The sequence below is a fragment of the Erwinia sp. AC075 genome, assembly GCF_979253995.1.
Window position 1 is genome coordinate 2850460 of sequence record NZ_CEEDEU010000001.1, and the last position, 115343, is coordinate 2965802.

Sequence of the window (115343 nt, forward strand, 5' to 3'; positions counted from 1 at the left end):
GATCAGATTACCGAAGCCTATCGTCTGCACAGCAAAGCCTCTAAAAGTGAGGCGAAAGCCCGGGCGTTGGCAATGCTGGAGTCGGTGCATATTCGTGACGTGGAGAAAGTGTACCGGCTCTATCCACATGAAATCTCCGGCGGGATGGGCCAGCGCGTAATGATTGCGATGATGCTGATCCCGGAACCGGACCTGATTATTGCGGACGAACCGACCTCTGCGCTGGACGTCACCGTCCGTCAGCAGGTGCTGGGGATCCTCGACGAGCTGCTGGCCCGGCGTAATACCGGGCTACTGTTTATTACGCACGATCTCAATCTGGTCTCGCGCTTTTGCGATCGCGTGCTGGTGATGTACGCCGGACGAATCGTCGAGGAGATCGCCGCGAATCGTTTGCATGAGGCGCAGCATCCTTACACCCGGGCACTGCTGGCCAGTCAACCGCGTTTACACCATCCCATCGACACGCTTAGCGTTCCTACGCGTGATCCCGCCTGGCTGCATGGCCCGGCGTACCGAAATGGAGTTGCGCTATGATCCCCACTCATCAACGCAGTATTGAAACCGTCGATTTGACCATCGCTTTTGGCCAGGGCAACCAGCGTCGTCAGGTGGTAGATCGCGTCAGCTTTACCCTTGCAGCAGGCGAATCATACGGATTGATCGGTGAATCTGGCTGCGGAAAATCCACTATTCTCCGCGCACTGGCCGGGCTCAACAGCGATTACCAGGGCGCGATCCTGTTCGATAACAAAGAGCAGCAACCAATGCGTGATAAGCCGTTCTATCGCCAGGTGCAGATGGTTTTTCAGGATCCTTATGCCTCACTACATCCGCGCAAAATGGTCTACAACGCCCTGCTGGAGCCACTTAAGCTGCACGGATTGGATCGACATGAAGAGCGCATCAGCGAGGTATTACAGGCGGTGGGGCTTAGCGATGCCTTCAGATACCGCTACCCCCATCAGCTCTCCGGTGGCCAACGTCAGCGCGTGGCGATTGCCCGGGCGTTGATCATGGAGCCTTCAGTGCTGCTTCTGGATGAGCCAACCTCCGCACTCGATGTCTCGGTGCAAGCAGAAATTCTGAATCTGCTCTCCACCATGCGCACGCAGCGCCAGCTGACTTACCTGATGGTGACGCATGACCTGGCGGTGGTGACGCATCTGTGCCAGCGGGTGGCGATTATGCATCAGGGAAAACTGCTGGAAGAGCTGACCGCCGACGCCGTGCGCCACGGCGATGCCCGTGAGCCTTACACACAGCGATTTCTCGCTGCCAGCGAAGCCTGAGGAGGCCCCCCGTGTTTCGTCAACTGGAAAGCTATCTCGACACTCTTGAGGAAGCATGATGATAACTGTGATTGAAAACATGGCTGAATGGTGTGCCCGTGAACCGCGATTCAGCGCTACCGCCCATCGTCTGGCGAAGGAAGCCATCAGCGATACGCTGGGTTGCCTTTACGCCGGACGGGAGGATTATTCCACCCTGGCCGTCAGGCAGGCCTGGTCTGGCTATCAAACGCCGCCTGCGGCAATTGTGGCGCTGATCAACGCCACATCAGCCCACGCCATTGACTACGATGATAATTTTGGCCCCGGCATGAGCCATGCCTCGGCGGTTTTGGTGCCCGCGCTGTTGGCTGTCGCCCTGCAAGAGGAGGCCAATGGTGAGGCGCTGGTTAACGCTTACCTGATTGGCCTTCAGGCGCAGGCTTTTGTTGGTGATATGGTCAGTTCCTCGCACTACACTGCCGGCTGGCACGGCACATCAACCATTGGGTGCATCGGCACGGCCGCCGGTGTTGCCTGGCTGAAAGGCCTGGATCAGGCCGGTATTGGCCGCGCATTGAGCATCGCCGTCAGCCTTGCCAGTGGAGTCAAAGGTCAGTTTGGCACGCCTTTAAAGCCTTTCCATGCCGGTATGGCTGCCCGTAATGCGGTGGATGCAGCTGAGTTGGCCGCCACCGGTATGAGTGGCAGGCTGGATATCCTTGAAGGTCAAATGGGCTTTTATGAACTGTTTGCCGGAGCCGGATTTTCGACGGAGAAGCTGGCGCGTTGGGCTGAAGAGCCACGGCATATTATCGAAACCATCGGGGTGATGCCCAAGAAGTATCCCTGCTGCGGCTCCACCCATAGGGTGTTGGATGCGATTGCCGATTTGCAGGCCAGTTCGGCTTTTCGGGCTGAGGATATTGAAGCCGTCAGCTGCAAAGTGGGGATATCCAACCTGCGTAACCTCGCCTATACCGATCCCCACGATGAGATGCAGGCCCGGTTTTCGATGAACTACTGCGTGGCGCGAATGCTTGAGGCCGGTTCGCTCAGCGTGACAGATTTCACGCCCGCGCGTGTTGCCGTGCAGCGAACGCATCCACTGATGACCTGCATCAGCATGGAAAGCTGGCAGCCAGAAGAAGAGGCGCTAGCTGATAACCTGCCACATCTGGTCACGCTGACGCTACGTGATGGCCGCATCTTGCACCATCAGCGGCCAGGCGCCAGGGGATCGCTGGCGGAGCCCTTCAGCGAAGATGATCGGCGTCAAAAGTTTACCGACTGTTGCCGCGGGCTGGTGGATTCAGATGAAATCTATCAACGGATTGGAGCGATTGAGCAAGAGGAAAGTTTGACGTTCCTGCGCGCCCTGCTGGTGTAAAGCACACATAAAAAAAGGGAGGCCATCAGGCCTCCCTTTCTCATCCAGCACCGACGTTATACGGCGGTCTGGAAGATCACACCGTCAGCTTTGTCCGTGTACTGGGACAGCTTGTCGAAGTTCAGATAACGGTAGGTGTCTACCGCGGTCTTATCGACCTGCAACATAAACTGCTGGTATTCGTCTGGCGTAGGCAGTTTGCCTAACAGCGACGCGACCGCAGCCAGTTCGGCTGATGCCAGGTAGACGTTAGCACCGGTACCCAGACGGTTCGGGAAGTTACGGGTTGAGGTGGAGACCACCGTCGCGCCATCTGCCACACGCGCCTGGTTACCCATGCACAGTGAACAGCCCGGGATCTCGATACGCGCACCGCTCTTACCGAAGACGCTGTAATAGCCCTCTTCCGTCAGCTGCGCGGCGTCCATCTTGGTTGGCGGTGCCACCCACAGACGGGTCGGCAGCTGGCCTTTGTGGCTATCCAGCAGCTTACCGGCCGCACGGAAGTGACCGATGTTGGTCATGCAAGAGCCGATAAACACTTCATCGATTTTCTCGCCCTGAACATCAGACAGCAGACGGGCATCGTCCGGATCGTTTGGCGCACACAGGATCGGCTCCTTGATCTCCGCCAGATCGATTTCGATCACTGCCGCGTACTCTGCATCCGCATCGGCTTCCAGCAGATTCGGTTCAGACAGCCATTTTTCCATGCCCTGAATACGACGCTCAAGGGTACGACGATCGCCGTAACCTTCAGAGATCATCCACTTCAACAGCACGATGTTCGAGTTCAGGTACTCGATAATCGGTGCCTGGCCCAGCTTGATGGTACAACCGGCAGCAGAACGCTCGGCTGAGGCATCAGAAAGTTCAAACGCCTGCTCAACTTTCAGCTCTGGCAGACCTTCGATTTCCAGGATGCGACCTGAGAAGATGTTTTTCTTCCCTTTCTTCTCAACGGTCAGCAGGCCCTGCTTGATGGCGTACAGCGGGATGGCGTGAACCAGGTCGCGCAGGGTGATGCCTGGCTCCATTTTCCCTTTGAAACGCACCAGTACCGACTCAGGCATATCCAGCGGCATCACGCCGGTCGCCGCAGCAAACGCCACCAGACCTGAACCTGCCGGGAAGGAGATCCCGATTGGGAAACGCGTATGCGAGTCACCGCCGGTACCCACGGTATCCGGCAGCAGCATACGGTTCAGCCAGCTGTGGATAATACCGTCACCCGGACGCAGTGAGACGCCACCCCGGTTCATGATGAAGTCTGGCAGCGTGTGGTGAGTAGAGACGTCAACCGGCTTAGGATAGGCTGCGGTGTGGCAGAAGGACTGCATCACCAGATCCGCAGAGAAGCCCAGACAGGCCAGGTCTTTCAGTTCATCACGGGTCATTGGACCGGTGGTGTCCTGAGAACCGACAGAGGTCATTTTTGGTTCGCAGTAGGCGCCAGGACGCACGCCGTCGGTGCCACAGGCACGGCCAACCATTTTCTGCGCCAGTGAATAACCACGGGTGCTGACCGCCACGTCTTTCGCCAGGCGGAACACCTCGCTGTGCGGCAGGCCCAGAGATTCACGGGCTTTGGTGGTCAGGCCACGGCCGATGATCAGCGGGATACGGCCACCGGCGCGAACTTCGTCCAGCAGCACTTCGGTTTTCAGTGAGAAGGTCGCCAGCACTTCGCCGGTTTCGTGGTTCTTCACTTCGCCTTTGTACGGGTAGATGTCAATCACATCGCCCATATTCAGGTTCGCCACATCCACTTCGATTGGCAGTGCGCCCGCATCTTCCATGGTGTTGAAGAAGATCGGGGCAATGTTGCTGCCCAGTACCACGCCGCCGCCTTTCTTGTTCGGCACAAACGGCAGGTCATCACCCATAAACCACAGCACCGAGTTGGTGGCGGATTTACGCGACGAACCGGTGCCGACAACGTCACCCACGTAGGCAAGAGGGAAACCTTTCGCCTGCAGCGCTTCAATCTGCTTGATTGGGCCCACATTGCCGGCGTCGTCTGGCTCAATGCCTTCACGGGCATTTTTCAGCATCGCCAACGCGTGCAGTGGGATATCAGGACGGGACCAGGCATCCGGGGCCGGAGACAGGTCATCGGTGTTGGTTTCGCCGGTGACTTTGAAGACGGTAACGGTGAGTTTTTCTGCCAGCTCGGGACGTGACAGATACCACTCAGCATCAGCCCAGGACTTCAGGATCTTCTGCGCGTGTGGGTTACCCGCTTTGGCTTTCTCTTCCACATCGTAGAAGCTGTCAAACATCAACAAAGTATGGGAAAGGGCTTTCGCCGCGATCGGGGCCAGCGTCTCATTGTCGAGCGCATCGATCAGCGGATGAATGTTGTAGCCGCCCTGCATGGTGCCCAGCAGTTCTACAGCTTTTTCAGGGGTAACCAGAGGAGAGGTCGCTTCGCCTGCGGCGACAGCAGCCAGGAAGCCAGCTTTCACGTAAGCCGCTTCGTCCACGCCTGGTGGAACTCGATTGATTAACAGATCAGACAGGAATTCTTCTTCGCCCGCAGGCGGGTTTTTCAGCAGTTCAACCAGCGCGGCCATTTGGGAAGCATCAATTGGTTTTGGAACGATCCCTTCGGCAGCACGCTCGGCAACGTGCTTACGGTATTCTTCTAGCACGACGTTCTCCTCGCTCACATTGTTATGGCATACCGGGCGGTTTACCGCGAAGTGAGGTGCGTATTCTGTAGGGTGAAGCGCCCGGTTACGCGAGGGGCAGCATAGCAGGATTTCGTTAGCATGTTAATCTGTTTACAAAAAAGCAACATTAATTCCCTGCAAAGCGCGATTCTATAGGCGTAACGCGCCTTACCATAACCAGACGTTTTGATTGGACAAAAAAAAACGGCCCCCGTTGGGAGCCGTCTGGTAAACCACGTAGCGACTTACTTCTTCTTCGCTTTCGGGTTTGGCAGGTCAGTGATGCTACCTTCGAACATTTCGGCAGCCAGACCCACGGATTCATGCAGCGTTGGGTGAGCATGGATGGTCAGCGCGATATCTTCCGCATCACAACCCATCTCAATAGCCAGACCGATTTCACCCAGCAGCTCACCGCCGTTGGTACCGACAATTGCACCACCGATCACGCGGTGAGTTTCTTTGTCGAAGATCAGTTTGGTCATACCGTCTGCACAATCAGAAGCGATGGCACGACCGGAGGCCGCCCATGGGAAGGTGGCAGTTTCGTAACTGATGCCCTTCTCTTTCGCTTCTTTCTCGGTCAGACCGACCCAGGCAACTTCTGGCTCGGTGTAAGCAATCGATGGGATCACTTTCGGGTCGAAATAATGTTTCTTACCGGAGATCACTTCTGCTGCCACGTGGCCTTCATGCACGCCTTTGTGCGCCAGCATCGGCTGACCGACGATGTCGCCGATAGCGTAGATGTGCGGCACGTTGGTACGCATCTGCTTGTCGACGCGGATAAAGCCACGGTCGTCAACTTCCACGCCCGCCTGACCGGCATCCAGACCTTTACCATTAGGTACGCGGCCAATCGCCACCAGAACCGCGTCGTAACGCTGTGGTTCGGCCGGCGCTTTTTTGCCTTCCATGGTGACGTAGATACCGTCGTCTTTCGCTTCAACCGCGGTCACTTTGGTTTCCAGCATCAGATTGAACTGCTTGCTGATACGCTTGGTGAAGACTTTCACCACGTCTTTGTCAGCCGCAGGGATAACCTGGTCAAACATCTCAACCACGTCAATCTGTGAACCCAGCGCGTGATACACGGTCGCCATTTCCAGACCGATGATACCGCCACCCATAACCAGCAGGCGCTCAGGCACTTCTTTCAGTTCCAGGGCGTCGGTGGAGTCCCAGACACGAGGATCTTCATGCGGGATGAATGGCAGCTGAATCGGACGGGAGCCCGCAGCAATGATGGCGTTGTCGAAGTTGATGGTGGTGGCACCATTCTCGCCTTCAACCACCAGCGTGTTAGCGCCGGTGAATTTACCCAGACCGGTGACCACTTTAACTTTGCGGCCTTTCGCCATACCTGCCAGACCACCGGTCAGCTGGTTGATGACTTTTTCTTTCCAGGTACGAATTTTGGTGATGTCGGTTTGTGGCTTACCAAACACGATACCATGCTCTTCCAGGGCTTTAGCTTCTTCAATCACTTTCGCGACGTGCAGCAGCGCTTTGGAAGGGATACAACCCACGTTCAGACAAACCCCACCCAGGGTGCTGAAACGCTCAACGATGACGGTCTCCAGACCTAAATCGGCTGCGCGGAAGGCTGCAGAGTAGCCCGCAGGACCTGCCCCAAGTACCACGACCTGAGTTTTAATTTCTGTACTCATCATGACCTCTTAGTTAACCGCTGGGATATTCATTCATCCACCGGTACGTTTACACCGCAAGAGTTTACAGAATTGTTAACAGACTGCAAACCGCTTGATACGAAACGTTTTCAACTACCTTGTCGACTTAGCACATCGAAAGTCGGCTATGAGAAGGCCGGCAAAAGCCGGCCTTGTAACGGTTTACATCACCAGACGGCGGATATCCGCCATGACTGTTGCGATGTAAGCCGCGAAGCGTGCACCGGCTGCGCCGTCGATCACGCGGTGATCGAAGGAGAGCGACAGTGGCAGCATCAGGCGAGGAACGAATTCTTTACCGTTCCAGACCGGCTCCATCGACGATTTTGACACGCCGAGGATCGCCACTTCCGGCGCATTGACGATAGGGGTGAACGAAGTGCCACCGATGCCGCCAAGGCTGGAGATGGTGAAGCAGCCGCCCTGCATATCGCCGGCCGTCAGCTTACCGTCACGCGCTTTCTTCGAAATTACCGACAGTTCGTTAGACAGCTCAACAATGCCTTTCTTGTTGACGTCTTTGAACACCGGAACCACCAGACCGTTTGGCGTATCAACCGCCACACCGATGTTGATGTATTTCTTCAGCGTCAGCTTCTGTCCATCTTCAGACAGCGAGCTGTTGAAACGTGGGAACTCTTCCAGCGCTTTGGCAACGGCCTTCATGATGAACACCAGTGGGGTGATCTTCAGATCCAGTTTCTTCTTCGCGGCTTCGTCGTTCTGCTGCTTACGGAAGTTTTCCACTTCGGTAATGTCGGCCTTGTCGTGCTGGGTAACGTGAGGGATCACGATCCAGTTACGGCTCAGGTTGGCACCCGAAATTTTCTGGATGCGGCCCAGCTCGACTTCTTCAATCTCACCGAACTTGCTGAAGTCCACTTTCGGCCATGGCAACATGCCCGGCATACCGCCACCGGCCGATGCTGCAGGTGCAGACTCGGCACGTTTAACCGCATCTTTGACGTAAGACTGCACGTCTTCTTTCAGAATGCGGCCTTTACGGCCAGTGCCTTTCACTTTCGACAGATTGACGCCGAACTCACGTGCCAGACGACGGATAACCGGCGTGGCGTGGACGTAAGCATCGTTCTCAGCGAACTCACCTTTGGATTCCGCTTTCGCCGGTGCCGGAGCCGCTTTCGCTTCCTGCTTAGCCGGTTCAGCCTGCTGTGGTGCCGCTGCCGGCGCAGCCGCCGCTGGCGCAGCGCCTTCCACTTCGAAGACCATGATCATCGAACCGGTTTTCACTTTATCGCCGGTGCTGATTTTGATCTCTTTCACGGTGCCCGCGAACGGTGCCGGGACTTCCATCGAGGCTTTGTCGCCTTCAACGGTGATCAGCGACTGCTCGGCAGCCACTTTATCGCCCACTTTGACCATGATTTCGGTGACTTCGACTTCGTCATCACCGATATCCGGCACGGCGACTTCTTTCGCGCCGCCGGCGGCGGCTGGTGCCGCTGCCGCTTCTTCTTTCACTTCTGGCTTCGCTTCAGCCGGAGCCGAACCTGAACCGGCAGTTTCGAAGACCATGATCAGCGAGCCGGTGCTGATTTTATCGCCGGTACTGATTTTGATCTCTTTCACCACACCCGCAAAAGGTGCAGGCACTTCCATTGAGGCTTTGTCGCCTTCAACGGTAATCAGCGACTGCTCGGCTTCCACCGTGTCACCGACTTTGACCATGATTTCGGTCACTTCAACTTCGTCAGAACCGATATCTGGCACGGCAACGTCTTTGCTTTCTGCCTGAGCAGGCGCAGCGGCTGCCGCCGGTTTCGCGTCTTCTTTTTTCTCTTCGGCTTTGGCCGGTGCCGCAGCACCTTCCGCGTCTTCGAAGATCATGATCAGCTTGCCGGTTTCAATTTTGTCACCGGTAGCAACCTTGATCTCTTTCACCACGCCCGCCTGAGGGGAAGGGACTTCCATAGAGGCTTTATCGCCCTCTACGGTGATCAGCGACTGCTCAACTTCAACCTTGTCGCCCACCTTGACCATAATCTCGGTGACTTCCACTTCGTCTGCACCGATATCCGGTACGGTAATTTCGATAGCCATTAATCTTTCCCTCTTATGCCAGACGCGGGTTGACTTTATCGGCATCGATATTGAATTTGATGATCGCTTCCGCCACCACTTTCTTCTCGATTTCGCCGCGTTTAGCCAGTTCACCCAGAGCCGCAACCACTACGTAAGACGCATCCACTTCAAAGTGGTGACGCAGGTTTTCACGGCTGTCAGAACGACCGAAACCGTCGGTGCCCAGTACGCGGTAATCGCTGGCTGGCATGAAGGTACGGATCTGCTCGGCGAACAGTTTCATGTAGTCGGTTGAGGCCACGGCCGGTGCATCGTGCATGATCTGCGCAACGTATGGCACGCGTGGTTCTTCTGTCGGGTGCAGCATGTTCCAGCGCTCGCAGTCCTGACCATCACGGGCCAGTTCGGTGAACGAGGTGACGCTGTAAACGTCAGAGCCAACGCCGTAGTCTTTCGCCAGGATCTGCGCAGCTTCACGCACGTGACGCAGGATAGAGCCTGAACCCAGCAGCTGTACCTTACCTTTGTTGCCTTCTACCGTTTCCAGCTTGTAGATACCCTTACGGATACCCTCTTCCGCACCCTGCGGCATCGCAGGCATGTGGTAGTTTTCGTTCAGCGTAGTGATGTAGTAGTAGACGTTCTCTTGCGCTTCGCCGTACATACGCACCAGACCGTCATGCATGATGACTGCCACTTCGTAAGCGTATGAAGGATCGTAAGAGATACAGTTAGGGATAGTCAGAGACTGAATATGGCTGTGGCCATCTTCGTGCTGCAGACCTTCGCCGTTCAGCGTGGTACGGCCGGAGGTGCCGCCAACCAGGAAGCCACGAGCCTGCTGATCGCCTGCAGCCCAGCACAGGTCACCGATACGCTGGAAACCGAACATTGAGTAGTAGATATAGAACGGGATCATTGGCAGGTTGTTGGTGCTGTAAGACGTTGCCGCCGCCAGCCATGAGGCACCTGCGCCCAGTTCGTTAATCCCTTCCTGCAGGATCTGGCCTTTCTCGTCTTCTTTGTAGTAAGCAACCTGCTCGCGGTCCTGCGGGGTGTACTGCTGACCGTTCGGGCTGTAAATACCGATCTGACGGAACAGACCTTCCATCCCGAAAGTACGCGCTTCATCGGCGAGGATCGGAACCAGACGATCTTTGATCGACTTGTTCTTCAGCATCACGTTCAGGGCACGCACGAAGGCGATGGTGGTCGAAATTTCTTTGTTCTGCTCTTCCAGCAAGGCGGAGAACTCTTCCAGCGCAGGCATTTCCAGCTTCTCGCTGAAGTTTGGCTGGCGGGTTGGCAGGTAGCCACCCAGTTTCTCACGCTGACCGTGCAGGTATTTGTACTCTTCGGAATCTTTCTCGAAGGTGACATACGGCAGTTTTTCGATGTTGCTGTCGTCAACAGGCACGTTGAAACGATCACGGATATAGCGCACGCCATCCATGTTCATTTTCTTCACCTGGTGAGCGATGTTTTTGCCTTCAGCGGATTCGCCCATACCATAGCCTTTAATGGTATGTGCCAGAATAACCACCGGTTTCCCTTTGGTATCCTGCGCTTTTTTCAGGGCAGCAAAGACTTTCTTCGGATCGTGACCGCCACGGTTCAGTGACCAGATCTCGTCGTCAGACATGTCTTTAACCAGCGCGGCGGTTTCCGGGTAACGACCGAAGAAGTGCTCACGCACGTAAGCGCCATCGCGGGATTTGAAGGTCTGGTAGTCACCGTCCACGGTCTCGTTCATCAGCTGAACCAGTTTACCGGTGGTGTCTTTACGCAGCAGTTCGTCCCAACGTCCGCCCCAGATAACTTTGATCACTTCCCAACCGGCGCCAGCAAAGATGCCGTCCAGTTCGTTGATGATTTTGCCGTTACCGGTGACCGGGCCATCCAGACGCTGCAGGTTACAGTTGATGATGAAGACCAGGTTGTCCAGCTTCTCACGGGTGGCGATGGTGATCGCCCCTTTGGATTCTGGCTCATCCATCTCGCCGTCGCCGAGGAAGGCATAAACGGTCTGCGCCGCGGTGTCTTTCAGACCACGGTGCTCAAGGTACTTCAGGAATTTCGCCTGGTAGATCGCGCCGATTGGGCCCAGACCCATTGATACGGTCGGGAACTGCCAGAAATCAGGCATCAGTTTCGGGTGCGGGTAAGAGGACAAGCCTTTCCCGTCAACTTCCTGGCGGAAGTTGTTCATCTGCTCTTCGGTCAGGCGGCCTTCAAGGAAGGCACGTGCGTAAACGCCCGGAGAGATGTGGCCCTGGAAGTACACCAGATCGCCGCCGTCTTTTTCGCTACGCGCACGGAAGAAGTGGTTAAAGCACACTTCATAGATGGTCGCAGAAGACTGGAAGGAGGACATGTGACCACCGAGGTCCAGATCTTTCTTCGATGCACGCAGAACGGTCATGATGGCGTTCCAGCGAATTGCGGAACGGATACGACGTTCGAGAGAAGTATTGCCCGGATAGTCCGGCTCGTCTTCAACAGCAATAGAGTTGACGTAGTTGCGGGCATTCACGCCTGCCGCGATTTTAACGCCACCTTTACGTGCTTCGCTCATTACCTGGTCGATCAGGAACTGTGCGCGCTCAACACCTTCTTCACGGATGACCGATTCGATCGCCTGTAGCCAGTCGCGAGTTTCGATCGGATCCACGTCATTGTGTAAACGTTCTGACATGGGGGTATTCCTTATCTGTGTCTAATACGTTGAATTGTCTGGAGCCTGTCCCGCTGTGTCCGCAATCCTTCAGGCACAGTGAGACAGGCTCGTCGTGTATACCTTGCCAGTGGCAGGGCATAGTTCCGCGTTATGGTTACGCGTTAGTCCTTACGTTGCTGTAATCGTCGTAAGGAGCGCTCTCTGCGACTCTGCTCCCGACTTCTGTCCAGCAATATTTCCTCGATAAACGCCAGGTGACGGTGTGAGGCTTCGCGCGCCTTTTCGGGTTCGCGTGCCACAATCGCCTCAAAAATTCTGGCGCGGTGACCGCCTACTTTTGCCAGCATTTCCCGGCGCGAGTAGAGCAATTCGAAGTTCTGTCTGACGTTCTGTTCCAGCATCGGCCCCATGCTGCGGAGTAAATGCAGCAGCACCACATTATGGGCCGCTTCTGTTACAGCGATCTGATACTGCATCACCGCATCCGCTTCTGCGTCCAGATCCCCGCTGTCTTGTGCGGTCTGGATCTGCACATGGCAGTGGCGAATACGTTCAAAATCATCGTCCGTGCCCCGCAGCGCGGCGTAATACGCGGCGATCCCTTCCAGTGCATGGCGCGTTTCCAGCAGGTCAAACTGGGATTCCGGGTGGTCAGCCAGCAGTTCAACAAGCGGGTCGCTCAGGCTTTGCCACAGGCTGGTTTGCACAAAGGTGCCACCGCCCTGACGACGCAGCAGTAAACCTTTCGCTTCCAGACGTTGGATAGCTTCACGCAGAGAAGGACGGGAGACATCAAACTGTTTTGCGAGCTCACGTTCCGGGAGCAACTTTTCACCCGGACGCAGGGTCCCTTCCATAATCAGGGACTCGAGCTGTTGCTCGATAGCATCGGATAGCTTTGGTTGGCGGATTTTACTGTAGGCCATCATCCCTTCTTCTGCCATTTGCCGAAGTTAATTGGTAATACCAATTGCAAAAAGGTGCCCGTAAACTAACAAAGTATTCACCTTATGTCCATATGGCAACCCACTGAAACAGGACCCACGTCTCGTTTTCCCATAGAGGAAGAGTCCCGAAAATGGGGTGGAAAAGCGGGGTGTTTCAAATGTTAAATTTTTTAACTTTTCTGAAACAAGGCAAGCATTTAGTGGGTAAAAATCCACCGGCCATAAGGCAACGTTATTCGTCTTTTGGTCGGGTTTGTGACAGAAACATGAATTGTGATTAAGCGATGAATTTTTAGGCATTCTCCCGCACAAAAAGCGAAAGCGAGTGCAATAGCCCCCGCTTATCACTATTCTTGTCGCGAAGGTAGCATGAGCCTCTTTTTAGTGTCTCTGGCACTGTAAATTTTTCAATACGTTACCTGTGACAACTGACTGACAAAGACGCGTCTTTTGTTGAAAATAATAACGACATCATGAGGTTTATATGGAACAAACACAGGGCGAAACGCTGAAGCGGGGATTGAAAAACCGCCATATTCAGCTGATCGCGTTGGGCGGTGCCGTGGGTACCGGCCTGTTTCTCGGCATTGCCGATACCATCCGCATGGCGGGCCCGTCGGTGCTGCTGGGCTACGCGATCGGCGGCTTTATTGCCTTCCTGATTATGCGTCAGCTGGGTGAAATGGTGGTTGAAGAGCCGGTAGCCGGTTCCTTCAGCCACTTTGCCTACAAATACTGGGGCAATTTTGCCGGTTTCGCCTCTGGCTGGAACTACTGGATCCTGTATGTGCTGGTGGCGATGGCGGAACTGACCGCCGTCGGCAAATACATCCAGTACTGGTATCCGGATATTCCGACCTGGGTGTCTGCCGCCGTGTTCTTCGTGGTGATCAATGCCATCAACCTGACCAACGTAAAAGTGTACGGTGAGATGGAGTTCTGGTTCTCGATCATTAAAGTGGCTGCGGTCGTGGCGATGATTGTGTTCGGCTGCTGGTTACTGTTCGGCGGCCATGCCGGGCCTGAAGCGCGCGTCTCCAACCTGTGGGATCGTGGCGGCTTCTTCCCGAACGGCATCTCCGGCCTGGTGATGGCGATGGCGGTGATCATGTTCTCCTTCGGTGGCCTTGAGCTGGTTGGCATCACCGCAGCAGAAGCGGATAACCCAGAGCAAAGCATCCCGAAAGCGACCAACCAGGTGCTGTACCGCATCCTGATTTTCTATATCGGCTCACTGACCGTACTGCTGTCGCTGTATCCGTGGACCAAAGTGATTGGCGGTGCCAGCCCGTTCGTGATGATTTTCCACGAGCTGGGCGACAGCCTGGTGGCGAATGCGCTGAACGTGGTGATCCTGACGGCGGCGCTGTCGGTGTATAACAGCTGCGTGTACTGCAACAGCCGTATGCTGTTTGGCCTGGCGCAACAGGGCAACGGCCCGAAAGCGCTGCTGAAGGTCGATTCACGCGGCGTGCCGGTAATGGCCATCGCGGTGTCTGCTGCCGCCACCGCCTTCTGCGTACTGATCAACTATCTGATGCCGGGTGAGGCCTTCGGTCTGCTGATGGCTCTGGTGGTGTCGGCACTGGTGATTAACTGGGCGATGATCAGCCTGGCGCACCTGAAGTTCCGCCGTAAGAAAGATCAGCAGGGCGTGGTCACCCGCTTTAAGGCGCTGCTGTATCCCGTGGGTAACTATATCTGCCTGCTGTTCCTGGCCGGTATTCTGGTGATTATGGCGATGACGCCAGGCATGGCGATCTCCGTCTGGTTGATCCCGGTGTGGATTGCCATTCTGGGCGTGGGATATATGCTCAAGTCGCGGTCTCAGAAAGCCTGACAGCAAGAGGGCACGCCCGTGCCCTCTTCTTTTCCTTCTGCTCGTTCACCAGTTCTGCTTACTGTTCATCGTCGGCTTCCCCGCCTGAAAGCATAAATGTTATCCACCTCACACTTTCTCGCCGACAGGGATTTTGTCCATCTCTGCGACGCTTTCCACCAGCGCAAATCCCCCCTAAGCCATTAATACTGCACTTCATGATTCCAGTAAGGGAAAAATCCATGAAGGGCACTGCACTTTCGATTAAAGAGAAGATTGGCTACGGCATGGGCGATGCGGGCTGCAATATGATCGGCGGCGCCATCATGCTGTTCCTTAATTATTTCTACACAGACGTGTTTGGTCTGGCGCCCGCGCTGGTCGGCGTGCTGCTGCTGTCGGTACGGGTTATCGATGCGGTGACCGACCCAATCATGGGCGCGATTGCCGACAGAACGCAGAGCAAATATGGCCGCTTCCGGCCCTGGCTGCTGTGGATTTCCCTGCCCTATGTGCTGTTCAGCGTACTGATGTTTACCACGCCAGAATGGACCTATAACAGCAAGGTTATCTATGCCTTTGTCACCTACTTCCTGATGTCGCTGACCTATACGGCGATCAATATTCCCTATTGCTCGCTGGGCGGCGTGATCACCAATGATCCGAGCGAACGCGTCTCCTGCCAGTCTTACCGCTTTGTGATGGTCGGTATCGCCACCCTGATCCTCTCCCTTTCCCTGCTGCCGATGGCGGAGTGGTTTGGCGGAGAAAACAAAGCCCGCGGTTACCAAATGGCGATGAGCGTGCTGGCGCTGATTGGCCTGTGCATGTTCCTGTTCTGTTTCGCCACGGTGCGCGAACGTATCCACCCGGCGGTGCCCAGCAATGACGATCTGAAATCTGACCTGAAGGCCGTGTGGAAAAACGACCAGTGGGTTCGCATCCTGCTGCTGACCTTCTGCAACGTCTGCCCCGGCTTTATCCGTATGGCGGCCACCATGTACTACGTCACCTGGGTGATGGGCCAGTCAACGCACTTCGCCACGCTGTTTATCAGCCTGGGCGTCATTGGCATGATGATTGGCAGTACGCTGGCGAAGGTGATGACCGACCGCTGGTGCAAACTGAAGGTATTTTTCTGGACCAACATCGTGCTGGCGATTTTCTCCAGCGGCTTCTACTTCCTCGATCCTCACGCTACCGTGCTGGTGGTGGTGATGTACTTTGTGCTGAATATCCTGCATCAGATCCCTTCGCCGCTGCACTGGTCGCTGATGGCCGACGTGGATGACTACGGTGAATGGAAAACCGGGAAACGCATTACCGGTATCAGCTTCTCCGGCAATCTGTTCTTCCTGAAAGTGGGACTTGCGGTCGCCGGTGCCATGGTGGGCTTCCTGCTCTCTTATTATGGCTACGACGCTGGCGCCAAAGCGCAGGCACCGAGTGCCATCAACGGCATTATGCTGCTGTTTACCGTGATCCCTGGCGTGGGCTATCTGATCACCGCCGGCGTGGTTCGCCTGCTGAAAGTGGATCGTCCGATGATGCTGCAAATCCAGCAGGACCTGGAGAAGCGTCGGCAGAATTTCCAGGAATTGAACGACTATCACGACAGTAAATCCCCAACCAAACCGGTGAATACATAATGACTTCCTCACTCTGGCAAAACCCGTTAATCGAGCAGCGCGCCGATCCTTTTATCCTGTTCGATCGCGGCAGCTACTACTTTATCGCCTCCGTCCCGGAATATGACCGGCTGGAAATCCGCCAGGCTAAAACGCTGGCCGCACTGGCTGAGGCCTCGCCGGTTGTGGTTTGGCGAAAACCAGACAGCGGCGAAATGAGCGAGCTGATCTGGGCACCCGAACTGCACAGAATCGACGGTATCTGGGTCATCTACTTTGCCGCGGCGCCCACCCAGGCGATCAAAGACGGCCTGTTCCAGCACCGAATGTTTGCGCTGGCCTGTACGGACGATAATCCCCTCACCGGCGCGTGGCGAGAATGCGGGCAGATTGTCACCCCGATCGACAGCTTTGCGCTGGATGCCACGCACTTTGTGCATCAGGGGAAGAACTGGTATTTGTGGGCGCAGAAAGATCCGGCCATCGCCGGTAACTCCAACCTCTATCTGGCGGAGCTTGCCACGCCGTGGGCGATAAAAGGTGAGCCGGTGATGATCAGCCGGCCAGAGTTTGACTGGGAATGCCGGGGGTTTAGCGTCAACGAAGGCCCCGCCGCAATCCGCCATGGCAATCGTCTGTTTGTCAGCTATTCCGCCAGCGCTACCGATGAAAACTACTGCATGGGCTTACTGTGGATTGACGCGGATGCGGACCCGCTGAACGGTGCTAACTGGCATAAATCGACGCAACCGGTCTTTACCACCAATACGCAGCACCGCCAGTTTGGGCCCGGTCATAACAGCTTTACGGTTTCAGAGAAGGGAGAGGATGTGCTGGTCTATCATGCGCGGAATTACACCGAAATTGAGGGCGATCCGCTGTATGACCCTAATCGTCATACGCGGATCAAAACCTTTGGCTGGAATGCGCAGGGGATGCCGGAATTTGGCACGCCTCCCGCTGATTCGTCGTCAGACCAGCGTGCCGTAAATGGTTAACAGCGCTACCACCACCACCATCACCCACGAAACCTTCTTCGCCAGCGCTACGGCGACGCGAGGGGTTTCGACCTTATCGGTGTGCGGATCGCGAGCCAGAGAGAACTGGGCCAGCCGCGTCAGCACCTGATATTGCGAAGTGTGGCGGTCGCCAAGGGAAGCAAACCAGGCGGGCAGCGCGCGCTCGCCATGGCCCAGCAGCGCATACGCCACGCCCACTAACCTGACCGGCAGCCAGTCAACCATATGCAGGATCGCATCCACGCCCGACTGTGAGCGCTCCAGCGGTGAATGATGACGCGCCAGCCACGACTGCCACGCACGCAGGAAAGCGTATCCCACTAGCAATACCGGTCCCCAGGGGCCGCCAACCACAAACCAGAACAGCGGCGCCAGATAGTAGCGGAAGTTAATCCACATCAGCGCGTTTTGCAGTTCGCACAGGTATTCCCGTTCGTCGCAATCGACCGGAATACCGTGGATGAGCGTCAACTCTTCCGCCATCGCCTGATGCGCATCGGTGTCGTTATGGCTCGCCGCTTTCAGATAGGCATGATAATGCAGACGAACAGACCCGGCACCGATGCACAGCAGCCCAACCGCAATCCAGAACAGCAGTTGCAGCACGCCGAAAAACAGTCCTTTCAGCGCCAGCAGACAAACCACCATCACCGCCATCGCCAGCAGCATCATTGATAGCGTACGCACCAGCGAAAACCGGTGCTTCTTGCGAAACAGCGGCGCCAGGTGATGATCCAGCTGCCAGTGCTCGCCCATTTTGAACAGGCGTTCCCAGCCCAGAACCAACAACAAACTAAAAAGCGTCATGCCTGTTACTCCTGTACTGGGGCGTCCGGGCGGCTGCCCAGCGCGTCCCGAAATCTTGTCCAGTCAAAAGCCGGACCCGGATCGGTTTTTCTTACCGGCGCAATATCACTGTGCCCGGTGATGTGCTCGGCTATTCCGGGATAATGGGCGATAAGCAGCGCGGTGAGTTCTTCCAGCGCCTGATACTGCGCATCGGTATAGGGCAGGCTGTCCGTCCCTTCGAGTTCGATGCCAATGGAAAAGTCATTGCAGGCTTCACGGCCCTGATAGGTCGATACGCCAGCGTGCCATGCGCGAAGGTGAAAAGGAACGTACTGCACGATTTCACCGTCGCGGCGGATCAGGCAGTGCGCGGAAACCCGCAGCTGGGCGATATCGGCAAAATAGGGATGGGCGTGGGGATCTAAGGTCCCGGTGAATAACGCATCGATCCACGGACCGCCAAACTCACCTGGAGGCAGGCTGATATTGTGGATCACCAACAGCGACGGCGTTTCATTATCCGGACGCTCATTGAAATGCGGCGAGTGAACCCGCTTCACTCCGTGGATCCAACCCTCGTGCAACTGCATGCCCTGCTCTCCTTTTATAACGATTTCATCAGAGTAGCATGAATCATTTTTGGATAACCAAACTTCTGATAAGCGCCAAATCCGGCCGATGAAAATTATTTTGTTTTTCCTGCATCCAGTTCGCGTCCCCAGCCGTAGATAGCTTTGTAAGGCAAATGTGCCTTCTCTGACTCTCAAAGGAACACATCATGAAAACAATCGTTCGCACGGCGCTTTGCGCATCATTACTGTTCAGCGGTGTCGCCATGGCTGACTCGATGAGCAACAACGTTATGGTCGGCGGCTCTGCGATGTTCCCGTCAAAAAACATCGTTGAAAATGCGGTGAATTCCAAAGATCACACCACGCTGGTGGCGGCAGTTAAAGCGGCTGGCCTGGTCGATACCCTGCAGAGCAAAGGCCCGTTCACGGTCTTCGCGCCGACCAATGCCGCGTTTGCCAAACTGCCTGCGGGTACCGTCGACAACCTGCTGAAGCCGGAAAATAAAGCCATGCTGACCAGCGTGCTGACCTATCACGTGGTTGCCGGCAACTATGACATGAAGATGTTAGAGAAAAAGATTAAACAGGGTAAAGGCCATGCCGAGCTGAAAACCGTCAACGGTCAGCCGCTGTGGATTATGAGTAACGGTCCGCACAATATTCAGCTGAAAGATGGTCAGGGAAATGTCGCTAATATCAGCACCTACGATGTTCATCAAAGTAACGGCGTAATCGACGTAATTGATACCGTGCTGATGCCGAAATAACAAAAAAGCGTTATACCAGGTGCAGCAGGTTTTCTCAGATCCTCTGCACCTTTTTTTCACAGGAAGCTTCATGACAGACGATGTTATCGACAGTCAGGTTCTTTTACTGCAAGCGGTCGGCCGGGGTGACAGGCGGGCGTTTGAACAGCTTTATCGCCAACTTTCCCCTTATCTTTTCGCCATCGCCTTGCGCATGCTTCGGCGGCGCGGCTGGGCCGAAGAGGTGCTGCACGACACGATGCTGGCCATCTGGCAGCGCGCCGCCAGCTACGATCCGCTGCTGAGTGCACCAAAGACCTGGATGACCACGCTTATCCGCCATCGGGCCATTGATTATCTTCGGCTTAAGGGCAACCAGGCCTCTCCGCTGGATACGCTGGATATCGACACGCTGAACGAAGATTACACTGAGGGACTCTCCTGCACCTTTGCGGACGGTTTACCCTCGACCTCTGAAGCTCGCAGATTAGCGGACTGCCTGGATCATCTTCCGGGAGAACAACGACAAAGTGTGATGCTGGCCTATTATCAGGGCCTGTCGCACAGCGAAATTTCTGAGCACCTGCAGCAACCGGCTGGCACCGTTAAAAGCTGGATCCGTCGCGCATTGGCCCATTTGAAAGAGTGTGTGGGAATATGAAAACAACAAGCCAATACGATTCGGCCCTCGCTGCAGAATATGCCCTCGGCACCTTACGCGGCCCCGCGCGCCAGCAGTTCGAACGCCGGTTGCAACAGGAGCCCGCACTGCAGGAAGAGGTCAGCCGCTGGCAGACAATGCTCGGCCATATGGACCACGCGGTGCAACCCGTTGTCCCTTCTGCCGACGTCTGGCAAAAAATCCTGCGTGACCTGCCAGCCGAAAAACGCGCGCGGATGCCATTCCGCTGGCATTACCTCGGCTGGGCGCTGGCCGCGTCCTTCGCCGGCGCGCTGATCGTCAACATCTATCAACAACCCGCCTCTTTGCAGGCCGTTGCCGTGCTGAACAGCAGCGGGAGCCAGCAGGGTTCCTGGGTGGTTGCGCTGAATCAGGCCCGGAGCGAGCTGACGCTGCAGGCAATTAATGCCAGCGCGCTGCCCGCGAAGCAAAGCCTGGAACTGTGGCTGATCCCGCCGGGACAAAAGCCGCAGTCATTGGGTCTGGTTGATCCCACGCGCATCACGCGCATCGCCTTGAACAGCAACCGACTCAGCGACCTGCCGCTGCTGGCAATCAGCCTTGAGCCGCAGGGCGGTTCACCCACCGGCCAACCCACAGGTCCGGTGGTGTTTAGCGGCAAGGTTTCGTCAATCTGACGGTGGCAATTGCGGCATCGCGGCTTGCTGGCAAGCTTCCGCTAAACAGGCTAGCATGGTCGAACTCTCTATCCGACCTTTCGGAGTTCGATCATGACTACCCGCCGCTACGATCCGGACAGCCGCCGCACGGCATTGCTGGAACGTGTTGAGGATGATATTCCCCCAAGTGTTGCTCAGGCCCTGCGTGAAGATCTGGGAGGCGAAATTGACCCCTGCAAAGATATCACCGCCAGCCTGTTACCTGCCGAAGCAACCTCGCATGCCGTTGTTATTACTCGCGAAGCGGGTATTTTTTGCGGCAAGCGTTGGGTGGAGGAAGTGTTTATCCAACTCGGCAATAAAACCCAGATCCTCTGGCATGTTGAGGACGGTGATGCAATCGCCGCCGATCAACCGTTGTTCGAAATCACCGGCCCTTCTGCATTGATCCTTACGGCAGAACGCACGGCGCTGAATTTTGTGCAGACGCTGTCTGGCGTGGCGACGGAAGTCAGCCGCTATGTGGCGATCCTTGAAGGAACCCGCACCCAGCTGCTGGATACCCGGAAAACCCTGCCGGGCCTGAGAACGGCCCTGAAATATGCGGTGCTCTGTGGCGGCGGCGCTAACCATCGCCTGGGGCTTTCTGACGCGTTCCTGATTAAAGAGAATCATATTATTGCCACCGGTTCGATTCGCGATGCCGTGGAAAAAGCCTTCTGGCTGCATCCGGATGTCCCGGTTGAAGTCGAAGTCGAGTCTTTGGACGAGTTGACCCAGGCGCTGGCTGCCGGTGCAGATATCGTGATGCTGGATAACTTCACCGTTGAGCAGATGCGTGAAGCCGTGAAGCAAACCGACGGCAACGCGCTGCTTGAGGTCTCCGGCAATGTCACCGATGAAACGCTGCGGATCTTTGCGGAAACCGGCGTCGACTACATCTCGGTCGGGGCGTTGACCAAACACGTCCGTGCGTTAGATCTTTCAATGCGCTTCAAATAAGCCTGGGCATTGTGCCCCCACGCCATCGTCTTTGCGATGGCGTTTTTACGTTCAGCTTTCGTTATGCGATCCTCCTTCCAGCCCGTGCACTGAATACTGCAACCGGTTAAAACTTCTTTCGGCCCGCCCCGGCATTGCCGGCTTTCGCCATGGCAGCCTGATTTTTGCGGCGTTATCGTGCAGCCTCTTAATCACAAGGAGGTTTGGCATGAAACAGCAGCAAGGATTTACTCTGATCGAGCTGATGATCGTTATTGCCATCATCGCGATTTTAAGTGCCATTGGCTTGCCGGCGTATCAGGGCTATCTGCAAAAAGCGGCGCTCACCGATATGCTGCAAACCGCGCTTCCCTATAAAACTGCCGTCGATCTCTGTGCCATTGAGCATGGCGGGTTTGGCAATTGCAGTGAGGGAAGTAACGGTATCCCCAACGGCAAAGGATCGCGGTATGTCGCGGCGGTGGGCATTAATGCCGGGGTGATTTCACTGACCGGACAGGAGAGCCTCAGCGATCTGCGGGTCGCCATGCGACCTGACTGGGATGCGGCGCAAGGTCAAATCAGCTGGCAACGCAGTTGCAGCAGCGCCCAGGCAAGCCTGAAAGAAGCCTGTGAGAATGTCTTCCGCTTCGATGACGATAGCAGCGGGGTGTCAGAATGATCCTCGAATCTACGCAACGTGCCGTAGAAGCACTTTGCCAACGCCATCACGCGGTGATCGTCAGTTTTACCGCCGAGCGGTTGCAGCTGGCGATGGCGACCCTGCCGGAAGAGGAGCTGCTCGCATCCCTGCGTTTTGCCACCCACTGTGCGCTGGACATTGAATGCTGGCCGGAGGCACGCCTTGAGCAGTTTCGACAGCAGCAGAAAAACGCCCCTTCTCAGCAACCCACCGCCGCAACCGATCGCGGCGCGCCAGATAAAATCCAGCAACTGTTACTGCTGGCCGTGCAGCGGCGCGCGTCGGATATTCATCTTGAACCGCAGGCCGGTTCGTTAAGGGTCCGCTTACGTGTCGATGGCGTGCTGCAAACCCTCTCCGGCAATGAACAGGATAACGCCGCAGCCTTGCTGGCACGGCTGAAAATATTGGCCAGTCTGGACATTACCGAACGCCGGACGCCCCAGGATGGCCAGTTTACCGTTGAGCTGAACGGTAACCCGGCGTCGTTCCGCCTCTCGACGTTGCCCACACAGTTTGGCGAAAAGGCCGTTATCAGGCTGCTGCAAAGCGAGCCGCAGGCGGTGGCGCTGGATAAGTTAGGCATGCCGCCTGCCCTGCTTAAGATTTATTGCCAGGCACTGGCGCGACCGCAGGGTTTGATTCTGGTGACGGGACCGACGGGCAGCGGGAAAACGTTCACGCTTTATAGCGGCTTAAATTCGCTGAACACGCCACAGCGTAATTTATGCAGCGTCGAAGACCCGATTGAGATCCCGCTGGCCGGGATAAACCAGACCCAGATCCACCCGAAAGCCGGGCTGGACTTCAACCTGGTGCTACGCGCCCTGCTGCGCCAGGATCCGGACGTGATTATGCTGGGCGAGATCCGCGATCGGGAAACGGCAGAAACGGCGGTGAAGGCTGCGCAAACCGGTCACCTGGTGCTGTCGACACTGCATACCAACTCCACTCTGGAAACCTTAACCCGCCTTGGACAGATTGGCATTCCAGGTTACCTGCTCGCTTCAGCCCTAAAGCTGATTGTCGCCCAGCGGCTGGTGCGTCGTCTTTGCCCGCACTGCCGGCAGAAAAGCGAGGCTGTCGCCCACTTCCCGCCCGCTATCTGGCCCGGCACCGTGCAAAACTGGCAGGCACCGGGTTGTGAGCGTTGCTACTCGGGCTTTTATGGCAGGCTGGCACTGTTCGAGATGCTGCCGATCACCGCGCGGCTGCAAAATGCGATTGCCGCTAACAGCACGGCAGAGCAGCTTGAAATGATTGCCCGCCAGCATGGAAGAAACTCGCTGTTTATCGAAGGACTGCATTGCGTCAATCGTGGCGACACTACCCTTGAGGAGCTGAACAGGATCGTCGGCAACAATGATGGCTGAACCTTACCTGTTTCGCTGGCAGGCGATGGATCAAAGCGGCAGGTTGGTTGAAGGTGCCCTGTTTTGCCAAAGCCAGCAGGAGGTGATGGATCGCCTGCTGGCTGACGGGCTAATGCCACTGTCGCTCTCTGCCGCTAAACGCTACCGGGCGCGTGAGTGGCAATGGGCGCAGAAAATTGCCTTCTTTCGTCAGCTGGCGACGCTGTTGAAGGCCGGTCTGACCCTGTCTGCCAGTCTGAATCTGCTGGCGGAAGAGCATCCTCATCCCGGTTGGCAGGCATTGTTCAGGCAGCTGGAAAACAACGTGGCGGAAGGCATGCCCTTTTCTGACGCGCTGGCGCTGTGGCCGCAGGTCTTCCCACCGCTGTTTCCGGCATTGATGTACGTTGGCGAGTTAACCGGCAGGATCGATGAGTGCTGTCTGCAACTGGCCTGTCAGCAGGAGCGCCAGCAGCAACTGCAAAAGAAGGTGACGAAAGCGCTACGCTACCCTTTGTTTATCCTGTCGCTGGCTCTGTTGGTCAGCATTGGCATGCTGGTGTTTGTGCTGCCGGAATTTATGTCTGTCTATCAGGCTTTCAATGCGCCGCTACCGGCGTTCACTGCGGGCGTCATCGCGCTTTCTGGGGGGTTACAGCATTACGGTTTTCAGTTGCTGGTAGGTCTGACGGTTCTGGCCTTCAGCTGGCGCTGGCAGACCAAACGCTCCCCGGAATGGCAAAAGAGGGAGCAGCGCTGGCTGTTAGCCTTACCGCTAACGGGCAAGCTGTATCAGGGCGGGCTGTTAAGCCGGATATTTATGACGCTGGCACTGACGCAGCAGGCCGGGCTGACACTGCTACAAAGCTTGCAGGCGGTGGAGAAAACGCTGACCTCATTGCTGTGGCGTGAAGCGATCCAGCAGCTTCAACAGCACATTGCCACTGGCTATCCGCTTTACCAGGCCCTGAAGCAACATCCGCTTTTCAGCCCGGTGTGTTATCAGCTGATAAAAGTGGGTGAAGAGTCTGGCTCACTGGACAGCATGCTGGAACGGCTGGGAGAATTACATGAAGAGATGACGCATGAGCTGGCAGACAATCTGGCCGCCGCGCTGGAACCGATGATGATGGTGATTACCGGGGTGCTGGTGGGCGCGTTGGTCATTGCTATGTATTTACCCATCTTCAATCTGGGGGATGCGTTGGGATAAAGGTAAATCCAGCCTGCCATGGATGTTAGCTGGCTGGATTAGCGCGCCGTTAAGCGGACAATGGCGGTGGCGCGTTGCCAGTTGCCTGGCGCCGGTTGCCGGTTGCCGGTTGCCCGCGAAGGTAACGCGAACAGGCTAGCGGTTAAATACGCGGTTTTCCTGCTCGTTAACCCGAATAAAGGTGGTGCGCTTGGTCAACTCTTTCAAATGCTCAGCACCGACATAGGTACAGGCTGAACGCAGGCCGCCAAGGATATCGCGCACGGTGTTGTCGACCGGGCCACGGAAGGGGATCTTAACGGTTTTACCTTCCGCTGCGCGATAACCCGCCACGCCGCCAACATGGCGCTTCATCGCAGATTCGGAGCTCATGCCGTAGAACAGCATAAACGCTTCGCCCTCTTCTTCCACCAGCGTGCCCTCGCACTCTTCATGGGCTGCCAGCATACCGCCAAGCATCACAAAATCAGCCCCGCCGCCGAACGCTTTTGCCACATCGCCTGGCATAGAACAGCCGCCATCGCTGACAATTTGCCCGCCGAGGCCATGCGCCGCATCGGCACACTCAATCACCGCAGAAAGCTGCGGATAGCCCACGCCCGTTTTAACCCGGGTGGTGCAAACTGAACCCGGACCAATGCCCACTTTGACAATGTCTGCGCCAGAGAGGATCAGTTCTTCAACCATTTCCCCGGTCACCACATTGCCCGCACAGATGGTTTTGCCCGGACAGGCTTCACGGGCGCGCTGCAGGAACTCTACGAAATGTTCGGAGTAGCCGTTAGCCACATCGATACAGATGAAATTCAGCAGTGGCGAAAGCGCCAGAATCTGCTTCATCTTGATGAAGTCGGCATCGGAAGTGCCGGTAGAGACCATCACATGCTTCAGCACATTTTCAGGCACACGGGAGACGAACTGCTGCCATTGCTCAACACTGTAATGTTTATGCACCGCGGTGAGCATATCAAAGGACGCCAGCGCTTCGGCCATGGTAAAGGTGCCCACGGTATCCATATTGGCAGCAATGATCGGCACACCTGACCAGGCAACACCGGAATGTTTGAAGGTAAATTGACGGGTAAGTTCTACCTGAGAGCGGCTTTTCAGCGTGGAACGCTTTGGCCGGATAAGGACATCTTTAAAGCCTAATTTAATATCTTCTTCAATACGCATGATAGATTTCCTGGTTGATGGCGCGAAAGTCAGCAATTGCCAGCTCCAGTGACGCTATCATACGCGCTAAAATCGCGCGGACAAGACTGCGAAAGCAGGTTTATTTACGCTACAATCTCATAAATTTATCTGCTATCCGCTCGTGTGACCGGTGCCTCATTTTTAAGCCAGTAGCCGCCTTGTTAATCCTCCGCGATACCGACTGCCCACACTCAGAGCCAGGAGAGAAGAGGCTTATGCGCTATACTGTTGCGCTGACCGGTGGCATCGGCAGCGGAAAAACCACCATTGCCAACGCCTTTGCCGACAGAGGTGTGGATATCGTCGATGCTGATGTGATTGCCCGTCAGGTCGTCGAGCCAGGCCAGCCAGCGCTTGCCGCGATCCGCCAGCGATTTGGCGCAGACGTGATGCAAAGTGATGGCAGCCTCGATCGTAAAGCGCTGCGTCAGCGCATTTTCACCTCGGGGGAGGATAAAACCTGGCTCAACGCCCTGCTCCATCCCCTTATTCAGGCAGAAACACGCCGCCAGCTCGCGCTAACTCACTCCGTTTGGTGTTTGTGGGTTGTGCCGCTCCTGGTTGAAAATAATCTTCAGCATCTGGCGAACCGGGTGCTGGTCGTCGACGTGGATCGTGAGACCCAGTTAAGACGCACCATCGCCAGGGATGGTATCAGCCGCGAACAGGCGGAACATATTCTGGCTGCCCAGGTATCGCGCGATCAGCGCCTTGCGGTAGCAGACGACATTATTGATAACGGCGGGTCACCCGAGTCGGTGACCGCGCGCGTTGCCCTGCTGGACCAGCAATATCGCCAGCTGGCCGGGGCCATTGACCAGGATTAACAGCATGAGCACAACGATTCTATTTGAGTATCCACTGAACGAAAAAATGCGCACCTGGCTAAGAATCGAGTTTTTAATCAGCCAGTTAGAGAGCAGCCGAACCATCACCGATCCTCTTGGAGCACTGACCTTTTTCCGTAACGCGGCCGAACTGCTTGATGTGTTTGAACGCGGCGAATTACGCACTGACATTGTGAAAGAGCTGGAAAAACAGCAGCAGAAATTGCGCGCCTGGGCGGATGTGCCGGGTGTGGATATGGAACTGATCGATACGCTGCGCGACAAGCTTAAAGCCTGTTCCGGCACGCTGATGGCCGCCCCACGAATGGGTCAGCTGATGCGTGAAGATCGTCTGATTGGCCTGGTACGCCAGCGGCTGAGTATTCCCGGCGGCTGTTGCAGCTTCGATCTGCCGACTCTGCATATCTGGCTACATGTCGCACAGGAACAGCGTGATGCCCAGGTTGCGGTCTGGATGGAGTCGCTGATGCCCATCCGCGAAGCGCTGACCCAAATTCTGGATTTGATCCGTCAGTCTGGTGAGTTCCGCACGCAAACCAGCGTCAACGGTTTTTTCCAGGACAACGGCGAAGGTGCCGAGCTCCTTCGGCTTCAGCTTTCGCTGGATGATTCCCTATACCCGCAGGTTTCCGGTCACAAAAGCCGCTATGCAATTCGTTTTCTGCCATTAGACAGTGAACGCGGTGAAGTGCCGGCACGCCTCGATTTTGAACTTGCCTGTTGTTAAGGTTTTGCCTGATGAATAAAGATGATGTGATAGTTGTTAACTGCCCGACCTGTGCGAAAGAGGTGATTTGGGATGAACTGAGTCCGTGGCGGCCATTTTGCTGCAAACGCTGCCAGTTAATCGACCTTGGGGAATGGGCTGCGGAAGAAAAGCGTATTGCCAGTAATGACCAGCATTCAGAAAGTGAAGGCTGGAGCGAGCACGACCCAAACCACGATTAAGATGCTCCCGCCATCGCTGGCGGGAAGCTTGTTAAAGCACTTCGGCCAGCAGTCGACGAACGATTGCGGCGTTGGCGGGAGGAAATTCATCCGCCACTAATTCCCGTTGCGGTACCCAGCGCTGCGGTTGCCCTTCGCGGCCATAGGGTTCTCCCTGCCAGCGATCGACAATAAAGAAGTGTAGCGTCACGTGGAAACTGCTGTCGCCATGCTCACCTGAGCCATACGCCACGGCGTTTTCAACCTCAATGCCCGTCTCTTCATGCAGCTCACGCTTCAGCGCCTCTTCAGGCGTTTCACCTGCTTCAATTTTGCCACCCGGGAACTCCCACATGTTCGCCATATGCGAGCTGGCTGAACGCCGTGCGAGGAAAATATTCTGGTTTTGATCGCGGATAATACCTACCGCCACTTGCAGCTGCTTCATTCACTTTCACTCTGAGAAACTTTACACCTCGCCACTATTCCAGCGTTAACGGGGAATGGCAAGCCAGAATCCGCCTGTTTCGAGCCCGCCCGAAAATCTGCTTTGCAAGGCGATGTAATCATCTTGTGCACGTTCTGAGGCCTCGACTGAGGCGTATAGTACCGGCAGATGCTACTGAAGCATGGGGACCAGGGAGGAGAAATGATGGTGGAGGCATTACAGGGATCGGGGCAGTTATGGGCAAGTGGCGTCTGGCTAACGACAGGCCTTATCGGCGCGATGATGGGCAGCCTGGTCTGGCTACTGAGTGGCTGGTTGCCCGCTAAGATACGGGGTGTGTCCTTCGAGATCAGCCGTGAAAATATTCCCGGCTTCTGGCTGCTGCCAACGCTCTGTTGCGGCATTTCATTGCTGGTAGCCGCAGTGCTCCCCGCCCGTCTGCTGCCCGCTTCCCTGTTGTTAAGCTGGATACTGCTGGCGTTGATCGTTATCGACCTGCGCTATCTGCTGCTTCCCGATGTACTGACCCTTGCACTGCTGTGGCTGGGATTGCTGGGCAACGTCGCAGGCGTGATTTCCTCAGCGCTTCTCACCGAGGCGGTGCTTGGCGCGGCGGCTGGCTTTACGGTGCTGGCGCTACTTTCATATGGCTACCGGATGGTCTGCAAAAAAGAAGGACTGGGGCTGGGAGATGCGAAGCTGCTTGCCGCACTGGGTGCCTGGCTCGGGGTGTACTGGCTGCCCATACTGGTGCTGATGGCCTCGCTCGCCTCGCTAATTGCTTTAGGCATAATGCAGTGGGTATCAGGACGTCCATTGCGCGATCCCTTTCCATTTGGCGCGGCGCTGGCAGTTAGCGGCTGGTTATTGTTTATCTGCAACCCTGTTGTGGCATAAAAAAAGGGCCGGAGAATCTTCTCCAGCCCTCTTATGCTCACCGTCTGCTGTTAAGCAAGACGACCGTGACACTGCTTGTATTTTTTACCAGAACCACATGGGCAAAGATCGTTACGGCCAACTTTACGCTCGCCGGTTTGATCTGCCATCTCGATGGCGGCTTCGGTTTCAACATCAACGTGGCTCAGCTGCTGCTGGCTAGCCAGGCGTTCCGCTTCTTCACGGCGCTGCTCTTCCATTGCTTCAACTTCTTCAGGCATACGTACCTGAACTTTGCACAGCGTACTGATCACTTCGTATTTCAGTGATTCCAGCATCGCAGCAAACATGGCGAAGGATTCACGCTTGTATTCCTGCTTCGGATCCTTCTGCGCATAACCACGCAGGTGGATACCCTGACGCAGGTAATCCATCGCGGCCAGGTGCTCTTTCCACAAGGAATCCAGCGTTTGCAGCATGACGCCTTTCTCGAAGTTACGCATCATCTCGACGCCAACCACTTCTTCTTTGCGCAGATACTGCTCTTTCGCATGTTGCATGATGCGCTCACGCAGCGTCTCTTCATGCAGTTCTGGCTCTTTATCCAGCCATTCTGCTACTGGCATATCCAGATCGAAGTCGTTTTTCAGACGCTCTTGCAGACCTTTCACATCCCACATTTCTTCCAGGGACTGCGGTGGAATGAAGGTGTCCAGCGTGGTTTTGAACACGTCTTCGCGGATGCTGCTGATGGTTTCTGAAACGTCAGACACGTCCAGCAGTTCATTACGCTGAGAGTAAATCGCACGACGCTGATCGTTAGCAACGTCATCATATTCCAGCAGCTGCTTACGAATATCGAAGTTACGGCTTTCCACTTTCCGCTGGGCGTTAGCGATCGCTTTGGTCACCCACGGGTGTTCAATCGCTTCGCCAGGCTTCATGCCCAGTTTACGCATCATATTAGACACGCGATCGGAGGCGAAAATACGCATCAACGCATCTTCCATCGACAGGTAGAAGCGGGATGAACCGTTATCACCCTGACGACCCGAACGGCCGCGCAACTGGTTATCGATACGGCGTGATTCATGACGCTCGGTACCAATGATGTGCAAACCGCCCGATGCCAGTACCGCATCATGACGAATTTTCCACGCGCTCTTGATCGCGTCGATCTGTTCTGCGGTTGGATTTTCCAGTTCAGCAATCTCTGCCTGCCAGCTGCCGCCCAGCACGATGTCCGTACCACGACCAGCCATGTTGGTGGCGATGGTGACGGCACCTGGCTGACCAGCCTGCGCCACGATATCTGCTTCGCGGGCGTGGAATTTGGCGTTCAGTACCGCGTGCTCGATCTTGGCAAGTGAAAGCTGCTCAGAAACCACTTCGGATTTCTCAATGGAGATGGTCCCCACCAGCACCGGCTGACCATTCGCGGTCCGCTCGCGGATGTCTTCGATGATCGCGTCGATCTTCTCTTTCTCGGTCATATAGACCAGATCGGCCAGATCTTTACGCACCATCGGACGGTTGGTTGGTACAACAATAGTTTCCAGCTTATAGATCGAGCTGAATTCGAACGCTTCGGTGTCCGCTGTACCGGTCATCCCGGCCAGTTTGTTGTAAAGACGGAAGTAGTTCTGGAAAGTGATGGAAGCCAGAGTCTGGTTCTCATTCTGGATTTCCACGCCTTCTTTCGCTTCAATTGCCTGATGCAGACCGTCAGACCAGCGACGTCCCTGCATGGTACGGCCGGTGTGTTCATCAACGATGATCACTTCGCCGTCTTTTACAATGTAGTCAACGTCGCGGGTGAACAGCACATGAGAACGCAGAGCGGCGGTCACATGGTGCATCATCATGATGTTGCCTGGGGAGTACAGCGACTCGCCCTCTTCCATGATGCCTTCGCTGACCATCAGCTCTTCAATCGCCACCAGACCCCGTTCGGTCAGGTGAACCTGGCGGGCTTTCTCATCTACTGAGAAGTGGCCTTCGCCCTGGAAGCTGTCGGAATCTTCTTTTTCCTGACGGATCAGGCTTGGGATGATTTTGTTGACCTTAATATACAGCTCAGAGCTGTCTTCCGCCGGACCCGAGATGATCAGTGGGGTACGGGCTTCATCGATCAGGATGGAGTCAACCTCATCCACCAGCGCATAGTTCAGCTTACGCTGTACACGGTCTTCAGGGCTGAAGGCCATGTTGTCACGCAGGTAGTCGAAGCCGTATTCGTTGTTGGTGCCGTAGGTGATATCGGCAGCATACGCTTCACGCTTGGCCGGTGCTGGCATACCTGGCAGGTTGATACCAATGCTCAGGCCAAGGAACTCGAACAGCGCACGGTTGTTTTCCGCATCACGAGAGGCCAGATAGTCATTGACCGTGACCACGTGGACGCCTTCGCCGCTCAGGGCATTCAGGTAAGCTGGCAGCGTTGCGGTCAGGGTTTTACCCTCACCAGTACGCATTTCAGCGATGCAACGGTCATTCAGTACCATGCCGCCCAGCAGCTGTACGTCAAAGTGACGCATACCAAATACACGCTTACTGGCTTCACGAACGGTAGCAAAGGCTTCCGGGATCAGGTTTTCCAGCACTTCGCCTTTTGCCAGACGGGCGCGGAACTCAACGGTTTTTGCCTTCAGCTCATCATCAGACAGCTTCTCAAAATCCGGTTCCATTTTGGTGATCTGATCGACGACTTTGCGCATACGGCGCAGGGTGCGGTCATTGCTACTGCCAAAAACTTTGGTTAATAATTTGATTAACATAGTAAATACTTTCTCTCAGCCACCACATGACGTGGTGAAGCGCTTAATTATAAGTTGGGTGTAATGAACGTAGACGTTACGCGAGAGAAGCAGGTCCGGCACGAATGCCCTGAACCTGAGCAAGCCACAGGCCGGTCTGATAACGGGGTTTTGCTGCGCTCTGAGGCTCACTGGTCTGACGAATGATCGTCGGCGGTCTGGCTTCGTGCGTCAGTAAGCCGTTCAGCGTATCCAACAGCGCCAGTTTCTGCACTTCGAGCGGCATAACCTGCTCGGCAGTGGGCTGATTGGCTGGCGTTAGCGTGAAGGAGAGATGACGAATAACGGTGCGGATGGCATGCTGATGCCAGTAATCCACGTTAAAATTAGGACGACGGACGCTTTCCTGCAGCAGTGCGAGGCTGTCGAAACGCACGCCATTGCTGATATTCAGGCTTCGGGAGGCGGTTTCTGGTAAAGTTGTCCGGTCGCTGGCAGCGTGAGGCAGGCCAAGACCAGCCGCGACCATCCCCAACAGGAGATGCGGCCAGAAATAACGTCTGCCAAGTTGTCGCCAACGATTTAGAATCCCGATCACTGTTTCCGCCGGAGCTTGCTATGCGTGATAGTCGCCCGCATTCAATTGAAAATTTATTCGAAGTCACCGATGCCAAAGGTATGCTGCAATCCATTCAGCAGCGCGCCATTGCGCTAAACAAACTGAACCGGGCCGTGCAGGGTATTCTTCCTGCGCAGATGCATCCCTGGTGCCGCGTGGCCAATTTTCGCCAGGGCATTCTGGTGCTCGAAACCGCTAATGCCAGTTGGATGATGCGCTTACGCTATGAACAATCCAGCCTGCTGTCAGCTTTACGAGCGCAAATATTACCATCATTGACGGCAATCGACATCACGATAAATCCTTCACTGGCAGCAAAAGGGCAGGAAAGCGTGCAAAAAAGCGGCGGTCGACCTGAAGCAGAAGAAAATTCGCCGGGACGTCAGCTGAGTGAACAGAGTGCGGAGATACTGCGGAGTGTGGCGAGCAGGGGCTCTGAAAAACTGAAGAAGACAATAGAACGACTGGCCTCACTGGCCGGAGAGAGTACCAGCTCAACCAGTCGTAATAAGTAATGCTGACTTTATGCCCACACCAGATTTGGTGCTCTGAAGGTCACTGGCAACTCGGCTTCGTCCTCGAACGTTGCCCATTCCCAGGCTTCTTGCTTAGCCAGAACCGCCTGAAGCAGCTTGTTGTTTAATGCATGACCTGATTTATAGGCAGTGAATGCGCCGATAATGTTGTGGCCACACATAAACAGGTCACCAATGGCATCCAGCATTTTGTGACGGACGAATTCGTCTTCAAAGCGTAAACCGTCTTCGTTCAATACGCGGTAATCATCCACCACGATTGCACAGTCAAAGCTGCCGCCGAGGCACAGGCCCCGGGACTGCAATGCTTCGATATCACGCATAAAGCCGAACGTACGGGCACGACTGATCTGACGCGCAAAGGCTTCAGCAGAGAAATCCATGCTGTAGCGCTGTGAACCGGAATCGATCGCCGGATGGTTAAAGTCGATGGTGAAATCCAACTTAAAACCGTTGTGCGGCGTAAATTCGGCCCATTTGTCACCATCTTCAACCCGGACTGGCTGTTTGATGCGGACAAATTTCTTCGCAGAATTCAGTTCTTGGATGCCTGCGTCCATCAGCAGATAAACAAAGGGGGCGGCGCTGCCATCCATAATAGGAATTTCTGGCGCGTTCACTTCCACCACGATGTTATCGATGCCCAGACCAGCAAGTGCTGCGTTCAGGTGTTCGACTGTCGAAATACGCACGTCATGCTCATTAACCAGGCAAGTACAGAGCATGGTATCACGCACGGATTTGGCATCAGCCGGGAAATCTACCGGTGGATTCAAGTCAGTGCGACGATAGATGACCCCGGTATTAGCCGACGCGGGGCGCAACGTCAGCGTGACTTTTTTGCCGGTATGTAAACCGACTCCAGTCGTCTGAACGATACGTTTTAATGTCCGTTGTTTGATCATCGTATTATCTCGCAAAATTACTCATCCGACCGCCAGTATAACTTACTGACGGGCGAACATTTTAACACAAAGAGCGGAGAATCCCAATTCTCAGGAAATTCCTAATCCGCCTGCTTACGCAGGAAGGCAGGAATATCAAGATAATCAGGCTCTTTGTTAGTCTGCGTGCTCGGATCGTTGACCACTTTAGCGGCGGGTTTCTGCTCCTGTGGAAGCGGTGCCATACCGTGCTGCTGGTAACGGTGATCCATAACAGGCTGAGTCTGCTGCTGCTTGTTGGTGACCAGGGTAATCTCTGGACGCTTGTCCATGCCAATACCGGTAGCCACGACGGTTACACGCAGTTCGTCGTTCATTTCCGGGTCCAGCGAGGTACCGATAACCACGGTCGCATTGTCAGAAGCAAACGCACGAATGGTGTTACCCACCGTTTCAAACTCATCGAGACGCAGGTCGAAGCCCGCGGTGATGTTAACCAGCACACCACGCGCGCCAGACAGGTCGATATCTTCCAGCAGTGGGCTGGAAATCGCCATTTCGGCTGCTTCTTCTGCACGGTCTTCACCGCACGCCACGCCAGAACCCATCATCGCGTAGCCCATTTCGGACATCACGGTGCGCACGTCAGCAAAGTCGACGTTCATCAGGCCAGGACGGGTAATCAGTTCGGCAATACCCTGCACCGCGCCTTTCAGCACGTCGTTCGCTGCGCCAAACGCGTCCAGCAGTGAGATACCACGGCCGAGCACTTTCAGCAGCTTGTCGTTTGGAATAGTAATCAGTGAATCGACATGCTTGGACAGCTCAGCGATACCCTGCTCGGCGAATGCCATGCGCTTCTTGCCTTCAAAATTGAAAGGCTTGGTCACCACAGCAACCGTCAGGATACCCAATTCTTTTGCAACTTCAGCGACAACTGGCGCTGCACCGGTACCGGTACCGCCGCCCATGCCTGCAGCGATGAACACCATGTCTGCACCATCAAGTGCCTGACGCAGTGCTTCACGGTCTTCTTCTGCCGAGTTGCGACCCACTTCCGGGTTCGCGCCGGCACCCAGACCTTTGGTAATACCATTACCAATCTGGATAGTCTGGCCAACCGCAGTCTTACGTAACGCCTGCGCGTCCGTGTTTACTGCGAAGAACTCAACGCCTTCGATGCGCTCACGCACCATGTGCTCTACGGCGTTGCCGCCGCCGCCGCCGACGCCGATGACTTTAATCACCGCGTCATTGGTTAATTCCATTGGTTCAAACATAATTTCTCTCCGTTATGTGCCTGTCGCCTGGAGATCATAAAAAGTCTAGCATGATCCCCTTTTCTCTAAATTAAAACTCTTTTCTCAGCCAGCTGTTGATTCGTTTGAACCAGTTGCCCACTGAGGCTCTTTTTTCTACATCCGCCTCACCGTTAAGGTGTGACTCTTTTCCGTAGTGCAGTAAGCCAACCGCTGTTGAGTAGTAAGGCTCCTGCGCGTAATCCGTTAATCCTGTGATGTTTAACGGCTGTCCGATACGCACCTGCGTGTGGAACACACGCTGGGCGCAAGCCGCTAATCCTTCAATTTGTGCTGCGCCACCGGTCAGGACGATACCCGCTGCCAGATGGTGCTTAACGCCCTGTTGGCGAAGCTGTTCCTGCAACTGCAGGATCTCGTCATTGACCAGATTCAGCAGTTCGGTGTAGCGAGGTTCGATCACCTCTGCCAGCGTCTGACGTTGCAGACTTCTCGGTGGACGTCCACCGACGCTTGGCACTTCGACGTTTTCGTCTTTACCGACGATGGAACCCAGCGCGCAACCGTGGCGTACTTTAATCGCTTCCGCATCGGTCGGCGGTGTGCCAAACGCATAAGCGATATCGCTGGTGACAACATTACCTGCATACGGGATCACCTTGGTGTGACGCAGCGCGCCTCCGGTGTAAACCGCGATATCCATGGTGCCGCCGCCAACGTCCACTACGCAGACGCCCAGCTCACGCTCATCTTCAGTCAGCACCGCAAAGCTGGATGCCAGACCGGCGAAAATCAATTGGTCAACTTTCAGGCCACATCGTTCAACGGCTTTTACAATGTTTTTCGCCATATCGTTGTGACAGGTGATCAAATGCACTTTTGCCTGCATTCTCACGCCGGACAAGCCGACCGGATTTTTGATCCCTTCCTGATAGTCGATCGCATATTCTTGCGGAATAACATGGAGGATGCGGTGCTCGTCACGAACACGGACGGATTTGGCGGTGTGTACCACGTTCTCCACATCTTCCTGTGTCACTTCCTCTTCGGAAATAGGAACCATCCCTATTTCGTTCTGGCAACTGATGTGTTTGCCCGATAATGCAAGGTAAACCGACGAAATCTGGCAATCAGCCATCAGCTCAGCCTGGTCGATCGCGCGCTGAACACATTTGACCACGGATTCGAGGTCGTTCACCCCGCCTTTATCCATTCCGCGGGAAGGACAGCTGCCCACGCCAATGATATTGACCATGCCATCCGGCAGAATTTCCCCTACCAAAGCGGCAACCTTCGCGGTGCCAATCTCGAGTCCAACTACCAGTTTTCTGTCCGTCGACTTGATCATTGTTGTTTAACCTGTGCCTGATTCTGTTGCTGATTATTGTCGGGGGTCTTAATTTCTGCCGGTGCCCATCCTACTGCCGCGCCAGAGTCGTACCGCAGATCCACGTAAGTGATACGTTTGTTTTCTGCCTGTCCCTGCTGCTGCAGCGTGGGGTAAAGCTGAATGAAACGTTTCAAACGCTTCATATCTTCGTTGCGTCCCAGTTCCAGACGGACATCATCGCTCAACACCAGTTGCCAGGACCGCCTTGCGGTCATCGACGCCACCTTCAATTTAAATTTGCTTGCCGCCAGCAGATCGCTCATCTGGTGATAGCCGGTCAGCACTTCTGTTTCGCTCCCTTCCGGTCCATACAGCATTGGCATCTCTTCCTTGCCAATGTGGTTAGCCGGCACGGAGAATGACTTTCCGTCTGCATCAACCATATGCAGGTCGTTCCAGCGCGCAACGGGCACATACTCTACCAGGTGGATCTTCAGCTCGTCAGGCCATTGCTTGCGCACGCTGACCTGCTGGATCCACGGCAGACGTTCAATCTGCTGCTGGATGACGTCGACATCCTGGGACATAAACGTTCCCGGCGCGCCCAGCGACAAAATCGCCTGGCGAATATCGTCGTTGGTGGTGTAGTGCGTCTGCCCGGTCACCACCAGTTTTGACAGCGGTTGCCTTGAGGCATCATCCATCCACTTCACCACCACAAATCCGGCGGCGAACACCACGCCAAGCACGATCGTCAGAAAGATGATGCCTGCCAGTCTGGAGCCATTACTGCGCCCGGATCGCGCTTTTTCCTGCGCCTCGCGGTTTCGAACATTCAGAGCAGCCTGGGACATATCAGTCCGCCAGCTCCAGAATGCGCGCGACCAGCTGGGAGAAACTCAACCCCGCCTGCTTACCCGCCATCGGCACCAGACTGTGCCCGGTCATGCCTGGGGAAGTGTTCACTTCCAGCAGGTAGAACTGACCGTCGCCGCCCATCATCACGTCAACACGGCCCCAGCCGCTACAGCCTAATGCGCGCCAGGCTTTAATCACGATATCGCTCAGTTCAGCTTCCTGTTCAGCAGACAATCCGCTTGGGCAGAAGTATTCAGTATCGTCAGAAAAGTATTTTGCTTCATAGTCATAGAACTCAGAAACCACCTTTATGCGGATTGAAGGCAATATTTCATCGCCAATCACCGCTACGGTGTATTCCGGTCCGCTTAAAAACGCTTCCACCAGCACATCGTCGTCATGGCGGAACGCTTCAACCAGCGCAGCCTGAAGCGTGTCAGCGCTGTTCACCCGGCTGATGCCAACGCTGGAACCTTCGCAACTTGGTTTTACGAAAACCGGCAGGCCCAGCGCAGCGATTTTTGCTTCCGTTTCCGGCGTCAGTCCGGCGTCCATTTCCTTACGGGTCAGCGCCACATAAGGAGAGACCGGAAGACCACAGCCCTGCCAGAGGAACTTGGTACGCAATTTGTCCATGGTAATGGCCGACGCCATTACGCCGCTGCCGGTGTAAGGGATGGACAGGAACTCCAGCACGCCCTGCAGCGTGCCGTCTTCGCCACCGCGACCGTGCAGCGCGATGAAGGCTTTATCAAAACCCTCTTCTTTCAGGCGCATCACCGGGAAATCACGGATATCTACCGCATGTGCATCAATACCGGCTTCAATCAGCCCGGCCAGCACTGCATTACCTGACATCAGCGAGACTTCTCGCTCCGCAGAGGTGCCACCCAGCAATACCGCTACTTTCTCAGCCATGATGTTCCCCTTCTTTATTCTGCAGTTGTAACTTTTGCTCTGACAGCGTGCGGGCAATACGGCCGACGTTGCCTGCACCCTGAATCAGGATTAAATCGTTGCCGGACAGTTTTGGTGCCAGCATATCGAGCACCGCATCGTGGTCAGAGACCAGGATTGGATCCACTTTGCCACGGCCACGAATGGTGCGACAGAGTGAACGGCTGTCCGCGCCGGGGATCGGTGCTTCACCGGCCGGATAGACATCCAGCATCAGCAACACATCGACCTGAGACAGCACGTTAGCGAAATCGTCATACAAATCACGCGTACGTGAATAGCGGTGCGGCTGGAACACCATCACCAGCTGCTTGTCCGGCCAGCCCGCACGGGCGGCTTTAATGGTGACATCCACTTCGGTCGGATGGTGGCCGTAATCATCAACCAGCATCGCCGTACCGGCAGTGCCGTTGGCCGCCTGCACCGGGTATTCCCCCAGGAAGTCAAAGCGGCGTCCCGTGCCCTGGAAGCTCTCCAGCGCACTGAGGATCTCTGCATCTTCGATGCCTTCTTCGGTTGCCACCGCAACCGCTGCCGCCGCATTCAGCGCGTTATGACGGCCCGGCGCATTCAGGGTCACGTGCATCAACGGCTTGTCATGACGGACCAGGGTGAAATGGCCCTGAGCGCCATTCTGCTGGTAATTTTCTACCCGGACGTCAGCATCCTCGCTGAAGCCGTAGGTGGTGATATGGCGGCTGATACGCGGGATCAACTCGCGGATCACCGCATCGTCAATGCACAACACCGCACGGCCATAAAACGGCAGATTGTGCAGGAAGTTCACAAACGTCTGTTTCAGGTTCTCAAAGTCGCCATGGTAAGTATCCATATGGTCGGCTTCGATATTGGTCACAATCGCCACCATCGGCTGCAAATGCAGGAAGGAGGCATCGCTCTCGTCGGCTTCAGCAATCAGATAACGGCTGCTTCCCAGACGGGCGTGTGTGCCGGCGGCTTTGACCAGGCCACCGTTGACGAAAGTCGGATCCAGTCCGCCTTCCGCATAAATGCTTGAAACCATTGCGGTGGTGGTGGTTTTACCGTGCGTGCCGGCAACGGCAATGCCGTGGCGGTAACGCATCAGTTCAGCCAGCATTTCTGCGCGGCGGATCACCGGAATACGCGCTTCGCGCGCGGCAACGACTTCAGGGTTATCCTGAGACACCGCGGTAGACACCACCACTACGCTGGCGTCACTGACGTTCTCAGGGCGATGGTTGAAATATATGGTCGCGCCCAGGTTGCTCAGATGCTGAGTCACCGCATTCGGCGCCAGGTCGGAACCACTGATTTCATACCCTTCATTGGCCAACACTTCGGCAATACCGCCCATGCCAGCACCACCGATGCCAACAAAGTGAATGTGCCGGACGCGACGCATCTCGGGCACTATGGAACGCAGTTTTGCCAGTTGTTGTGTATTCATCTCTTCTGCCTGTCGCTACCTTTCAGTATCGTGTTGCGGACCGGAATGCTCCGGGCCTGAAATTCTGTTAAAGCGCAGCTTTACTGACTTCCGCTGCAACCCGGTCGGTCGCATCGGGGATCGCTACGGCACGCGCTTTTTCTGCCATTTGCAGTAAAGTCGGTCGATCCCAACGGGCCAGCGTGTCTGCCACACCCTCCGCAGTAAACTGCGGCTGTTCATAAATTTTGGCGGCGCCCGCCTGCTCCAGCGGTATCGCATTCCAGTACTGCTGGCGGTCTTTATGCTGAAACGGTACAAAAATCGCCGGTAAGCCTGCGGCGGCGACTTCACTGACCGTCAGCGCACCTGAACGGCAAACGACGACGTCTGCCCAGGCATAGGCCGCAGCCATATCGTCGATAAATTCGGTGACTTTATGCTGCGTCAGGTTCAACTGCTCATAAACCTGATTCACGCCTTCCAAAGCGCCCTTCCCTACCTGGTGCCAGAGGGTAACTGAGTCACCCAACAGCGCCGCAACCTGAGGCATGGTCTGGTTCAGCACCCGCGCGCCCTGGCTTCCGCCGATGATCAGCACGCGGATTGGGCCGCTGCGGTTGGCCAGACGTTCAGCCGGTAACGGCAGCGCCAGCACATCGGTACGCACCGGGTTGCCAACAACGTCCGCATTGGGGAATGCGCCGGGGAATGCCTGCATCACCTTTTTGGCAATTTTCGCCAGCCATTTGTTGGTCAGGCCGGCAATACCGTTCTGCTCATGCAGCACCACCGGGATGCCGCAGCTCCAGGCCGCTAAGCCACCCGGACCGGAAACGTAGCCGCCCATCCCCAGCACCACATCCGGCTTGTAGGCCTTCATGATGGCTCTGGCCTGACGCACCGCGTTGAAAATACGCAGTGGCGCGGTGAGCTGCGCCTTCAGGCCTTTACCACGCAGGCCGGAGATCCGGATAAAATCGATGTCGATGCCGTGCTTTGGAACCAAATCGGCTTCCATACGATCCGCCGTGCCCAACCAGCGAACCTGCCAGCCCTGATCCATCAGATGATGCGCAACCGCCAGCCCGGGGAAAACGTGCCCACCGGTTCCGCCAGCCATGACCATCAGTCGCTTCCCTTTCATCGACTACCCCGCGTAAACGCCTGCGCTTTTGCCAGACGCGTTTCATAATCAATACGTAACAAAAACACGATGGCGGTCGACATGATGATCAGACTCGAACCACCGTAACTGATCAGCGGCAACGTCAGACCTTTGGTCGGTAACATGCCCGCTGCAGCGCCAACGTTAACCAGCGCCTGGAAGCTGAACCACACGCCAATCGAGCACCCAAGGAAGCCGGAAAAACGCTGGTCAAGCTCAAGCGCACGACGACCAATGGACATCGCGCGAAAAGCGACGAAGAATACCATTAACAGGGCTAAAACCACACCGATATAACCCAGTTCCTCACCGATTATGGAGAAGATAAAATCGGTATGTGCCTCCGGCAGATATTCCAGTTTCTGCACTGAATTTCCCAGCCCCTGGCCCCAGAATTCCCCACGACCAAAAGCCATCAGAGACTGGGTCAGCTGGTAGCCGCTGCCGAACGGATCTTCCCAAGGATTCCAGAAGGACGTGACGCGGCGCATACGGTACGGTTCGGCCACAATCAGCAGGCAAACCGCGAAAATACCGGAGCCGATGATCGCCAGGAACTGCCAGAGTTTGGCTCCGGCGAGGAACAGCATCGCCAGCGTGGTGACGAACAGCACCACCACCGTACCCAGGTCAGGCTGAGCCAGCAGTAACACCGCCAGCACCACCATCACGCCCATCGGCTTACAGAAGCCCCAGAAGTTGTTACGCACCTCTTCCACCTTGCGCACCAGATAGCTCGCCAGGTAGCAGAATAACGACAGCTTGGAGAGCTCTGCGGGCTGAATACGCAGCGGACCCAATGCAATCCAGCGTGAGGCGCCGTTGACCGAGCTGCCAACCACCAGCACCACTAACAGCATCACCACCGTCACCAGCAGCATGATGTTGCTGTAACGCTGCCAGAAATCCATCGGCACGCGCAGCGTGACCAGCGCCATGCCGACCGCCAGCGCAATATAGAACGCATCACGCTTGGCAAAGTAGAACGGATCGTCAGACAAACGCTGACCGACCGGCATTGACGCCGAGGTCACCATCACAAACCCAATGATCGCCAGACCGATGGTCAGCCACAGCAGCGTGCGATCATAAAGAACCATCGAGCTGGCGTCGCTCTCGCGTGGGCCCATCACCCAATCTTTCAGACGATTCGTGACGCCACCGGCAAGGCTTAATCCTGGTAAACGCATCAGCCAAGCTCCTTTGCCAGTTGAGTGAACGCGTCGCCGCGCTGCTCGAAGTTTTTAAACTGGTCCAGGCTGGCGCAGGCTGGGGAAAGCAGCACCATATCGCCCGGCTTGACCTGCGTGGCGATCTGCTTCATCGCGTCTGCCAGCGTTTCTGTGCGAACGGCGATCTCGGGACGCAGTTCAGCCAGCGCTTGCGCATCACGACCAAAGCAGTAAGTGCGGACGTTATCGCCCTGCAGGTAGCGGGTCAGCGGGCTGAAATCAGCCGACTTGCCATCGCCACCCAGCAGCAGCCACAAGGTGCCCTGCACCTGCAGTCCGTTCAACGCCGCTTCAGTACTGCCGACGTTGGTGGCTTTAGAGTCGTTAATCCAGCGCACGCCGTTACGATCCAGCGCAATCTGGAAGCGGTGCGCCAGCCCGCTAAAGGTGGTTAAGGCTTTCAGGCTGGATGCCAGCGGCAGACCAACGGCCTCAGCCAGTGCCAGCGCAGCCAGCGCATTGGTCTGGTTATGCTGTCCAACCAGCGTCATGTCGCTGGTTTTCATCAGGTTGTCACCCTTCACGTTCAGCCAGCTCTCGCCAGATTCCGTTGCGAGGTGATAATCGCCGGCGTTGATGCCAAAGCTGACGCAGCGCGCATCCAGTCCACGGACCGGGAAGGTCATCGCATCATCGGCGTTGACCACGCAGACGGCAGCGTTTTCATAGACGCGCAGTTTGGCGGCACGGTACTGCTGCATGCCTAACGGATAGCGATCCATATGATCTTCAGTAACATTGAGGATCGTTGCCGCGGCGGCCTTCAGGCTGGCGGTTGTTTCCAGCTGGAAGCTCGACAGCTCCAGCACATACAGTTGAGCCGGTTGCTCCAGCAGCATCAGCGCAGGCAAACCAATATTGCCTCCCACGCCAACCTGCCACCCGGCCGCCTTCGCCATATCGCCCACTAAGGTGGTCACGGTACTTTTGCCATTGGAGCCGGTGATCGCCACGATCGGCGCCTGGGCTTCACGGCAGAACAGCTCGATATCCCCGACGATTTCCACACCCGCTTGCGCGGCATCCATTAACGACGGATGCGCCAGCGCCATACCCGGGCTGGCAACGATCAAATCAGCGGCCTGCAACCAGCTGTCATTCAGCGAACCCAACCAGCGCTCAACGCTGGCGGGCAGTTTATCGAGGCCCGGCGGGGCGACACGGGTATCCATCACGCGTGGCGTCACGCCGCGCGCTAAAAAGAAATCAACACAGGAGAGCCCGGTCAGGCCCAACCCGATAATGACCACTTTTTTACCCTGATAGTCAGCCATTGTTACCGCACCTTCAGTGTTGCCAGGCCAATCAGCACCAGCATCAGAGAAATAATCCAGAAGCGCACAATCACGCGCGGCTCCGGCCAGCCTTTAAGTTCGTAATGGTGGTGGATCGGCGCCATACGGAAAATGCGCTGACCGCGTAATTTGAAGGAACCCACCTGCAGGATCACCGACAGGGTTTCAACCACAAACACGCCGCCCATGATCACCAGCAGGAATTCCTGACGCAGCAGCACGGCAATGGTGCCCAGCGCGCCGCCCAACGCCAGAGAGCCGACATCGCCCATAAAGACCTGCGCCGGATAGGTGTTGAACCACAGGAAACCCAGACCGGCTCCGACGATCGCCGTACAAACGATCACCAGCTCGCCGGCATGGCGCAGATAGGGAATGTGCAGGTATTCAGCAAACTTGACGTTACCCGTTGCCCAGGCGACCAGCGCAAAACCGGCGGCGACAAACACGGTCGGCATAATGGCCAGGCCATCGAGGCCATCGGTCAGGTTAACGGCGTTGCCGGTGCCGACAATCACGAAGTACGCCAGCACCACATAGAACAGGCCCAGCTGCGGCATGATGTCTTTGAAGAACGGCACCACTAACTCAGTGGCTGGCGTCCCTTTACCGGCGATGTACAACCCGAAGGCGACACCCAGCGAGATCACCGACATCCAGAAGTATTTCCAGCGGGCGATCAGCCCTTTGGTATCTTTACGCACCACTTTGCGGTAGTCGTCGACAAATCCGATGATGCCGAAGCCGACTAATACCACCAGCACGCACCAGACGTACGGGTTAGAAGGATAAGCCCACATCAGCACGGATACGGTGATGGAGAACAGGATCATCACCCCGCCCATCGTCGGCGTGCCGCGTTTGCTGAAGTGTGATTCCGGACCGTCGTTACGGACGACCTGACCAAAGGACATTTCCTGCAGACGGGCGATCATTTTCGGCCCCATCCACAAAGAGATAAACAGGGCGGTCAGCAGGCTGACAATGGCGCGAAACGTCAGATAGGAAAAGACGTTGAAGCCAGAATAAAAAGTGACCAAATGTTCGGCCAGCCAGACTAGCATGTTCCTTTCTCCTGTAAGCTCTGTACTACCTGCTCCATGGCGGCACTACGCGAACCTTTGACTAAAATAGTGATGACGCCATGCTCAGCGAGCAGCGTCTGCAGACGTGCCGTAACGGCCGCCTTGTCTTGTAAATGCTCTCCTGCGCCGCTGGCTTCACTGATAAGGTGACTCATCTTGCCAACGCTCAGAACTTTATCGATTCCTGCCAGCCGTGCGGCTTCGCCCACTTCGCGGTGGCACTCTTCTGCCTCATCGCCCAGCTCGCCCATATCGCCCACCACCATTACGCGGTAACCCGGCATCTCGGACAGCACCTGCGCGGCAGCCGTCATTGAACCGACGTTGGCGTTATAACTGTCATCCAGCAGCAGTTTGTTCTCTGCCAGCGCTACCGGATATAAACGTCCCGGTACGGCCTGAAGATGGCTTAATCCCTTCTGGATAGCGCTTAATGGGGCATCGACCGACAATGCCAGTGCCGCAGCGGCCAGCGCATTGGCAATATTGTGGCGTCCCGGCAGCGGGAGCTGAATGGCGATGCTGCCAGCAGGCGTGATCATCACGAAGTGCGTACCGCTGCTGGTGACCTTAACGTCGGTCGCGGAGAAGTCGCTGTCAGCTTGCGGCGCGGAGGAAAAACGCCAGACCGTTTTGCTGTGCAGGGAATGCTGCCAGTGCGGCCAGTCATTGCTGTCTGCATTGAGGATCGCCGTGCCGTTGATTGGCAATCCCTGGAAAATTTCGCCTTTGGCTTTAGCCACACCCGCCAGCGATCCAAATCCTTCCAGATGCGCGGCCGCCAGGTTATTCACCAACGCCGTTTCTGGACGGGTAATTTCTGTGGTGTAGGCAATTTCGCCCTGGTGATTGGCACCCAGCTCGACGACTGCATATTGATGCGAGGCATTCAGGCGCAACAGGGTCAGGGGCACCCCAATATCATTATTCAGGTTTCCTGCGGTATAGAGCGTCTCGCCACATTCACGAAGAATGGCGGCCGTCATCTCTTTCACCGAGGTTTTACCTGAGGATCCGGTCAGAGCTACCACGCGCGCGGTGGATTGCTGACGCACCCAGCCGGCCAGCTGACCCAGCGCGATGCGGGTATCAGCCACCACGACCTGAGGCACAGCCACAGTTACGTGCTTACTAACCAGAAGTGCGGATGCACCGGCTGCCATCGCCTCACCCACAAAGTCATGGGCATCAAAACGTTCACCCTGTAGGGCGATGAACAGGCAACCCGCGCTGACTTTGCGAGTATCAGTGGTGACTTGATCGACGGACAGGTCACCACCGAACAGTTTGCCGCCAGTTAAGTCGGCCAGCTTTTGCAGAGTCAGTGTAATCATGCGATCACTCCCAGCAGACGGGCGACCGTAATGCGGTCTGAGTAGTCCAGTCGGCGGTTGCCAACTATCTGATAATCTTCGTGGCCTTTACCGGCCACCAGCACGATATCACCTTCCTGCGCCTGCATCACCGTGTTAGTGACCGCTTGCGCACGCCCTGGCATAACGCGGGCGCGACCGGCATCCAGCAGCCCGCTCAGAATATCGGCGACGATTGCTGCCGGATCTTCGCTGCGCGGATTGTCATCGGTGATCACCACCACGTCAGAGAATTGCTCGGCGATAGCACCCATAAGTGGGCGCTTACCTTTGTCACGATCGCCGCCGCAGCCAAAGACGCACCACAGTTTGCCTGTACAGTGCAGACGCGCGGCTTCCAGCGCCTTTTCCAATGCATCCGGCGTGTGGGCATAATCCACCACCACCGTCGGCTTGCCTGGTGCACTAAACACTTCCATACGGCCCGTTACCGGTTGCAGCTGATTGCCGGTGGCAATCAGCGAATCCAGCGGATAACCCAGCGACAGCAGCGTACCTAACGCCACCAGCAGGTTACTCACGTTGAACGCCCCCATCAGGCGGCTCTCAATTTCCCCTTCGCCCCAGCTGGAATCGAAGCGGATTTTAGCGCCGTTGTCGTGGTAATCGACTTCTGTCGCCTGCAGCCAGCGGCCATGGCAGCCGGGATCAATGTTGTCTTCCATGGTGACCGCGACCGCATCCGGCAGCTTCTGCAACCAGCGGCGACCGACTTCATCATCGGCATTGACGATGATCTGGCCGACCTGATGTTCAGAGAACAGCAGCCATTTCGCGGCTTCGTAGCGCGCCATATCACCATGATAATCAAGGTGGTCACGGCTCAGATTGGTGAAAGCGGCCGCGGCGAAAGGCAGTGCCGCAACGCGATGCTGTACCAGACCGTGCGAAGAGATCTCCATCGCCGCCAGCGTCGCGCCCTGCTCAACCAGTGAGTGCAACGTTTGCTGAACCTCAACCGCAGAACCGGTGGTGTTTTCTGCCGGAACAAGATGGCCGTACAGGCCATTGCCCACGGTACCCATCACCGCCCCGGTTTCACCCAGTAACTGGCCCCATTGCGCCAGCAGTTGCGTCGTCGTGGTCTTACCGTTGGTGCCGGTCACACCAATCAGACGGAGCTTATCGCCCGGCTGCTGGTAGAAGCGTCCGGCCAGCGCCGATAAACGCTGCGAAAGCTGTGCGAGATAAATCACCGGCACGCCGTGCATTTCGGTGATGTCGCCATCTTCAGCTTCACCCTCTGCATCGGCTATCACTGCGGCAACGCCCTGGGCGATAGCTTGTGGAATAAAGCGGCGACCATCGGCCGCATGACCTTTAATCGCGACGAACAGATCGCCGGACGCAGCCTCGCGGCTGTCCAGGATCATTTCATGCAGCGCCCGCTCAGGTGCTCCAGGCACCCACGGGGCCAGTAAGTCGCGCAAACTACGATCGGTCACTGGATCCCTCTCTTCTGTTCTCTACCATCTCGGTTTTTTCCGTCGGTGTCGGTGGCAGCGCATCCGGTTCAATATTCATGGTGCGCAGTACGCCGCCCATGATCGCGCCAAACACCGGTGCAGAAACTGCACCACCGTAATATTTGCCACCCTGTGGATCGTTAATCACCACAACCAGCGCAAAACGAGGACGGCTTGCAGGTGCAACACCTGCGGTATAAGCGATGTACTTGTTAACGTATCCGCCATCCGGCCCGACTTTCTTCGCGGTACCCGTTTTAATGGCGATACGATAGCCCTTGATGGCGGCCTTCACGCCGCCGCCGCCCGGCAGAGCAACGCTCTCCATCATATGCATGACGGTGCGGACCAGCTCTTCAGGGAAGACGCGTTCACCCGCCACCGGCGGATCAACTTTGGTAATAGACAGCGGGCGCAGAACGCCATAACTGCCAATCGTTGAGTAGACTCGCGCTAACTGTAACGGCGTTACCATTAGCCCGTAGCCGAAAGAGAAGGTGGCCCTCTCTATGTCAGACCACCGTTGTTTTTGAGGATATAAGCCACTGCTTTCTCCGACCAACCCCAAATTGGTCGCCTTACCCAATCCAAAGCGTGCGTAAGTATCTACTAACGCTGAGGATGGCATCGCTAACGCCAGCTTTGAAACACCGACGTTACTCGATTTCTGCAGAACCCCGGTCAGGGTCAGTTCGTTGTAGCGCGCCACGTCTTTGATTTCATGGCCATTGACGCGATACGGAACGGTATTCAGCACGCTGTTTTCTTTCACCACGCCACGTTGCAGCGCGGTCATCACCACCATCGGTTTCACGGTAGAACCCGGTTCAAAGATGTCGGTGATGGCGCGGTTACGCATCACGTCTTTGGTGGTGCCAGTGAGATTATTGGGGTTGTAAGCCGGGCTGTTCGCCATTGCCAGCACTTCGCCGGTGTTGACATCAACCAGCACTGCGGTGCCGGACTCGGCTTTATTGAAGGCCACCGCGTTGTTGAGTTCGCGATAGACCAGCGCCTGTAAACGTTCGTCGATGCTCAGCGCGAGATTATGCGCAGCACGACTGTCGACCGAGGAGATGTCTTCAATCACGCGGCCGTGACGGTCTTTACGCACCGTTCGCTCACCCGGTTGGCCGGTCAGCCATTTATCGAAGCTTTTCTCAACGCCCTCAATCCCCTGGCCATCAATATTGGTAAAACCGATCAGGTGCGAGGTGACCTGGCCTGCCGGATAGTAACGGCGTGACTCTTCGCGCAGGAAGATGCCGGGCAGCTTCAGTTTTTTGATGTAATCGCCAATGGCAGGATTGACCTGGCGCGCCAGATAGACGAAGCGGCCTTTCGGATTGGCGTTGACTCGGGCGGCAAGCTGGTCCAGCGGAATGGACAGGGCATCCGACAGCGCTTTCCAGCGGCTATCAAGAGTAATACCGCCCTTATCGTGAAGTTCTTTCGGGTCAGCCCAGATAGCATTGACTGGCACGCTGACCGCCAGAGGGCGTCCGGCGCGGTCGGTAATCATGCCGCGAGACGTTGGCACCGCCTGCACGCGAAGCGAACGCATATCGCCTTCGCGCACCAGTTTGTCCGGGTTGATCACCTGCAGATAAGCCACACGGGAGAGCAGGAAGACCAAACCAAGGAAAATGCAGCCGCACAACAACGCAAAACGCCAGCTTACAAAGCTGGCCGGATTCTCGCTGCGTTTAACCTTCTTGTTGCTTGCGGCTTTCATTCAGTCCCTTAAGGTTGTACCACGATGTTTTCCTGCGATGGATCGACATGCTGCATTTGCAGTTTTTCCGTTGCCGTCCTCTCAACCCGGCTGTGATCGCCGAGGGCATTCTCTTCCAGGATCAGGTTGCGCCATTCGATATCCAGCGCGTCCCGCTCCAGCACTAACTGTTCGCGCTGTGCGGTGAGCAGGCGCGTTTTATGCGCCGTGGTCACCACTAACACCGCTGAGATCAACACAGCGACAGCGAGGATCACCGGGATTTTACCGTGGCGAAGGATATCGCCGCCGATCACGCCCGGTAAGCTGTGTCGCTCGTTGCCAATCATGACGCCGTCCTCTCTGCGACGCGTAAGACAGAACTGCGGGCGCGTGGATTCTCTTTCACTTCCTCGTCACCCGGCATCATTTTGCCGAAGGCTTTGAGGTGGCGCCCACCCAGCTTAGCCAGCTGCGCTTCGGTCATCGGGATCCCGGCGGGGACCTGAGGTCCGCGACTCTGCTCGCGCATAAAGCGTTTAACGATACGGTCTTCCAGTGAATGGAAGCTGATCACCGATAAACGACCTTCCGGTGCCAGAGCCGTCAGCGCGCCTTTCAAGGCCTGCTCAATCTCTTCCAGCTCGCTGTTGACCCAAATGCGGATCGCCTGGAAGCTGCGGGTCGCCGGGTGCTTAAACTTGTCTTTCACTGGCGTGGCGGCGTAGATCACATCCGCCAGCTCTTTGGTGCGCGTCATCGGCTGTTCGCGGTTGCGTTCAACGATGGCGCGGGCAATACGCTTGGCAAAACGTTCTTCGCCAAAGGTCTTCAGCACAAAAGCAATATCGCTCTCTTCAGCCTGCAGTAACCACTGCGAAGCCGACTGTCCTTTGGTGGGATCCATGCGCATATCCAGCGGTCCATCACGCATAAAGGAGAACCCGCGTTCGGCATCATCCAGCTGCGGCGATGACACGCCAAGATCCAGCAGAATGCCGTCGATCTTGCCGGTCAGGCCGAGTTCGTCGGCATAGTCTGCCAGCGCGGAAAAAGGGCCATGGATGATCTGGAAACGTGGGTCAGTGATCTCTGCGGCGGCGGCAATCGCCTGCGGATCGCGGTCTATGGCATAGAGACGACCGTGCTCTCCCAGTTGAGAGAGGATCAGGCGCGAATGTCCACCTCGTCCAAAGGTGCCATCGAGATAAATGCCGTCAGATTTAATGTTGAGGCCATTTACCGCCTCATCTAACAGCACCGTGGTATGTTTGAAATTATCCTGCATAGCTATAGTGACAAATCCTGCAAACGCTCAGATAACGGTTCCTGAGTCGACTGCTCTGCGTCAATATCCTCCCTGACTTGTTGATACCAGGTCTGTTCATCCCACAGCTCAAACTTGTTGAACTGTCCAACCAGCATCACTTCTTTGGTCAAATTCGCATGCTGACGTAGCGTTGTGGCTACCAGCAAACGACCTGCATTATCCATCTGACACTCGCTGGCATGTCCCAGTAACAGGCGCTGTACGCGGCGTTCTGCCGGGTTCATGCTCGATAAGCGGGCCAGTTTACGTTCAATAATTTCCCATTCGGGCAGGGTATAAAGCAGTAGGCATGCCTGGTGAAGGTCAATGGTACAAACCATTTGCCCTTGTGATTCCCCGATCAGCGTTTCGCGATAGCGCGTGGGTACGGCGAGCCGTCCCTTGCTGTCGAGATTGACTAACGTTGCCCCACGGAACATGCCAGCCTCACCCTCCAGTTACCCCTGTTCACCACTTTACACCACAATTTCCCACCAAAGGAGTTTACGGAGCGAAGGAAAACATTGTCAAGGCGCAGCAGAGGTTGGAGAGAATTATTTCTGAGCCAGTTAAAACTGGAGGGAGTTAAAAAGAACGCGGTCTGGTCAGGAATTTAAAAATAAACTAATGAATAGTGGCAGGAAATTCTGCGGTAAAATTAGATTGTTCAAAAATATGCCAGTTCTACGCCGTAAATTCCTCACCCTCAACTTTGCGACATGGACGGCATTTTAGGGTATATCCTAAGAGATTCCTACCTCAGTCGCGCTGCGCCTGAGCTTCTGTCGACTGGTTTGTCCTAAATTTTTAATAATCAGGAAGATTTAGATAAATGATAAGCGGCGGACTGATTCGCCTTTACTTTTATTTACGTGAATCCTGGTCACAGAAAACTCACGACAATTTAGCAGTTGTTAACGCAGGCTGATTTTTGCCAGGCAATCAAAAAGAAAAAAGGCAGTCAGGCTGCCTTTTTATGTGGAAATGTTAACTCGCTTTACGGCTTAACCTGCCCCGCCGATAAAGATTACGCCGGATTCGCGTTAATCCTGGCTTCGGTTTTCGCGGTTCATCCAGACTCGCCAGCACCAGCTCAAGCACCCGTTCGGCCACATCCCGATGACGCTGGCCGACCGCCAGCACCGGACAATCGAGGAAATCCAGCAGCTCATGATCGCCGAAGGTGGCAATCGCCAGATTGCTTGGCAGACGTCCCTCACGTTTCAGCGTCACGTCCATCACGCCCTGCAACAGGCCGAAGGAAGTGGTAAACAGCGCATCGGGCATATCGTGCGTCTCCAGCCACTTCTCGAACAGCGCGGCTGCCGCGGTCCGTTCAAAGCTGTTGGCGTAGATAAAGTCGATGGTGCGTTCGTCCCCTTTCCAGGCATCCCGGAAACCCATCTCGCGCAGGAAGCTGACGGATAACTCAGGTAAGGCCCCCATAAACAGAATCGATTCGACCGGTTGCTTGCGCAATTCCGCAGCCAGCATTTCGGCGTCGTCCTGATCGGCACCGACCACGCTGGTGAAGTGCTCGCGATCCAGCGCACGGTCAAGGGCGATGATCGGTAAGGGATCGTTGATCCAGCGCTGATAGAAAGGATGTTCCGGTGGTAACGACGTTGAGACGATGATCGCATCAACCTGACGCTGCAACAGATGCTCCACGCAGCGCATTTCGTTATCGGGCTGATCTTCAGAACAGGCAATCAGCAGTTGGTAGCCGCGCTGACGCGCTTGTCGTTCAAGGTAATTCGCAATACGCGTGTAGCTGGTATTCTCCAAATCAGGAATAACCAGCCCTATCGACCGCGTACGCCCCGCACGGAGCCCGGCAGCCACCGCGTTGGGATGGTAATTATGCTCGCGCACGACTGCCATGACCTTTTCGACGGTTTTGTCGCTGACACGATACTGCTTAGCTTTGCCGTTTATAACATAGCTGGCAGTCGTGCGCGAAACACCGGCCAGGCGCGCAATTTCATCCAGTTTCACAATAACCCCACGATAGCACCGTGACGGCGCAGAAAATAGCCACGTCCCGGCTATGGATAAGAGATTTGTTACATCTAACAGCAGAACAGTTTAGCGAGCAACCGCTTTTACTTCTGTGCGTTAGCTTTCAGACAAAAAATAAAAAACCCAGCATTACGCTGGGTTAGCAGAAGAGAGCGATAATCACCTGGCGTGATTAACGCATAATGCGGTCACCACGAGAAACGCCGACGATACCGGAGCGGGCGACTTCAACAATTTCCGCCACTTCGCGCACGGTGTTGAGGAACGCATCCAGCTTATCGCTGGTGCCGGTAAGCTGAACCGTATAAAGCGAAGGCGTCACATCCACAATCTGGCCACGGAAGATCTCAGCGCTGCGTTTCACTTCTTCGCGGCCGTAACCGGTAGCCTGAACTTTCACCAACATCACTTCACGTTCGACGTAAGCGCCCTGACCTAATTCCGTCACGCGCAGCACGTCCACCAGCTTGTGCAGCTGCTTTTCGATCTGTTCCAGCACCTTGGCATCACCCACGGTCTGAATGGTCATGCGCGAAAGCGTTGGGTCATCGGTCGGTGCCACGGTCAGGCTTTCAATGTTGTAGCCACGCTGGGAGAACAGGCCAACCACGCGGGACAATGCGCCGGATTCGTTTTCCAGCAGTACTGATAAAACACGACGCATAATTAAGTCCTCTCCGTTTTGCTAAGCCACATTTCGTCCATTCCCCCGCCGCGGATATGCATCGGGTAGACGTGCTCAGTGCCATCGACGTTAACATCGACAAACACCAGACGCCCTTTACCTAACTCTTCCAGTGCCTGAGTCAGCTTGGCTTCCAGATCCTCCGGACGGCTGATATTGATGCCGACGTGGCCATAAGCTTCTGCCAGTTTCACAAAGTCAGGCAAAGATTCCATATAAGACTGTGAGTGACGGCCAGAGTAGATCATGTCCTGCCACTGTTTCACCATACCCAGCACGCGGTTGTTGAGGCTCAGCACCAGCACCGGCAGATCGTACTGCAGCGCGGTGGACAGTTCCTGAATGTTCATCTGGATACTGCCGTCGCCGGTGACGCACACCACCGTGGCTTCCGGTACCGCCAGCTTGACGCCCAGCGCAGCGGGCAGGCCGAAGCCCATCGTGCCGAGGCCACCGGAGTTGATCCAACGACGCGGTTTGTCGAATTGATAATAGAGCGCGGCAAACATCTGGTGCTGACCAACGTCGGAGGTGACATAGGCTTCACCATGGGTCAGACGGCAGATGGTTTCGATAACCGCCTGAGGTTTAATCTGCTCACTCTTACGATCGAACTCCAGACACTGACGGGAACGCCACTGATCGATGCTCTGCCACCAGTCGCGAAGACTGTCGAAATCCTGCTGCTTGTCGCCCTGTTCCAGCAGCTCAAGCATTTGCGTCAGCACCTGTTTAGCATCGCCGACGATCGGAACATCTGCCGGCACAGTTTTGGAAATTGACGTTGGATCGATGTCGATATGCAGCACGGTAGCATTCGGGCAGTATTTCGCCAGATTGTTCGTGGTGCGGTCATCAAAGCGCACGCCAACAGCGAAGATCACGTCAGCGTTATGCATGGTCATGTTGGCTTCATAGGTACCGTGCATACCCAACATGCCGACGCTCTGGCGATGGGTGCCGGGGAAGGCGCCCAGGCCCATCAGCGAACAGGTGACCGGCAGGTTAAGTTTTTCGGCGATCTGACGAAGCTCATCATCACACGCGGAATTGATTACGCCGCCGCCGGCATAGATCACCGGCTGTTTCGCCGCCAGCAGGGTCTGCAAGGCGCGCTTAATCTGGCCTTTATGTCCCTGAGTGGTCGGGTTGTATGAGCGCATGCTGACTTCATCTGGCCAGACATACGGTAATTTGTTCGCCGGGTTCATCATGTCTTTCGGCAGATCGATCACCACCGGACCAGGACGTCCGCTGGCAGCCAGCCAGAATGCCTTTTTCATGATGGTCGGAATATCTTCAGCCGACTTGACCATAAAGCTGTGCTTCACCACCGGGCGGGAAATCCCGACCATGTCGCACTCCTGGAAAGCATCGTAACCAATCAGTGAGGAAGGCACCTGGCCGGAGAGCACGACTAATGGGATTGAATCCATATAAGCAGTGGCGATGCCGGTGATGGCATTGGTCGCGCCTGGGCCGGAGGTGACCAGCACCACGCCCACTTCACCGGTGGAACGGGCGTAGCCGTCCGCCATGTGCACCGCGCCCTGCTCGTGACGAACCAGTATATGATCGATGCCGCCGACGGTTTGTAGCGCATCATAGATATCAAGTACTGCCCCGCCGGGGTAGCCGAATACATGTTTAACGCCCTGATCGATCAACGATCGGACGACCATCTCGGCTCCTGACAACATCTCCATTTTTGCCTCCAGGCTCTTAAGGTGCTGAATTATCGTATAGGCAGATAAGGTCAAAACCTGTGTTTATGCAAAGACGCTGGAAATCATTTCCAGAATCCAGGTACAGGGTGAATCCCTGGCTATTTTTATGCGTTGATGGACGTACCATAACCGTAGAAAAGTTGGCAGGCAAACCTGCAAGCACGGCTTTTAACGAATACCAGGTCCGCAAGGCACTACCGCTAATGGGGACTTGTCGACAAATACACTGACCAAAGGCTGAAAGAAAAGCGGTTTGTTCTGGTGAGCAATTCTTTTGCAGTGCGATCGTTTTGTTATCAAAACGTTCACAGCCTTAATTCAAGCTCACCTGTTCAAACATCGCGCCTAATTTAGTTTTATCTGCTGCCAGCATTTAATTATCAAACATATTTCGCTGAAGAGAAGCGGCATAAGTCTCCGGGTAAGTCATAAGATTTCCCTATGCAAGCCATTGATTAACCGCTTTTTTAAAGGCCAGTTTGGCGCGAATAATCCAGCCGCAGTTCCCGTTGAAAAATATCCCTGTTTGCCCGCCTTCCTTTTTGTTCTGCTCACGGGCTTCCCCCCAGAATATCTTTCCTGAGCCACGTTGGCTGCCGCCGTTATAACCTTACGGCGAAGGTTGACATCGCCCCCGCAAATCAAGTATCAATAAGGGAACAGCAAATTTATGAGGTCTGAAGACATGATTCGTACCGTTCGCCTACTCGGTCTACTACTAAACGCATCCCAATTGCGCGGTAGACTTGTGGGCGAAGAAATGAATCAGTGATTCAGGCTTACAAACCTAAAGAACCCGCGCCGATGCGCGGGTTTTTTTATGCTCGTAGCACTGGTAAAGCAAACACGACAAGGAATATCCCGATGAGCCAACAAGTTATTATTTTCGATACCACTCTGCGTGATGGCGAACAGGCCTTACAGGCCAGCCTGAGTGTGAAAGAAAAGCTGCAGATCGCCCTGGCGCTGGAGCGCATGGGTGTGGACGTGATGGAAGTGGGTTTCCCAATTTCTTCCCCCGGTGATTTTGAATCCGTCCAGACCATTGCGCGTCAGATCAAAAACAGTCGTGTTTGCGCCCTCGCCCGCTGCGTAGAAAAAGATATCGATGCCGCCTATGAAGCCCTGCGCGTGGCCGAGGCTTACCGTATCCATACCTTCTTGGCCACCTCGCCAATGCATATCGCCACCAAGCTGCGCAGCACGCTGCCCGAAGTGATTGAGCGCGCGGTAACCATGGTGAAACGCGCCCGTAACTACACCAACGACGTGGAATTCTCCTGCGAAGATGGCGGACGTACGCCGATTGACGATCTGTGCCGCGTGGTGGAAGCGGCGATCAACGCCGGTGCCACCACCATCAACATCCCGGACACCGTGGGCTACACGCTGCCGGAAGAGTACAGCAACATCTTCGCGCAGCTGCGTAATCGCGTGCCGAACATTGATAAAGCCATTCTGTCCGTGCATACCCATGACGATTTGGGCATGGCCACCGGCAACGCCATTGCCGCCATTCAGGCCGGTGCGCGTCAGGTTGAAGGCACCATCAACGGTCTGGGCGAACGTGCCGGTAACTGTGCGCTGGAAGAAGTGATCATGGCGATCAAAACCCGCAGCCAGTTGATGAATGTGAATACCAACATCCATCACCATGAGATCTACCGTACCAGCCAGCTGGTCAGCCAGATTTGTAATATGCCGATCCCGGCAAACAAAGCGGTCGTCGGCACCGGTGCCTTCGCTCACTCTTCCGGTATCCACCAGGATGGCGTGCTGAAGAACCGCGAAAACTACGAAATCATGACCCCGGAATCTATCGGCCTGAATAAAATCCAGCTGAATCTGACCTCCCGTTCTGGCCGTGCCGCCGTGAAGCACCGCATGGATGAGATGGGCTATAAAGAAAACGACTACAACCTGGATAACCTGTACGACGCGTTCCTGAAGCTGGCTGACAAGAAAGGCCAGGTCTTCGACTACGATTTGGAAGCGTTGGCCTTCATTAATAAGCAGAACGAAGAGCCGGAACATTTCCGTCTGGATTACTTCAGCGTGCAGTCAGGCTCCAGCGTGATGGCGACCGCGTCGGTCAAACTGGCCTGCGGTGAAGACGTGAAGTCCGAAGCAGCAACCGGTAACGGTCCTGTCGACGCGGTTTATCAGGCGGTTAATCGCATTACCGATTTCGATGCCGAGCTGGTTTCCTATCAGCTCACGGCAAAAGGCCATGGCAAAGATGCGCTGGGCCAGGTGGATATCGTGGTGAAGTACAACGATCGCAAATTCCACGGCGTCGGTCTGGCAACGGATATCGTCGAGTCTTCGGCGAAAGCGATGATCAATGCCCTGAACAACATCTGGCGCTCGCGTCAGGTTGAGCAAGAGTTGCAGCGCAAATCTCAAACAACCGATCATAAGGAAGTGGTGTAATCATGTCAGGCTCTTACCATATTGCAGTATTGCCCGGTGATGGCATCGGCCCGGAAGTGATGGCTCAGGCCAGTAAAGTGCTGACTGCCGTTCGTGAGCGCTTCAACCTGCGCATCACCACCAGCGAATATGACGTTGGCGGCATCGCCATCGATCGCCACGGTGAGCCTCTGCCGGCGGCGACGGTAGCCGGTTGTGAACAGGCTGATGCGATCCTGTTTGGTTCTGTTGGTGGTCCAAAATGGGAACACCTTCCACCGGCCGAACAGCCAGAGCGCGGGGCGCTGCTTCCCCTGCGTAAGCACTTTAAACTGTTCAGCAACCTGCGCCCGGCCAGCCTGCATAAAGAGCTGGAAGCCTTCTGCCCACTGCGCAGTGATATCGCCGCGAAAGGCTTTGATATTTTGGTGGTGCGTGAACTGACCGGCGGCATCTATTTTGGTCAGCCAAAAGGCCGCGAAGGCAGCGGCCAGCACGAGCGCGCGTTCGATACCGAGGTCTATCACCGTTTTGAGATTGAGCGCATTGCCCGCATCGCCTTCGAGTCAGCGCGCAAACGTCGCAATAAAGTGACCTCAATCGACAAAGCGAACGTCTTGCAGTCATCGATCCTGTGGCGCCAGATTGTGAATGAAGTGGCGAAGGATTATCCGGACGTTGAACTGAGCCATATGTATATCGATAACGCCACCATGCAGCTGATCAAAGAGCCGTCGCAATTCGACGTGATGCTTTGCTCCAACCTGTTCGGCGATATCCTGTCCGATGAGTGTGCGATGATCACCGGCTCGATGGGCATGTTGCCTTCCGCCAGCCTGAACGAGCAGGGTTTTGGCCTGTTTGAACCGGCAGGTGGATCGGCCCCGGATATCGCAGGCAAGAACATCGCCAACCCAATTGCCCAGATCCTGTCACTGTCGCTGCTGCTGCGCTTTAGCCTGAATGCCGCAGACGCCGCCGATGCGATTGACCAGGCCATCAGCCGCGCGTTGGCTGAAGGTCACCGTACTGGCGATTTAGCCGGTGGCGGCCAGTCCGTCGGCACCGAGGAAATGGGGTCGATTATCGCCCGTTACATTCGCGAAGCCTGATTATGAAAACATTATACGAGAAGCTGTTTGATGCGCATCTGGTGCACGAAGCGCCAGGCGAGACGCCACTGCTGTATATCGACCGTCATCTGGTGCATGAAGTGACCTCCGCGCAGGCCTTCGATGGTCTGCGTGCACACAACCGCCCGGTGCGCCAGCCGTCAAAGACCTTCGCCACCATGGATCACAACGTCTCTACCCAGACGCGTGATATCAATGCGAGCGGTGAGATGGCGCGGATCCAGATGTCGATGCTGATCAAAAACTGTGAAGCCTTTGGCGTGCGTTTGTATGACCTCAAGCACCCGTTCCAGGGCATCGTGCATGTGATCGGTCCTGAGCAGGGCCTGTCCCTGCCGGGTATGACCATCGTCTGTGGCGACTCGCATACTTCTACTCACGGTGCCTTTGGCGCGCTGGCGTTTGGTATCGGCACCTCAGAAGTTGAGCATGTGCTGGCCACCCAGACGCTGAAGCAGTCCCGCGCCAAAACCATGAAGATTGAAGTGGTGGGGCACACCGCACCGGGCATCACCGCCAAGGACATTGCGCTGGCGATCATTGGCAAAACCGGCAGCGGCGGCGGCAATGGCCATGTGGTTGAATTCTGTGGTCCGGCGGTTGAAGCCCTGAGCATGGAAGGCCGCATGACGCTGTGCAATATGGCGATTGAACTTGGCGCGAAAGCGGGCCTGGTTGCGCCGGATGACACCACCTTTGATTACGCCCGTGGCCGCCAGTTTGCGCCGAAAGGGGCGGAATGGGATGAAGCGGTCGCCTGGTGGCGGACGCTGAAATCCGACAGCGGTGCGCACTTCGACAAAGTGGTGACCTTAAATGCGGCGGACATCGCGCCACAGGTTACCTGGGGCACCAATCCCGGCCAGGTGATCGCCGTTAACGAGGTGATCCCCGATCCGGCCTCGTTCAGCGATCCGGTTGAGCGTGCCTCAGCCGAGAAGGCGCTGGCCTATATGGATTTGCAGCCTGGCATCCGGCTGACCGAGGTGAAGATCGACAAAGTCTTTATCGGCTCCTGCACCAACTCACGTATTGAGGATTTGCGGGCGGCGGCATCGGTGGTGAAAGGCCACAAGATTGCGCCAGGCGTTCAGGCCTATGTCGTGCCGGGATCCGGTCCGGTCAAAGCACAGGCGGAAGAGGAAGGTCTGGACAAAATCTTCCTTGATGCCGGTTTTGAATGGCGCTTACCGGGCTGCTCAATGTGTCTGGCAATGAATAACGACCGTCTGAATCCCGGTGAGCGTTGCGCCTCCACCAGCAACCGTAACTTCGAAGGTCGTCAGGGCCGCGGTGGCCGCACGCATCTGCTGAGCCCGGCGATGGCTGCGGCTGCGGCGGTAGCAGGCCATTTTGCTGATATCCGCGAACTGATTTAAAGAGGCTGTATGGCGAAGAAATTTACCCAACATACCGGCATCGTGGTGCCGATGGATGCGGCAAACGTCGATACCGATGCGATTATCCCGAAGCAATTTTTGCAGATGGTGACGCGCACCGGTTTTGGCCGCAACCTGTTTTACGACTGGCGTTACAGCGATGCCGAAGGCCAGATCCCCAACCCGGATTTCGTGTTGAACAAGCCCGCGTTTCGTGGTGCCAGCATTATGCTGACGCGGGAAAACTTTGGCTGCGGCTCCTCCCGTGAGCATGCGCCCTGGGCACTGACTGACTACGGTATTCAGGCGATTGTCGGCAGCGATTTTGCCGATATCTTTGCCAATAATTCGTTTAACAATCAGCTGCTGCTGGTGTCGTTGAGCGAGGAAGAGGTAGACACGCTGTTCCAGCTGGTTGCCGCACAGCCGGGCGTGGAAATCACCGTCGATCTGGAAAAGCAGGAGGTCATCGCCGATGGTAAGCACTACGCGTTCAGCATCGACAGCTTCCGCCGACACTGCCTGATCAACGGGCTGGATAACATTGGCCTGACGCTACAACATGACGCCGACATTACGGCGTATGAGAAAACCCAGCCGGCCTTTCTGCGTTAGTGACCCTACGGGCGGAAGAACTTCCGCCCGAACGTCCCTCAGACATCCTTCACTTTGGCCGACATCACCAGCGCCCCAATCGACAGTACCAACGCCGCCCAGTACACCGAATAATGGCCAAAGGTTTCCGCCAGCGCGCCCTGAATCACGCCCGCCAGAATCACCCCCGTCGAAATACTGTTGGTAAATAATGTGGTCGCCGCACCGGGCCTTCCCGGCATCAGATCCTGGAAATAGAGCATGCCGATCCCGGCGACAATACCAATAAAGATGGCATTAAAGATCTGCAACGCCATCAGCGCCGCTTTGTCGTGGAACACCACCAGCCCCAGATAGAATATCGCCCCGGACGCCACCGCAAACAGCATCATTTTGCGCTTGCCGAAGCGCTTCACATAATGGCCGGCCAGCAGCATCGCCGGGATTTCCAGCCCGGCCGCCACGCCCATCAGCAATCCAGCCAGCTTATCCGGCAACCCCAACACGCTGCTGATATACAGCGGCATATCAATGATATACATGGTATTGCAGGTCCACATCAGCAATGAAGCCATAAACAGCAGCCGCACATCTTTATTCTTCCACGCGCTGATTTGGGTGATCACCACTTCAGGCGGTTGTTCAACGCGCGGCACCGACGGCAGCGCAAACCAGATTAGCGCCACACAGACCACAAACAGTCCGGCGGCAATCAAAAACATGGTGGTGAAGCCGTAATTCAGCGCCAGCGCAAAGGACAACGGCGGCCCGACTACCCAGGCCAGTGACAGTTGGGCACGCATCACCGAACTGAACATCACCACCTCTCTGGCCGAGCTGTCAGCATATTCGCGGGCAAGGGCAAAGATTTGCGGCATCGACACGCTGGCCAGCGCGGAGAGCAGCACGCCAAAGGTAATCAGCGTCAGATAATCACGGTTGAAGGCAAAGATCAGCGCGTTGCCAATCGCCATCACGCAGCAAAACAGGATCAGCATGCGGCGGTCGCCCCGGTTGTCCGAGCGCTTTGCCAGCAGAATGCTCACCGCAATGCCGGCTATCGCATTGATGGTGTAAAACAGCCCGACCCAGAACGGGCGAACGGCCACTTCACGGGTCAGAAACAGGCTAAGCGTCGGAGCCTGAAGCGCACCCGCCACGCCCACCATAAACGACACGGCCATAAAGGCGACGTAAACAGGATTGATACGGCGACGGCGCGTGAGGAGCGATTTCATAGCTGATCCTTCAAAAAAAGTCGCCACAAATGTGAGTCGACAAACAGCAAGCATAGAAGAAAACATGGAGCAGCGAAAAAAGCCAGCAAGGTATTAACCCGGCTGGCTGGTGAAAGGCACCATACTCAGAATCATCAATGTCAGAGCGCATTCGAAGAATGTCTCCCGCTCTTTCATCTGCGGGCATTATCGTCCTAATATAAGGAAGAAAAAACAGACTGCTTTCTGATAAGGGTTCCTCTTTTATGTCTTCTGCCCGCTTACAACAACAGTTTATCCGCCTGTGGCAGTGCTGCGAAGGCCAGCCGCAGGAGACCACGCTCAACGATCTGGCGGTACAACTGAGCTGCTCCCGCCGGCATATGCGCAATCTGCTGAACGCGATGCAGGAACAGGGCTGGCTGAACTGGCAGGCTGAAGCCGGGCGCGGAAAACGTTCAAAGCTTAGCTTCCATTACACCGGGCTGGCATTGCAACAGCAGCGGGCGGAAGAGTTGCTGGAGAACGATCGCATCGACCAACTGGTGCAGCTGGTGGGCGATAAAAACGCGGTCAGACAGATGCTGATCTCGCATCTTGGCCGCAGTTTCCGCCAGGGGAAACATATCCTGCGGGTGATGTACTATCGCTCGTTACTGAATCTGTTACCCGGTACGCCGCTGCGTCGTTCTGAAACCCACCTTGCCCGTCAGATTTTTAGCAGCCTGACGCGGATAAATGAGGAAAATGGGGAAATCGAAGCCGATATTGCCCACCACTGGCAGCAGCTTTCTCCGCTGCACTGGCGGTTTTATCTGCGCCCGGCGATCCACTTTCATCATGGCCGGGAGCTGGAGATGGCCGACATAATCAGCACCCTTGAGCGACTGAAGCCCCAACGCCTTTATGCCCATTTCGATCGCATTGAGTCCTCGGCGCCCTGGACGCTGGATATTCATCTGCATCAGCCCGACAACTGGCTTCCCTGGCTGCTGGGCAGCGTCAGCACCATGATCCTGCCAAAAGAGTGGCCATTCCTCGCGGACTTCGCCCGTCAGCCGATTGGCACCGGCCCGTATGCGGTGGTGCGCAATCAGACCACCCAACTGAGGATCCAGGCGTTTGATGACTATTTTGGTTACCGCGCGCTGATTGATGAAGTGAATATCTGGGTGCTGCCGGAAATCAGTGATGAGCTGGTTTATGCCGGGGTTAAGCTGGAAGGCAAAGGGCTGGAAGAAAAATCGGAAGAGAGTCGTCTGGAAGAAGGCTGCTATTTCCTGCTGTTTGACCAGCGATCCGAACAGGGTCGCGATGAACACATCCGTCGCTGGGTCAGCACGCTGTTCAACCCAATCGCCCTGCTGAACCATGCCGGTATTGGCTATCAACGCTACTGGTTCCCGGCTTATGGCCTGCTGCCGCGCTGGCATCATCGCCGCGATATGGCTGCCAGCCAGAAGCCCGACGGGCTGACCACCCTGACGCTGACCTGGTATAACGATCACGTCGAGCATCAGGGCATCGCCAATGCGTTACGGCCAATCCTCGCCGAACAGGGCGTGGAGTTGATCACCCAACAGGTCGATTATGACGTCTGGCACCGTGGCGAAGCCGAAAGCGATATCTGGCTCGGCAGCGCCAACTTCACCCTGCCGCTGGAATTTTCCGTGTTTGCGCTGCTGTACGAAATCCCGCTGGTGCATCATTGCGTGACGCTGGACTGGGAAAAGGATGCGCAACGCTGGCGCGAACAGAAGCTGCCGCTGGCCGACTGGGGCAAGCAGTTGATCAACACCTGGACGCTGCATCCGCTGTTCCATCACTGGCTGCTGCTGGAAGGTCAACGCAGTATGCGCGGAGTCAGAATGAATATGCTGGGCTGGTTTGATTTTAAATCCGCCTGGTTCGCCCCTGACGACGCATGATGCTTTCGTTACCCAGCGGAAATCACTAGAATAGGCCGTTCTCAACGGGGTGCGTTCGCGGTGTTTCACTGCCAGCGCTGAGACAAACCCGTCGAACCTGATCCGGATAATGCCGGCGTAGGGATTTGAGACTCTCCAGATTGCTCAGATCCTTTGCGACACCTAACTTTCAAGGAACGCAAAGTGTTAAAAAAAGTTCTGCCTTTACTGATCCTCAGCACCTTCCCGGCCTTCGCGGCTAAACCCGTCCTGACTGTTTATACCTACGACTCATTTTCCGCTGACTGGGGGCCGGGTCCTGCCATCAAAAAGGCGTTTGAAGCAGACTGCGGCTGCGAGCTGAAATACGTGGCGCTGGAAGACGGCGTCTCGCTGCTTAACCGTCTGCGGATGGAAGGCAAAAACAGCAAGGCGGACGTGGTGCTGGGCCTCGATAACAATCTGCTGGATGCGGCAGAGAAAACCGGCCTGTTCGCACCAGGCCAGGTGGACACCAGCAAGGTCACCGTTCCGGGTGGCTGGAACGATAAGACCTTTGTGCCGTATGACTACGGCTGGTTCGCCTTTGTGTACGATAAAACCAAGCTGCAAAATCCGCCCACCAGCCTGAAAGAGTTGGTCAACAGCGATAAACCGTTGAAGATTATTTATGAAGATCCCCGCACCAGCACCCCGGGCCTCGGCCTGCTGTTGTGGATGCAGAAAGTGTTCGGCGATAAGGCACCGGAAGCCTGGCAGAAGCTGGCGAAGAAAACCGTCACCGTCACCAAAGGCTGGAGCGAAGCTTACGGGCTGTTCCTCAAGGGTGAAGGCGATATGGTGCTGAGCTACACCACCTCTCCGGCTTACCACCTGATTGAAGAGAAGAAATCGCAGTATGCCGCCGCCAATTTCAGCGAAGGTCACTACCTGCAGGTAGAAGTGGCCGGGCAGCTGAAAAGCAGCAAACAGCCGGAACTGGCGCAGAAATTCATGAAATTTATGCTGGATAAACCGTTCCAGGACAGCATCCCAACCGGCAACTGGATGTATCCGGTGGTGAAAAGCACCTTGCCTGCCGGTTTCGATACCCTGACCGTCCCGTCCAACTCGCTGCAATACACGCCACAGGAAGTCGCCAGCCAACGTAGCCAATGGATCAGTGCATGGCAACGCGCCGTCAGCCGCTGAGTGCTGGCCCGTTAGTGCCCGGTGCGCTGGCGGCGACGCTGCTGGTCGCCGTGGCCCTGACCGCATTCAGCGCGCTATGGCTGAGTGCGCCGGCGGTCCACTGGCGGGATCTCTGGCAGGATGACTATCTCTGGCACGTCCTGCGCTTCTCCTTCTGGCAGGCCTTTCTTTCCGCGGTACTGGCGGTAGTGCCGGCGATCCCGCTGGCCCGCGCACTTTACCGACGCCGCTTCCCCGGCCGGGACACGCTGTTAAGACTCTGCGCGATGACGCTGGTATTGCCGGTGTTAGTGGCGGTGTTTGGCATCCTCAGCGTCTATGGCCGCACGGGCTGGCTGGCCGATCTCTGCGCGTTGCTGGGCATTCCCTATACCTTCATGCCGTATGGCTTGCAGGGCATTTTGCTGGCGCATGTGTTCTTTAATTTGCCGTTAGCCGCGCGTCTGCTGCTGCAGGCGCTGGAACAGATCCCCGGAGAGCAGCGCCAGCTGGCCGCGCAGCTGGGATTACGCGGCTGGAACCATTTCGTGGTGGTCGAATGGCCCTGGCTGCGGCGGCAAATTCTGCCTGCCGGCGCGCTGATTTTTATGCTCTGTTTTGCCAGCTTCGCAACCGTCCTGTCGCTCGGCGGCGGACCAAAAGCCACCACCATCGAGCTGGCGATCTTCCAGGCGCTGAACTTTGATTACGATCCGGGCCGTGCCGCCCTGCTGGCGATGATTCAGATGGTCTGCTGTCTGGGATTGGTGATGTTAAGTCAGTGGCTCAGCAAAGCGATTCCGTCGGGCACGGCAAGCATCAACGGCTGGCGAAATCCTGAAGACAGCGGGCGCGCCAAAGTGTGGGATGCGCTGTTAATCTTCGCCGCGCTGCTTTTATTACTGCCGCCGCTGCTGGCGGTGATCGTGGATGGCCTGAATCAGGGGCTGCCCGCGGTATTACGCCAACCGGCACTGTGGCAGGCCACCTTCACCTCAATACGCATTGCGCTTGGCGCAGGGTTACTGTGTGTGATCCTGACGGTGATGCTGCTGTGGAGCAGCCGGGAATTGCGTATGCGTCAGCGCGTCTGGCTCGGCCAGTCGCTGGAACTGAGCGGCATGTTGATTCTGGCCATGCCCGGCATCGTGCTGGCGACCGGCTTCTTTCTGCTGCTGAATGCCACCGTGGGCCTGCCGGACGCCGCCGATGGCATCGTAATTTTCACCAATGCGCTGATGGCCATTCCTTACGCCATGAAGGTGCTGGAAAACCCTCTGCGGGACATTGCCGAACGCTATAACCGGCTCTGTTTGTCGCTGGATATTCACGGCTGGAATCGCGTCAAACTGATCGAACTACGCGCGTTAAAACGCCCTCTTGCGCAGGCGCTGGCGTTTGCCTGCGTGCTGTCGATTGGCGATTTTGGCGTGGTGGCGCTGTTTGGTAATGAAAATTTCCGCACGCTGCCGTTTTATCTCTATCAACAGATTGGCTCCTACCGTAGCGAAGATGGCGCGGTCACTGCGCTGCTGCTTTTGCTGCTCTGCTTCCTTCTGTTCACCCTGATTGAAAAACTGCCGGGACGCCATGCTGACGTTAACTAATCTGACCTACCTCTATAACCATCTGCCGATGCGCTTTTCACTGAGCATGCAGGCGGGAGAAAGGCTGGCGATCCTCGGCCCGAGCGGCGCGGGGAAAAGCACCCTGCTGAGCCTGGTGGCGGGGTTTCTTGCAGTAAATAGCGGCAGCTTGCTGCTGAATGGCGAAGATCACAGCCACACGCCACCGGCGAAGCGACCGGTTTCCATGCTGTTCCAGGAGAATAACCTGTTCCCGCATCTGACGGTGGCGCAGAACATCGGCCTTGGCCTGCATCCCGGGCTGAAGCTGGATCCTCAGCAGAAGCAGGCGTTGCAGGACATCGCGCGAAGAGTCGGTCTGGACACCTTGCTGGACCGTTTGCCTTCGCAACTTTCCGGTGGGCAACGGCAGCGGGCGGCGCTGGCGCGATGTCTGGTGCGTCAGCAACCGTTGCTGCTGCTGGATGAGCCGTTCTCTGCCTTGGATCCGGCCCTGCGCAAAGAGATGCTGCAGCTGGTGGATGAGGTCTGTCAGGAGAGGAAGATGACGCTACTGATGGTGTCTCACAGTATTGAGGATGCCGCGCGGATAGCGCCACGCAGCATACTGATTGTCGACGGACGGGTTTACTGGGACGGCAGCACCGACGTGCTGCTCAATGGTGACGTGGCTGAAGCCGCCGTGCTGGGCATTAATGTCCGATAAAGACTTCTGACAACAGATGGCGGAATATCGGCATCATCGGATGGAATTGCAGGGCGACAAAGCTGGCCACGGCAATAACAATCACCAGCGGCGCCAGCCAGCGCAGACGGCTCGGCGGCAGATACGCGCTGGCCCAGTCGGCCTGCTTTTTCGAACGTAACCAGCGCCATCCCAACCAGCATCCCAGCCAGACCAGCAATGCCACCGCCAGCAACAGCCATTTAAACATGCTGCTGCTCGCCCCTTTCGGCACATCAATCGCCACACCCGCCAGAATGCCCGGCAACAGATACAGCGGTGGCCAGAGCACGCAGCCAATGATATTCGGCGGGATAAACTTCTTCACCGGCAGTTCCAGCATTCCCGCCACCAGCGGGATCAGCGGACGGGTCGGCCCGACAAAACGCCCGACAATGATGGTAAACATGCTGTGCTGATGCAGCGCATGTTCGGTTTTATCCATCAGCCCCTGATGCTTTTTAATAAATGACCATCGGTGCAGCGGCCCTTTGAATTGCCAGCCAATCAGATAGGAAATCCAGTCGCCGACCAGACAGCCAATGGTCCCCGCCAGCCAGGCGGGATACAGGCCAATTTGCCCGCTGCCGATCAGCGCGCCGAAGGAAGCCATTAAAACAGTGCCAGGCAACAGCAGCCCGACCAGCGCCAGGGATTCAAAAAAAGTGATCAGCCCCACCGCCAGCAAAGACCAGGCCAGTGATTGCGTAATAAGATGTTGCAGCCAGGCTTCCATACTTTCCACATTCTGTTTTGATTGAGGTCGGATTGTCCTGAGACACCCGTACTGCGTCAAGGTCTGTTTTGTATGAACTCATTGATCGCGGTCAGATTAAGATAACCTCCAGCACGGGCCGGACGGCATCCGCACTGACCCGACCGGGCGAGATTCCCCCGGCATCGCGCTATACTGTATAAATAAACATGCTATTATTGTGCAAAGAAGCAACATTAAGGATTTCCGGTGAACGATGCACGCGCAGGCTTTCTGCTCACCCGCCACTGGCGGGATACGCCTTCAGGCACGGAAGTGGTGCTGTGGCTGGCCACCGACAGTGGCCCGCAGAGAGTGGTGCTGCCGCCACAGGAATCCGTTGCCTTTATTCCGCAAGAGTATCAGGCGCAGGCTGAGGCGTTACTTAAGCAGGAACGCCATTTCCGTATCGTTCCCCTCGGGTTAAAAGATTTCCGCCATCGGCCGGTGTTCGGCCTCTATTGCCATCAGTACCGCCAACTGCAAAAGCTGGAGAAGCTGCTGCGTGAGAATGGCGTGATGGTGTATGAAGCGGATGTGCGGCCGCCCGAGCGCTACCTGATGGAGCGCTTTATCACCTCGCCCGTCTGGTTTAGCGGCCAGCCGGCGGGAAACAGCCTGATCAACACCCGCCTGAAACCCAATCCCGACTACCGGCCGCCGCTGAAGTGGGTCTCGCTGGATATCGAAACCACCCGCCACGGCGAACTCTACTGCATCGGGCTTGAAGGCTGCGGACAACGCGATGTCTATATGTTGGGCCCGGAGAACGGCGATGCCAGCAAACTGGACTTCAATCTGGAATACGTCTCCAGCCGGCCACAGCTGCTGGAAAAACTGAACGCCTGGTTTGTGCAGCACGACCCGGACGTGTTGATTGGCTGGAACGTGGTGCAGTTTGACCTGCGCGTGCTGCAAAAACACGCCGACCGTTATGGTATTCCGTTAAAACTCGGACGCAATAACGAGGCGCTGGAGTGGCGTGAGCACGGCTTCAAGCCCGGCGTGTTCTTTGCTCAGGCCACCGGCCGGCTGATCGTCGATGGGATTGATGCGTTGAAATCGGCGTTCTGGAACTTCGCCTCATTCAGTCTGGAAGCCGTCTCCCGGGAACTGTTGGGAGAAGGCAAAGCGATTAACAATCCCTGGGACAGAATGCAGGAAATCGATCAGCGCTTTGCGGAAGACAAACCCGCCCTCGCCCATTACAACCTGAAGGACTGCGAGTTAGTCACCCGAATTTTCCATCACACCCAGCTGATGCCGTTTCTGCTGGAACGGTCGACGGTGAATGGCCTGGCGGTCGATCGCCACGGCGGTTCTGTGGCGGCGTTCGGCCACCTGTATTTACCGCGCATGCACCGTGCAGGCTTTGTCGCGCCGGGCCTGGGCGAAGTGGCTCCTGAGGCCAGCCCAGGCGGTTATGTGATGGACTCGACGCCGGGCCTGTATGATTCGGTGCTGGTGCTGGACTATAAAAGCCTGTATCCGGCCATTATCCGCACCTTCCTGATCGATCCGGTTGGGCTGGTCGAAGGCCTGGCGCATCCTGATGACCAGGATTCCGTCAGCGGTTTTAAGGGCGCGCGCTTCTCCCGCACCACCCATTGCCTGCCTGAAATCGTCAACCAAATCTGGCAAGGGCGTGAAGCCGCCAAAAAAGAGGGCAATAAGCCGCTGTCGCAGGCGCTGAAAATCATTATGAATGCCTTTTATGGCGTGCTGGGCACCAGCGCCTGTCGCTTTTTTGATCCGCGTCTGGCGTCGTCAATTACCCTGCGCGGCCATGAGATCATGCGGCAGACCAAAGAGCTGGTCGAAGCCGAAGGTTATGACGTGATTTATGGTGATACCGACTCGACCTTTGTCTGGCTGAAAAAGCCCCATGACCAGCAGTCGGCCAATGCCATTGGCCGGCAACTGGTGGAGAAGGTCAATGCCTGGTGGAAACAGCATTTGCAGCAGGCGTTTGGGCTGGAAAGCGCGCTGGAACTGGAGTTTGAAACCCATTTCAGCCGTTTTCTGATGCCCACCATTCGCGGTGCCGAACAGGGCAGCAAGAAGCGTTATGCCGGGCTGATTTGCGAAGGCGACAGCGAACGCATGGTGTTCAAAGGGCTGGAAACCGTGCGCACCGACTGGACGCCGCTGGCCAAAAATTTCCAGCAGGAGCTCTATCGACGCATCTTTAAAAAACTGCCCTATCGCGATTATATCCTGGAGACGGTGCGCCAGTTGCTGGATGGCGAGCTGGACGATCAGCTGGTGTACGGTAAAAGGCTGCGTCGCCCGCTGGACGACTATCAGCGCAATGTGCCGCCGCATGTCCGCGCCGCCCGCATCGCCGACGAATTCAACGAGAAGCAAGGCCGTCCGCTGCTTTACCAGAAGGGCGGAAAGATTCGTTACGTGATGGCCACCTCCGGGCCCGAGCCTTTAGAAGCGCGCATCACGCCTCTCGACTACGATCATTATCTGACAAAGCAGCTCCAGCCGGTGGCTGAGGGCATTTTACCTTTCCTTCAGGATGACTTTGCTACACTGGTGACAGGCCAGTTAGGTCTTTTTTGACAGGTGACGAACGCGCTACCTTCCAGTACCATAGCGCCCTTCCAGATAATTTGAATTTTCTGCCGGGCACCGAGTGCCGGGCGGTCATGCTATTGCCTGCCATAACCTCTAAGAGAATCGAGCCGAATATCTATGCCTTTTACACTTGGTCAACGCTGGATCAGCGATACGGAAAGCGAATTGGGATTGGGCACTATTGTCGCGATCGACACGCGCATGGTGACTGTGCTGTTCCCCGCCACCGGCGAAAACCGTCTTTATGCCAGAAATGATTCTCCAATCACCCGTGTGATGTTCAATCCGGGCGACACCATTACCAGCCATGAAGGCTGGCAGCTGGAAGTGGCAGAAGTCACCACTGAAAACGGTCTGATGACCTACATCGGCACGCGTCTGGATACTGAAGAGACCGGCGTGGTGATGCGTGAAGTGATGCTCGACAGCAAGCTGGTCTTCAGCAAGCCTCAGGATCGCCTGTTTGCTGGCCAGCTGGATCGTATGGATCGCTTTGCCCTGCGCTTCCGCGCCCGTAAATACCAGAGCGAGCAGTATCACCTTGCGGTCAGTGGCCTGCGTGGCATGCGCACCAGCCTGATCCCGCACCAGCTGCACATTGCCCATGATGTTGGCCGCCGCCATGCGCCGCGCGTCCTGCTCGCAGATGAAGTCGGCCTCGGTAAAACCATCGAAGCCGGGATGATCATCCACCAGCAACTGCTGGCCGGCCGCGCAGAACGCGTGCTGATCGTGGTGCCTGAAACCCTGCAACATCAGTGGCTGGTTGAGATGCTGCGCCGCTTCAACCTGCGTTTCGCCCTGTTCGACGATGAGCGCTATGCGCAGGCGCAACTGGACAGCGATAACGCCTTCGAAACCGAACAGCTGGTGATCTGCTCACTCGACTTCGTGCGCCGCAACAAAACGCGCCTCGAAATGATGGCGGATGCCTCCTGGGACCTGCTGATTGTCGATGAAGCCCACCACCTGGCGTGGGAAGAAGGCCAGCCAAGCCGCGAATATCAGGTGATTGAGCAACTGGCCGAACAGATCCCTGGCGTGCTGTTGCTGACCGCGACGCCAGAGCAGCTGGGACTGGAAAGCCACTTTGCCCGTCTGCGCCTGCTCGATCCTAACCGCTTCCATGATTTTGCTGCCTTCGTTGAAGAGCAGCAGCACTTCCGTCCGATTGCCGATGCGGTAACCGGCCTGCTGGCCGATAAGTCGCTCAGCGCGGAAGAGATGAATATGCTTAACGATCTGGTCGGCGAGCAGGATATCGAGCCGCTGCTGCAAACCGCCAACAGCGACCGTGAAGGAAAACTGGAAGCGCGTCAGGAACTGATCAGCATGCTGATGGACCGCCACGGCACCAGCCGCGTGCTGTTCCGTAACACCCGTAATGGGGTGAAAGGCTTCCCGAAACGTGAACTGCACCAGATCCGTTTGCCGCTGCCAACGCAGTATCAAACCGCGATCAAGGTTTCCGGCATCATGAGCGCGCGTAAATCTGTCGATGAGCGCGCCCGCGACATGCTGTATCCCGAGCAGATTTATCAGGAATTTGAAGGCGACAGCGGCACCTGGTGGAACTTCGATCCGCGCGTTGAGTGGCTGATGGGCTTCCTGACCAGCCAGCGCGATAAGAAGGTGCTGGTGATCTGTGCCAAAGCGGCCACGGCGCTGCAGCTGGAGCAGGTTCTGCGCGAGCGGGAAGGTATCCGCGCGGCGGTGTTCCACGAAGGCCTGTCGATTATTGAACGTGACCGTGCGGCCGCCTGGTTTGCCTCTGAAGAAGATGGCGCTCAGGTGCTGCTGTGTTCTGAAATTGGTTCCGAAGGCCGTAACTTCCAGTTCGCCCATCAGATGGTGATGTTCGATCTGCCGTTTAACCCGGACCTGTTAGAGCAGCGTATTGGCCGTCTTGACCGTATCGGTCAGACGCATGACATTCAGATCCACGTGCCTTACCTGGAAAAAACCGCCCAGTCGGTGCTGGTTCAGTGGTATCACGAAGGTCTGGAAGCATTTGAGCATACCTGCCCGACCGGCCGCGCTATATATGATAAGGCCTACGCCCAGCTGGTTGCCTTCCTCGCCTCGCCGGAACAGACCGAAGGCCTGGAAGAATTTATCGCCGACTGCCGTAAGCAGCACAGTGCGCTGAAAATGCAGCTGGAACAGGGACGCGATCGCCTGCTGGAGCTGAACTCTAACGGCGGTGAGAAAGCGCAGGCGTTGGCAGAGAAGATTGGCGAGCAGGATAACGATACCGAACTGGTTAACTTTGCGCTTAACCTGTTTGATATCGTCGGCATCAATCAGGAAGATCGCAGCGATAACCTGATCGTACTGACGCCGGGCGATCATATGCTGGTGCCAGACTTCCCGGGTCTACCGGAAGACGGTTGTACCATCACCTTCGATCGCGGCCAGGCGCTTTCCCGTGAAGACGCGCAATATGTCACCTGGGAACACCCGATTATCCGCAACGGTCTGGATCTGATCCTCTCCGGCGATACCGGCAGCTGCGCGCTGTCCCTGCTGAAGAATAAGGCATTACCGGTCGGCACCCTGCTGGTAGAGCTGATCTACGTGGTGGAAGCGCAGGCGCCGAAACATCTGCAGCTCACCCGCTTCCTGCCACCAACGCCGGTGCGCATGCTGGTTGACCGCAAAGGCACTAACCTGGCCGGTAAAGTCGAGTTTGAAAGCTTCAACCGTCAGCTGAACGCGGTGAATCGCCATACCGGTAGCAAGCTGGTCAACGCCGTACAGCAGGATGTTCATGAGATCCTGAAGCTGGCCGAAGACGAAGCCGCGACCATGGCGCGCGAGGTGATTGACGTCGCCCGCCGCGAAGCCGATGAAAAGCTGAGCGCCGAACTGTCGCGCCTGGATGCCCTGAGTGCCGTGAATCCGAACATCCGTCAGGATGAGATTGACGCACTGGAAAGCAACCGTGAGCAGGTTCTGTCCGCGCTGAACGAGGCAGGCTGGCGTCTCGATGCGCTGCGTCTGATTGTCGTAACGCACCAGTAACTCAACATGGGGCGGTTCACGCCGCCCCTGACAGGCAACAAGATGGAACCCTATAACCCACCGCAAGAACCCTGGCTGCACATCCTTTATCAGGATGAGCACATCATGGTGATCAACAAACCGAGCGGATTGCTGTCGGTCCCCGGACGTCTGGAAGATCATAAAGACAGCGTGATGACCCGCGTCCAGCGTGATTTTCCTGCGGCGGAATCGGTGCACCGGTTGGATATGGCCACCAGCGGCGTGATCGTTGTGGCGTTAACCAAAGCGGCTGAACGCGAGCTGAAGCGTCAGTTTCGCGAGCGTGAACCGCAAAAGCAGTACGTTGCCCGCATCTGGGGGCATCCGGAGAAAGCCAAAGGGTTGGTCGATCTGCCGCTGATTTGCGACTGGCCAAACCGGCCAAAGCAGAAGGTGTGTTTTGAAACGGGGAAGTCAGCACAGACCGAGTATGAAGTGCTGGATTATGCCGATGACAACAGTGCCCGTATTCAGCTGAAGCCGATTACCGGACGTTCTCATCAGTTAAGGGTGCATATGCTGGCGCTTGGCCATCCGATTCTGGGGGATAATTTTTACGCCCACGCTGAGGCTAAAGCCATGGCACCGCGACTGCAGCTACATGCCGAGATGCTGACCATTACCCATCCGCAGTACCACACGCCAATGACCTTCCGTCAGCCGGCGGATTTCTAACGAATAAGGGCGGAATCTCTTCCGCCCTTATTATCACCGTCAGGTCATCGCCATCTGGCAAATCCGCTACTTAAACCCTTTCTCGCGTTTGATCAGATCGTAAGCCGCCTGAATTTCCTGCGCTTTCTGCTTGGCCATTTCCATCATTTGCGGCGGTAAGCCTTTAGCAACCAGCTTGTCCGGATGATGCTCGCTCATCAGCTTGCGATAGGCACGTTTGATGGTGGTGCCATCATCGCTGCTTTTCACGCCCAGCACGCTGCAGGCATCTTCCAGCGTGGGTCCGCGTCGCGCCTGACCAAAGCCGCCGCCCTGCGAACCCGCACCGCTGTGATAATTGCCGCCACCGCCGCCAAACTGCTGACCGCTTTCCATCATCCGCAGGAACTGATCGAACTGCGCTTTGGAAATACCCAGCTCTTCGGCGATCACAAACAGCACCTGGCGTTCGTTAGGATGCAGAGAGCCATCGGCAAACGCCGCCTGAATCTGAATTTCCAGAAACATCCGAATCAGGTCAAAGCGGCCAAAGCAGGCGCTACGCAGTTCACGCAATTTACTGCGCAACGGGTAGTCGCCCTCTTTCCCTTCACGGAAAGCACGCTGCGCCGACGTTCGTGCGTCGCCGTGCAGCTGCATACGGTCCATCAGCAGTGAAGCCATCTGAATATCCGCATCCGTCACGCGTCCTTTGGATTTGGTCAGATGGCCCATAACCTGAAAGGTGGTGCGGAAAAACAGCGACTGTCTGGTTTGCTGGTTAGCAAAATAGCCCTGTCCTTTTACTGCCCGCGCTTTGTCGATCAGGTGGCCAATCAGCAGGCCAAATGCTAAACCCCAGAAGCCGGTGCCGCTCAACAAACCGAGCACAAGGCCAATTACTTTTCCCCAATAGCGCATATACTCCTCAATTCGCCATGCTGAAGGCTAAAAATTGCATTATCATACCTGTCATTTAACTCAGAGCCTAACGGCAACGCGGCCAGACGACCAGGATTAACACTAGCGCAACGCAGTTGAGTGCGATAGTCTCTGACCGTTTGTCGGCATGATGCCAGCTATCACGGAATTCTCGATACCGCGTATGAAAAAAAGATTACCTACTTTGCTGGCCACGCTTATCGGCACAGCGATTTACAGCCAGCAAGGCCTGGCCGACGACCTGGCATCACAATGTATGCTGGGTGTACCAAGTTATAACCGTCCTCTGGTCCAGGGAAAAACGAATAATGACCTACCGGTAACGATTAACGCCGACAATGCCAAAGGCAATTATCCCGATAACGCGGTCTTCACCGGCAACGTGGATATCCAGCAGGGTAACAGCCGTCTGCTGTCTGACGAGGTTCAGCTGCATCAAAAGCAGCAGCCGGGTCAGCCGACGCCTGTGCGCACCGTGGATGCCTTAGGTAATGTGCACTACGACGACAATCAGGTCATCCTGAAAGGTCCGAAAGCCTGGTCAAACCTGAACACCAAAGACACCAACGTCTGGAACGGCGACTACCAGATGGTGGGCCGTCAGGGCCGTGGTACTGGCGATCAGATGAAACTGCGTGGCCAGAACCGTTACACCATTATGGAAAACGGCACCTTTACCTCCTGTCTGCCTGGCGATAACAGCTGGAGCGTGGCCGGCACCGAGATTATTCAGGACCGCGAAGAGCAGGTTGCTGAAATCTGGAATGCCCGCTTCAGGATCGGCTCGGTACCGGTGCTGTACAGCCCTTATTTGCAGTTGCCGCTTGGCGACCGCCGCCGCTCAGGTTTCCTGATCCCGAATGCCAAATACGGCAGCTCCAACGGTTTTGAGTTCATTCTGCCGTATTACTGGAACATTGCGCCGCAGGCCGATGCCACCATTACGCCGCACTATATGAGCAACCGTGGGCTACAGTTACAGAACGAATTCCGTTATCTGACCCTGGCGGGTGCCGGTCTGATGGAGTTCGATTATCTGAATTCGGACAATCAGTTCGAAAAAGATGCGCCTTCACGCAACATCAGCGATGACGATTCCAAACGCTGGATGTTCTACTGGAAGCACGCCGGTGTTTACGATAAGAACTGGCGCTTCAACGTCGACTACACCAAAGTCAGTGACACCTATTACTTCACTGACCTCGACTCGCCGTATGCCAACTCGACGGACGGCTACGTCACGCAGAAATTCAGTATCGGTTATGCCGAGAAAAACTGGGACGCCACGCTGTCGACCAAACAGTTCCAGATCTTCTCCACTAACGCCAGCAATGACGTTTACCGTGCAGAACCGCAGTTTGACTACAACTATTACCAGAACAACGTCGGGCCGTTCGACACCCACCTGTATGCTCAGGCGGTGAAATTCACCAACGTCAACGAAGAGTTGCCGGATGCAACCCGTTTGCATCTCGAGCCGACCATCAACCTGCCGCTGTCTAACGGCTGGGGAAGTCTGAATACCGAAGCGAAACTGCTGGCGACCCACTATCAGCAGGACGACATTGAGTATTACAACAATACCGTTGATACCAACAAAGTTAACCAGCTGAAAAGCAGCGTTAACCGCGTGATGCCGCAGTTTAAAGTTGACGGCAAGATGGTGTTTGACCGGGATATGGACTGGTCAGAAGGCTACACGCAGACGCTGGAACCGCGTATGCAGTACCTTTATCTGCCTTATCGCGACCAGAGCGATATCCGCGCCTATGACTCCACGCTGCTGCAAAGTGACTACACCGGCCTGTTCCGCGACCGCACCTACAGTGGTCTGGATCGCATCGCGTCAGCCAACCAGGTGACCAGCGGTGTGACCACGCGAATTTTTGATAACGATCTGGTTGAACGTTTTAACGCTTCCGTAGGTCAAATCTACTCGTTTACTCCATCCCGTACCGGTCTGGAGAACGCGGACAGCGACGATCGTGGCAGTCTGGTGTGGGCAGGTGACACCTACTACCGTATCAGCGACCGTTGGAGCACCCGTGGTGGCCTGCAGTACGACACCCGTCTTGATAACGTTTCGCAAGGCAATGCCGTACTGGAATACCGCCGCGATGCTGACCGTATGGTGCAGTTGAACTACCGTTACACCAGCCCGGAATATATTGCCCAAACGTTATCCACGGTGACCAACCCAGGCTATCAGGATGGCATTTCTCAGGTTGGCGCAACGGCAAGCTGGCCGATTGCTGATGCCTGGTCGGTGGTAGGCGCCTGGTATTACGATACCAAAGCCAAACAGCCGGCCGATCAGTTGCTTGGCGTGCAGTACAGTTCCTGCTGCTATGCAATTCGTCTGGGTTACGAACGTAAAATCACCAGCTGGAATAGCGATAACAGTACCAGTAATTACGACAATAAAATCTCGTTCAACATTGAGCTACGTGGCCTGAGTCCTTCTTATAGCCTCGGCACCGGTCAAATGCTGCGTGAGGGCATCTTGCCTTATCAGCGCTCTTTCTGATGTTGTGATTAATACAATGCAAACCCGCAGTGCGGATAGAAGAATGGAAAAAGTATGAAGAACTGGAGAATGCTGATCCTTGGTGCAGCGCTGACAGCCAGCACCGCGTTTGCAGCCCCGCAAGTTGTTGATAAAGTTGCCGCTGTAGTAAACAACGGCGTAGTACTTGAAAGTGATGTCGACGGCATGATGCAGTCGGTTAAAAGCCAGGCTCAGCAGGCTGGTCAGCAATTGCCTGATGACAAAACCTTGCGTCATCAGATCGTTGAACGTCTGGTCATGGACAATATTTTGCTGCAGATGGCAAAACAGTCCGGGATTCAGGTGACGGATGCTCAGCTTGATGGGGCTATCCAGAACATCGCCGCACAGAACAAAATGACGCCAGACCAGCTGCGCAGCCGCCTGGCGTATGATGGGATGAACTACGGCACCTACCGTGAGCAGATCCGTCGCGAGATGACCATTTCGGAAGTGCGTAACAACGAAGTGCGTCGTCGCGTCACCATCCTGCCTCAGGAAGTGGATTCTCTCTCCAAGCAGGTTGCGTCTCAAAACAATGCCAGCACCGAGTTAAACCTCAGCCACATCCTGCTGCCACTGCCGGAAAACCCGACTCAGCAACAGGTTGACGATCAGGAAACGCTGGCGAAACAGCTGGTCAGCCAGAGCAAAAGCGGCGCTGACTTCGGCAAACTGGCGATCACCTACTCTGCCGATCCCCAGGCGCTGAAAGGCGGCAACATGGGCTGGGGCAAGATTCAGGAGCTGCCATCTCTGTTTGCTCAGGCGCTGGTCACGGCGAAGAAAGGCGACATCATCGGTCCAATCCGTTCGGGAGTTGGCTTCCACATCCTGAAAGTTAACGATGTGCGTGGCGAGAGCCAGAACGTTTCCGTGACCGAAGTGCATGCCCGCCACATTCTGCTGAAGCCGTCTCCGGTAATGACCGATGAGCAGGCGCGTCAGAAGCTGGAGCAGGTGGTGGCGGATATTAACAGCGGCAAAACCACCTTCGCTGAAGAAGCTAAACAGCTTTCTCAGGATCCAGGTTCAGCCAATCAGGGCGGCGATTTAGGCTGGAGCTCCCCGGAGATGTATGACCCGGCGTTCCGCGATGCGCTGATGAAGCTGAAAAAAGGCCAGTTGAGCGCACCGGTTCACTCGTCCTTCGGCTGGCATCTGATTCAGCTGCTCGACACCCGTCAGGTGGACAAAACCGATGCGGCACAGAAAGAGCGTGCTTATCGTCTGCTGTTCAACCGCAAGTTTGCTGAAGAAGCGCAGACCTGGATGCAGGAGCAGCGTGCTGCCGCCTACGTGAAAATCCTGGATGCGAATGCACAGTAATCAACGTGTGGTGATCACTCCCGGCGAACCCGCCGGGATTGGTCCTGATGTTACCCTTCAACTGGCCCAGCGCGACTGGCCAGTTGAACTGGTTGTGTGTGCCGATCCAGCTTTGCTGCTCGACCGTGCAGCAAAGCTGGGTTTACCCCTCACCCTGAGAGACTATCAGCCCGGTACGGCGGCGCAGCCGCAGCAAGCCGGCACGCTGACCGTCCTTCCCGTCGTTTTGCCGCAGCCGGTTATCGCTGGCGAGCTGTGCGTCGCCAACAGCCATTACGTGCTGGAAACGCTGGCGCGCGCCTGTGACGGCTGCCTTAACGGCGAATTCGCCGCGTTAATCACCGGCCCGGTTCATAAGGGTGTGATTAATGACGCCGGTATTCCGTTTAGCGGCCATACCGAATTCTTTGCCGAACGTGCGCAGTGCGAACGTGTGGTGATGATGCTGGCGACGGAAGAGTTGCGGGTGGCGCTGGCGACGACCCATCTGCCGCTTAAAGACGTCTCCGCGGCGATAACCCGCGACAGCCTGCATGAAGTTATCGGCATTTTACATGCTGACCTGCAGCGCAAATTTGGCTTAGCCTCTCCGCACATCTTCGTTTGTGGCTTAAATCCGCACGCCGGTGAAGGCGGACATATGGGTCGGGAAGAGATCGATGTTATCATCCCTGCCCTGGACGAGCTTCGTCAGCAGGGAATGCTGCTGACCGGGCCGTTACCGGCCGATACGCTTTTCCAGCCAAAATATTTGCAACATGCCGATGCCGTCCTGGCGATGTATCACGACCAGGGGCTTCCGGTGCTAAAATATCAGGGATTCGGGCGCGCGGTGAATATCACCCTCGGCCTGCCCTTTATCCGTACCTCCGTTGACCATGGCACCGCCTTAGAACTGGCTGGCCTGGGCAATGCTGATGCGGGCAGCTTTATTACGGCGCTTAACCTCGCCATCACCATGATCAAGAGCAGTAATGAATAATCGCGTCCACCAGGGCCACTTCGCCCGCAAACGTTTCGGACAGAACTTCCTGAACGATCAGTACATTATCGACAGCATCGTCTCCGCCATTCACCCGCAGAAAGGCGAGGCCATCGTCGAGATCGGTCCCGGTCTGGGTGCGTTAACCGAACCGGTTGGCGAGCGTCTGGACGCCATGACCGTCATTGAAATCGACCGTGATTTGGCGGCTCGTCTGCAAACCCATCCGTTTTTGGGACCGAAGCTGACGATCTTCCAGCAGGATGCCATGGCCTTTGACTTCGCTGAGTATGCTCGCGAAAAAGGCCAGTCGCTGCGCGTCTTTGGTAACCTGCCTTACAACATCTCCACGCCACTGATGTTCCATCTTTTCAGCTATGCCACGGCAATCCGTGATATGCATTTTATGCTGCAAAAAGAAGTGGTTAACCGGTTGGTCGCGGGCCCGGGCAGCAAAGCCTATGGCCGCCTCACCGTGATGGCGCAGTATTACTGCCAGGTGATCCCGGTACTGGAAGTGCCGCCCGAATCCTTTACGCCCGCGCCTAAAGTTGATTCAGCAGTGGTGCGTTTAATGCCGCACGCGAAAATTGAACATCCGGTCACCGACATGCGCGTGCTGACCCGAATCACCACAGAAGCCTTTGGTAAGCGTCGTAAAACGCTGCGCAATAGCCTGGGGCATCTGTTCTCGCTGGAAGTCTTGCAGGAGATGAACATCGACCCGACCTTACGGGCTGAAAACATCACTGTGGCGCAGTATTGCCAGTTAGCTAACTGGCTGATTGCGCATCCGCAGACCCAGCCTCAGACCCAGACGCCGGAGAAGTAGCAGAATGATCGATACGCCTCGTGTATGTGTCCATGTTCAGAGTGCCTATATTCCTTCGCAATCTGTGCCTGAAGAAGAACGTTATGTTTTTGCTTATACCGTCACAATACGCAATCTGGGGCGTAACGCCGTTCAGCTGCTGGGCCGCTACTGGCTGATTACCAATGGTAATGGCCGTGAAACCGAAGTTCAGGGTGAAGGCGTGATTGGCGAGCAGCCGCACATCCAGCCCGGCAGTGAATTTCAGTACACCAGCGGCGCCGTGCTGGAAACGCCGATGGGCACCATGCAGGGACATTACGTGATGATCGACCATCAGGGCGCAAGCTTCCAGGTTGAGATCCCGGTGTTCCGCATGGCCGTTCCCAGCCAACTCCATTAATTCATCTGATTGCACAGACGGCGATCGGGCTTAACGGCTCAGGAACACGTCTGCCTGGAAAGGTCCAATGAGCACATATCTGATCGGTGACGTCCACGGTTGCTATGACGAACTTCATTCCCTGCTGGAGCAGGTTGCTTTCGATCCTCAGCAGGATACGCTGTGGCTGACCGGCGATCTGGTGGCCCGCGGTCCGGGATCGCTGGACGTGCTGCGCTACGTGCGTTCGCTCGGTGACTGTGTGCGCCTGGTGTTGGGCAATCACGATCTGCATTTGCTGGCGGTCTATGCCGGTATCAGCCGCAATAAGCCCAAGGATCGGCTGACGCCATTGCTGGAAGCGGACGACGCCGACGAGCTGATCAACTGGCTGCGTCGCCAGCCGCTGCTGCAGGTGGATGAAGAGAAAAAGCTGGTGATGGCGCACGCCGGGATCACCCCGCAGTGGGATATTGAAACGGCGAAAACCTGCGCCCGCGAAGTTGAAGCGGTTCTCTCCAGCGATACCTATCCGCTGTTTATCGACGCCATGTACGGTGATATGCCGAATAACTGGACGCCGGAACTCAGCGGGCTGGCGCGTCTGCGTTTCAGCACCAACGCCTTGACGCGGATGCGCTTCTGCTTCCCGAACGGGCAGCTGGATATGATCTGCAAGGATACGCCCGACACCGCCCCACCGCCGCTGAAACCCTGGTTTGATATTCCTGGCCCGGTCGCCAGCGAGTACACCATTGTGTTTGGTCACTGGGCCTCGCTGGAAGGCAAAGGCACACCTGACGGGATTATTGGGCTGGATACCGGCTGTTGCTGGGGTGGCGTGCTGACGATGCTGCGCTGGGAAGATAAAGCGTGGTTCGTTCAGCCTTCCAACCGCGAACGTGCGCTGGAAGACTGACGCGATAAAGCGGCTTAGCCAATGCCAGACTCCGGTCTGGCATTGTCACATCTGGCGGGTAGTGATTAACGACGTTGCAGAATTTCGAAGCAGAAACTGTGGCTGTTCTTCTCATCCGCATCGTGGAATTCACTGAAGGTCGACTGCCACTCTTCCGGTTCGAAATCCGGGAAAGTGGTGTCGCCCACCACTTCCGCATCAATGTGCGTCAGATACAGACGATCGGCACGCGGCAACAGCTGTTCATAGATGCGACCGCCACCGATGACCATCACTTCATCCACTTCTCCGGCTGCCTGCAGCGCCTCATCGATAGAGGTCACCCAACTGACGCCTTCCGCATCGCCCGGCTGGCTGCTGATCACAATGTTCAGTCTGCCTGGCAGCGGGCGTCCGATCGACTCCCAGGTGCGGCGGCCCATGATCACCGGCTTATCCAGGGTCTGGCGTTTAAACCAGGCCAAATCGGCTGGCAGGTGCCACGGCATGGCATTATCCATTCCAATAACGCGGTCGGCCGCCATGGCCGCAATCAGGCTTATCATCATAGAAACTCAGTAAAGGGGGTAAAATTGGCGCCATCATACGTAAAGGTGAAACTTTCGTCGATACCCCTGGCGGGGGATTTGCGTAAAGGTTCTTCAAGGTAACGTTTGCGTTGTATTTGCTCTGGCTGATAGCTAAAAAACCCTGCGAACGTGCTAGAATCCGCCCCTCATTTGCTACAGGATGCCACCATGTTAGAGACCAGCTTGATTATCGCCACGATCGCGGCTCTGGGAATGCTCTCTCCCGGCCCCGATTTCTTCCTGATTATCAAGAATGCCGCCCGTTATCCCCGCACAGCCGCAATGTTTACCGCGCTGGGGGTCAACTGTGCCGTCGCGACGCATATGGCTTACTGCGTGGCAGGTCTGGCGGTGGTGATTACCACCACGCCGTGGCTGTTTATGATGCTGAAGTATGTCGGCGCGGCCTATCTGATCTACATCGGTGTGCAGGCCCTGATGTCGCGTGGCAACAGCAAAATGGATCTCAGCAATATCGAGCCGGAAACCACCTCGTTGAAGAAGGCGTTCCTGCAGGGCTACCTGTGTAACCTGCTGAACCCGAAAGCCACGCTGTTTTTCCTGTCGATGTTTACCCAGGTGCTTAACGTGCATACCGGTTTCGGCGAGAAGATTTGGTACGCGGCGATCATCCTGATGCTCTCCTCGATTTGGTGGCCGCTGCTGGTGGTGATCATCCAGAGCGCACCGGTCCGTCGTGGCCTGGCGAAGGCGCAAAAGCTGGTCGATAAACTGCTGGGCGGCGTGCTGATCGCGCTGGGCATCAAGGTCGCGCTCTCCTGATCGCGCGAACCGGCCTGCCGCGCTTAACGCCTGCGGCAGGCCGGTCAAACTGACCGGCTACGGCAACCGCTGCTGGCTGTCGGCATCAAACAGCTGTACCCGTTCCAGATCAAACTTCACCCCTCTGACATCCCCCGCCGCACAGCCCGACCGCTGCGTGCAGTAAATCATCATCGGTTCCCCGGCCAGCGTGCCATGAATTAACTCAGACAAGCCGGTTGGCTCAATCAACGACACGGTAAACGGCATCGCGCCCTGATCGGCCAGATCGCACAGCAGGATATTTTCCGGGCGGATGCCATAAATCACCGCTTTGCCATGGCTGAGCGGCGTGGCCCGCTCCAGTAACGGCAGGGAAAGTTCGGCGCTGACCTGCAGGCTGAGGCCCAGATCATGGCGTTGGATGTTGCCGCTGATAAAGTTCATTGGCGGCGATCCGATAAAGCTGGCGACGAACTTATTGGCGGGCGTGTCGTACAGCTCTAACGGCGTACCCACCTGCTGAATAACCCCGTGGTTAAGCACCACGATGCGGTCGGCCAGCGTCATCGCTTCCACCTGATCATGGGTCACGTAGACGATAGTGTTGTTCATCTGCTGATGGAGTTTTTTAATCTCCACGCGCATCTGCCCACGCAGCTGTGCGTCGAGGTTAGATAAGGGTTCATCAAACAGAAACACCTTGGGCTGGCGGACAATCGCCCTTCCCATGGCCACACGCTGGCGCTGGCCGCCGGAAAGTTCTTTCGGGCGACGATCCAACAAGGCGGTCAGGCTTAAAATCTCGGCCGCCCGTTTTACCGCCGCCTCAATTTCGGCTTTGGGCCGTTTCTGCACCTCCAGACTGAACCCCATATTGCGCGCGACAGTCAGATGCGGATAGAGCGCGTAACTCTGGAACACCATCGAGATATCACGATCTTTCGGCGCGACCTGATTCATCAACCGGTTGCCAATGCGAATATCTCCGCTGCTGGCCAGTTCAAGCCCGGCGATGGTCCTTAACAGCGTCGATTTGCCGCAGCCTGACGGACCCACCAGCACCACGAATTCGCCGTCAGCAATGGTCAGATTGATGTCACGCAGCACTTCGACGTTGCCGTAGCGCTTTTCAATTTGCGAAAGAGAGATTTGAGCCATGATGATTATCCTTTTACCGCACCCGCCGTCAGCCCCTGAATGAGGTAACGCTGAATGAACGCGAAAAACAGACAGGCAGGGATCAGCGCCAGCACTGCGGCTGCCATCATATCTCCCCATGAAACGGCGAATTTCGAGACAAAACTCAGTAGTCCGACCGGAAAGGTCATCACCGAGTTTTTATTGATCAGCATCAGCGAGAACAGCAGCTCGCTCCATGCGGCGGTAAAGACGAACCCTAACGTGGCCGCCATACCCGGTAAGGTCAGCGGTGCCAGCACTTTGACTAACGCCTGAAAACGCGTACAGCCTTCCAGCATCGCCGATTCTTCCAGGTCTTTAGGAATGGCGTCGAAAAAGGACTGCATCAGGAAGGTGGCAAAAGGGACGTTAAACGCGGTGTAAATCAGGATCAGCCCCAGCAGATTATTGGTTAATCCTAACGGCGCCATCACCTTGTAAATCGGGGCGAGGATCATCACCAGCGGGAACATCTGGGTGAACAGCAACAGGGCAGCAATCACCGTTTTTCCTTTGAAGGAGAAGCGGGAAAAGGCATAGCCCGCCAGCGCGGAAATCACCGTCGCCAGTGCCGCGGTGGAAAACGAGACGATCAGGCTATTACTGAAGAAGGTTGGAAAGTCGCTCTCAACAAACACCCGTCTGAAATGCTCGAAGGTGAAGGCGCTCGGCCACATTTTCACCCCTTCGCTGTAGAGCAGCTTGTCAGGCGTCACCGAAATTTTGATCACCCAGTACAGCGGAAACAAGGCAAACAGCAGGTAAGCCAGAATGCCCACCCGGTGACCCATCAGACGTAATAGCTGGCGCATTATGCTCTCCTTATTTCAACATCTGATGACGGATCCGCAGCAGCACCAGGGCATAGCAGGTCATCAGGATCAGCAGGAACACCGCCATCGCGGAGGCATAGCCAAAGTCCAGCTTGCGATAGGCCGTGGTGAAGATATAGCTCGACAGAATCGAGGTCGATCCGGCAGGCCCGCCATCGGTCATCACCACGATCAGATCAGCAAAGTTAGCAATCCAGATGGTCCGGAGCATCACGGTAATGGCGATCATCGGCGCCAGAAAAGGCAGCGTCACCCGCCTGAACTGCTGCCAGCTGCTGGCACCATCCATTGAGGCCGCTTCATACAGATCTTTCGGGATCGACTGCAATGCCGCTAACAGGGTGATGGCGAAAAAGGGAATGCCAAACCAGACGTTGGCGATCACCGGCCCATACAGCGCCAGTTGGGGATCGGAGAGAATGTTGTAGGGTTCGCTGATCAAATGCAGGGCTGTCATCCAGTGCGGCAAAATGCCGATCACCGGGTTCAGCAACCATGACCAGGTTAATCCGGACAGAAACGCCGGAACTGCCCAGGGGAGAAACACCAGCGCCTGCACCCAGCGCCGCAGCGGAAACTCCCGGTTAAGCAACAGCGCCAGCCCGAGCCCGAGGAAAAACTGCAGTCCCAATGACGTCAGCGTCCAGTTTGCGGTGTGCCCGAGCGCCTTAAAGAAACGGCGGTCATCAAACATTTCGCGGAAGTTATCCAGTCCCACCCAGCCGCTGTCCAGCGGATTAAGTAGCTGGATATTCTGGAAGGCGTACGAGATGCCGATCATCATCGGCACGAAGATAAACAGACCAATCAGGATCAGCGTTGGGCTCATATACAGCCAGGGCTCTGCCAGCATCCGCAGCCGGTGGAAGCGCGGCGGTCTGGCAGTTTCAACCATTCTGACGTCCAGCATCATAATTCCGTCTCCATTGCCGCCCCCGTCACGACGGGGGCGCGTGGGTTACTGAGTAGCCATCCAGGCTTTTTGCTCTTTGGTCAGGTATTTGGCCCAATCCTCCACCATCGAGGTCGTGTCGTTTTCCCCTAACAACGTTTCCTGGGTACTCTCTTTCACCGTGACCGAGTTGAAATAGCCCCAGCCTTTCAGATGGGTTGGCATGGTCAGGGGAACGTATTTCGGGTCGTTAAGCTCGGTGAACCAGCCCGCAAACTGGGGTGAATGGTAGAACGGATCGTTCTCGGCCCCTTTGTAGATTGGCAAGGTGCCGACAAACTTCGACCAGGTGAGGTTATTGGCTTCACTGCTAAGGAACTGGATCAGCTGCCAGGCATCATCCGGGTGTTTGGCCTGCTTGAAGATCGACCAGCCGGTGTAGCCAATCGTCGGATAGGCTTTGCCTGATGGCCCAACCGGCATTGGCGCCACGCCAAAGTCATCCGGATTCATGCTGTTTTTGATGGCGATCAGGGCATCGGGATCCTGGTCCAGCATTGCGCATTTTCCGGAGTAGAAGCCGGAGACAATTTCATTGAAGCCCCAGTTGACGCTGTCCTTCGGTGCACCGCCCTGCTTGTACATATCGACCAGCAGCTGCGCGCCTTTGATCGCCCCTGGCTGAGTCAGCGTGCTGTTCCCGTCTTTATCAAAGAAAGCCGGTGAGCCGTTCATGGTAGTCATAAACATCATCCAGGCATTGGTGCCACCTACGCCGCCGCGCATGCAGTACCCGCTGATGCCATTGCCCAGCGCGCTGATCTTTTTGGCATCCGCCACAAACTCATCCATGGTTTTTGGTGGGCCACTCAAGCCTGCCTGCTGGAAGAGTTTCTTATTCCAGAACATAGCGCGCAGATAGAAACCGTAAGGAACCATATTGGCTTTGCCGTCCGACGCCCGCGCCATATCCAGCGTTTTGTCGGTCAGGTTGGCGGTGTTTGGCCACGCCTTCAGCTTAGGTTCCAGATCCACCAGCATATTGTTGCTGGCATACAGCCCTTGCCAGGTGTCCGGCATTTCAACCACATCCGGCACCTGCCCGCTTTGCATCATGGTGCCCAGTTTTTCAAATGCCTGCCCCCAGGGAAGGGAGATCACTTCGATTTCCGTCTCCGGGTGCTGGGTTTTATATTCGCTCAGCATTTTCTGCAGCATCGCCGTGCGGGCCGGGCTGGTGATCACTTCCACCAGCGTCAGTTTGGTGGCGGCCACTGTGCTGTAGGCACTGCACATTCCCAGGGTAATCAGGACGCTGTTAAGTAACAAAGAGCGTAAAGGCTGTCGCATTTTCATGACCTCTTGTTAATGGAGTGCGGGCAATCAGGTTACTGGCGTGCGGCGGCAATCGCCTGCTGCAGGTCGTTCCACAAATCTGCGGTATCTTCCAGACCGATGGAGACGCGGATAACGCGCGGTGAGACGCCAAAATCCACGGCGGAGTTAAATTCACCGGCCTGATTCAGCACCGAAATGGCGGGCATCACCAGACTTTCAAATCCTCCCCAGCTCACGCCCATATGGAACAGCTGCAACGCGTTACAGAAGGTCGGAATATCGACCGACTGATCCAGCTCAAAAGAGAACAGCCCGCTGTAGCCGCTGAGGGTTGAAAAGGCGGCTTTGTGCAGGCCCGGATGGTTTACCGCGAGGATCTGCGGATGGTCCTGAAGTTGAGAAGCCAGCTGCAGCGCACTTTCATGGTGCTGCCGCATGCGTAACGGCAAGGTCCGCAGGCCACGGATCAGCAGCCAGGCTTCATTAGCCGACAGCTTGCCGCCAAGGAACGGGCTGATATAACGCGAGATGGCGCTGATACGTTCGGCATTGGCGATAACCAGTCCAGCCACCACATCGCTGTGGCCACCAATGTATTTCGAGGCGGAATGCACCACCATATCGATGCCCAGCGCCAGCGGCTTCTGGAACAGCGGCGAGGCCCAGCTGTTATCAATCAGGGTGATCACCTTGTGCTCTTTCGCCAGCGTGGCAATCTTCTGCAGATCCTGTTCGCTCATCACCCAACTGCTTGGGCTTTCGAGATACAGCAACTTCGCACCCGGCAGCGCGGCGGCAATCGCCTCAAGCGAGTCGCCATCGACAAACTCACTGTTGATGTTAAAGCGGGTGCAGAACCCTTTCAGGAAACGGTAGGTATCCGGATAGACGTGATTGATGCAAACCACCTTATCGCCCGGCTGGACCACGCTCAGAATGGCGTTGCTGATCGCCGCCATCCCGCTGCCAAAAGCCAGGCAGGCTTCCCCACCCTCCAGTTCGGCCATTTTGTCCTGTAGAACTTTGACCGTCGGGTTATCGACCCGTGAATACAACGGCTGATCGCTGTCGCCACGAAAGCGGGCAATCATGCTGTCGTAATCACTGAAGCTGAACAAAGAGGATTGATAGACGGGCGGGGAAACTGCGCCTTTGTCATGACGTTGATCGTGGGTCAGTCGGGTTTGTTCACTAAAGGGCTTTTCAGGCTGCATTAATCACTTCCTTCATATCACGCTCGGTTATATCGAGAATTAAATGGCTGATGCGGCGTGCTTCTTCCGCATTACGGTCGGCAATGGCTTCATACAAGGTGCGATGCAGGGAAAACGAATCGCTAAACAGGGCCTGTTCAGGTGGTGATTCAAAAAAGGCATGCAGCGTGTCGTAAAGACCCACCACCATCCGCAGTAACAGCGGATTGTGTGCCGCGTGGTAAATGCTGGCGTGAAATGCCCAGTCTTCTGCCCCAGCAGAACCGACTGCCAGATGGACTCTTTCCATCTCTTCCAGCCGGATCTCAATGTCACGAAGATCGTCATCGGAAGCACGGACCGCCGCCAGCGCGCAGGATTCGCTCTCAATAATCCGGCGCACTTCCAGCGCATGGAGCATGTTGCTGGAGTCGTTTTTGAAACGCAGCGACAGGAAACTGTCATCACTGGTGACTTCAGCATGGAGAAAGGTGCCACTGCCTTTACGGCGAACGATGATGCCCAGCGCTTCCCACCGTTTAAGGGCTTCACGCACGGTGTTACGGCTGACGCCGAGCTTTTCTGCAAGCACGCGTTCCGGCGGTAAACGCTCGCCGATTTGGGTGCCGCTTTGGGCGACGTAACGGGTCAACGCGTCCAGTACCAGCACATCACTGTGCTGCACCGCAATCGGGCCGAGATTACCGATCGATGCTGACATGGCTTCCCCTGAATAATTGGTCCAACAACTCTACCTTTTTTACTTAAAGCAAATTGGGTGCCAATAAATCAAGCTACTGATTTGCTGGGATAATCGCCTGAAGATAATAAAAAGCTCTGATTAAAAAAGGTGCAAGTGGTTAACCGGTTGCACAACAATCGGCCAGCCAGGCGGGTTTGGATCGGGGGAATTTCAGGCAAAAAAAATCCCCGCCGAAGCGGGGATGGGTATTCGCTGACAGAGACTTAGCCCTGGATCTGCGCGTGCATTTCCTGCACCGAGATAACCTGCGCGGTGGGATCTGCGCTCAGTGAGTTTGCCGTAGCAAACGCACCGTTCAGCGTGGTGTCGTAGTGCACCTTGTACTGCAGCGCGCTGCGGCGGATCAGTTTGGAATCCTCAATCGCCTGGCGTCCTGCCGTGGTGTTTACGATGTAAGCGTACTCACCGTTTTTCAGACGATCCTGGATATGAGGACGGCCTTCATGCACCTTGTTGACCAGACGGATGTTGATCCCTGCTTCACCCAGCACCACTGCGGTACCGTGAGTTGCGTCCAGTTCGAAGCCCAGTGACTGCAGCTTGGCAGCCAGCGCAACGATGCGCTTCTTGTCGCCATCACGCACAGACAGTAAGGCACGACCGGTTTTCTTCATGTTGCTCGCCGCGCCCAGCATCGCTTTCGAGAACGCTTCTGCGAAGGTTTTGCCAACACCCATGACTTCACCGGTGGAACGCATTTCAGGGCCGAGGATGGGGTCAACGCCCTGGAACTTGTTAAACGGCAGCACCACTTCTTTCACCGAGTAGTAAGGCGGAATGACTTCTTCCGTAATGCCCTGCTCTGCCAGCGTTTTGCCTGCCATTACGCGTGCCGCCACTTTCGCCAGCGGCACACCGGTTGCCTTGGAAACAAACGGTACGGTACGGGCAGCACGTGGGTTCACCTCAATCAGGTAAACTTCGTTGTCTTTCACCGCAAACTGCACGTTCATCAGGCCACGTACGCAGAGTTCGAAGGCCAGCTTCTCAACCTGCTGACGCATCACGTCCTGGATCTCTTTGCTCAGCGTGTAGGCTGGCAGAGAACACGCGGAGTCACCGGAATGCACGCCCGCCTGCTCGATATGCTCCATGATGCCGCCAATCAGTACGCGCTCACCGTCGCAAATCGCATCCACATCCACTTCTACCGCGTCGTCAAGGAAGCGGTCCAGCAGCACCGGCGCATCGTTAGAGACGGCAACCGCATTCTGGAAGTAGCGCTTCAGGTCGATGTCGTCATACACGATTTCCATCGCACGACCGCCCAGCACGTAAGAAGGACGCACAACCAGCGGATAGCCAATCACCGCCGCTTTCTCTACCGCCTGCTCAATCGCAGTCACGGTGGAGTTTGCCGGCTGCTTCAGGCCCAGGCGTTCAACCGCCTGCTGGAAACGCTCGCGGTCTTCTGCACGGTCGATAGCATCCGGGCTGGTACCGATAATCGGCACGCCAGCGGCTTCCAGCTCACGCGCCAGTTTCAGTGGCGTCTGACCACCGTACTGCACGATCACGCCTTTCGGCTTCTCGATACGCACGATTTCCAGCACGTCTTCCAGCGTTACCGGCTCGAAGTACAGACGGTCGGAGGTGTCGTAGTCGGTGGAGACGGTTTCAGGGTTACAGTTGACCATAATGGTCTCGTAACCATCTTCACGCAGCGCCAGTGATGCATGGACGCAGCAGTAGTCGAACTCAATGCCCTGGCCGATACGGTTTGGACCGCCGCCCAGCACCATGATTTTCTCACGGTCGCTGTTAGGGTTGGATTCGCACTCTTCTTCATAGGTGGAGTACATGTAAGCGGTATCGGTAGAGAATTCCGCCGCACAGGTATCGACACGCTTATATACCGGGTGCAGATTGTACTGCTCACGCAGCTTACGCACTTCAGCTTCAGACACACCCGCCAGCGCAGACAGACGCGCATCGGCAAAGCCTTTACGCTTCAGGGTACGCAGGAAGTCCGCCGTCAGGCCATTAACGCCTTCGCGGGCAACCTGGCCTTCCAGCTGAACCAGCTCTTCAATCTGAACCAGGAACCAGCGGTCAACGTTGGTCAGGCTGAAGATCTCTTCCACGTTCATGCCCGCACGGAACGCATCCGCGATGTACCAGATACGGTCAGAACCGGCGTCTTTCAGCTCGTGACGGATAACCGTCATTGCTTCCGCATCGTTCAGGTCAACTTTCGGGTCAAAGCCATGTGCGCCAACTTCGAGGCCGCGCAGCGCTTTCTGCATGGATTCCTGCAGGGTGCGGCCAATCGCCATCACTTCACCCACCGACTTCATCTGCGTGGTCAGGCGGTCATTCGCGCCGGCAAATTTCTCGAAGTTGAAGCGAGGGATTTTGGTCACTACGTAGTCGATAGACGGTTCGAACGATGCCGGGGTCAGGCCACCGGTGATGTCGTTCATCAGCTCATCAAGCGTGTAACCTACCGCCAGTTTGGCCGCGATTTTAGCAATCGGGAAACCGGTGGCTTTCGACGCCAGCGCAGAAGAGCGCGACACGCGTGGGTTCATTTCGATGATGATCAGACGGCCATTCGCCGGGTTAACGGAGAACTGCACGTTGGAGCCACCGGTTTCCACGCCGATTTCACGCAGTACCGCCATCGAGGCGTTACGCATGATTTGATATTCTTTGTCGGTCAGGGTCTGGGCTGGCGCCACGGTGATGGAGTCACCGGTGTGGATGCCCATTGCATCGAAGTTTTCAATCGAGCAGACGATGATGCAGTTGTCGTTTTTATCACGCACCACTTCCATCTCGTACTCTTTCCAGCCAATCAGCGACTCATCAATCAGCAGCTCGTTGGTGGGGGAAAGATCCAGACCGCGTTCGCAAATCTCTTCAAACTCTTCACGGTTATAGGCAATACCGCCACCTGAGCCGCCCATGGTAAAGGAAGGACGGATGATGCACGGGAAGCCAACGTCTGCGGCAACCGCATAGGCTTCTTCCATGTTGTGTGCGAAGCCTGAACGCGCGGTATCCAGACCGATGCTCTTCATCGCTTTATCAAAGCGCTGACGGTCTTCTGCCTTATCGATGGCATCGGCGGTAGCACCAATCATCGCCACGCCGAACTCTTCCAGCACGCCCTGGCGTTCCAGTTCCAGCGCACAGTTCAGTGCGGTCTGGCCGCCCATGGTTGGCAGAACCGCATCCGGACGCTCTTTTTCGATAATCTTGCGCACAACTTCCCAGTGGATCGGCTCGATATAGGTCGCATCGGCCATTTCCGGGTCAGTCATGATGGTTGCCGGGTTGGAGTTAACCAGAATCACGCGGTAACCCTCTTCGCGCAGGGCTTTACAGGCCTGTGCACCAGAGTAGTCAAATTCGCAGGCCTGGCCGATTACGATCGGGCCAGCGCCAAGGATCAGGATACTTTTTATGTCGGTACGTTTTGGCATTTTCTCGCTCCTGATTATTTAGCGGTTGAACGGTAGGCTTCGATCAGTTCGATAAAGTGATCGAACAGCGGCGCGGCATCGTGCGGGCCCGGGCTGGCTTCCGGGTGACCCTGGAAGCTGAACGCTGCTTTATCAGTGCGGTGAATGCCCTGTACCGTCTGGTCAAATAGCGAGGTGTGCGTCACTCGCAGGTTTGCCGGTAAGTTGGTTTCGTCTACGGCGAAGCCGTGGTTCTGTGCGGTGATCATCACGGTGTTGTTATCCAGGTCTTTCACCGGATGGTTGCCGCCGTGGTGGCCCAGCTTCATCTTGACGGTTTTTGCCCCGCTGGCCAGCGCCAGTAACTGGTGGCCAAGGCAGATGCCGAAGACCGGCACGTCAGTTTCCAGGAAGGCTTTGATTGCCGCAATCGCGTAATCACACGGTTCCGGGTCCCCAGGTCCGTTAGAAAGGAAGATGCCATCCGGGTTCATCTTCAGCACCTCTTCTGCTGGCGTTTGCGCCGGCACAATCGTCAGGCGACAGCCACGGTCAACCAGCATGCGCAGGATGTTGCGCTTCACGCCGTAGTCATAGGCCACGACATGGAAAGGCAGGTCGGCCTCTTGCTTCGCGTCCGGCAATCCGTCCAGCGTCCAGCTGCCTTGCAGCCAGCTGTAGCTCTCACTGGTGGTCACTTCTTTCGCCAGATCCATTCCTTTCAGGCCCGGGAAGGCTTTCGCCTGCTGCAGAGCCAGCTGCGCATCAGGTGCGTCGCTGGCGATGATGCAGCCGTTCTGCGCCCCTTTTTCGCGCAGCAGACGGGTCAGCTTACGCGTATCGATATCGGCAATAGCGACAATGTTGTGACGCGTCAGATACTCAGACAGCCCTTCTTCATTACGGAAGTTGCTGGCAATCAGCGGCAGGTCACGAATGACGAGGCCCTGAGCATGTACCTGAGAGGATTCTTCGTCAGCGGAATTGGTGCCGACATTGCCGATATGGGGATAAGTAAGAGTAACGATCTGGCGGGAATAGGAAGGATCAGTGAGGATTTCTTGATAACCGGTCATTGAAGTGTTGAAAACAACTTCCCCCACTGCCGATCCTGTTGCCCCGATGGCCCGACCGTGGAATTGGGTTCCGTCTTCGAGAACCAATAGCGCTGACTTAATCAAAACATCCTCCTGAGAATAAACAGTCACATTATTTGCATATTAATTCATAACAGAGCCATAAATCAATGCAAAAACCGCCTGAATTCTCGATTTTTGGCAAATTGCGCGCATTCTAATGATCGCTCACTCTGTTGTCTACCCCGCAGCTCACTTTTTCTTAGTCTTTTACTCAACTGGAGAGGAAATCGGAGGATTCACCCTGAAAAGGACAGATATCCAGTCCATAAAACCGGTTGCCTGACGGGATGTGCATAGGAAAAGGGAAAATGGCGTTAAAAAGTGGACCAAATGGTCAAAATTAACTAATTTTGCGGAATAAATTGAGGATAAAAACCCATAATAGCCATTATGGCTTTAAAATTAACTCAAGACAGGATTATTAAAAAATAAAAAGGGCAATAAAATTATTGCCCTGTCCAATCAGAACCTTATGATTGAAATAACCACATCACGATGGTGCACAACACTTATAAATCATCTAAATTCAACACGCTTCGCATATCATAAAGACCTGCTTTACGCGTGCTTAACCAGTCTGCTGCACGAACTGCGCCTTTCGCGAAGGTCATGCGGCTTGAAGCCTTGTGGGTAATCTCTACGCGCTCACCGATATCTGCAAACATCGCGGTGTGTTCGCCAACGATATCGCCGGCACGAACGGTGGCAAAACCGATAGTTTGCGCCTTACGTTCACCGGTATGGCCTTCGCGGGCATACACGGCGTGCTCATTTAAATCCCAGTCCATTGCATCAGCAATCGCTTCGCCCATCGCCAGCGCGGTCCCGGATGGCGCATCCACTTTATGACGGTGGTGAGCCTCAACGATTTCGATATCGGCATAGTCGCCCATCACTTTGGCGGCTTTTTCCAGCAGTTTCAGCACCAGGTTCACACCCACGCTAAAGTTCGCTGCGAACACAATAGCAATCTCATGTGACGCTTGTTTGATCGCCGCTTTGGCCGAATCATCCAGCCCGGTGGTACCGATCACCATCGCTTTCTGGTGCTGACGGCAAAAATCCAGATACGCCAGCGTGCCTTCAGGACGGGTAAAGTCGATCAGCACGTCGAAGTCGTTCACCACGGCGTCCAGGTTGTCGCTAATCCTGACGCCCGTCGCGCCGGTTCCGGCCATCTCGCCGGCATCAGCGCCGACCAGTGAAGAGCCTTCCCGCACCAAAGCTGCGCCTAAGCACACGCCGTCCGCCTCCTGTGCTGCCTGAATTAACTGACGCCCCATGCGTCCTGCGGCGCCAACAATGGCAAGGCGGATTTGTGCATTGTTCATAATGAATCCCTGTATAAAGTCTGTGCATGCAAAGCGTTGACAGGTTAACCATGCGGTAACCTCTGCGCCACAATAAAAACAACATGATTAGAATTTTATGCCAGACGCGACGGATTATCAGTAAAACAAATTTTGTCTGGCTTTGATCGGCGGGTATAGCAGGCGGTTCAGCGAAGTAAAAACTTCCGCAGCAGGGCGCTGCGGAAGGCGTTTAGTCGACCTGGCGGACGTCGACGCGGAGTTCTTTCGGCACTTCGAAAACAATGTTCTCTTCACGGCCGATCAGCTCGATAGCGGTTTCGCCACCGAACTCGCGCAGACGCTGGATCACTTCCTGCACCAGAATGTCTGGTGCGGAGGCACCGGCAGTGACGCCAACGCAGCTCACGCCTTTGATCCACTCTTCCTGGATGTCATCGGCGGAGTCGATCAGTCGCGCAAGTTTCCCTGCACGCTGCGCCAGCTCGGCCAGACGGTTGGAGTTGGAGGAGTTGCGTGAACCCACCACCAGCACCACGTCGGCGTCTTTTGCCAGCGTGCGCACGGCTTCCTGACGGTTGGTAGTGGCATAGCAGATGTCATCTTTGCGCGGGCCGACAATCTTCGGAAAACGGGCACGCAGCGCATCAATCACTTCGTAGGTATCATCCACCGACAGCGTGGTCTGGGTCATAAAGCACAGGTTGTTTTCATCCTTAACCTGCAACTTATAGACATCCTCGGGCGCTTCAACCAGATACATGCCGCCTTTCGGGCTGCTGTACTGACCCATCGTCCCTTCCACTTCCGGGTGGCCGGCGTGACCAATCAGGATCGCTTCAGTGCCTCTGCGGCTGGCTCGCGCCACTTCCATATGCACTTTGGTCACCAGCGGACAGGTGGCATCAAACAGCATGGTCAGATCGCGTGCTTTAGCTTCCGCCCTGACCGCCTGAGAAACACCGTGCGCCGAGAAGATCAGGATTGAACCGTCCGGCACTTCCCCGATATCTTCAATAAAGATCGCACCGCGCTCGCGCAGGCTGTTGACGACATAGCGGTTATGCACCACTTCATGACGCACGTAGATTGGCGCGCCGTACATTTCCAGCGCGCGCTCCACAATGCTGATGGCGCGATCGACGCCGGCACAAAAGCCGCGGGGATTAGCCAACAGGATTTGCATTTGTCGCCTCCAGTACCGGATCGATCTCCAGCACTTCAACCTCAAAGTGGATAGTCTGCCCGGCCAGCGGATGGTTGAAATCAACGGTGATCGAATCACCGGAAATCTCGCGGATCACGCCGGGCATTTCGTTGCCATCCATGCCGCTGAACAGCATGATGGCGCCGATTTCAGGCTCGCCTGCCTGGGTAAAATCCCGGCGGGAGAAATACTGAATCAAATCCGGGCTGCTCTGGCCAAAAGCATCATCCGCCGTCAGCGAGAAGGATTTCTTCTCGCCCACGGTCAGACCCAGCAAATGCGACTCCAACCCTTCTGACAGGCTGCCGTCGCCCAGGCTGAACAGCGCGGGTTTGCCGTTATTGCGCGTGGATTCCGCCGTGGAGCCGTCTTCCAGCTTCAAGGTGAAATGCACCAGCACTGCGCTCTCGCGCTGTACAGAATCAGTCATGCCCTGCCCTTAATTTTTTGCCGGTTTGCCGGACGGGCTGAGAAAGCCCTCCAGCACGATCAGTGCGGCACCAATACAGATGGCACAGTCGGCGATATTGAACGTGGCAAAGTGCCAGTCGCCGACGTAGAAGTCGATAAAGTCGACGACAAAACCATGATACGCGCGGTCAAACAGGTTACCTAACGCGCCGCCAATAATCAGCGCGTAAGCAATATTGTTGAGCTTATTGCTGGCGGCAGTGCGGTACATCATCACCAGCAATGCCACCACAATCGCCACCGCGATGCCGGCAAAGAACCAGCGCTGCCAGCCGCCCTTATCGGCGAGGAAGCTGAACGCCGCCCCGTAGTTATGCGCATAGAAGAAGTTGAAAAATGGCATCACTGACATCGACTCATGCAACATCAGCGTGTTCATAATCCACTGCTTGCTGGCGAAGTCGATGGCAATCACCACCAGAACCAGCCAGACCCAGCGTAAACCGGTCGAGAAGATAGGTTTACTCATCAGGCAAACTTACGCTGTTCGCCAGCGCCCGCAATGTTGGTGGCACAGCGTCCGCACACGTCCGGATGCTCAGCACTCTGACCAATGTCAGTAGTGTAATGCCAGCAGCGTGGGCATTTCTCGCCTTCTGCTTTATGCAGGGCAATTTTCAGACCTTTCACCAGCTCGCTCTGCTGCGCTTCTTCGGTTGCCAGCGCATAGTCAGCCACCTGGGCACCCGAGGTCAGCAGCACAAAGCGCAGCTCGTCACCCAGGCTAACCAGCTTCTTAGCCAGATCGGCATCGGCGTACAGCGTTACCGTCGCTTCCAGCGATCCGCCAACGCGCTTATCAGCACGCGCCTGCTCGATCACTTTGTTCACTTCGCCGCGCACTTTCAGCAGCTCAGCCCAGTAGCTGTCGTTCATCGATTCGTTATCCGCCAGACCAAACAGGCCGTCGAACCACTCACCGGTGAAGACATACTTCTCGCGCTTGCCTGGCAGTTCGCCCCAGATTTCATCTGCGGTGAAGGACATGATCGGCGCCATCCAGCGGACCAGTGCTTCCGCGATGTAATACAGCGCCGTCTGGCAGCTACGACGCGCCAGGCCATCGGCTTTCGCGGTGTACTGACGGTCTTTGATGATATCCAGGTAGAAGGAGCCCATCTCAACCGAGCAGAACTGCATCAAACGCTGGACGACTTCATGGAAGTCATAGTTCTCATACGAAGCGAGGATATCGTCCTGCGCCGCTTTGGCACGACCCACTGCCCAGCGATCCAGCACCACCATCTCTTCCGGCTTCACGCTGTCGGTTTCTGGGTTGAAGCCGTTCAGGTTAGCCAGCAGGAAGCGCGCGGTGTTACGGATACGGCGATAGGAGTCAGCCGAGCGTTTCAGGATCTCGTCCGATACCGCCATTTCGCCGGAGTAATCGGTAGACGCCACCCACAGACGCAGGATGTCGCCACCCAGCTTGTTCATCACGTCTTGGGGTGAAACGGTGTTGCCGATGGATTTCGACATCTTACGGCCCTGACCATCAACGGTGAAACCGTGGGTCAGTACCTGGCGGTAAGGCGCTTTGCCTTTCATCGCCGTCGAGATCATCAGGGAAGACATAAACCAGCCACGGTGCTGATCCGATCCTTCCAGATACATGTCCGGCGAGTGACCGTCGAATTCAGGACGGGCATCCACCACCGAGAAGCTGGTCGAGCCGGAGTCAAACCACACGTCCAGCGTGTCAGGCACTTTGACGTAGTTTTCTGCGTCGGCGCCCATCAGCTCGCTGGCGTCCAAATCCCACCAGGCCTGAATACCGTCTTGCTCAACGCGCTGAGCAACTTTCTCCATCAGCTCAAGGGTATCCGGGTGCAGCTGCTCGGTGTCTTTATGCACGAACAACGACATCGGCACGCCCCAGGTACGCTGGCGGGAAATACACCAGTCTGGACGGTTGGCAACCATCGATTCGATACGCGCCTGGCCCCAGTCTGGGATCCACTGCACGCCTTTGATCTCTTTCAGTGACTGCGCACGCAGACCTTTCTGATCCATGCTGATAAACCACTGCGGCGTGGCACGGAAGATGATTGGGGTTTTGTGGCGCCAGCAGTGTGGGTAGCTGTGCAGCAGTTTTTCCACATGCAGCAGCGCGCCTTTTTCACGCAGGATCTCAACGATCATGTCGTTGGCTTTAAAGACGTTTACGCCATCCAGCGAGGGATAGGTGCCCGGCAGGAAGCTGCCGTCTGGCCCAACCGGGTTGGCGGTTTCGATACCGTATTTCTGGCCGATAACATAGTCATCAGGACCGTGGCCCGGTGCGGTGTGAACGGCACCGGTACCCGCTTCCAGCGTTACGTGCTCGCCGAGGACAACCGGTGAAGTGTGATCGAGGAACGGATGCTGGAAGGCCTGCAGCTCAAGAGAAGCCCCTTTCACCTCGCCCAGCACTTTCCACTCGCTCACGCCGACGCGCTTCATCACGCTCTCGACCATCTCTTTTGCCAGGATCAGCGCGCGACCTTCGATCTGCAGCAGTTCGTATTCGAACTCCGGATGCAGAGAGATGGCGCGGTTAGCCGGCATGGTCCACGGCGTGGTGGTCCAGATCACCAGCGAGATCGGGCCGTCAACGTGCGCGGCGCCAAACTTGGCCTGTACCGCCTCTTTATCAACGGCATTAAACATCACGTCGATAGAGGGCGAGGTTTTGTCGTAATACTCGACTTCGGCTTCTGCCAGCGCAGAGCGGCAGTCCATGCACCAATGCACCGGCTTGGCGCCTTTGTGCATATGGCCGTTGCCGATGATTTTGCTGAGCGCACGGATGATGTTCGCTTCAGTTTTGAAGTTCATGGTCAGGTAAGGACGATCCCAGTCGCCCAGCACGCCCAGACGGATGAAGTCCTTTTTCTGGCCTTCAACCTGCTCGGCCGCGTATTCACGGCAGGCAGCACGGAATTCTGCCGCGGTGACTTTCTCACCTGGCTTACCGATCATCTGCTCAACTTTGTGCTCAATCGGCAGACCGTGGCAGTCCCAACCCGGCACATACGGCGAGTCGAAGCCCGACAGACCTTTGGACTTAACGATAATGTCTTTCAGAATCTTGTTAACTGAGTGACCAATATGAATGCTGCCGTTCGCGTACGGAGGGCCATCATGCAGGATAAAGGTTTTTTTCCCTTTTTTGGCTTCGCGGATGATGCCGTAAAGATTGTCATCATACCAACGCTGCAGCATTCCCGGTTCACGCTTGGCCAGATCGCCACGCATCGGGAACCCCGTTTCCGGCAAATTCAGGGTAGATTTATAGTCACTCATCAGATTCTCGATTCCGTATTTCGGTTCTGTTTAAACCGGTGTTTTCAGCCCGAAAAATGTCCGGGCGCTCACCACATCTTTAGCAATTTGCTCTTTGAGCTCGTCAAGTGAAGCAAAACGCTGCTCATTTCGTATTTTTTGACAGAGCACCACGTCTATATGGCGTCCATACAGGTGCATTGCAACGTCCAGCAGGTGAACTTCTAACTGCTGACGCATGCCGGCAACCGTTGGGCGGGTGCCAATGTTGGCAACGCCAGGCAACGGTTTATCGCCCAGACCCAGCACTTCCACGGCATACACCCCTTTAACCGGCGAAACGTAGCGTCGCAACGGCAGATTAGCGGTAGGGAAGCCTAACGTCCGGCCCAGTGCATCACCGTGCACGACCCGGCCTGAAATGCTGAAGGGATGTCCAAGAAGTGCAGCCGCCAGCGGCAGATTATCGTCGGCCAACGCCTGACGGACTGCCGTGCTGCTGATGCGCTTGCCATCATCACAGAAGGTCTGGGTACTGATGACATCAAAGCCATGTTCGATGCCCGCATGCTGTAATAACAGGAAATCTCCCTGGCGACCAGCGCCAAAGCGGAAGTCATCGCCTACGGCCAGGAACTTCACATCCAGCTTGTCCACCAGTAAGTCGGTGACAAAACTTTGCGCGGTCAGCGCGGCAAAGCGGCGGTCGAAACGCACGCACAGCACCGCATCCACACCCGCTTCGCTCAGGTAGCGAACTTTATCCCGCAGGCGTGTCAGCCTGGCAGGCGCTTTATCAGCCGCAAACAGCTCAAGCGGTTGCGGTTCAAAGATCATCACCACCACCGGCAAATTGCGTTGGCGTCCTTCTTCACACAGTCGGGCCAGCAGCGCCTGATGGCCGCGATGCACGCCATCGAAGTTACCGATGGTCAGTACGCAGCCGCGATGCTGCTCCCTAAGGTTATGTATGCCGCGGATAAACTTCATGGCTGGCTCAAATTTGTGGAAATCGGCGGATTATACCTTGTACAGCTCTGAAGGTTAACCCGCGAATGCGGCTTTACTCTGTTTATCGCGGCATTTTCTGCGGTAAACTGCTCCGTCAGGCGGCAATAGCATTTATCTTGTGATTAAGCTGTATTCGGTGAGATGAAGCTGGTAGAATCTTGCGCCATCGAAACGTAATAGAGTGTCGCGTGTTTGGCGGCGCTTATTTGCACAAATCCATTGACAACCATGGGCGAAAGAGGCATATTCCTCGGCCTTTGAATTGTCCTCATAGAACTATTTGGGAGTTGGACCTTGGCTAATATCAAATCAGCTAAGAAACGCGCAGTAACGTCTGAGAAGCGTCGTAAGCACAACGCTAGCCGTCGTTCAATGTTGCGTACTTTTATCAAGAAAGTCTACGCGGCTGTCGCTCTTGGCGATAAAGCGGCTGCGCAGAATGCATTTAATGAAATGCAACCAATTGTGGACCGTCAGGCAGCTAAAGGCCTGATCCACAAAAACAAAGCTGCACGCCATAAAGCAAATCTGGCTGCACAGATCAGCAAACTGGATTAATCTCCAGCCCGCTAATCGGCTTTGATGAAAAAACCGGCTCTGCCGGTTTTTTTGTGTCTGCAATTCAGGAAAACAGACCCGTAAAGTCCTTGTTGCAGATACGCTGTACCGCCGGATGCTGGATCATCCGCTCGGCAAATATCACGTGATACTCTTCCACCACGCTGTCTATCCTGCCCAGTTCTGAAATCCCTTTCTCAAAAAATACATCATTCGCATAGCTGGAGGGCGCGACAAATATCGCATTGTGGCTGGCACCGAACGCCTTCATCAGTGCGGCATCGTCAAACTCGCCCAGAATATCCACTTCCAGTCCCTGAGTCTGAAACCAGTTCAACAACTTTCGTCCCAGCATCGAACGACGGCCGGGGATCAGCAGCTTTCGCTGTTCAAGGCAGGCCGGGAAAGGTAAATCAGGTTGCGGTGCCTGACACCAGAAGCTGATGCAGGATTCGCCCAGCTTGACGGAGAACAGTCCTTCCTGCTGGGTGGAGTCGATTGGGCAGTCGGAGAGGATCATATCCAGCTTGTGCTGGCTCAGCTGCTCCAGCAGCATTTCGTGGGTCGATTCATAACAGCGCAGATGAATTTTATCTTCGTCGACCACCGCGGTTTGCAGCACCTGGCTGACCAACCGTTTCGACAGCACATCCGCCACGCCAACGTCGAACAGCAGACTGGCTTCCTTGCGATAGTTAACGATATCCAGCATCTCCTGGCTGAGCTGAAACATTTTGTCGGCATAGCGGAACACCAGCTGTCCAAGCTCAGACGGCACCAGCCCTCTTCCCTGGCGTTTAAACAGTTTGCCCTGCAGGCGGTCCTCCAGCGCTTTGATCTGCCCGGTGATGGTCTGCGGCGTCAGATTAAGGGCATCTGCCGCGCCCACCACCGAACCGGCTTTGCACACCTGCCAGAAGTAATAAAGATGGTTGAAGTTAATGTGTGACATGCGCGCCTCCCTGATGGCGTGTTCGGAACCGGCCAGCCGGGGCTGGCCGGAAACGCGTTATCGCAGTTTAAGACGCAGCAGCGTGTACCCCATCACCGCAGAAATAGCCGAACCGACCAGGATACCCAGTTTCGCCAGCGTCACCATCTCTTCGTGGGCGGCATCAAAGGCCAGCGAGGCGATAAAGATCGACATGGTAAAGCCGATACCGCACAGCAGTCCGACCGACGCGATGTCCTGCATGCGGGTGCCTTCCGGCAAGGCCGCAATCTTCAGTTTTACCGCCAGCCAGCAGATCAGGGTGATCCCCAGCGGTTTACCGATAAACAGCCCGAGAATAATGCCGATTGGCACCGCCGACAGCAGGCCATCAGCAGACACGCCGGTTAACGAGACGCCGGCATTGGCAAAGGCAAACAGCGGCAGGATCACCCAGCTCACCCATGGCGCCAGGCCATGCGCCAGGTGCATCGCCGGGGAATGACCGTTCTCTTTTTTCAGCGGCACAAAGAATCCAACCAGCACACCCGCCACCGTGGCGTGGATGCCAGACTTCAGCACCGCCACCCACAGCACCATGCCAACCAGCATATAAAGCGAGATACTGCGCACGCCCAATTTATTCAGCAGCGCCAGCACCACAATCGCGCCGCCGGCAACGGCCAGTGACGTCACGGACAGGTCCTGGGTATAGAAGAAGGCAATGATCAGGATCGCCCCAAGGTCATCAATGACGGCCAGCGCCATCAGGAACATCTTCAGCGCAGGCGGCACGCGGCTGCCGAGCAGCGCAAGGATACCCAGCGCAAACGCGATGTCCGTCGCGGTCGGGATAGCCCAGCCGTGAATGGCCAGCGGATCGTTATGGTTCATCGCCGCATAGATCAGCGCGGGGGCCAGCATACCGCCCAGCGCGGCAATCAATGGGAACATCGCACGCTCACGCGTTGCCAGCGAGCCGGAAACCAGCTCGTGCTTCACTTCCAGACCGATCATCAGGAAGAACACCGCCATCAGCGCATCATTGATCCACAACAGCAGGTTTTTGCTGATATCCAGGCTACCGAAGCGGAATTCGACCGGCATATTCAGGATAGATTGGTAAGCCTGCTGGGTGCCGGCCGTGTTCGCGAGGATCATCGCTATCGCCGCAGCGATAATGAGTACCACGCCACCGGTGGCTTCATTTTTCAGGAGTCGTTTGAGCGCTGCATTCATCTTGGCATTCCCTTAACAAAGTGATGAAGAAAAGTACCGCAAGCATACGCGCTTTAACTGCTCGTAAAAAACAGTTTATACCCGGTTATAAGGTAGGTATTTCCGAGTTGTGAAGCCGTTCGGGAAAATGCGCAAAAAAAAACGGACAGCCTGAGCCGTCCGTTAGTCTGACTTCCGCAGAAATTAACGAGTCAGGTCATCGAAGAATTTCTTCACGCCGTCGAAGAAGCTTTTCGAGCGCGGGCTGTTCTTCTCGCCGCTTGGGCCACCGAAGCTCTCTTCCAGCTCCTGCAGCAACGCCTTCTGCTTCTCGTTCAGGCTGACCGGGGTTTCTACCACCACGCGGCACAGCAGGTCGCCCTGAGCACCGCCGCGCACGGATTTAACACCCTTGCTGCGCATACGGAACAGCTTGCCGGTCTGGGTTTCCGCCGGGACTTTCAACTTCACACGGCCATCCAGCGTCGGCACTTCAATCTCGCCGCCCAGTGCTGCCATGGCAAAGTTGATCGGCACTTCGCAATACAGGTTGTTCTCTTCACGCTCGAAGATTGGGTGCTTGCGCACCTGCACCTGAACGTAGAGATCGCCTGCCGGTGCGCCATGCTCGCCCGCTTCGCCTTCGCCAGTCAGACGGATACGGTCGCCGGTATCGACGCCAGCCGGGATTTTCACCGACAGGGTCTTGGACTTCTCGACGCGGCCGTGACCGTGACAGGCATTACACGGATCTTTGATCACCGAGCCGCGACCGTGACAGGTAGGACACGCCTGCTGCACGGTAAAGAAGCCCTGACGCATCTGAACCTGGCCCTGTCCATGACAGGTGCCACAGGTCTGTGGTTTGGTGCCCGCTTTCGCGCCGCTACCGTCACACACCTCACACTCTTCCAACGTTGGAATGCGGATCTCTTTGGACACGCCGCGGACAGCTTCTTCAAGCGTCAGCTCCATGTTGTAGCGTAAATCGGCACCACGCGCAGCACGTTGCTGACGACGTCCTCCGCCAAAGATATCGCCGAACACGTCGCCAAAGATATCGCTGAAATCGGCACCGCCGCCACCAAAGCCGCCGCCACCGCCGCCCATACCGCCCTGTTCAAAGGCTGCATGACCGTACTGATCGTAAGCTGCACGTTTCTGGCCATCGGTCAGAATTTCGTACGCTTCCTTCACTTCTTTAAATTTGGCTTCAGATTCTTTATCACCGGGATTACGGTCAGGGTGGAGTTTCATCGCCAGGCGTTTGTAGGCCTTTTTGATTTCACGCTCATCCGCTGATTTGGAAACGCCTAAAATCTCGTAATAGTCTTGCTTCGCCATACTGGTGTTCCTGCCCTTAACATGCGTGCACGGGCGTGGAGAAATTCCCACGCCCGTGCCGGTTATCATCAGTGGCCTGTTACAGGCCACCGTGCCCGCTCAGGGCGATTATTTTTTGTTGTCTTTCACTTCTTCAAATTCAGCGTCAACAACGTCGTCATCTTTCTTCGCAGAAGCGTCACCGGCATCCGCTGCGCCGCCAGCGGCCTGCTGCTGCTGTGCGAACTCCATCAGTTTGCTGGAAACTTCAGTCAGCGCCTGCATTTTCGCTTCGATAGCGTCTTTATCTTCGCCTTTCAGCGCTTCGTTCAGCTCGGCCAGGGCTGCCTCAATCGGCGCCTTGTCGTCTGCTGGCAGTTTATCGCCGGCTTCGTCCAGCTGCTTACGGGTGCTGTGCGACAAGTGATCGGCTGTGTTACGAACCTGAACCAGCTCTTCGAACTTACGGTCGGACTCAGCGTTAGCTTCAGCGTCACGAACCATTTTTTCGATCTCTTCGTCGTTCAGACCAGAAGATGCCTTGATGGTGATCTTCTGCTCTTTACCGCTGTTTTTGTCTTTGGCAGACACGTGCAGGATACCATCGGCATCGATATCAAAGGTGACTTCGATCTGCGGCATGCCGCGCGGTGCGCCCTGAATCCCGTCCAGGTTGAACTGGCCCAGCGATTTGTTATCCGCAGCACGCTTACGCTCACCCTGAACCACGTGAATGGTTACAGCAGACTGGTTGTCTTCAGCAGTAGAGAACACCTGGCTGTGTTTGGTCGGGATAGTGGTGTTCTTGGTGATCAGTGAGGTCATCACGCCACCCATGGTTTCGATACCCAGAGACAGAGGGGTAACGTCCAGTAACAGAACGTCTTTCACTTCACCCGCTAACACGCCACCCTGAACCGCAGCACCGACGGCAACCGCTTCATCCGGGTTTACGTCTTTACGTGGTTCTTTACCGAAGAACTCAGCCACTTTCGACTGCACCATTGGCATACGGGTCTGGCCACCAACAAGGATAACGTCGTTGATGTCTGAAACAGACAGACCGGCATCCTGCAACGCCACTTTCAGCGGGTCGATAGAGCGAGCCACCAGATCTTCAACCAGTGATTCCAGCTTCGCACGGGTCACTTTGATGTTCAGGTGCTTAGGACCAGTCGCATCAGCTGTGATGTACGGCAGGTTCACGTCGGTCTGCTGTGCAGAAGACAGTTCGATTTTCGCTTTCTCTGCCGCTTCTTTCAGACGCTGCATTGCCAGCGGATCGTTGTGCAGATCGATGCCAGAATCTTTCTTAAATTCTGCCACCAGATAGTTGATCATGCGGCTATCGAAGTCTTCACCACCCAGGTGGGTATCACCGTTGGTTGCCAGCACTTCAAAGGTTTTTTCGCCATCAACTTCATCGATTTCGATGATGGAGATATCGAAGGTACCGCCGCCCAGGTCATAAACCGCGATAGTGCGGTTGCCCTGGCCTTTGTCCATACCGTAAGCCAGTGCCGCTGCGGTTGGTTCGTTGATGATACGTTTTACGTCCAGACCTGCGATACGGCCGGCATCTTTCGTTGCCTGACGCTGCGCATCGTTAAAGTACGCTGGAACAGTGATAACCGCTTCAGTTACCGGTTCGCCCAGGTAATCTTCAGCCGTTTTCTTCATTTTCTTCAGCACTTCAGCAGAAATCTGCGGCGGTGCCATTTTCTGGCCTTTCACGTCGATCCAGGCGTCACCGTTGTCAGAACCGGCGATTTTGTATGGCATGATTTTGATATCACGCTGCACTTCTTCGTCCTGGAAGCGACGGCCAATCAGGCGCTTAATCGCAAACAGGGTATTCTGTGGGTTGGTCACAGCCTGACGCTTAGCCGGTGAACCGACCAGAATCTCGCCGTCCTGGGTGTACGCGATGATGGAAGGGGTGGTGCGATCGCCTTCCGCATTCTCAAGTACACGCGCTTTGCCGCCATCCATAATCGCGACACAAGAGTTAGTCGTACCCAGGTCAATACCAATAATTTTACCCATCTATACATCTCCCACTTAAATTTATGTCAAATCAGTTTATGAACACTTAATGCGGGCTTTTTTTGCCGTTTCAACTGCTGGCGCCGCGCTTTTTTTCCAGGTCCATAACCTTGGATGCCAAATAAGATGGGGCCATCCAGAGCGGCATCAAGGGGCAAGGTGAAAAAAATTTCGTTTTTTCCACTCTTCAGATCAAGGTTTGCCGGACGGCGGATCATTATGATGCCGCGCGAGTTGAAAAAATGGGGTCATTAATCCGCAAAAACAGCCCCTTTCAGTCAGTTACTTCACTTTTTTTTCTACTTCTTGATCATGGATATCAGAGGACTTATGGACAGCAGCAAATTAGCGAACCCCGGACCGCTCGGCCTGATGGGCTTTGGCATGACCACCGTTTACCTTAATCTGCATAACGCCGGTTTCTTTCCGCTTAACGCCGCCATTTTCAGCATGGGGATATTTTTTGGCGGTCTGGCGCAGATCCTCGCCGGCCTGATGGAGTATAAAAAAGGCAATACCTTCGGCCTGACAGCCTTCACCGCTTATGGCTGCTTCTGGCTGAGCCTGGTGGGCATTCTACTATTACCCCGCCTCGGACTAGCAGAGCCCGCTGATGACACCGCGCTCGGTATCTGGCTGGCATTATGGGGCGTGTTCACGCTGTTTATGTTCTTTGGCACCCTGCGCGCCAACCGGGCTTTACAGTTTGTCTTCGCCAGCCTGACGCTGCTCTTCGCCCTTCTCGCCATCGGCCATATTGCCGGCAATCATGCCGTGATGATGCTGGCAGGCTATGAAGGCATTCTTTGCGGCGCCAGCGCGATTTATCTGGCCATGGCCGAAGTGATTAATGCGCATTTGGGGCGCACAGCGCTGCCCGTTGGCGAGATGAATAAGGCGTAATTTGCGGAAGAAAGTGACCCGCCCGGCCGTTGAAAAATGACCGGGCTTTTTTATTAGCTGAAGGTACGACCGACCAGTGCGTCACGCTTGCCATCGCGCTTTAACCAGATGCCGACCAGCAGACCGATTGCTGACAGCGCCAACACATAATAAGCCGGGGCCAGCGGCGTCACCGCCATAATCAGGGTGACGAAAATTGGCGTTAAGCCGCCAAAAATGGCGTAAGCGACGTTATATGAGAAGGCAATACCGGTGAAACGCACTTCCGCCGGGAAGGCCCGCACCATCACATAAGGCACCGCGCCGACCACGCCCACGCTTAAGCCCACCAGCGCGTAGCAGGGGAATAACAGCTCGGGATGCGCGCCAACCGTGCGGTAAAATATCCAGCTGCACACCGCCAGCAACAGGCTGCCCACGATAAAGGTTTTGCTGGCGCCAAAGCGATCGGCTGCAAAGCCCGCGCAGATGCAGCCCACCAGCAGCATCACCGTCGCCAGGCTGTTGGCCTGCAGTGCTTGCGCCGTCGGAATGCCGTACTGCTTTTGCAGCAAGGTCGGCGTCATCAGGATCACCACCACAATTCCCGCCGAGAGCAGCCAGGTCAGCAACATGCTGATGGCGATTTCGCGTTTATGTTTCACCACCACCGCTTTCAACGGCAGTTCCGCGGCCAGCGCTTTACGCGCTTTCATCTCGACAAAGATCGGGGTTTCCTGCAACCAGCGGCGCAGATACAGCGCGATAAAGCCAAACACGCCGCCCAGCAGGAACGGGATACGCCAGGCGCCGGACAGGATGCCCTGCGGACCAAAGGCGCTGTTGACCAGCGTTGCCACCACCGATCCCAGCAGGATGCCCGCGGTGAGCCCGGCGGTCAGGGTGCCACAGGCAAAGCCGATGCGTTTTTCGGGAACATGTTCAGCGACAAACACCCAGGCACCCGGCACTTCGCCACCGATCGCCGCGCCTTGCAGCACGCGCAGCAGTAACAGCAGGATCGGTGCGGCAATGCCCAGCGTGGCATAGGTCGGCAACAGCCCCATCGCCAGCGTGGGCAGCGCCATCAGCAGAATGCTCAGACTGAACATCTTTTTGCGCCCCTGGCTGTCACCGAAATGCGCCATGATCAGGCCGCCTAACGGACGGGCAAGATAGCCGGCAGCGAAAATGGCAAAGGTCTGGACCTGGCGCAGCCAGTCAGGAATATCCGCCGGGAAGAACAGATCGCCAATCACCGCCGCGAAGAACACGAAGATGATGAAGTCGTAGAATTCCAGCGCGCCACCGAGCGCCGCCAGAGAAAGTGTCTTGTAATCCTGCCGGTTCAGGCGGCGATCGTTATCGTGCAGCATAATTATTCAGGCACATCCAGAAGGTGAAGAAAAAAGGTGAGTAAGAAGTTGTAAAGCTATCCTTACTATACCGTTCAATTCCCGCTACGCCAGCTCGATCTTATGCCTGAATTACGCCATTTTTAGCCGTTTGTTTCGCGACGCGCACTTTTAGGACGAAATGCTGCTACCACCGCGTCATGCGTCTCTACATACGGGCCTTCCAGCAGCTGAATACAATACGGCACGCTGGCAAAAATTCCGTGCACGCGCGCCTTACCCTCGGCATCCTTCAGCCCTTCCAGCGTCTCTTGAATCGACTTTGGCTGGCCCGGCAGATTAATAATCAGCGATTGCTTACGGATCACGCCGACCTGACGGGAGAGGATCGCCGTCGGCACAAAGTTGAGGCTGATCTGGCGCATTTGCTCGCCGAAACCGGGCATCTCGCGATCGGCAATCGCCAGCGTGGCATCCGGGGTGACGTCACGACGCGCCGGCCCCGTGCCGCCCGTGGTCAGGACCAGATGGCAGAACATTTCATCCACCAGCTCGCAAATCGCCTGTTCAATCATCGGCTGTTCATCCGGCACCAGCCGTTTTTCAATCTCAAACGGCGTCGCCAGCGCCTGGGTTAACCAGGCCTCAAGTGCAGGCAGCCCCTGATCCTGATAGATGCCGTTGGCGGCACGATCGGAAACCGAAATTAAGCCTATACGTAGTGTATTCATGGTGTGGTCACTGTGTTTACGGCCACGGTAAAAGCGCGGGCGTGGAGGAGGATAAAAGCAGGATAAACCATTACAAAGCGGGATGTACAGCGGGGGAAAACGGTGGCCGGATAACCGGCCACCGTCGGAGACTTACAGCAGGTCGGCAATCATTTTGTCGAGTTTGCCCTGGTCGAGAGCAAAGTTACGTATGCCCTGAGCCAGTTTGTCTACTGCCATCGGATCCTGGTTGTGCTGCCACAGGAACTCAGATTCAGTCATTTTCGCCGGACGCGCTTTCACTTCGCCGGTGTAAGACAGTTTACGCTCCAGCGTCCCTTCGGTTTCTGCCAGCTCTTTCAGCAGGTTCGGGGAGATGGTCAGACGGTCGCAGCCAGCCAGTTCGATGATTTCGCCAACGTTACGGAAGCTTGCGCCCATCACAACGGTTTCGTAGCCATGCTGCTTGTAGTATTCGTAGATTTCAGACACGGAAACCACGCCTGGATCTTCATGGGCAGCGTACTCTTTCTTGTCAGTGTTGGCTTTGTACCAGTCGAGAATACGGCCGACGAACGGAGAAATCAGGAACACGCCCGCTTCAGCACAGGCACGCGCCTGGGCGAAGGAGAACAGCAGCGTCAGGTTACAGTTGATGCCTTCTTTTTCCAGCTGCTCAGCAGCACGGATGCCCTGCCAGGTGGACGCCAGTTTGATCAGGATGCGGTCGTTGCTGATGCCAGCATCGTTATACAGTTTGATCAGGGAACGGGCTTTATTGATGCTGCCTTCGGTGTCGTAAGACAGACGGGCATCGACTTCGGTAGAGATACGGCCAGGGACCAGCTTCAGGATTTCCAGACCGATATTGACGGCCAGCTTGTCCGCAGCGTAGTTCACCTGCTCTTCTTTTTTGCTGCTCTGATCGCGAGCCCAGGTAACCGCTTCATCAATCAGCTTGCGGTATTCAGGGATCTGCGCGGCGCTCAGGATCAGGGAAGGGTTGGTGGTAGCATCTTGCGGCTTGTACAGCTTCATCGCTGCAATGTCACCGGTATCGGCAACAACGGTAGTCAGTTGACGCAGGGAAGTCAGTTTATCCGTCATGGTTGTCATTCTCATCAGAGTAGAGTTATCGGGTTCTAGAAAATGTCTGACACGGATAATATCACGCGAAGCTTGCCATGCAAGGTAAGGTTGCCCGCAGGCCACGCAGTGCTAAATTGATGAAGAATACCCCCTTTAATGCGCCGGGGATCAGTAAAGGCAATGGCAGCGATTACTCCTTTCATGTCACTTTTTTGCTAAAGTAGCGGCTAAACTTTTGCCCCTCGCGGCATATTCATACAAGGACTCAGGCATGTTGATGGTTATCTCCCCAGCCAAAACGCTGGATTTTGAAAGCCCGCTGGCGACCAAACGTTTCACCCAACCTGCGTTGCTGGATGATTCCCAAAAACTGATTGAGGTTGCCCGAAAGCTGACGCCAGCGCAGATCGGTTCACTGATGCATATCAGCGATAAGCTGGCTGGACTGAACGCCGATCGTTTCCATCACTGGCACCCGCCGTTCACCCCGGAAAATGCCCGTCAGGCGATCCTCGCCTTTAAAGGTGATGTCTATACCGGCCTGCAGGCGGAAACCTTTAAAGAGAAGGATTTCGATTTTGCTCAGCAGCACCTGCGCATGCTGTCCGGCCTTTACGGTCTGCTGCGCCCGCTGGATTTGATGCAGCCCTATCGTCTGGAAATGGGCATCAGGCTGGAAAACCCGGCCGGCAAAGATCTCTACACCTTCTGGGGCGATAAGCTGACCGAAGCGCTGAATGCCGCGCTGGCCGAGCAAGGCGATGATGTGTTGCTGAACCTGGCGTCCGATGAGTATTTCAAAGCGGTGAAGCCGAAAAAGCTCAATGGCCGCATCATCAAGCCGGTGTTCCTCGACGAGAAAAACGGCAAGTTCAAAGTGATCAGCTTCTATGCCAAAAAGGCGCGTGGCCTGATGAGCCGTTATGTCATTGAGAATCGCCTGACCAAACCGGCACAGCTGAAGAAGTTTGATGTGGACGGCTACGTCTTTGTCCCGGAAGAGAGTAGCGACAGTGAACTGATGTTTAAGCGCCGCGAAGCGGTCTGACAGCACACCCGCAGCATAAAAAAACGGCCCTTTTCAGGGCCGTTTGCATGGGTGGATACGGCCCGCAACGGGGCCGGAGACCTTATTTGTGCAACAGGAACTCGCGCAGTTCCGCGAAGTCCGCTTTCATCTCATGGGAGAGCAGCGGCAGGTTGGCACGCTGTGCCAGCTCTTCAGGCACCGGCAGCTTGCGGTCGAGGATCGCTTCCACGCTTTCGATAAACTTGGCCGGGTGCGCGGTGCCGAGGAACAAACCAAACTCCCCTTCCTGCAACTGATCGCGCAGCATACGGTAAGCAATCGCCGCGTGGGGCTCAGAGATGTAACCCAGGTCCGCCAGCTCACGCATGGTGGCTTTGGTGGTCTGATCATCAACCGCACCAAAGCCCAGATCGGTCAGGCGCCAGGTTTTGCGGCGGAAGATCTCTTCCACGCGCGGCCAGTTGTTCGGCTGGCTGACATCCATCGCGTTAGACAAGGTGGAAACCGTGGCATTAGGCTGCCATTCTCCCTTCTCAAGGAAGCGCGGAACGGTGTCATTGGCGTTGGTGGCGGCAATAAAGCGCTTAACCGGCAGGCCAAGGGATTTCGCCAGCAGGCCCGCGGTCAGGTCGCCGAAGTTACCACTCGGTACGGAGATCACCAGCTGGTTACGCTTCTCCTGAGGCAGTTGTGCCACCGCTTCGAAGTAGTAACAAATCTGCGCCAGCAGGCGGCTGATGTTGATTGAGTTTGCCGAGTTCAGGCCAATGGCTTTCTTCAGCAGCTCATCATCGAAGGCCTGCTTCACCAGTGACTGACAGGCATCGAAGTCGCCTTCAATGGCGATGGTCTGGATATTGCCACCCAGCGTACAGAACAGTTTTTCCTGCAGCGGACTGATTTTGCCTTTCGGATAGAGGATCACCACGCGAACGTTTTCCATGCCGAAGAAAGCATGGGCAACTGCCGCACCGGTATCGCCGGAAGTGGCGGTCAGAATGGTGATTTTCTCATCGGCGCCGCTAACGTAGGAGAGCATTTGCGCCATAAAGCGGCCGCCAAAGTCTTTAAACGCCAGCGTTGGACCATGGAACAGCTCCAGCGCAGCGATATCATCCGTCACCTTTTGTACCGGTGCCGGGAAGCTGAAGGCGGTTTTCAGGCGCTGATGCAGCTGATGAGGTTCGATCTCATCGCCAATAAAGGCAGAGAGGATTTTGCTACTGCGTGTAACGAAATCCATTTCCAACATCTCGTCGATGTCGGTCAGTTCAAACTCAGGCAGCTCGAGCGGAAAGAACAGGCCCTGCTGTTTGCCGAGGCCTTGCTTAACGGCCTGCGAGAAGCTTACCTGCTCGTTATGATCCTTAAGATTATACAGTTTCATGCGTTATCCCAGTTTACGTGCGCCTGCCGTGTCTATGCGGCAGATATGAACGAAGCCTTCATCATTTTGCAGATAGTGCTGGCTGAGCCAGTCTGCCATGCGCTGCGCCGTGTCCGGTTGGTTACAGACGGCGAACAGCGTTGGGCCGGATCCTGAGATCCCACAGGCCAGCGCGCCAATATCCTGCGCGGCCTGACGGGCTTCAGCAAATCCCGGTAACAGCTTGGTGCGGTAAGGCTCGGCGATCACATCGCGCATCAGCTTTGCCGCCAGCGCCGGTTGCTGCGTGTGGCAGGCATGAATAAACCCACCCAGGTAGCGACCGTGCTTAATAATGTCTTCTTTACGGTACTGTGCCGGCAGGATCGCGCGGGCTTCCGCAGTGGAAACTTTGATCCCCGGATAGGCCATTACCCAAAGCCAGTCATCAAAGCCTGGCACCTGCTGGCTGATAATCCCATTTTCCTCGAGCATCAGCTGAATGCCGCCGAGGAAGCACGGCGCCACGTTATCATAATGCACGCTCCCGGAAATACGCCCTTCCAGTTCGCCCATCAGCGCCAGCAATTCGGTATCGCTCAGCGGCTTACCGCAGTGCTCGTTCATCGCCATCAGGCCAGCCACCACCGAACAGGCGCTGGAACCCAGGCCGGAACCGATAGGCATGTTTTTTTCAAGCGTCATCGCCACCGGCACGCGTTTGCCAATCGCTTCGCAGAAACGATCCCAACACTGCCAGACGATGTTTTCCTGCGGATCGGTGGGGAGCTTGCTGACGAAACGCCCTTCATTACGCAGGCTGAATTCGCTGGCCGCTTCCACGGTCACGCAGTCGCCCAGCAAGGCGCCGTCAATCGGAGACACCGCCGCACCCAGTACATCAAAGCCCACGCTGACGTTGCCGATTGAGGCAGGGGCATAAATCTTAACCATTCTTAAACTCCCAACTTCCATGACAAGGTGCGTAACAGGTCGGCGAACACGCCTGCTGCGGTCACATCATTACCGGCACCGTAGCCGCGCAGAACCAGCGGAATGGGCTGATAGTAGCGGCTGTAGAAGGCCAGGGCATTCTCGCCGTTTTTCACTTTATACAGCGGATCGTTACCGTCCACGGCATCAATTTTTACCTGGCAACGGCCACCTTCTTCAATGGCGCCGACAAATCGCAGCACTTTGCCCTCTGCACTGGCCCGCGCCACGCGGGAAGCAAAGGCATCATCCAGCTCTGGCAGACGCGCCATAAAGGTTTCCACGTCGGCAATCGCCGTGAATTCTTCCGGCAGCACTGCTTCAATCTCGATGTCGCTGAGCTCCAACTGGTAGCCGGCTTCACGGGCAAGGATCAATAGCTTACGCGCCACGTCCATCCCGGAGAGATCGTCACGCGGGTCAGGCTCGGTGAAGCCCATTTCACGTGCGGTTTTGGTGGCTTCCGACAGCGACACGCCTTCATCCAGTTTACCGAAGATGAACGATAAAGAGCCAGAAAGGATGCCGGAGAAACGCAGCAGCTCATCACCGGCATTCAGCAGGTTTTGCAGGTTCTCGATCACCGGCAGGCCCGCACCAACATTGGTATCGTAAAGGAATTTACGGCGC

At 55.9% G+C, this 115343-nt stretch carries 98 protein-coding genes and 1 riboswitch (2 of these 99 only partly in view); of the genes, 39 read left to right on the plus strand and 59 right to left on the minus strand.

The genetic code is table 11. The features are described from left to right. From AC0IXH_RS13600 to AC0IXH_RS13610, 3 genes are all read left to right on the plus strand, one after another. Positions 1-537 carry the 3' portion of an ABC transporter ATP-binding protein gene (locus tag AC0IXH_RS13600; protein ID WP_471720565.1) on the plus strand. The gene continues 330 nt to the left of window position 1, outside the view, so 537 of the gene's 867 nt are visible here — the last part of the coding sequence; the start codon falls outside the window, past its left edge; its stop codon occupies positions 535-537. Then, the gene (locus tag AC0IXH_RS13605) at positions 534-1292 is read left to right on the plus strand and encodes an ABC transporter ATP-binding protein (protein ID WP_013200788.1); all 759 of its coding nucleotides are present in this window, start codon (positions 534-536) and stop codon (positions 1290-1292) included. The genes AC0IXH_RS13600 and AC0IXH_RS13605 overlap by 4 nt, the downstream gene beginning before the upstream one ends. 61 nt (positions 1293-1353) lie before the next feature. Beyond that, a complete protein-coding gene (locus AC0IXH_RS13610) occupies positions 1354-2661 on the plus strand; it encodes an MmgE/PrpD family protein (RefSeq protein WP_041692213.1) in 1308 nt (435 codons plus the stop codon). Positions 2662-2717: 56 nt separating this feature from the next. Here AC0IXH_RS13610 and acnB read toward each other — a convergent pair whose 3' ends face one another. The 5 genes from acnB to pdhR form a co-directional block, all read right to left on the minus strand. Next, a complete protein-coding gene (acnB, locus tag AC0IXH_RS13615) occupies positions 2718-5315 on the minus strand; it encodes a bifunctional aconitate hydratase 2/2-methylisocitrate dehydratase (protein ID WP_013200786.1) in 2598 nt (865 codons plus the stop codon). Between the two features lie 266 nt (positions 5316-5581). Further along, positions 5582-7006, minus strand: a complete 1425-nt coding sequence (lpdA, locus tag AC0IXH_RS13620) for a dihydrolipoyl dehydrogenase (RefSeq protein WP_013200785.1) — start codon at positions 7004-7006, stop codon at positions 5582-5584. 183 nt (positions 7007-7189) lie between these two features. Then, positions 7190-9088, minus strand: a complete 1899-nt coding sequence (gene aceF, locus AC0IXH_RS13625; RefSeq protein WP_346566990.1) for a pyruvate dehydrogenase complex dihydrolipoyllysine-residue acetyltransferase — start codon at positions 9086-9088, stop codon at positions 7190-7192. 13 nt (positions 9089-9101) lie between these two features. Further along, positions 9102-11765: a pyruvate dehydrogenase (acetyl-transferring), homodimeric type gene (aceE, locus tag AC0IXH_RS13630; protein WP_013200783.1), complete on the minus strand. Its 2664-nt coding sequence runs from the start codon at positions 11763-11765 to the stop codon at positions 9102-9104. Between the two features lie 143 nt (positions 11766-11908). Next, a complete protein-coding gene (gene pdhR, locus AC0IXH_RS13635) occupies positions 11909-12673 on the minus strand; it encodes a pyruvate dehydrogenase complex transcriptional repressor PdhR (protein ID WP_013200782.1) in 765 nt (254 codons plus the stop codon). Positions 12674-13178: 505 nt separating this feature from the next. Between pdhR and aroP the strand changes: the two genes are divergently transcribed. From aroP to AC0IXH_RS13650, 3 genes are all read left to right on the plus strand, one after another. Beyond that, the gene (aroP, locus tag AC0IXH_RS13640) at positions 13179-14534 is read left to right on the plus strand and encodes an aromatic amino acid transporter AroP (protein ID WP_134823489.1); all 1356 of its coding nucleotides are present in this window, start codon (positions 13179-13181) and stop codon (positions 14532-14534) included. Between the two features lie 221 nt (positions 14535-14755). Continuing rightward, the gene (locus AC0IXH_RS13645) at positions 14756-16162 is read left to right on the plus strand and encodes a glycoside-pentoside-hexuronide (GPH):cation symporter (RefSeq protein WP_013200780.1); all 1407 of its coding nucleotides are present in this window, start codon (positions 14756-14758) and stop codon (positions 16160-16162) included. Continuing rightward, positions 16162-17139 carry a glycoside hydrolase family 43 protein gene (locus AC0IXH_RS13650; RefSeq protein WP_471720566.1) on the plus strand — a complete coding sequence of 326 codons (978 nt, stop codon included), beginning with the start codon at positions 16162-16164 and terminating at the stop codon, positions 17137-17139. The genes AC0IXH_RS13645 and AC0IXH_RS13650 overlap by 1 nt, the downstream gene beginning before the upstream one ends. On the opposite strand, the gene ampE is transcribed toward AC0IXH_RS13650, so the two are convergent. Then, positions 17113-17967, minus strand: coding sequence for a beta-lactamase regulator AmpE (gene ampE / locus AC0IXH_RS13655; RefSeq protein WP_151038241.1), 855 nt, complete (start codon positions 17965-17967; stop codon positions 17113-17115). The genes AC0IXH_RS13650 and ampE overlap by 27 nt on opposite strands. Positions 17968-17972: 5 nt before the next feature. Further along, a complete protein-coding gene (gene ampD / locus AC0IXH_RS13660; RefSeq protein WP_134823486.1) occupies positions 17973-18539 on the minus strand; it encodes a 1,6-anhydro-N-acetylmuramyl-L-alanine amidase AmpD in 567 nt (188 codons plus the stop codon). A gap of 188 nt (positions 18540-18727) precedes the next feature. On the opposite strand from ampD, the gene AC0IXH_RS13665 reads away from it, so the two are divergent. The 7 genes from AC0IXH_RS13665 to hofC all read left to right on the plus strand — a co-directional run bounded on the left by AC0IXH_RS13665 (position 18728) and on the right by hofC (position 24818). Then, positions 18728-19288, plus strand: a complete 561-nt coding sequence (locus tag AC0IXH_RS13665; protein WP_013200777.1) for a fasciclin domain-containing protein — start codon at positions 18728-18730, stop codon at positions 19286-19288. 70 nt (positions 19289-19358) lie between these two features. Beyond that, complete coding sequence (locus AC0IXH_RS13670; protein WP_041691905.1) at positions 19359-19928, plus strand: RNA polymerase sigma factor; 570 nt, start codon at positions 19359-19361, stop codon at positions 19926-19928. Further along, positions 19925-20587: an anti-sigma factor gene (locus AC0IXH_RS13675; RefSeq protein ID WP_134823483.1), complete on the plus strand. Its 663-nt coding sequence runs from the start codon at positions 19925-19927 to the stop codon at positions 20585-20587. The genes AC0IXH_RS13670 and AC0IXH_RS13675 overlap by 4 nt, the downstream gene beginning before the upstream one ends. Positions 20588-20680: 93 nt before the next feature. Further along, positions 20681-21571 (plus strand): carboxylating nicotinate-nucleotide diphosphorylase, encoded by an 891-nt coding sequence (nadC, locus tag AC0IXH_RS13680; protein WP_013200775.1) that lies wholly within the window; start codon positions 20681-20683, stop codon positions 21569-21571. 208 nt (positions 21572-21779) lie between these two features. Next, the gene (gene ppdD / locus AC0IXH_RS13685) at positions 21780-22232 is read left to right on the plus strand and encodes a prepilin peptidase-dependent pilin (protein ID WP_013200774.1); all 453 of its coding nucleotides are present in this window, start codon (positions 21780-21782) and stop codon (positions 22230-22232) included. Next, positions 22232-23626 (plus strand): type II secretion system protein GspE, encoded by a 1395-nt coding sequence (gene gspE / locus AC0IXH_RS13690; protein ID WP_157868051.1) that lies wholly within the window; start codon positions 22232-22234, stop codon positions 23624-23626. Before ppdD ends, gspE begins: the two co-directional genes overlap by 1 nt. Then, positions 23619-24818 carry a protein transport protein HofC gene (gene hofC / locus AC0IXH_RS13695; RefSeq protein WP_105760837.1) on the plus strand — a complete coding sequence of 400 codons (1200 nt, stop codon included), beginning with the start codon at positions 23619-23621 and terminating at the stop codon, positions 24816-24818. Before gspE ends, hofC begins: the two co-directional genes overlap by 8 nt. A 135-nt stretch (positions 24819-24953) precedes the next feature. On the opposite strand, the gene AC0IXH_RS13700 is transcribed toward hofC, so the two are convergent. After that, the gene (locus AC0IXH_RS13700) at positions 24954-25994 is read right to left on the minus strand and encodes a GMP reductase (protein WP_013200771.1); all 1041 of its coding nucleotides are present in this window, start codon (positions 25992-25994) and stop codon (positions 24954-24956) included. A 236-nt stretch (positions 25995-26230) separates the two neighbouring features. On the opposite strand from AC0IXH_RS13700, the gene coaE reads away from it, so the two are divergent. The 3 genes from coaE to yacG are packed head-to-tail and all read left to right on the plus strand — an operon-like array spanning position 26231 to position 27811. Then, a complete protein-coding gene (gene coaE, locus AC0IXH_RS13705) occupies positions 26231-26842 on the plus strand; it encodes a dephospho-CoA kinase (protein WP_346566987.1) in 612 nt (203 codons plus the stop codon). Positions 26843-26846: 4 nt separating this feature from the next. Continuing rightward, positions 26847-27590, plus strand: coding sequence for a cell division protein ZapD (gene zapD, locus AC0IXH_RS13710; protein ID WP_013200769.1), 744 nt, complete (start codon positions 26847-26849; stop codon positions 27588-27590). Positions 27591-27601: 11 nt separating this feature from the next. After that, a complete protein-coding gene (gene yacG / locus AC0IXH_RS13715) occupies positions 27602-27811 on the plus strand; it encodes a DNA gyrase inhibitor YacG (RefSeq protein WP_013200768.1) in 210 nt (69 codons plus the stop codon). 31 nt (positions 27812-27842) lie between these two features. Here yacG and mutT read toward each other — a convergent pair whose 3' ends face one another. Then, complete coding sequence (gene mutT / locus AC0IXH_RS13720) at positions 27843-28238, minus strand: 8-oxo-dGTP diphosphatase MutT (RefSeq protein ID WP_013200767.1); 396 nt, start codon at positions 28236-28238, stop codon at positions 27843-27845. Between the two features lie 201 nt (positions 28239-28439). Here mutT and AC0IXH_RS13725 point away from each other — a divergent pair, with 201 nt between their 5' ends. Beyond that, positions 28440-29135 carry a prepilin peptidase gene (locus AC0IXH_RS13725; protein ID WP_049789581.1) on the plus strand — a complete coding sequence of 232 codons (696 nt, stop codon included), beginning with the start codon at positions 28440-28442 and terminating at the stop codon, positions 29133-29135. 50 nt (positions 29136-29185) lie between these two features. On the opposite strand, the gene secA is transcribed toward AC0IXH_RS13725, so the two are convergent. Both secA and secM read right to left on the minus strand, forming a co-directional pair. Then, on the minus strand, positions 29186-31891 hold the full coding sequence (gene secA / locus AC0IXH_RS13730; RefSeq protein WP_013200765.1) for a preprotein translocase subunit SecA: 2706 nt from the start codon (positions 31889-31891) through the stop codon (positions 29186-29188). Positions 31892-31967: 76 nt separating this feature from the next. Next, a complete protein-coding gene (gene secM, locus AC0IXH_RS13735) occupies positions 31968-32468 on the minus strand; it encodes a secA translation cis-regulator SecM (protein ID WP_013200764.1) in 501 nt (166 codons plus the stop codon). 20 nt (positions 32469-32488) lie between these two features. Here secM and AC0IXH_RS13740 point away from each other — a divergent pair, with 20 nt between their 5' ends. Beyond that, positions 32489-33004: a DUF721 domain-containing protein gene (locus AC0IXH_RS13740; protein WP_013200763.1), complete on the plus strand. Its 516-nt coding sequence runs from the start codon at positions 32489-32491 to the stop codon at positions 33002-33004. 8 nt (positions 33005-33012) lie between these two features. On the opposite strand, the gene lpxC is transcribed toward AC0IXH_RS13740, so the two are convergent. From lpxC to ilvI, 19 genes are all read right to left on the minus strand, one after another. Next, on the minus strand, positions 33013-33930 hold the full coding sequence (gene lpxC / locus AC0IXH_RS13745; protein WP_013200762.1) for a UDP-3-O-acyl-N-acetylglucosamine deacetylase: 918 nt from the start codon (positions 33928-33930) through the stop codon (positions 33013-33015). A 101-nt stretch (positions 33931-34031) separates the two neighbouring features. Next, on the minus strand, positions 34032-35189 hold the full coding sequence (gene ftsZ / locus AC0IXH_RS13750; protein WP_013200761.1) for a cell division protein FtsZ: 1158 nt from the start codon (positions 35187-35189) through the stop codon (positions 34032-34034). 70 nt (positions 35190-35259) lie between these two features. Then, positions 35260-36516 carry a cell division protein FtsA gene (ftsA, locus tag AC0IXH_RS13755; RefSeq protein WP_013200760.1) on the minus strand — a complete coding sequence of 419 codons (1257 nt, stop codon included), beginning with the start codon at positions 36514-36516 and terminating at the stop codon, positions 35260-35262. Then, positions 36513-37352 (minus strand): cell division protein FtsQ, encoded by an 840-nt coding sequence (ftsQ, locus tag AC0IXH_RS13760; protein ID WP_013200759.1) that lies wholly within the window; start codon positions 37350-37352, stop codon positions 36513-36515. The genes ftsA and ftsQ overlap by 4 nt, the downstream gene beginning before the upstream one ends. A gap of 1 nt (position 37353) precedes the next feature. Continuing rightward, positions 37354-38274, minus strand: a complete 921-nt coding sequence (locus tag AC0IXH_RS13765; protein WP_105760793.1) for a D-alanine--D-alanine ligase — start codon at positions 38272-38274, stop codon at positions 37354-37356. Beyond that, a complete protein-coding gene (gene murC, locus AC0IXH_RS13770) occupies positions 38267-39742 on the minus strand; it encodes a UDP-N-acetylmuramate--L-alanine ligase (protein WP_013200757.1) in 1476 nt (491 codons plus the stop codon). The genes AC0IXH_RS13765 and murC overlap by 8 nt, the downstream gene beginning before the upstream one ends. A 67-nt stretch (positions 39743-39809) precedes the next feature. After that, positions 39810-40868, minus strand: a complete 1059-nt coding sequence (gene murG, locus AC0IXH_RS13775) for an undecaprenyldiphospho-muramoylpentapeptide beta-N-acetylglucosaminyltransferase (protein ID WP_013200756.1) — start codon at positions 40866-40868, stop codon at positions 39810-39812. After that, positions 40865-42079, minus strand: coding sequence for a cell division protein FtsW (gene ftsW / locus AC0IXH_RS13780; protein ID WP_013200755.1), 1215 nt, complete (start codon positions 42077-42079; stop codon positions 40865-40867). The genes murG and ftsW overlap by 4 nt, the downstream gene beginning before the upstream one ends. Then, a complete protein-coding gene (gene murD / locus AC0IXH_RS13785) occupies positions 42079-43395 on the minus strand; it encodes a UDP-N-acetylmuramoyl-L-alanine--D-glutamate ligase (protein WP_346566986.1) in 1317 nt (438 codons plus the stop codon). The genes ftsW and murD overlap by 1 nt, the downstream gene beginning before the upstream one ends. Positions 43396-43397: 2 nt before the next feature. After that, positions 43398-44480 (minus strand): phospho-N-acetylmuramoyl-pentapeptide-transferase, encoded by a 1083-nt coding sequence (mraY, locus tag AC0IXH_RS13790; protein ID WP_013200753.1) that lies wholly within the window; start codon positions 44478-44480, stop codon positions 43398-43400. After that, positions 44474-45835: a UDP-N-acetylmuramoyl-tripeptide--D-alanyl-D-alanine ligase gene (gene murF, locus AC0IXH_RS13795; RefSeq protein WP_471720567.1), complete on the minus strand. Its 1362-nt coding sequence runs from the start codon at positions 45833-45835 to the stop codon at positions 44474-44476. The genes mraY and murF overlap by 7 nt, the downstream gene beginning before the upstream one ends. Beyond that, on the minus strand, positions 45832-47319 hold the full coding sequence (murE, locus tag AC0IXH_RS13800) for a UDP-N-acetylmuramoyl-L-alanyl-D-glutamate--2,6-diaminopimelate ligase (protein ID WP_471720568.1): 1488 nt from the start codon (positions 47317-47319) through the stop codon (positions 45832-45834). Before murE ends, murF begins: the two co-directional genes overlap by 4 nt. Beyond that, positions 47306-49075: a peptidoglycan glycosyltransferase FtsI gene (locus AC0IXH_RS13805; RefSeq protein ID WP_013200750.1), complete on the minus strand. Its 1770-nt coding sequence runs from the start codon at positions 49073-49075 to the stop codon at positions 47306-47308. Before AC0IXH_RS13805 ends, murE begins: the two co-directional genes overlap by 14 nt. Positions 49076-49083: 8 nt before the next feature. Next, positions 49084-49404: a cell division protein FtsL gene (gene ftsL / locus AC0IXH_RS13810; protein ID WP_013200749.1), complete on the minus strand. Its 321-nt coding sequence runs from the start codon at positions 49402-49404 to the stop codon at positions 49084-49086. Next, positions 49401-50342 carry a 16S rRNA (cytosine(1402)-N(4))-methyltransferase RsmH gene (rsmH, locus tag AC0IXH_RS13815; RefSeq protein WP_013200748.1) on the minus strand — a complete coding sequence of 314 codons (942 nt, stop codon included), beginning with the start codon at positions 50340-50342 and terminating at the stop codon, positions 49401-49403. Before rsmH ends, ftsL begins: the two co-directional genes overlap by 4 nt. Before the next feature lie 2 nt (positions 50343-50344). After that, positions 50345-50803: a division/cell wall cluster transcriptional repressor MraZ gene (gene mraZ / locus AC0IXH_RS13820; RefSeq protein WP_013200747.1), complete on the minus strand. Its 459-nt coding sequence runs from the start codon at positions 50801-50803 to the stop codon at positions 50345-50347. Between the two features lie 547 nt (positions 50804-51350). Further along, complete coding sequence (gene cra / locus AC0IXH_RS13825) at positions 51351-52361, minus strand: catabolite repressor/activator (protein ID WP_013200746.1); 1011 nt, start codon at positions 52359-52361, stop codon at positions 51351-51353. A gap of 196 nt (positions 52362-52557) precedes the next feature. Continuing rightward, on the minus strand, positions 52558-53049 hold the full coding sequence (gene ilvN / locus AC0IXH_RS13830) for an acetolactate synthase small subunit (protein ID WP_013200745.1): 492 nt from the start codon (positions 53047-53049) through the stop codon (positions 52558-52560). 2 nt (positions 53050-53051) lie between these two features. Further along, a complete protein-coding gene (gene ilvI / locus AC0IXH_RS13835; protein WP_013200744.1) occupies positions 53052-54776 on the minus strand; it encodes an acetolactate synthase 3 large subunit in 1725 nt (574 codons plus the stop codon). Between the two features lie 885 nt (positions 54777-55661). Here ilvI and leuA point away from each other — a divergent pair. Genes leuA through leuD form a run of 4 tightly spaced genes read left to right on the plus strand, consistent with a single transcriptional unit; the run spans position 55662 to position 60336 of the window. Beyond that, the gene (gene leuA / locus AC0IXH_RS13840) at positions 55662-57230 is read left to right on the plus strand and encodes a 2-isopropylmalate synthase (RefSeq protein WP_013200743.1); all 1569 of its coding nucleotides are present in this window, start codon (positions 55662-55664) and stop codon (positions 57228-57230) included. Positions 57231-57232: 2 nt separating this feature from the next. Beyond that, a complete protein-coding gene (leuB, locus tag AC0IXH_RS13845) occupies positions 57233-58321 on the plus strand; it encodes a 3-isopropylmalate dehydrogenase (RefSeq protein ID WP_134823472.1) in 1089 nt (362 codons plus the stop codon). Positions 58322-58323: 2 nt separating this feature from the next. Further along, a complete protein-coding gene (gene leuC, locus AC0IXH_RS13850) occupies positions 58324-59721 on the plus strand; it encodes a 3-isopropylmalate dehydratase large subunit (protein WP_338571237.1) in 1398 nt (465 codons plus the stop codon). A 9-nt stretch (positions 59722-59730) separates the two neighbouring features. Continuing rightward, the gene (gene leuD / locus AC0IXH_RS13855; protein ID WP_013200740.1) at positions 59731-60336 is read left to right on the plus strand and encodes a 3-isopropylmalate dehydratase small subunit; all 606 of its coding nucleotides are present in this window, start codon (positions 59731-59733) and stop codon (positions 60334-60336) included. Between the two features lie 38 nt (positions 60337-60374). Here leuD and AC0IXH_RS13860 read toward each other — a convergent pair whose 3' ends face one another. Further along, on the minus strand, positions 60375-61553 hold the full coding sequence (locus AC0IXH_RS13860) for a sugar efflux transporter (protein ID WP_013200739.1): 1179 nt from the start codon (positions 61551-61553) through the stop codon (positions 60375-60377). Positions 61554-61798: 245 nt separating this feature from the next. Here AC0IXH_RS13860 and sgrR point away from each other — a divergent pair, with 245 nt between their 5' ends. The 4 genes from sgrR (at position 61799) to thiQ (ending at position 66901) form a co-directional block, all read left to right on the plus strand. Further along, on the plus strand, positions 61799-63460 hold the full coding sequence (gene sgrR / locus AC0IXH_RS13865; RefSeq protein ID WP_471720569.1) for an HTH-type transcriptional regulator SgrR: 1662 nt from the start codon (positions 61799-61801) through the stop codon (positions 63458-63460). Between the two features lie 35 nt (positions 63461-63495). Beyond that, a riboswitch (TPP riboswitch) is annotated at positions 63496-63602 on the plus strand. 41 nt (positions 63603-63643) lie between these two features. Then, on the plus strand, positions 63644-64630 hold the full coding sequence (gene thiB, locus AC0IXH_RS13870) for a thiamine ABC transporter substrate binding subunit (RefSeq protein WP_346600021.1): 987 nt from the start codon (positions 63644-63646) through the stop codon (positions 64628-64630). Further along, the gene (gene thiP / locus AC0IXH_RS13875) at positions 64606-66216 is read left to right on the plus strand and encodes a thiamine/thiamine pyrophosphate ABC transporter permease ThiP (protein ID WP_471720570.1); all 1611 of its coding nucleotides are present in this window, start codon (positions 64606-64608) and stop codon (positions 66214-66216) included. The genes thiB and thiP overlap by 25 nt, the downstream gene beginning before the upstream one ends. Beyond that, positions 66200-66901, plus strand: coding sequence for a thiamine ABC transporter ATP-binding protein ThiQ (gene thiQ, locus AC0IXH_RS13880; protein ID WP_346595583.1), 702 nt, complete (start codon positions 66200-66202; stop codon positions 66899-66901). Before thiP ends, thiQ begins: the two co-directional genes overlap by 17 nt. Here the strand turns inward: thiQ and AC0IXH_RS13885 are convergent. Beyond that, entirely contained in the window at positions 66888-67655 is a 768-nt protein-coding gene (locus AC0IXH_RS13885; protein ID WP_013200735.1) for a DedA family protein, read from the minus strand. The two genes, thiQ and AC0IXH_RS13885, sit on opposite strands and share 14 nt — an antisense overlap. A 228-nt stretch (positions 67656-67883) precedes the next feature. On the opposite strand from AC0IXH_RS13885, the gene polB reads away from it, so the two are divergent. From polB to rluA, 3 genes are all read left to right on the plus strand, one after another. Further along, positions 67884-70244, plus strand: coding sequence for a DNA polymerase II (polB, locus tag AC0IXH_RS13890; RefSeq protein ID WP_346566978.1), 2361 nt, complete (start codon positions 67884-67886; stop codon positions 70242-70244). 132 nt (positions 70245-70376) lie between these two features. Further along, entirely contained in the window at positions 70377-73283 is a 2907-nt protein-coding gene (gene rapA, locus AC0IXH_RS13895; RefSeq protein ID WP_013200733.1) for an RNA polymerase-associated protein RapA, read from the plus strand. Between the two features lie 42 nt (positions 73284-73325). Then, complete coding sequence (gene rluA / locus AC0IXH_RS13900; protein ID WP_134823464.1) at positions 73326-73979, plus strand: bifunctional tRNA pseudouridine(32) synthase/23S rRNA pseudouridine(746) synthase RluA; 654 nt, start codon at positions 73326-73328, stop codon at positions 73977-73979. 66 nt (positions 73980-74045) lie between these two features. On the opposite strand, the gene djlA is transcribed toward rluA, so the two are convergent. After that, positions 74046-74879, minus strand: a complete 834-nt coding sequence (gene djlA, locus AC0IXH_RS13905) for a co-chaperone DjlA (RefSeq protein WP_013200731.1) — start codon at positions 74877-74879, stop codon at positions 74046-74048. 148 nt (positions 74880-75027) lie between these two features. Here djlA and lptD point away from each other — a divergent pair, with 148 nt between their 5' ends. The 6 genes from lptD (at position 75028) to apaH (ending at position 81871) form a co-directional block, all read left to right on the plus strand. Continuing rightward, a complete protein-coding gene (gene lptD, locus AC0IXH_RS13910) occupies positions 75028-77427 on the plus strand; it encodes an LPS assembly protein LptD (protein ID WP_041691901.1) in 2400 nt (799 codons plus the stop codon). Between the two features lie 54 nt (positions 77428-77481). Next, positions 77482-78777, plus strand: a complete 1296-nt coding sequence (gene surA / locus AC0IXH_RS13915; protein ID WP_013200729.1) for a peptidylprolyl isomerase SurA — start codon at positions 77482-77484, stop codon at positions 78775-78777. Then, positions 78767-79759, plus strand: coding sequence for a 4-hydroxythreonine-4-phosphate dehydrogenase PdxA (gene pdxA, locus AC0IXH_RS13920; RefSeq protein WP_134823461.1), 993 nt, complete (start codon positions 78767-78769; stop codon positions 79757-79759). Before surA ends, pdxA begins: the two co-directional genes overlap by 11 nt. Beyond that, entirely contained in the window at positions 79752-80591 is an 840-nt protein-coding gene (rsmA, locus tag AC0IXH_RS13925; protein ID WP_013200727.1) for a 16S rRNA (adenine(1518)-N(6)/adenine(1519)-N(6))-dimethyltransferase RsmA, read from the plus strand. The genes pdxA and rsmA overlap by 8 nt, the downstream gene beginning before the upstream one ends. Before the next feature lie 4 nt (positions 80592-80595). Then, positions 80596-80973, plus strand: a complete 378-nt coding sequence (gene apaG / locus AC0IXH_RS13930) for a Co2+/Mg2+ efflux protein ApaG (RefSeq protein ID WP_013200726.1) — start codon at positions 80596-80598, stop codon at positions 80971-80973. Between the two features lie 67 nt (positions 80974-81040). Then, positions 81041-81871 carry a bis(5'-nucleosyl)-tetraphosphatase (symmetrical) ApaH gene (gene apaH, locus AC0IXH_RS13935; RefSeq protein ID WP_346566976.1) on the plus strand — a complete coding sequence of 277 codons (831 nt, stop codon included), beginning with the start codon at positions 81041-81043 and terminating at the stop codon, positions 81869-81871. Positions 81872-81936: 65 nt separating this feature from the next. On the opposite strand, the gene folA is transcribed toward apaH, so the two are convergent. After that, entirely contained in the window at positions 81937-82419 is a 483-nt protein-coding gene (gene folA / locus AC0IXH_RS13940) for a type 3 dihydrofolate reductase (RefSeq protein WP_013200724.1), read from the minus strand. Between the two features lie 189 nt (positions 82420-82608). Here folA and AC0IXH_RS13945 point away from each other — a divergent pair, with 189 nt between their 5' ends. After that, entirely contained in the window at positions 82609-83223 is a 615-nt protein-coding gene (locus AC0IXH_RS13945) for a LysE family translocator (protein WP_053140310.1), read from the plus strand. Positions 83224-83280: 57 nt separating this feature from the next. Here AC0IXH_RS13945 and AC0IXH_RS13950 read toward each other — a convergent pair whose 3' ends face one another. From AC0IXH_RS13950 to ribF, 14 genes are all read right to left on the minus strand, one after another. Further along, a complete protein-coding gene (locus AC0IXH_RS13950) occupies positions 83281-84363 on the minus strand; it encodes an ABC transporter ATP-binding protein (RefSeq protein WP_134823459.1) in 1083 nt (360 codons plus the stop codon). Between the two features lie 5 nt (positions 84364-84368). Continuing rightward, positions 84369-85196 (minus strand): carbohydrate ABC transporter permease, encoded by an 828-nt coding sequence (locus AC0IXH_RS13955; protein WP_013200721.1) that lies wholly within the window; start codon positions 85194-85196, stop codon positions 84369-84371. A gap of 10 nt (positions 85197-85206) precedes the next feature. Continuing rightward, the gene (locus AC0IXH_RS13960) at positions 85207-86130 is read right to left on the minus strand and encodes a carbohydrate ABC transporter permease (RefSeq protein WP_013200720.1); all 924 of its coding nucleotides are present in this window, start codon (positions 86128-86130) and stop codon (positions 85207-85209) included. Positions 86131-86175: 45 nt separating this feature from the next. Further along, on the minus strand, positions 86176-87459 hold the full coding sequence (locus tag AC0IXH_RS13965; protein WP_041692210.1) for an ABC transporter substrate-binding protein: 1284 nt from the start codon (positions 87457-87459) through the stop codon (positions 86176-86178). A 38-nt stretch (positions 87460-87497) separates the two neighbouring features. Beyond that, positions 87498-88661 carry an aminotransferase class I/II-fold pyridoxal phosphate-dependent enzyme gene (locus AC0IXH_RS13970; protein ID WP_346600001.1) on the minus strand — a complete coding sequence of 388 codons (1164 nt, stop codon included), beginning with the start codon at positions 88659-88661 and terminating at the stop codon, positions 87498-87500. Further along, a complete protein-coding gene (locus tag AC0IXH_RS13975; protein WP_013200717.1) occupies positions 88651-89361 on the minus strand; it encodes a FadR/GntR family transcriptional regulator in 711 nt (236 codons plus the stop codon). Before AC0IXH_RS13975 ends, AC0IXH_RS13970 begins: the two co-directional genes overlap by 11 nt. Before the next feature lie 245 nt (positions 89362-89606). Further along, on the minus strand, positions 89607-92831 hold the full coding sequence (carB, locus tag AC0IXH_RS13980) for a carbamoyl-phosphate synthase large subunit (RefSeq protein WP_013200716.1): 3225 nt from the start codon (positions 92829-92831) through the stop codon (positions 89607-89609). A 14-nt stretch (positions 92832-92845) separates the two neighbouring features. Beyond that, positions 92846-93991: a glutamine-hydrolyzing carbamoyl-phosphate synthase small subunit gene (gene carA / locus AC0IXH_RS13985; RefSeq protein ID WP_041691900.1), complete on the minus strand. Its 1146-nt coding sequence runs from the start codon at positions 93989-93991 to the stop codon at positions 92846-92848. A 467-nt stretch (positions 93992-94458) separates the two neighbouring features. Continuing rightward, the gene (dapB, locus tag AC0IXH_RS13990; RefSeq protein ID WP_471720571.1) at positions 94459-95280 is read right to left on the minus strand and encodes a 4-hydroxy-tetrahydrodipicolinate reductase; all 822 of its coding nucleotides are present in this window, start codon (positions 95278-95280) and stop codon (positions 94459-94461) included. 211 nt (positions 95281-95491) lie between these two features. Next, positions 95492-96445 carry a 4-hydroxy-3-methylbut-2-enyl diphosphate reductase gene (gene ispH, locus AC0IXH_RS13995; protein WP_053140328.1) on the minus strand — a complete coding sequence of 318 codons (954 nt, stop codon included), beginning with the start codon at positions 96443-96445 and terminating at the stop codon, positions 95492-95494. Then, the gene (gene fkpB / locus AC0IXH_RS14000) at positions 96426-96896 is read right to left on the minus strand and encodes an FKBP-type peptidyl-prolyl cis-trans isomerase (RefSeq protein WP_013200712.1); all 471 of its coding nucleotides are present in this window, start codon (positions 96894-96896) and stop codon (positions 96426-96428) included. Before fkpB ends, ispH begins: the two co-directional genes overlap by 20 nt. A gap of 9 nt (positions 96897-96905) precedes the next feature. Further along, positions 96906-97406, minus strand: a complete 501-nt coding sequence (lspA, locus tag AC0IXH_RS14005; protein ID WP_013200711.1) for a signal peptidase II — start codon at positions 97404-97406, stop codon at positions 96906-96908. After that, a complete protein-coding gene (ileS, locus tag AC0IXH_RS14010) occupies positions 97406-100222 on the minus strand; it encodes an isoleucine--tRNA ligase (RefSeq protein ID WP_013200710.1) in 2817 nt (938 codons plus the stop codon). The genes lspA and ileS overlap by 1 nt, the downstream gene beginning before the upstream one ends. A 30-nt stretch (positions 100223-100252) precedes the next feature. Continuing rightward, entirely contained in the window at positions 100253-101191 is a 939-nt protein-coding gene (gene ribF / locus AC0IXH_RS14015; protein WP_265908879.1) for a bifunctional riboflavin kinase/FAD synthetase, read from the minus strand. Positions 101192-101506: 315 nt separating this feature from the next. Here ribF and rpsT point away from each other — a divergent pair, with 315 nt between their 5' ends. Continuing rightward, the gene (gene rpsT / locus AC0IXH_RS14020; protein ID WP_013200708.1) at positions 101507-101770 is read left to right on the plus strand and encodes a 30S ribosomal protein S20; all 264 of its coding nucleotides are present in this window, start codon (positions 101507-101509) and stop codon (positions 101768-101770) included. A gap of 64 nt (positions 101771-101834) precedes the next feature. Here the strand turns inward: rpsT and nhaR are convergent, their stop codons facing one another. From nhaR to AC0IXH_RS14045, 5 genes are all read right to left on the minus strand, one after another. Next, a complete protein-coding gene (gene nhaR / locus AC0IXH_RS14025; protein ID WP_471720572.1) occupies positions 101835-102722 on the minus strand; it encodes a transcriptional activator NhaR in 888 nt (295 codons plus the stop codon). A gap of 57 nt (positions 102723-102779) precedes the next feature. Beyond that, positions 102780-103940, minus strand: a complete 1161-nt coding sequence (nhaA, locus tag AC0IXH_RS14030) for a Na+/H+ antiporter NhaA (protein WP_013200706.1) — start codon at positions 103938-103940, stop codon at positions 102780-102782. Between the two features lie 183 nt (positions 103941-104123). Next, positions 104124-105263 carry a molecular chaperone DnaJ gene (gene dnaJ / locus AC0IXH_RS14035; protein ID WP_013200705.1) on the minus strand — a complete coding sequence of 380 codons (1140 nt, stop codon included), beginning with the start codon at positions 105261-105263 and terminating at the stop codon, positions 104124-104126. 108 nt (positions 105264-105371) lie between these two features. Beyond that, a complete protein-coding gene (dnaK, locus tag AC0IXH_RS14040; protein WP_013200704.1) occupies positions 105372-107288 on the minus strand; it encodes a molecular chaperone DnaK in 1917 nt (638 codons plus the stop codon). A gap of 26 nt (positions 107289-107314) precedes the next feature. Next, on the minus strand, positions 107315-107506 hold the full coding sequence (locus AC0IXH_RS14045) for a hypothetical protein (protein ID WP_041691897.1): 192 nt from the start codon (positions 107504-107506) through the stop codon (positions 107315-107317). A gap of 112 nt (positions 107507-107618) precedes the next feature. Here AC0IXH_RS14045 and satP point away from each other — a divergent pair, with 112 nt between their 5' ends. Then, positions 107619-108191 (plus strand): acetate uptake transporter, encoded by a 573-nt coding sequence (gene satP / locus AC0IXH_RS14050; protein WP_471720573.1) that lies wholly within the window; start codon positions 107619-107621, stop codon positions 108189-108191. 53 nt (positions 108192-108244) lie between these two features. Here satP and AC0IXH_RS14055 read toward each other — a convergent pair whose 3' ends face one another. The 3 genes from AC0IXH_RS14055 to tal all read right to left on the minus strand — a co-directional run bounded on the left by AC0IXH_RS14055 (position 108245) and on the right by tal (position 111342). Further along, entirely contained in the window at positions 108245-109546 is a 1302-nt protein-coding gene (locus tag AC0IXH_RS14055) for an MFS transporter (protein ID WP_265908882.1), read from the minus strand. A gap of 122 nt (positions 109547-109668) precedes the next feature. Further along, positions 109669-110256 (minus strand): molybdopterin adenylyltransferase, encoded by a 588-nt coding sequence (gene mog / locus AC0IXH_RS14060; RefSeq protein ID WP_013200701.1) that lies wholly within the window; start codon positions 110254-110256, stop codon positions 109669-109671. Between the two features lie 132 nt (positions 110257-110388). Further along, positions 110389-111342, minus strand: a complete 954-nt coding sequence (tal, locus tag AC0IXH_RS14065; RefSeq protein WP_013200700.1) for a transaldolase — start codon at positions 111340-111342, stop codon at positions 110389-110391. Positions 111343-111595: 253 nt separating this feature from the next. On the opposite strand from tal, the gene yaaA reads away from it, so the two are divergent. Beyond that, positions 111596-112372, plus strand: a complete 777-nt coding sequence (yaaA, locus tag AC0IXH_RS14070; protein WP_134823451.1) for a peroxide stress protein YaaA — start codon at positions 111596-111598, stop codon at positions 112370-112372. A gap of 82 nt (positions 112373-112454) precedes the next feature. Here the strand turns inward: yaaA and thrC are convergent, their stop codons facing one another. The 3 genes in view from thrC to thrA are tightly spaced (at most 3 nt apart) and all read right to left on the minus strand, a layout consistent with a single transcriptional unit that may run on beyond the window. Beyond that, entirely contained in the window at positions 112455-113741 is a 1287-nt protein-coding gene (gene thrC / locus AC0IXH_RS14075; RefSeq protein ID WP_134823450.1) for a threonine synthase, read from the minus strand. Positions 113742-113744: 3 nt separating this feature from the next. Beyond that, positions 113745-114674, minus strand: coding sequence for a homoserine kinase (thrB, locus tag AC0IXH_RS14080; protein ID WP_471720574.1), 930 nt, complete (start codon positions 114672-114674; stop codon positions 113745-113747). 2 nt (positions 114675-114676) lie between these two features. Continuing rightward, positions 114677-115343, minus strand: partial view of a bifunctional aspartate kinase/homoserine dehydrogenase I gene (gene thrA / locus AC0IXH_RS14085; RefSeq protein ID WP_013200696.1) — the 3' end only. 1796 nt of this gene lie beyond the right edge of the window; only the last 667 of its 2463 coding nucleotides appear in the window; its start codon lies off the right edge, out of view; its stop codon occupies positions 114677-114679.

Coding starts and splice junctions, on each gene's coding strand:
- AC0IXH_RS13805 (WP_013200750.1), bottom strand. CDS start 49,075: ATGAAAGCCGCAAGCAACAAGAAGGTTAAACGCAGCGAGAATCCGGCC.
- ampD (WP_134823486.1), bottom strand. CDS start 18,539: ATGCAGTTGCACGAGGGTTGGATCCACGGAGTGAAGCGGGTTCACTCG.
- AC0IXH_RS13860 (WP_013200739.1), bottom strand. CDS start 61,553: ATGAAATCGCTCCTCACGCGCCGTCGCCGTATCAATCCTGTTTACGTC.
- folA (WP_013200724.1), bottom strand. CDS start 82,419: ATGATGATAAGCCTGATTGCGGCCATGGCGGCCGACCGCGTTATTGGA.
- nhaR (WP_471720572.1), bottom strand. CDS start 102,722: ATGTCACACATTAACTTCAACCATCTTTATTACTTCTGGCAGGTGTGC.
- surA (WP_013200729.1), top strand. CDS start 77,482: ATGAAGAACTGGAGAATGCTGATCCTTGGTGCAGCGCTGACAGCCAGC.
- mog (WP_013200701.1), bottom strand. CDS start 110,256: ATGAATACACTACGTATAGGCTTAATTTCGGTTTCCGATCGTGCCGCC.
- AC0IXH_RS13765 (WP_105760793.1), bottom strand. CDS start 38,274: ATGGCTGAGAAAGTAGCGGTATTGCTGGGTGGCACCTCTGCGGAGCGA.
- aroP (WP_134823489.1), top strand. CDS start 13,179: ATGGAACAAACACAGGGCGAAACGCTGAAGCGGGGATTGAAAAACCGC.
- AC0IXH_RS13740 (WP_013200763.1), top strand. CDS start 32,489: ATGCGTGATAGTCGCCCGCATTCAATTGAAAATTTATTCGAAGTCACC.
- ilvN (WP_013200745.1), bottom strand. CDS start 53,049: ATGCGTCGTGTTTTATCAGTACTGCTGGAAAACGAATCCGGCGCATTG.
- leuC (WP_338571237.1), top strand. CDS start 58,324: ATGAAAACATTATACGAGAAGCTGTTTGATGCGCATCTGGTGCACGAA.
- AC0IXH_RS13885 (WP_013200735.1), bottom strand. CDS start 67,655: ATGGAAGCCTGGCTGCAACATCTTATTACGCAATCACTGGCCTGGTCT.
- AC0IXH_RS13670 (WP_041691905.1), top strand. CDS start 19,359: ATGACAGACGATGTTATCGACAGTCAGGTTCTTTTACTGCAAGCGGTC.
- AC0IXH_RS13645 (WP_013200780.1), top strand. CDS start 14,756: ATGAAGGGCACTGCACTTTCGATTAAAGAGAAGATTGGCTACGGCATG.
- apaG (WP_013200726.1), top strand. CDS start 80,596: ATGATCGATACGCCTCGTGTATGTGTCCATGTTCAGAGTGCCTATATT.
- zapD (WP_013200769.1), top strand. CDS start 26,847: ATGAGCACAACGATTCTATTTGAGTATCCACTGAACGAAAAAATGCGC.
- dnaK (WP_013200704.1), bottom strand. CDS start 107,288: ATGGGTAAAATTATTGGTATTGACCTGGGTACGACTAACTCTTGTGTC.
- dnaJ (WP_013200705.1), bottom strand. CDS start 105,263: ATGGCGAAGCAAGACTATTACGAGATTTTAGGCGTTTCCAAATCAGCG.
- thrB (WP_471720574.1), bottom strand. CDS start 114,674: ATGGTTAAGATTTATGCCCCTGCCTCAATCGGCAACGTCAGCGTGGGC.
- murC (WP_013200757.1), bottom strand. CDS start 39,742: ATGAATACACAACAACTGGCAAAACTGCGTTCCATAGTGCCCGAGATG.
- carB (WP_013200716.1), bottom strand. CDS start 92,831: ATGCCAAAACGTACCGACATAAAAAGTATCCTGATCCTTGGCGCTGGC.
- thrC (WP_134823450.1), bottom strand. CDS start 113,741: ATGAAACTGTATAATCTTAAGGATCATAACGAGCAGGTAAGCTTCTCG.
- yaaA (WP_134823451.1), top strand. CDS start 111,596: ATGTTGATGGTTATCTCCCCAGCCAAAACGCTGGATTTTGAAAGCCCG.
- ftsW (WP_013200755.1), bottom strand. CDS start 42,079: ATGCGTTTACCAGGATTAAGCCTTGCCGGTGGCGTCACGAATCGTCTG.
- AC0IXH_RS13650 (WP_471720566.1), top strand. CDS start 16,162: ATGACTTCCTCACTCTGGCAAAACCCGTTAATCGAGCAGCGCGCCGAT.
- AC0IXH_RS13725 (WP_049789581.1), top strand. CDS start 28,440: ATGATGGTGGAGGCATTACAGGGATCGGGGCAGTTATGGGCAAGTGGC.
- hofC (WP_105760837.1), top strand. CDS start 23,619: ATGGCTGAACCTTACCTGTTTCGCTGGCAGGCGATGGATCAAAGCGGC.
- leuD (WP_013200740.1), top strand. CDS start 59,731: ATGGCGAAGAAATTTACCCAACATACCGGCATCGTGGTGCCGATGGAT.
- ftsQ (WP_013200759.1), bottom strand. CDS start 37,352: ATGTCCCAGGCTGCTCTGAATGTTCGAAACCGCGAGGCGCAGGAAAAA.
- aceE (WP_013200783.1), bottom strand. CDS start 11,765: ATGTCAGAACGTTTACACAATGACGTGGATCCGATCGAAACTCGCGAC.
- AC0IXH_RS13960 (WP_013200720.1), bottom strand. CDS start 86,130: ATGATGCTGGACGTCAGAATGGTTGAAACTGCCAGACCGCCGCGCTTC.
- murF (WP_471720567.1), bottom strand. CDS start 45,835: ATGATTACACTGACTCTGCAAAAGCTGGCCGACTTAACTGGCGGCAAA.
- AC0IXH_RS13965 (WP_041692210.1), bottom strand. CDS start 87,459: ATGCGACAGCCTTTACGCTCTTTGTTACTTAACAGCGTCCTGATTACC.
- rsmH (WP_013200748.1), bottom strand. CDS start 50,342: ATGCAGGATAATTTCAAACATACCACGGTGCTGTTAGATGAGGCGGTA.
- pdhR (WP_013200782.1), bottom strand. CDS start 12,673: ATGGCCTACAGTAAAATCCGCCAACCAAAGCTATCCGATGCTATCGAG.
- ftsA (WP_013200760.1), bottom strand. CDS start 36,516: ATGATCAAGTCGACGGACAGAAAACTGGTAGTTGGACTCGAGATTGGC.
- AC0IXH_RS13675 (WP_134823483.1), top strand. CDS start 19,925: ATGAAAACAACAAGCCAATACGATTCGGCCCTCGCTGCAGAATATGCC.
- nhaA (WP_013200706.1), bottom strand. CDS start 103,940: ATGAATGCAGCGCTCAAACGACTCCTGAAAAATGAAGCCACCGGTGGC.
- apaH (WP_346566976.1), top strand. CDS start 81,041: ATGAGCACATATCTGATCGGTGACGTCCACGGTTGCTATGACGAACTT.
- AC0IXH_RS13950 (WP_134823459.1), bottom strand. CDS start 84,363: ATGGCTCAAATCTCTCTTTCGCAAATTGAAAAGCGCTACGGCAACGTC.
- AC0IXH_RS13945 (WP_053140310.1), top strand. CDS start 82,609: ATGTTAGAGACCAGCTTGATTATCGCCACGATCGCGGCTCTGGGAATG.
- lpdA (WP_013200785.1), bottom strand. CDS start 7,006: ATGAGTACAGAAATTAAAACTCAGGTCGTGGTACTTGGGGCAGGTCCT.
- coaE (WP_346566987.1), top strand. CDS start 26,231: ATGCGCTATACTGTTGCGCTGACCGGTGGCATCGGCAGCGGAAAAACC.
- tal (WP_013200700.1), bottom strand. CDS start 111,342: ATGACGGATAAACTGACTTCCCTGCGTCAACTGACTACCGTTGTTGCC.
- leuB (WP_134823472.1), top strand. CDS start 57,233: ATGTCAGGCTCTTACCATATTGCAGTATTGCCCGGTGATGGCATCGGC.
- secA (WP_013200765.1), bottom strand. CDS start 31,891: ATGTTAATCAAATTATTAACCAAAGTTTTTGGCAGTAGCAATGACCGC.
- ftsL (WP_013200749.1), bottom strand. CDS start 49,404: ATGATTGGCAACGAGCGACACAGCTTACCGGGCGTGATCGGCGGCGAT.
- aceF (WP_346566990.1), bottom strand. CDS start 9,088: ATGGCTATCGAAATTACCGTACCGGATATCGGTGCAGACGAAGTGGAA.
- AC0IXH_RS13700 (WP_013200771.1), bottom strand. CDS start 25,994: ATGCGTATTGAAGAAGATATTAAATTAGGCTTTAAAGATGTCCTTATC.
- ilvI (WP_013200744.1), bottom strand. CDS start 54,776: ATGGAGATGTTGTCAGGAGCCGAGATGGTCGTCCGATCGTTGATCGAT.
- ispH (WP_053140328.1), bottom strand. CDS start 96,445: ATGCAAATCCTGTTGGCTAATCCCCGCGGCTTTTGTGCCGGCGTCGAT.
- AC0IXH_RS13955 (WP_013200721.1), bottom strand. CDS start 85,196: ATGCGCCAGCTATTACGTCTGATGGGTCACCGGGTGGGCATTCTGGCT.
- ribF (WP_265908879.1), bottom strand. CDS start 101,191: ATGAAGTTTATCCGCGGCATACATAACCTTAGGGAGCAGCATCGCGGC.
- murG (WP_013200756.1), bottom strand. CDS start 40,868: ATGAAAGGGAAGCGACTGATGGTCATGGCTGGCGGAACCGGTGGGCAC.
- ftsZ (WP_013200761.1), bottom strand. CDS start 35,189: ATGTTTGAACCAATGGAATTAACCAATGACGCGGTGATTAAAGTCATC.
- AC0IXH_RS13970 (WP_346600001.1), bottom strand. CDS start 88,661: ATGCAGCCTGAAAAGCCCTTTAGTGAACAAACCCGACTGACCCACGAT.
- rsmA (WP_013200727.1), top strand. CDS start 79,752: ATGAATAATCGCGTCCACCAGGGCCACTTCGCCCGCAAACGTTTCGGA.
- ileS (WP_013200710.1), bottom strand. CDS start 100,222: ATGAGTGACTATAAATCTACCCTGAATTTGCCGGAAACGGGGTTCCCG.
- AC0IXH_RS13975 (WP_013200717.1), bottom strand. CDS start 89,361: ATGTCAGCATCGATCGGTAATCTCGGCCCGATTGCGGTGCAGCACAGT.
- AC0IXH_RS14045 (WP_041691897.1), bottom strand. CDS start 107,506: ATGATCCGCCGTCCGGCAAACCTTGATCTGAAGAGTGGAAAAAACGAA.
- lspA (WP_013200711.1), bottom strand. CDS start 97,406: ATGAGTAAACCTATCTTCTCGACCGGTTTACGCTGGGTCTGGCTGGTT.
- sgrR (WP_471720569.1), top strand. CDS start 61,799: ATGTCTTCTGCCCGCTTACAACAACAGTTTATCCGCCTGTGGCAGTGC.
- yacG (WP_013200768.1), top strand. CDS start 27,602: ATGAATAAAGATGATGTGATAGTTGTTAACTGCCCGACCTGTGCGAAA.
- nadC (WP_013200775.1), top strand. CDS start 20,681: ATGACTACCCGCCGCTACGATCCGGACAGCCGCCGCACGGCATTGCTG.
- lptD (WP_041691901.1), top strand. CDS start 75,028: ATGATGCCAGCTATCACGGAATTCTCGATACCGCGTATGAAAAAAAGA.
- AC0IXH_RS13665 (WP_013200777.1), top strand. CDS start 18,728: ATGAAAACAATCGTTCGCACGGCGCTTTGCGCATCATTACTGTTCAGC.
- lpxC (WP_013200762.1), bottom strand. CDS start 33,930: ATGATCAAACAACGGACATTAAAACGTATCGTTCAGACGACTGGAGTC.
- rluA (WP_134823464.1), top strand. CDS start 73,326: ATGGAACCCTATAACCCACCGCAAGAACCCTGGCTGCACATCCTTTAT.
- dapB (WP_471720571.1), bottom strand. CDS start 95,280: ATGAACAATGCACAAATCCGCCTTGCCATTGTTGGCGCCGCAGGACGC.
- AC0IXH_RS14055 (WP_265908882.1), bottom strand. CDS start 109,546: ATGCTGCACGATAACGATCGCCGCCTGAACCGGCAGGATTACAAGACA.
- thiP (WP_471720570.1), top strand. CDS start 64,606: ATGGCAACGCGCCGTCAGCCGCTGAGTGCTGGCCCGTTAGTGCCCGGT.
- ampE (WP_151038241.1), bottom strand. CDS start 17,967: ATGACGCTTTTTAGTTTGTTGTTGGTTCTGGGCTGGGAACGCCTGTTC.
- rapA (WP_013200733.1), top strand. CDS start 70,377: ATGCCTTTTACACTTGGTCAACGCTGGATCAGCGATACGGAAAGCGAA.
- murD (WP_346566986.1), bottom strand. CDS start 43,395: ATGGCTGACTATCAGGGTAAAAAAGTGGTCATTATCGGGTTGGGCCTG.
- mraZ (WP_013200747.1), bottom strand. CDS start 50,803: ATGTTCCGTGGGGCAACGTTAGTCAATCTCGACAGCAAGGGACGGCTC.
- mutT (WP_013200767.1), bottom strand. CDS start 28,238: ATGAAGCAGCTGCAAGTGGCGGTAGGTATTATCCGCGATCAAAACCAG.
- mraY (WP_013200753.1), bottom strand. CDS start 44,480: ATGCTAGTCTGGCTGGCCGAACATTTGGTCACTTTTTATTCTGGCTTC.
- thiQ (WP_346595583.1), top strand. CDS start 66,200: ATGCTGACGTTAACTAATCTGACCTACCTCTATAACCATCTGCCGATG.
- ppdD (WP_013200774.1), top strand. CDS start 21,780: ATGAAACAGCAGCAAGGATTTACTCTGATCGAGCTGATGATCGTTATT.
- AC0IXH_RS13605 (WP_013200788.1), top strand. CDS start 534: ATGATCCCCACTCATCAACGCAGTATTGAAACCGTCGATTTGACCATC.
- pdxA (WP_134823461.1), top strand. CDS start 78,767: ATGCACAGTAATCAACGTGTGGTGATCACTCCCGGCGAACCCGCCGGG.
- fkpB (WP_013200712.1), bottom strand. CDS start 96,896: ATGACTGATTCTGTACAGCGCGAGAGCGCAGTGCTGGTGCATTTCACC.
- leuA (WP_013200743.1), top strand. CDS start 55,662: ATGAGCCAACAAGTTATTATTTTCGATACCACTCTGCGTGATGGCGAA.
- satP (WP_471720573.1), top strand. CDS start 107,619: ATGGACAGCAGCAAATTAGCGAACCCCGGACCGCTCGGCCTGATGGGC.
- djlA (WP_013200731.1), bottom strand. CDS start 74,879: ATGCGCTATTGGGGAAAAGTAATTGGCCTTGTGCTCGGTTTGTTGAGC.